At 72.1% G+C, this 90,424-nt stretch carries 83 protein-coding genes and 1 tRNA gene; 48 read left to right on the forward strand and 36 right to left on the reverse strand.

Translation table 11 applies throughout. The features are described 5' to 3' along the window. Positions 1-267 precede the first annotated feature (267 nt). The gene (locus AB0O21_RS28350) at positions 268-744 is read right to left on the reverse strand and encodes a MarR family transcriptional regulator (RefSeq protein WP_365175570.1); all 477 of its coding nucleotides are present in this window, start codon (positions 742-744) and stop codon (positions 268-270) included. A 121-nt stretch (positions 745-865) separates the two neighbouring features. On the opposite strand from AB0O21_RS28350, the gene AB0O21_RS28355 reads away from it, so the two are divergent. From AB0O21_RS28355 to AB0O21_RS28385, 7 genes are all read left to right on the forward strand, one after another. After that, positions 866-2,293, forward strand: a complete 1,428-nt coding sequence (locus AB0O21_RS28355) for an MFS transporter (protein WP_365175572.1) — start codon at positions 866-868, stop codon at positions 2,291-2,293. 108 nt (positions 2,294-2,401) lie between these two features. Continuing rightward, positions 2,402-3,187 (forward strand): 2-keto-4-pentenoate hydratase, encoded by a 786-nt coding sequence (locus AB0O21_RS28360; protein WP_365175574.1) that lies wholly within the window; start codon positions 2,402-2,404, stop codon positions 3,185-3,187. A 15-nt stretch (positions 3,188-3,202) separates the two neighbouring features. Beyond that, positions 3,203-4,102: an acetaldehyde dehydrogenase (acetylating) gene (locus tag AB0O21_RS28365; RefSeq protein ID WP_365175576.1), complete on the forward strand. Its 900-nt coding sequence runs from the start codon at positions 3,203-3,205 to the stop codon at positions 4,100-4,102. Beyond that, a complete protein-coding gene (gene dmpG, locus AB0O21_RS28370) occupies positions 4,099-5,130 on the forward strand; it encodes a 4-hydroxy-2-oxovalerate aldolase (RefSeq protein ID WP_365175578.1) in 1,032 nt (343 codons plus the stop codon). Before AB0O21_RS28365 ends, dmpG begins: the two co-directional genes overlap by 4 nt. Before the next feature lie 242 nt (positions 5,131-5,372). Then, on the forward strand, positions 5,373-6,512 hold the full coding sequence (locus tag AB0O21_RS28375; protein WP_365175580.1) for a Rieske 2Fe-2S domain-containing protein: 1,140 nt from the start codon (positions 5,373-5,375) through the stop codon (positions 6,510-6,512). Next, positions 6,512-6,742 carry a hypothetical protein gene (locus AB0O21_RS28380; protein WP_365175582.1) on the forward strand — a complete coding sequence of 77 codons (231 nt, stop codon included), beginning with the start codon at positions 6,512-6,514 and terminating at the stop codon, positions 6,740-6,742. Before AB0O21_RS28375 ends, AB0O21_RS28380 begins: the two co-directional genes overlap by 1 nt. After that, positions 6,735-7,769 carry a ferredoxin--NADP reductase gene (locus AB0O21_RS28385; RefSeq protein ID WP_365175584.1) on the forward strand — a complete coding sequence of 345 codons (1,035 nt, stop codon included), beginning with the start codon at positions 6,735-6,737 and terminating at the stop codon, positions 7,767-7,769. The genes AB0O21_RS28380 and AB0O21_RS28385 overlap by 8 nt, the downstream gene beginning before the upstream one ends. Positions 7,770-7,844: 75 nt before the next feature. Here AB0O21_RS28385 and AB0O21_RS28390 read toward each other — a convergent pair whose 3' ends face one another. Next, entirely contained in the window at positions 7,845-8,714 is an 870-nt protein-coding gene (locus tag AB0O21_RS28390; RefSeq protein ID WP_365175586.1) for an IclR family transcriptional regulator, read from the reverse strand. Between the two features lie 567 nt (positions 8,715-9,281). On the opposite strand from AB0O21_RS28390, the gene hsaA reads away from it, so the two are divergent. The 5 genes from hsaA to AB0O21_RS28415 are packed head-to-tail and all read left to right on the forward strand — an operon-like array spanning position 9,282 to position 14,369. Continuing rightward, positions 9,282-10,451: a 3-hydroxy-9,10-secoandrosta-1,3,5(10)-triene-9,17-dione monooxygenase oxygenase subunit gene (gene hsaA / locus AB0O21_RS28395; protein ID WP_365175588.1), complete on the forward strand. Its 1,170-nt coding sequence runs from the start codon at positions 9,282-9,284 to the stop codon at positions 10,449-10,451. Then, complete coding sequence (hsaD, locus tag AB0O21_RS28400) at positions 10,451-11,299, forward strand: 4,5:9,10-diseco-3-hydroxy-5,9,17-trioxoandrosta-1(10),2-diene-4-oate hydrolase (RefSeq protein WP_365175590.1); 849 nt, start codon at positions 10,451-10,453, stop codon at positions 11,297-11,299. Before hsaA ends, hsaD begins: the two co-directional genes overlap by 1 nt. 9 nt (positions 11,300-11,308) lie before the next feature. Further along, positions 11,309-12,202, forward strand: a complete 894-nt coding sequence (locus AB0O21_RS28405; RefSeq protein ID WP_365175592.1) for a VOC family protein — start codon at positions 11,309-11,311, stop codon at positions 12,200-12,202. Beyond that, on the forward strand, positions 12,190-12,705 hold the full coding sequence (locus AB0O21_RS28410; RefSeq protein WP_365175594.1) for a flavin reductase family protein: 516 nt from the start codon (positions 12,190-12,192) through the stop codon (positions 12,703-12,705). Before AB0O21_RS28405 ends, AB0O21_RS28410 begins: the two co-directional genes overlap by 13 nt. Next, a complete protein-coding gene (locus tag AB0O21_RS28415) occupies positions 12,702-14,369 on the forward strand; it encodes an FAD-dependent oxidoreductase (RefSeq protein ID WP_365175596.1) in 1,668 nt (555 codons plus the stop codon). The genes AB0O21_RS28410 and AB0O21_RS28415 overlap by 4 nt, the downstream gene beginning before the upstream one ends. Before the next feature lie 60 nt (positions 14,370-14,429). Here AB0O21_RS28415 and AB0O21_RS28420 read toward each other — a convergent pair whose 3' ends face one another. Beyond that, a complete protein-coding gene (locus tag AB0O21_RS28420) occupies positions 14,430-15,080 on the reverse strand; it encodes an HAD family acid phosphatase (protein ID WP_365175598.1) in 651 nt (216 codons plus the stop codon). Positions 15,081-15,190: 110 nt separating this feature from the next. Then, positions 15,191-16,090, reverse strand: coding sequence for a hypothetical protein (locus tag AB0O21_RS28425; protein WP_365175600.1), 900 nt, complete (start codon positions 16,088-16,090; stop codon positions 15,191-15,193). A gap of 143 nt (positions 16,091-16,233) precedes the next feature. Between AB0O21_RS28425 and AB0O21_RS28430 the strand changes: the two genes are divergently transcribed. The 9 genes from AB0O21_RS28430 to AB0O21_RS28470 all read left to right on the forward strand — a co-directional run bounded on the left by AB0O21_RS28430 (position 16,234) and on the right by AB0O21_RS28470 (position 26,901). After that, positions 16,234-17,019, forward strand: coding sequence for a serine protease (locus AB0O21_RS28430; protein ID WP_365175602.1), 786 nt, complete (start codon positions 16,234-16,236; stop codon positions 17,017-17,019). A 199-nt stretch (positions 17,020-17,218) separates the two neighbouring features. Then, on the forward strand, positions 17,219-17,872 hold the full coding sequence (locus AB0O21_RS28435) for a response regulator transcription factor (protein ID WP_365175604.1): 654 nt from the start codon (positions 17,219-17,221) through the stop codon (positions 17,870-17,872). A 334-nt stretch (positions 17,873-18,206) separates the two neighbouring features. Beyond that, the gene (locus AB0O21_RS28440; protein WP_365175606.1) at positions 18,207-19,367 is read left to right on the forward strand and encodes a histidine kinase; all 1,161 of its coding nucleotides are present in this window, start codon (positions 18,207-18,209) and stop codon (positions 19,365-19,367) included. A 66-nt stretch (positions 19,368-19,433) separates the two neighbouring features. Beyond that, a complete protein-coding gene (locus AB0O21_RS28445; protein WP_365175608.1) occupies positions 19,434-19,763 on the forward strand; it encodes a chorismate mutase in 330 nt (109 codons plus the stop codon). A gap of 59 nt (positions 19,764-19,822) precedes the next feature. Beyond that, positions 19,823-22,351 carry an aminopeptidase N gene (pepN, locus tag AB0O21_RS28450; protein ID WP_365175610.1) on the forward strand — a complete coding sequence of 843 codons (2,529 nt, stop codon included), beginning with the start codon at positions 19,823-19,825 and terminating at the stop codon, positions 22,349-22,351. 247 nt (positions 22,352-22,598) lie between these two features. Beyond that, positions 22,599-23,990 carry an aminotransferase class V-fold PLP-dependent enzyme gene (locus tag AB0O21_RS28455; RefSeq protein WP_365175612.1) on the forward strand — a complete coding sequence of 464 codons (1,392 nt, stop codon included), beginning with the start codon at positions 22,599-22,601 and terminating at the stop codon, positions 23,988-23,990. Continuing rightward, complete coding sequence (locus tag AB0O21_RS28460; RefSeq protein WP_365175614.1) at positions 23,987-25,396, forward strand: SidA/IucD/PvdA family monooxygenase; 1,410 nt, start codon at positions 23,987-23,989, stop codon at positions 25,394-25,396. Before AB0O21_RS28455 ends, AB0O21_RS28460 begins: the two co-directional genes overlap by 4 nt. 48 nt (positions 25,397-25,444) lie before the next feature. After that, complete coding sequence (locus AB0O21_RS28465; protein WP_365175616.1) at positions 25,445-26,758, forward strand: hypothetical protein; 1,314 nt, start codon at positions 25,445-25,447, stop codon at positions 26,756-26,758. Beyond that, the gene (locus tag AB0O21_RS28470; protein ID WP_365175618.1) at positions 26,755-26,901 is read left to right on the forward strand and encodes a hypothetical protein; all 147 of its coding nucleotides are present in this window, start codon (positions 26,755-26,757) and stop codon (positions 26,899-26,901) included. The genes AB0O21_RS28465 and AB0O21_RS28470 overlap by 4 nt, the downstream gene beginning before the upstream one ends. Before the next feature lie 64 nt (positions 26,902-26,965). Here AB0O21_RS28470 and AB0O21_RS28475 read toward each other — a convergent pair whose 3' ends face one another. Beyond that, positions 26,966-28,774 carry a 5'-nucleotidase C-terminal domain-containing protein gene (locus tag AB0O21_RS28475; RefSeq protein ID WP_365175620.1) on the reverse strand — a complete coding sequence of 603 codons (1,809 nt, stop codon included), beginning with the start codon at positions 28,772-28,774 and terminating at the stop codon, positions 26,966-26,968. A 128-nt stretch (positions 28,775-28,902) separates the two neighbouring features. On the opposite strand from AB0O21_RS28475, the gene AB0O21_RS28480 reads away from it, so the two are divergent. Beyond that, positions 28,903-29,604, forward strand: a complete 702-nt coding sequence (locus tag AB0O21_RS28480; RefSeq protein WP_365175622.1) for an SIMPL domain-containing protein — start codon at positions 28,903-28,905, stop codon at positions 29,602-29,604. A gap of 147 nt (positions 29,605-29,751) precedes the next feature. Continuing rightward, positions 29,752-31,179 carry a pyruvate kinase gene (gene pyk / locus AB0O21_RS28485; RefSeq protein WP_365175624.1) on the forward strand — a complete coding sequence of 476 codons (1,428 nt, stop codon included), beginning with the start codon at positions 29,752-29,754 and terminating at the stop codon, positions 31,177-31,179. 28 nt (positions 31,180-31,207) lie between these two features. Here the strand turns inward: pyk and AB0O21_RS28490 are convergent, their stop codons facing one another. Further along, entirely contained in the window at positions 31,208-31,780 is a 573-nt protein-coding gene (locus tag AB0O21_RS28490) for an alpha/beta fold hydrolase (RefSeq protein ID WP_365175626.1), read from the reverse strand. 81 nt (positions 31,781-31,861) lie between these two features. Here AB0O21_RS28490 and AB0O21_RS28495 point away from each other — a divergent pair, with 81 nt between their 5' ends. Continuing rightward, a complete protein-coding gene (locus AB0O21_RS28495) occupies positions 31,862-32,467 on the forward strand; it encodes a TetR/AcrR family transcriptional regulator (RefSeq protein ID WP_365175628.1) in 606 nt (201 codons plus the stop codon). Between the two features lie 6 nt (positions 32,468-32,473). Here the strand turns inward: AB0O21_RS28495 and AB0O21_RS28500 are convergent, their stop codons facing one another. From AB0O21_RS28500 to AB0O21_RS28510, 3 genes are all read right to left on the reverse strand, one after another. Beyond that, a complete protein-coding gene (locus AB0O21_RS28500) occupies positions 32,474-32,725 on the reverse strand; it encodes an EF-hand domain-containing protein (protein ID WP_365175630.1) in 252 nt (83 codons plus the stop codon). Positions 32,726-32,760: 35 nt separating this feature from the next. After that, complete coding sequence (locus AB0O21_RS28505) at positions 32,761-33,549, reverse strand: helix-turn-helix domain-containing protein (RefSeq protein WP_365175632.1); 789 nt, start codon at positions 33,547-33,549, stop codon at positions 32,761-32,763. A gap of 85 nt (positions 33,550-33,634) precedes the next feature. After that, positions 33,635-33,717 (reverse strand) — tRNA-Leu (locus AB0O21_RS28510). 92 nt (positions 33,718-33,809) lie between these two features. On the opposite strand from AB0O21_RS28510, the gene AB0O21_RS28515 reads away from it, so the two are divergent. Beyond that, on the forward strand, positions 33,810-34,463 hold the full coding sequence (locus AB0O21_RS28515; RefSeq protein ID WP_365175634.1) for a response regulator: 654 nt from the start codon (positions 33,810-33,812) through the stop codon (positions 34,461-34,463). A gap of 83 nt (positions 34,464-34,546) precedes the next feature. Here the strand turns inward: AB0O21_RS28515 and AB0O21_RS28520 are convergent, their stop codons facing one another. The 9 genes from AB0O21_RS28520 to AB0O21_RS28560 all read right to left on the reverse strand — a co-directional run bounded on the left by AB0O21_RS28520 (position 34,547) and on the right by AB0O21_RS28560 (position 44,448). Beyond that, positions 34,547-35,263, reverse strand: a complete 717-nt coding sequence (locus tag AB0O21_RS28520; RefSeq protein WP_365175636.1) for an ABC transporter ATP-binding protein — start codon at positions 35,261-35,263, stop codon at positions 34,547-34,549. Continuing rightward, positions 35,260-36,144 (reverse strand): ABC transporter ATP-binding protein, encoded by an 885-nt coding sequence (locus AB0O21_RS28525; RefSeq protein ID WP_365175638.1) that lies wholly within the window; start codon positions 36,142-36,144, stop codon positions 35,260-35,262. Before AB0O21_RS28525 ends, AB0O21_RS28520 begins: the two co-directional genes overlap by 4 nt. 3 nt (positions 36,145-36,147) lie before the next feature. Then, positions 36,148-37,968, reverse strand: coding sequence for a branched-chain amino acid ABC transporter permease (locus tag AB0O21_RS28530; RefSeq protein WP_365175640.1), 1,821 nt, complete (start codon positions 37,966-37,968; stop codon positions 36,148-36,150). 5 nt (positions 37,969-37,973) lie between these two features. Next, positions 37,974-38,894, reverse strand: a complete 921-nt coding sequence (locus AB0O21_RS28535; protein WP_365175642.1) for a branched-chain amino acid ABC transporter permease — start codon at positions 38,892-38,894, stop codon at positions 37,974-37,976. A 117-nt stretch (positions 38,895-39,011) separates the two neighbouring features. Beyond that, positions 39,012-40,238, reverse strand: coding sequence for a branched-chain amino acid ABC transporter substrate-binding protein (locus tag AB0O21_RS28540; RefSeq protein WP_365175644.1), 1,227 nt, complete (start codon positions 40,236-40,238; stop codon positions 39,012-39,014). A gap of 300 nt (positions 40,239-40,538) precedes the next feature. Beyond that, positions 40,539-41,183, reverse strand: a complete 645-nt coding sequence (locus AB0O21_RS28545) for a Tat pathway signal sequence domain protein (RefSeq protein WP_365175646.1) — start codon at positions 41,181-41,183, stop codon at positions 40,539-40,541. Continuing rightward, positions 41,183-41,587, reverse strand: coding sequence for a hypothetical protein (locus tag AB0O21_RS28550; protein ID WP_365175648.1), 405 nt, complete (start codon positions 41,585-41,587; stop codon positions 41,183-41,185). Before AB0O21_RS28550 ends, AB0O21_RS28545 begins: the two co-directional genes overlap by 1 nt. A 56-nt stretch (positions 41,588-41,643) precedes the next feature. Beyond that, positions 41,644-42,102: a hotdog fold thioesterase gene (locus tag AB0O21_RS28555; protein ID WP_365175650.1), complete on the reverse strand. Its 459-nt coding sequence runs from the start codon at positions 42,100-42,102 to the stop codon at positions 41,644-41,646. 75 nt (positions 42,103-42,177) lie between these two features. Further along, positions 42,178-44,448: an FdhF/YdeP family oxidoreductase gene (locus AB0O21_RS28560; RefSeq protein ID WP_365175652.1), complete on the reverse strand. Its 2,271-nt coding sequence runs from the start codon at positions 44,446-44,448 to the stop codon at positions 42,178-42,180. Positions 44,449-44,590: 142 nt separating this feature from the next. On the opposite strand from AB0O21_RS28560, the gene polA reads away from it, so the two are divergent. Further along, positions 44,591-47,314, forward strand: coding sequence for a DNA polymerase I (gene polA, locus AB0O21_RS28565; RefSeq protein WP_365175654.1), 2,724 nt, complete (start codon positions 44,591-44,593; stop codon positions 47,312-47,314). Positions 47,315-47,347: 33 nt separating this feature from the next. On the opposite strand, the gene AB0O21_RS28570 is transcribed toward polA, so the two are convergent. Continuing rightward, positions 47,348-48,208 carry a DUF4184 family protein gene (locus AB0O21_RS28570; RefSeq protein WP_365175656.1) on the reverse strand — a complete coding sequence of 287 codons (861 nt, stop codon included), beginning with the start codon at positions 48,206-48,208 and terminating at the stop codon, positions 47,348-47,350. 146 nt (positions 48,209-48,354) lie between these two features. On the opposite strand from AB0O21_RS28570, the gene AB0O21_RS28575 reads away from it, so the two are divergent. Beyond that, positions 48,355-49,626 (forward strand): lytic transglycosylase domain-containing protein, encoded by a 1,272-nt coding sequence (locus tag AB0O21_RS28575; RefSeq protein ID WP_365175658.1) that lies wholly within the window; start codon positions 48,355-48,357, stop codon positions 49,624-49,626. 19 nt (positions 49,627-49,645) lie between these two features. Here AB0O21_RS28575 and AB0O21_RS28580 read toward each other — a convergent pair whose 3' ends face one another. Next, a complete protein-coding gene (locus AB0O21_RS28580) occupies positions 49,646-50,185 on the reverse strand; it encodes a hypothetical protein (protein WP_365175660.1) in 540 nt (179 codons plus the stop codon). Between the two features lie 132 nt (positions 50,186-50,317). Between AB0O21_RS28580 and AB0O21_RS28585 the strand changes: the two genes are divergently transcribed. Together AB0O21_RS28585 and AB0O21_RS28590 are read left to right on the forward strand one after the other, a co-directional pair. Further along, positions 50,318-50,458, forward strand: a complete 141-nt coding sequence (locus tag AB0O21_RS28585; RefSeq protein WP_329386914.1) for an SPW_0924 family protein — start codon at positions 50,318-50,320, stop codon at positions 50,456-50,458. Between the two features lie 15 nt (positions 50,459-50,473). Continuing rightward, positions 50,474-51,451 carry a DUF3068 domain-containing protein gene (locus AB0O21_RS28590; RefSeq protein ID WP_365175662.1) on the forward strand — a complete coding sequence of 326 codons (978 nt, stop codon included), beginning with the start codon at positions 50,474-50,476 and terminating at the stop codon, positions 51,449-51,451. Here the strand turns inward: AB0O21_RS28590 and AB0O21_RS28595 are convergent. Next, positions 51,441-54,194: an ATP-dependent helicase C-terminal domain-containing protein gene (locus tag AB0O21_RS28595; RefSeq protein ID WP_365175664.1), complete on the reverse strand. Its 2,754-nt coding sequence runs from the start codon at positions 54,192-54,194 to the stop codon at positions 51,441-51,443. The two genes, AB0O21_RS28590 and AB0O21_RS28595, sit on opposite strands and share 11 nt — an antisense overlap. Before the next feature lie 4 nt (positions 54,195-54,198). After that, positions 54,199-55,047 (reverse strand): class I SAM-dependent methyltransferase, encoded by an 849-nt coding sequence (locus tag AB0O21_RS28600; RefSeq protein ID WP_365175666.1) that lies wholly within the window; start codon positions 55,045-55,047, stop codon positions 54,199-54,201. Between the two features lie 375 nt (positions 55,048-55,422). Here AB0O21_RS28600 and rpsA point away from each other — a divergent pair, with 375 nt between their 5' ends. The 4 genes from rpsA to AB0O21_RS28620 all read left to right on the forward strand — a co-directional run bounded on the left by rpsA (position 55,423) and on the right by AB0O21_RS28620 (position 59,235). Then, a complete protein-coding gene (gene rpsA, locus AB0O21_RS28605; protein WP_365175668.1) occupies positions 55,423-56,931 on the forward strand; it encodes a 30S ribosomal protein S1 in 1,509 nt (502 codons plus the stop codon). A gap of 185 nt (positions 56,932-57,116) precedes the next feature. Then, positions 57,117-58,055, forward strand: coding sequence for a PAC2 family protein (locus AB0O21_RS28610; protein WP_365175670.1), 939 nt, complete (start codon positions 57,117-57,119; stop codon positions 58,053-58,055). A gap of 47 nt (positions 58,056-58,102) precedes the next feature. Beyond that, entirely contained in the window at positions 58,103-58,786 is a 684-nt protein-coding gene (gene coaE / locus AB0O21_RS28615) for a dephospho-CoA kinase (protein WP_365175672.1), read from the forward strand. Positions 58,787-58,851: 65 nt separating this feature from the next. Continuing rightward, a complete protein-coding gene (locus tag AB0O21_RS28620; protein ID WP_365175674.1) occupies positions 58,852-59,235 on the forward strand; it encodes a tetratricopeptide repeat protein in 384 nt (127 codons plus the stop codon). A 21-nt stretch (positions 59,236-59,256) separates the two neighbouring features. Here the strand turns inward: AB0O21_RS28620 and AB0O21_RS28625 are convergent, their stop codons facing one another. Both AB0O21_RS28625 and AB0O21_RS28630 read right to left on the reverse strand, forming a co-directional pair. Further along, on the reverse strand, positions 59,257-59,523 hold the full coding sequence (locus AB0O21_RS28625; RefSeq protein ID WP_365175676.1) for a DUF6343 family protein: 267 nt from the start codon (positions 59,521-59,523) through the stop codon (positions 59,257-59,259). A gap of 64 nt (positions 59,524-59,587) precedes the next feature. Continuing rightward, positions 59,588-60,196, reverse strand: coding sequence for a hypothetical protein (locus tag AB0O21_RS28630; RefSeq protein WP_365175678.1), 609 nt, complete (start codon positions 60,194-60,196; stop codon positions 59,588-59,590). A gap of 137 nt (positions 60,197-60,333) precedes the next feature. Between AB0O21_RS28630 and AB0O21_RS28635 the strand changes: the two genes are divergently transcribed. The 3 genes from AB0O21_RS28635 (at position 60,334) to AB0O21_RS28645 (ending at position 65,799) form a co-directional block, all read left to right on the forward strand. Then, positions 60,334-61,656 (forward strand): helix-turn-helix transcriptional regulator, encoded by a 1,323-nt coding sequence (locus AB0O21_RS28635; RefSeq protein ID WP_365175680.1) that lies wholly within the window; start codon positions 60,334-60,336, stop codon positions 61,654-61,656. 94 nt (positions 61,657-61,750) lie between these two features. Continuing rightward, complete coding sequence (locus AB0O21_RS28640) at positions 61,751-64,597, forward strand: DEAD/DEAH box helicase (RefSeq protein ID WP_365175682.1); 2,847 nt, start codon at positions 61,751-61,753, stop codon at positions 64,595-64,597. Beyond that, positions 64,594-65,799 (forward strand): SWIM zinc finger family protein, encoded by a 1,206-nt coding sequence (locus AB0O21_RS28645; RefSeq protein WP_365175684.1) that lies wholly within the window; start codon positions 64,594-64,596, stop codon positions 65,797-65,799. The genes AB0O21_RS28640 and AB0O21_RS28645 overlap by 4 nt, the downstream gene beginning before the upstream one ends. On the opposite strand, the gene AB0O21_RS28650 is transcribed toward AB0O21_RS28645, so the two are convergent. After that, positions 65,780-66,328, reverse strand: coding sequence for a hypothetical protein (locus tag AB0O21_RS28650; protein ID WP_365175686.1), 549 nt, complete (start codon positions 66,326-66,328; stop codon positions 65,780-65,782). The genes AB0O21_RS28645 and AB0O21_RS28650 overlap by 20 nt on opposite strands. A gap of 163 nt (positions 66,329-66,491) precedes the next feature. Here AB0O21_RS28650 and AB0O21_RS28655 point away from each other — a divergent pair, with 163 nt between their 5' ends. Beyond that, positions 66,492-67,130: a chaplin gene (locus tag AB0O21_RS28655; protein WP_365175688.1), complete on the forward strand. Its 639-nt coding sequence runs from the start codon at positions 66,492-66,494 to the stop codon at positions 67,128-67,130. On the opposite strand, the gene AB0O21_RS28660 is transcribed toward AB0O21_RS28655, so the two are convergent. Further along, the gene (locus tag AB0O21_RS28660) at positions 67,123-67,779 is read right to left on the reverse strand and encodes a DUF2293 domain-containing protein (protein ID WP_365175690.1); all 657 of its coding nucleotides are present in this window, start codon (positions 67,777-67,779) and stop codon (positions 67,123-67,125) included. The two genes, AB0O21_RS28655 and AB0O21_RS28660, sit on opposite strands and share 8 nt — an antisense overlap. A 138-nt stretch (positions 67,780-67,917) precedes the next feature. Here AB0O21_RS28660 and AB0O21_RS28665 point away from each other — a divergent pair, with 138 nt between their 5' ends. After that, complete coding sequence (locus AB0O21_RS28665) at positions 67,918-68,274, forward strand: cupin domain-containing protein (RefSeq protein WP_365175692.1); 357 nt, start codon at positions 67,918-67,920, stop codon at positions 68,272-68,274. Positions 68,275-68,284: 10 nt separating this feature from the next. Continuing rightward, positions 68,285-68,923 carry a uridine kinase gene (locus AB0O21_RS28670; protein WP_365175693.1) on the forward strand — a complete coding sequence of 213 codons (639 nt, stop codon included), beginning with the start codon at positions 68,285-68,287 and terminating at the stop codon, positions 68,921-68,923. 106 nt (positions 68,924-69,029) lie between these two features. Here the strand turns inward: AB0O21_RS28670 and AB0O21_RS28675 are convergent, their stop codons facing one another. Together AB0O21_RS28675 and AB0O21_RS28680 are read right to left on the reverse strand one after the other, a co-directional pair. Continuing rightward, the gene (locus AB0O21_RS28675) at positions 69,030-69,950 is read right to left on the reverse strand and encodes a PfkB family carbohydrate kinase (protein ID WP_365175695.1); all 921 of its coding nucleotides are present in this window, start codon (positions 69,948-69,950) and stop codon (positions 69,030-69,032) included. Next, entirely contained in the window at positions 69,947-70,891 is a 945-nt protein-coding gene (locus AB0O21_RS28680) for a pseudouridine-5'-phosphate glycosidase (RefSeq protein ID WP_365175697.1), read from the reverse strand. Before AB0O21_RS28680 ends, AB0O21_RS28675 begins: the two co-directional genes overlap by 4 nt. Before the next feature lie 83 nt (positions 70,892-70,974). Between AB0O21_RS28680 and AB0O21_RS28685 the strand changes: the two genes are divergently transcribed. Together AB0O21_RS28685 and AB0O21_RS28690 are read left to right on the forward strand one after the other, a co-directional pair. Continuing rightward, positions 70,975-71,742 (forward strand): class I SAM-dependent methyltransferase, encoded by a 768-nt coding sequence (locus AB0O21_RS28685; protein WP_365175699.1) that lies wholly within the window; start codon positions 70,975-70,977, stop codon positions 71,740-71,742. A 102-nt stretch (positions 71,743-71,844) separates the two neighbouring features. Beyond that, positions 71,845-72,213 (forward strand): cupin domain-containing protein, encoded by a 369-nt coding sequence (locus tag AB0O21_RS28690; protein WP_365175701.1) that lies wholly within the window; start codon positions 71,845-71,847, stop codon positions 72,211-72,213. Here AB0O21_RS28690 and AB0O21_RS28695 read toward each other — a convergent pair. The 3 genes from AB0O21_RS28695 to AB0O21_RS28705 all read right to left on the reverse strand — a co-directional run bounded on the left by AB0O21_RS28695 (position 72,207) and on the right by AB0O21_RS28705 (position 75,301). Further along, positions 72,207-73,442: an MFS transporter gene (locus tag AB0O21_RS28695; protein ID WP_365175726.1), complete on the reverse strand. Its 1,236-nt coding sequence runs from the start codon at positions 73,440-73,442 to the stop codon at positions 72,207-72,209. The two genes, AB0O21_RS28690 and AB0O21_RS28695, sit on opposite strands and share 7 nt — an antisense overlap. A 328-nt stretch (positions 73,443-73,770) precedes the next feature. Further along, positions 73,771-74,334, reverse strand: coding sequence for a methylated-DNA--[protein]-cysteine S-methyltransferase (locus tag AB0O21_RS28700; protein ID WP_365175703.1), 564 nt, complete (start codon positions 74,332-74,334; stop codon positions 73,771-73,773). 37 nt (positions 74,335-74,371) lie between these two features. Further along, entirely contained in the window at positions 74,372-75,301 is a 930-nt protein-coding gene (locus AB0O21_RS28705) for a glycerophosphodiester phosphodiesterase family protein (protein ID WP_365175705.1), read from the reverse strand. A 282-nt stretch (positions 75,302-75,583) separates the two neighbouring features. Here AB0O21_RS28705 and uvrB point away from each other — a divergent pair, with 282 nt between their 5' ends. The 4 genes from uvrB to AB0O21_RS28725 all read left to right on the forward strand — a co-directional run bounded on the left by uvrB (position 75,584) and on the right by AB0O21_RS28725 (position 81,576). Further along, positions 75,584-77,737, forward strand: coding sequence for an excinuclease ABC subunit UvrB (gene uvrB / locus AB0O21_RS28710; RefSeq protein ID WP_365175707.1), 2,154 nt, complete (start codon positions 75,584-75,586; stop codon positions 77,735-77,737). A gap of 89 nt (positions 77,738-77,826) precedes the next feature. After that, the gene (locus AB0O21_RS28715; RefSeq protein WP_365175709.1) at positions 77,827-78,405 is read left to right on the forward strand and encodes a TerD family protein; all 579 of its coding nucleotides are present in this window, start codon (positions 77,827-77,829) and stop codon (positions 78,403-78,405) included. A gap of 29 nt (positions 78,406-78,434) precedes the next feature. After that, a complete protein-coding gene (locus tag AB0O21_RS28720) occupies positions 78,435-80,351 on the forward strand; it encodes a TerD family protein (protein WP_365175711.1) in 1,917 nt (638 codons plus the stop codon). Between the two features lie 241 nt (positions 80,352-80,592). After that, positions 80,593-81,576, forward strand: a complete 984-nt coding sequence (locus AB0O21_RS28725) for a TerC family protein (protein ID WP_365175728.1) — start codon at positions 80,593-80,595, stop codon at positions 81,574-81,576. A 20-nt stretch (positions 81,577-81,596) separates the two neighbouring features. Here AB0O21_RS28725 and AB0O21_RS28730 read toward each other — a convergent pair whose 3' ends face one another. The 3 genes from AB0O21_RS28730 to AB0O21_RS28740 all read right to left on the reverse strand — a co-directional run bounded on the left by AB0O21_RS28730 (position 81,597) and on the right by AB0O21_RS28740 (position 84,427). Then, on the reverse strand, positions 81,597-82,907 hold the full coding sequence (locus AB0O21_RS28730) for an MFS transporter (protein ID WP_365175730.1): 1,311 nt from the start codon (positions 82,905-82,907) through the stop codon (positions 81,597-81,599). 164 nt (positions 82,908-83,071) lie between these two features. Beyond that, entirely contained in the window at positions 83,072-83,728 is a 657-nt protein-coding gene (locus AB0O21_RS28735; RefSeq protein ID WP_365175713.1) for an MBL fold metallo-hydrolase, read from the reverse strand. A 9-nt stretch (positions 83,729-83,737) separates the two neighbouring features. Beyond that, positions 83,738-84,427: a maleylpyruvate isomerase family mycothiol-dependent enzyme gene (locus tag AB0O21_RS28740; RefSeq protein WP_365175715.1), complete on the reverse strand. Its 690-nt coding sequence runs from the start codon at positions 84,425-84,427 to the stop codon at positions 83,738-83,740. 187 nt (positions 84,428-84,614) lie between these two features. On the opposite strand from AB0O21_RS28740, the gene uvrA reads away from it, so the two are divergent. Beyond that, entirely contained in the window at positions 84,615-87,557 is a 2,943-nt protein-coding gene (gene uvrA, locus AB0O21_RS28745) for an excinuclease ABC subunit UvrA (protein WP_365175717.1), read from the forward strand. 55 nt (positions 87,558-87,612) lie between these two features. Here the strand turns inward: uvrA and AB0O21_RS28750 are convergent, their stop codons facing one another. Further along, entirely contained in the window at positions 87,613-88,263 is a 651-nt protein-coding gene (locus AB0O21_RS28750) for an NAD(P)H-binding protein (RefSeq protein ID WP_365175719.1), read from the reverse strand. A gap of 80 nt (positions 88,264-88,343) precedes the next feature. Here AB0O21_RS28750 and AB0O21_RS28755 point away from each other — a divergent pair, with 80 nt between their 5' ends. Then, positions 88,344-88,949 carry a helix-turn-helix domain-containing protein gene (locus AB0O21_RS28755; RefSeq protein WP_365175721.1) on the forward strand — a complete coding sequence of 202 codons (606 nt, stop codon included), beginning with the start codon at positions 88,344-88,346 and terminating at the stop codon, positions 88,947-88,949. Here AB0O21_RS28755 and AB0O21_RS28760 read toward each other — a convergent pair. Beyond that, positions 88,939-89,823: a carbohydrate kinase gene (locus AB0O21_RS28760; protein WP_365175723.1), complete on the reverse strand. Its 885-nt coding sequence runs from the start codon at positions 89,821-89,823 to the stop codon at positions 88,939-88,941. The two genes, AB0O21_RS28755 and AB0O21_RS28760, sit on opposite strands and share 11 nt — an antisense overlap. A gap of 80 nt (positions 89,824-89,903) precedes the next feature. Here AB0O21_RS28760 and AB0O21_RS28765 point away from each other — a divergent pair, with 80 nt between their 5' ends. Then, complete coding sequence (locus AB0O21_RS28765) at positions 89,904-90,335, forward strand: Rieske (2Fe-2S) protein (RefSeq protein WP_365175725.1); 432 nt, start codon at positions 89,904-89,906, stop codon at positions 90,333-90,335. The last annotated feature ends 89 nt before the right edge of the window (positions 90,336-90,424 follow it).

Below are 90,424 nucleotides of genomic sequence, written 5' to 3' on the forward strand. Positions count from 1 at the left end.
GGCCTGTCAAGGGTGGCCGAAGGCCATCGCGAAGCGACGCGAACGAAGTGAGCGCCCTTTACAGGCCGGCCCGACACGGAAGGACTATGGGACTGCCGGGAAACCCCCCGCGCCCTCTCTGATTCCGCCCAGCCCGGACCCCGCCAACCGCGAAGCCCCCGCCCCAGCCCGGGGCGGGTGGGCAAACACCGCCCCGCCACCACCCCCCGAGGGGGTAAAAGTCCCGCTCGCGCGTGAACCCGTACCGCCCCGCCCCGCACCCCCCCGCTACCCCTGGCCGGAGGCCGTCAGGCGGGCCGCCGCGCGGCGTTGGCGGGTGTTGGAGCCGTGGAGGAAGCGGATCACCGTTTCCAGTTCCTCGGTGGTGAACTCGCCGCACAGTTCCGCGACTTCCCGCGCCCAGTCCTCGTACACCGGCTCCAGCTCGCGGATCTTCTCCGGACGTACCTCGATCACCACCCGCCGCTTGTCCGTCGGGTGTTCGGCCCTGCGTACGTAGCCCTTGCGCTCCAGGCGGTCCACCAGGCCCGTGACGGAGGCCGGGGCCAGGCCCGAGTGCTGGGCCAGTTCCTTCGCGGTGAGCGGGCCGTGGCGCAGGAGGAGGTCGATGGTCTTGGTCTCCGTCGCGCCCAGGCCGCGCCGCTCGGCCACCGCCGAGTGGAACATCACCGTCACCGCGCTGGTCTCCCGGCCGGTCCGGTTGAGCTCCTCCAGTACCGCCGCGCGCCGTGCGTCTTCGCTCATGCGGCCACCGTACCAAGAATTTAGTTCGTCCGAACGAAAGAGTTGCGATCACGGCTGCCCGCGTGCAAGCCTTTCGTTCGTCCGAACGAAATAATTGAGGCCCTGGAGGCTGAGAGCCGTCATGACCCCGTATCCCCGCCGCTGGGCCGCCGCCGTCGTCATGATGGTCGCCGCCCTCATGGACCTGCTCGACGTCACCATCGTCAACGTCGCCATCCCCTCCATAGGCCGCGACCTGCACGCGTCGCAGAGCGCTCTGCAGTGGCTCGTCTCCGCCTATCTCCTCGGCTTCGCCGCCGCCCTGATCGTCTCCGGCCACCTCGGCGACCGGTACGGGCGCAAGGCGCTCTTCCTCGCCGGGACCGCCGGCTTCGGTCTCGCCAGCCTCGGCTGCGGCATCGCACAGAGCCCCGGCCAGCTGATCGCCGCCCGCGCCGTCCAGGGCGTCATGGCCGCCCTGCTCATGCCCCAGGTGCTCGGCTCGTTCCGCACCCTCTTCCAGGGCAAGGAGCGCGGCGCCGTCTTCGGGATGTACGGGGCCGTCGCCGGTTTCGCCTCCGCCGTCGGGCTGCTCCTCGGCGGGCTGCTCACGGACGCCGACCTGTTCGGGTGGGGCTGGCGGTCCGTGTTCCTCGTCAACGTGCCCGTCGCCGTGGTCACCCTCCTGGCCGGCGCGGTCCTGGTTCCCGCCACCCGGGAGCGCGGCGCCGGGCGGCCCGACCTGCTCGGCAGCCTCGTCCTGGCCGCCGGGCTCGTGGCGATCGTGCTGCCGCTCGTGCAGGGCGAGGCCAACGGCTGGCCGGTGTGGGGCTGGCTCTGCCTGGGGGGCGGGGTGCTCGCCGTCGCGGGCCTCGGCGTCTTCGAGGCCCGGCGGGGCGGCACGACCGTACCGCTGCTGCCCGCACGGGCGTTCCGGCTGCCCGCCTTCTCCGTCGGTCTCGCCGTCCAACTCCTCTTCGCCGTCGGCATGCAGGGCTTCTTCCTGGTCTTCGCGGTCTGGTTGCAGGGCGGCGAGGGCTACACCCCGATGCAGGCCGGCCTGGTCACCGTCGCCTTCTCGGTCGGCGGCTTCCTCACCGCCCCGGTCGCCGACGCCCTCGCCGTGCGGTTCGGCCGGCTCGTCCTGGCCGCCGGCGCGCTGCTGATGGCGGGCGGCTTCGCCGGGGTCTGGTACGCCGTCGCCCAGTCCACCGCCGCGCACACCGGTGCCTGGCCGCTCGTGCCCGGCCTGCTCGTCGCGGGCGCCGGCCTCGGCTTCCTGGTCGTGCCGCTGGTCAACGTGGTGCTGTCCGCGGTCCCCGCCGACATCGCGGGCGGCGCCTCCGGGATCTTCTCCACCGCCCAGCAGTTCGGCGGAGCCCTCGGCGCGGCCGTCATCGGCTCCGTCTTCTTCGGCGCCCTCGCCGACGGCGGCCCCACCCGCGCCCTCGCCACCGCCATGCCCTGGGTGAGCGCCGGGTTCCTGCTCAGCGCGGTCCTGTGCCTGGCGCTGCCCCGCACCGCGGTGTCCCCCGACCCGCTGCCGGAGGCCGAGCCCGCGGCCGCGTAACGCACGGGTTCGCCCGGCTTCCCGCTCAGCGGGAACACGGCCTCCCGGCCGCGGCCGTCGCAGGCCTACCGTCTGCGGCACCACACACCACCGCGGCCGGGAGGCCCCATGCTGAACGACCAGCTCCGGCGCGAAGCCGCCGGGGTACTGCGCGCGGCGGAGCGGCGGCGGGTCCCCGTACGGCCGCTGACCGAGCTGTACGAAGGCATCGACGCGCAGGACGCGTACGAGATCCAGCTCCTGAACATCCGCCACCGCGCCGAGACCGAGGGCGCCCGCGTCACCGGGCACAAGGTCGGGCTCTCGTCCCCCGTCATGCAGGCCATGATGGGCGTCGACGAGCCCGACTACGGCCACCTCCTCGACGCCATGGAGCTGCGCGAGGACACCCCCGTGCCGGCCGCCGCGTACTGCGCGCCGCGCGTGGAGGTCGAGGTCGGCTTCGTCCTCGGCGCCGACCTGCCCGGCGAGGGCTGCACCGAGGCCGACGTACTGGCCGCCACCGAACGCGTCGTACCCGCCCTGGAGCTGATCGACAGCCGGATCGCCGACTGGCGGATCTCCATCGCGGACACCATCGCCGACAACGCCTCCTCCGCCGGATACGTGATCGGTGAGGGACGCGACCCGCGCGAACTCGACCTGAAGGCCGTCGAGGCCCGCCTGACCAGCGGCGGCGAGACCCTTGCCACCGGCCGTTCCGACGCCGTGCTAGGCGACCCCGCCACCGCCGTCGCCTGGCTGGCCCGCACCGTCGCCCGCTTCGGAGTCCCGCTGCGCAAGGGCCACCTCGTCCTGCCCGGGTCCTGCACCCGCGCCGTGGACGTGGCCGCCGGCCGCACCTACACCGCCGACTTCACCGGGCTCGGCTCGGTGTCCCTCTCCTTCTCCTGAGCGCCTGAGGTGACCGTGACCAAGACGAAAGCGACCGCCGCGATCGTCGGCTCCGGCAACATCGGAACCGACCTGCTGTACAAGCTCCAGCGCTCCGCGCACATCGAGCCCCGCTGGATGATCGGCGTCGACCCGGACAGCGAGGGCCTGGCCCGCGCCCGCCGCGCCGGCCTGGAGGCCTCCCACGAGGGCGTCGACTGGCTCCTGGGCCAAGACGAGCTCCCCGACCTGGTCTTCGAGGCCACCTCCGCGTACGTGCACCGCGCCAACGCCCCGCGCTACGCCGAGCTCGGGATCCGGGCGATCGACCTGACCCCCGCCGCCGTCGGCCCGGCCGTGGTGCCGCCCGCGAACCTGACCGCCCACCTCGACCGGCCCAACGTCAACATGATCACCTGCGGCGGGCAGGCCACCATCCCCATGGTGTATGCGGTCTCGCGCGTGGTGCCCGTCGCCTACGCGGAGATCGTCGCCTCGGTCGCCTCCGTGTCGGCCGGCCCCGGCACCCGCGCCAACATCGACGAGTTCACCCGCACCACCTCGCGCGGCATCGAGGAGATCGGCGGCGCCGCCCGCGGCAAGGCCATCATCATCCTCAACCCCGCCGAACCTCCCGTGATCATGCGGGACACCGTCTTCTGCGCGATCCCGCCCGACGCCGACCACGCGGCCATCGCCGCCTCCGTCAAGCAGATCGCCGCGGACGTGGCCACCTACGTCCCCGGCTACCGGCTGCGCACCGAGCCGCAGTTCGACGAGCCCTCCGCGCTCAGCGGCGGGATGGCCCGGGTCGCGATCTTCCTGGAGGTGGAGGGCGCGGGCGACTACCTGCCGCCCTACGCCGGAAACCTCGACATCATGACCGCCGCCGCCACCAAGGTCGGCGAGGAGTTCGCGAAGGGGATCGCCGCGTGAACAGTCCGAACACGTACTCCGAGACGCTCGACATCCGGGTCACCGACTCCTCCCTGCGCGACGGTTCGCACGCCAAGCGCCACCAGTTCACGGGCGAGGACGTGGCGTCGATCGTCACCGCCCTCGACGGCGCGGGCGTCCCCGTCATCGAGGTCACCCACGGCGACGGACTGGGCGGGTCGTCGTTCAACTACGGCTTCTCCAAGACCCCCGAGCAGGAACTCATCAAGATCGCCGCCGAGACGGCGCGGAACGCGAAGATCGCCTTCCTGATGCTGCCGGGGCTCGGCGTGAAGGACGACATCCGCGCCGCCCACGCGGGCGGCGGGCAGATCTGCCGGATCGCCACCCACTGCACCGAGGCCGACATCTCCGTCCAGCACTTCGGCCTGGCCCGCGACATGGGCCTGGAAACCGTCGGCTTCCTGATGATGGCCCACTCCACCACCCCCGAGAACCTCGCCCGCCAGGCCCGGATCATGGCCGACGCCGGCTGCCAGTGCGTGTACGTCGTCGACTCCGCCGGCGCCATGGTCATGGACGAGGTCACCGACCGCGTCGCCGCCCTCGTCGCCGAACTCGGCACCGACGCGCAGGTCGGCTTCCACGGCCACGAGAACCTCGGCCTCGGCGTCGGCAACTCGGTCGCCGCCGTGCGCGCCGGGGCGCTCCAGATCGACGGCTCCACCCGCCGCCTCGGCGCCGGCGCGGGCAACACGCCCGTCGAGGCCTTCGCCGCCGTCTGCCAGAAGATGGGCATCCGCACCGGCATCGACGTACTGAAGATCATCGACGCGGCCGAGGACGTGGTCCGGCCCGTCATGGACGACGAATGCCAACTCGACCGGATGGCCCTGCTCATGGGGCACGCCGGCGTCTACTCCAGCTTCCTCAAGCACGCCTACCGGCAGGCCGAGCGCTACGGCGTCTCCGGCGCCGAGATCCTGCTGCGCGCGGGAGAGCGCCGCCTGGTGGGCGGCCAGGAGGACCAGCTCATCGACATCGCGGTCGAACTCGCCGAGCGCTAGTGCTGTGACCGGCAAGGTTCACCGGGTCACGGCGCCCGGCACGGCACCTCGCTGCGTTGTCGGACCGCGCAAGTACGTCCAGTACGAGCCGCGGCCCTCCGCCTTGCGATGCACCGCACCGGACACCGCGACCCGGCAATCCTTTCCGGCCACAGCACTAGGGCGCGAATCCAGCCCCGCCGGCGCTCCAGCCGACCTCGAACCACACCACACCGCTTACCCCGACGAAGTGGAGAGCCCCCATGACCTCAACCGAAGACGCGCCCCGCGTGATCGAGGCGGCCGCCGTGCCGACCCGGTTCGCCCGCGGGTGGCACTGCCTCGGGCTCGCCACCTCCTTCAAGGACGGCGCCCCCCACGAGGTCAAGGCGTTCGGCACCAAACTCGTCGTCTTCCAGGCCGAAGGCACCGGCGAACTGCACGTCCTGAACGCCCACTGCCCCCACATGGGCGGCAACCTCGCCCACGGCACCGTCAAGGGCGACACCCTCGCCTGCCCCTTCCACGACTGGCGCTGGTCCGGCAACGGCCGCTGCGCCGCCATCCCCTACGCCCGCCGCGTCCCGGCCCGCGCCCGCACCCGCGCCTGGACCACCCTGGAGCGCAACGCCCAGCTCTACGTCTGGCACGACCCGGAGGGCAACCCGCCGCCCGCGGACGTCACCATCCCGGAGATCGAGGGCGTCGGCAGTCCGGAATGGAGCGACTGGAGCTGGAACTTCCTGCGGGTGGAGAACTCCAACTGCCGGGAGATCGTCGACAACGTCGTCGACATGGCGCACTTCTACTACGTGCACTACGCCTTCCCGCACTACTTCAAGAACGTCTTCGACGGGCACGTGGCCACCCAGTACATGGAATCCACCCCGCGCGGCGACGTCGACCTCGGAACCCTCTCCACCGGCGGCGGCCTGCGCTCCGACGCCTCGTACTACGGCCCCTCGTACATGATCGACAAGCTGTGGAGCGACGTCGGGGGAGGGGTCGAGCTGGAGTCCGTCCTGATCAACTGCCACTACCCGATCGACGAGAACAGCTTCATGCTCATGTACGGGGCGATCGTCAAGAAGCTCCCCGGCATGACCGACGAACAGGCCGCCGACGCCGCCCGCCTCACCTCCGAGGGCCTCGCGGTCGGCTTCGAGCAGGACGTCGAGATCTGGAAGAACAAGACCCGCATCGACAACCCCCTCCTGACCGAGGAGGACGGGCCCGTCTACCAGCTGCGCCGCTGGTACGAGCAGTTCTACGTGGACGCCGCCGACGTCAAGGACGAGATGGTGCGGCGCTTCGAGTTCGAGATCGACACCACCCGCGCGACCGCCGCCTGGAAGGCCGAAGTCGCCGAGAACCTGGCCCGCCGCGCGGCCGAGGCCGGCTGATGCGCCCCGTCGCCTGCGCGGAGTGCGGGACCCAGGTGCTCTGCGAGAAGTTCAGCGCCGCCCACACCCAGGTCCAGTGGACCGACGAGGCCGCCGCCACCTGCCCCCGCATCGCCGCCCGGGTCTCGGCGGGGGAGCTCAGCGCCCGCGTCCGCTCCTGTGCGGCGCTGCGCGCGAGCATCGACGCGGCGGTCCGGGAGGGCCGGCTGGAGGTGCCCGCCGATGTCTGAGTACGAGGCCGCGCCGGCCGACGGCTCCGGGGCGGTGCGGGTGCGGGTGCGGGAGCGGGTGCAGGAGACGCCGGACGCGGTCTCCCTCGTACTGGACTGCGACCTGCCCTACGCACCCGGCCAGTTCCTCACCCTGCGGGTGCCCGGCGGCGCGGCCCGCTGCTACTCCCTGGCCAGCTCCCCGCACACCGGCGAGCCCATGCGGATCACCGCCAAGCGGGTGCCCGGCGGGCTCGGCTCCGGCTGGATCTGCCAGGAGGTGGCCGCCGGGGACGAGCTGGAGGTCCTGCCGCCCGCCGGCACCTTCACCCCGGGCCCCGGCGGCCTGGACCGGGACCTCCTCCTCGTCGCGGGCGGCAGCGGGATCACCCCGGTGCTCTCCCTCGCCAAATCGGCGCTCGCCGCCGGCCGGGCCCGGATCGCCCTGGTGTACGCCAACCGGGACCCCGAGTCGGTGATCTTCCGCGACGAGCTGTGGGGGCTGGCCGAGGCGCACCCCGGGAGGCTGACCGTCATCCACTGGCTGGAGAGCCTCCAGGGACTGCCGACCGCCGTCCGGCTCGGCCCGCTCGTGGCCCCGTACGCCGCCCGCGAGGCCTACCTGTGCGGGCCCGGCCCGCTGATGGACGCCGCCGAGAGCGCGCTGCGCGCGACCGGGACGCCGGGCGGCCGGGTCCACCGCGAGCGGTACTTCTCGCTCGGCGGCGACGTCTTCGGGCCGCGCCGGGCGGCCGCCGTCGCGCAGGGCCCGCACGCCACCGCAGAGGTCGAGCTCGACGGCGCCTCGCACACCGTGCCCTGGCCCGACGGGACCCCGCTGCTCGACGCCCTGCTCGCCGCGGGCGTGCCGGCCCCGTACTCCTGCCGGGAGGGGGCGTGCAGCGCCTGCTGCTGCCGGGTGGTGGAAGGAAAGGTCACGATGGTCCGCAACGAGGTCCTGGACGAGGAGGACCTGGCCGAGGGCTACGTCCTGGCCTGCCAGGCCCTGCCGGCCGGCGACCGGGTCAGGATCACCTACCAGGGCTGAAAGCGAACGGGCCCGGCCCCCTGGCGAGGGGTCGGGTCCGAGGCCTTCGTCCATGCGATGGGATATGACTACCCGCTACATCCACTCGCTGAACCGCAGCCAGCCCATCATGTTGTCCATCGCCTGCGCCGAAACGGCCGGTTCGAGGTCGCGCGGCGGCGCCGCGGCCGCCCGCCCCGCCCGCCCGGGCCCGTACAGCTCCCGCCACACCGCCCGCGCGCACGCGCTCACCGCGGGCGCCAGCCGGGCCAGCTCCCGTTCCCCGCGCCCGGTGGAGACCGAGACGGCGGCGACCGCGCGCCCCGCGCCCCGCAGCGGCACCGCCACGCAGGAGATGCCGCGGAAGCTCTCCTCGCGGTCGTACGCCACCCCGCGCTCGCGGGTCGCCGCCAGCTCGGCGCGCAGCGCGAGCGGCCTGATCAGCGTCCTGGGCGTGCGCGGCCGCAGCCCCTGCGCCAGGACGTGCTCCACCTCCGCCGGATCGCTGAAGGCGAGCACCGCCTTGCCGGCGGCCGTGCAGTACGCGGGCATGCGGCCGCCGACCCGGGAGGGCACGGTGGTGGTGTCCGAGCCGCCGATCCGCTCCAGGCAGACCACCTCGGCCCCGTCCAGCACCGACAGGTGCACCAGCTGCCCGGTCTGCTCGTGCAGCTGGTGCAGCAGCGGGAGGGCGGCCCGGCGCAGCCGGTTGTGGTGGGAGGCGAGCGCGCCGAGCTCGAGCATGCGCATGCCCATCCGGTAGTCCCGGCCCTCCCGGTCCAGCCAGCGCAGCCGCACCAGCTGGTCGAGGATCCGGTGGGCGGAGGAGCGCGGGAGCCCGGAGCGGCGGACGACCTCGGTGAGCGAGAGCCGCGGCTGCGGACCCTCGAAGGCGCCCAGCACCCTCGCGGCCTTCTCCAGCAGCGACAGCGGTGCGAGCTCGGAGTCCATGACCTGGTCAAGCACGAGAAACCCCCTGCGTGAGGCGTTGGGGCGACCCTGCCACGGGCCCCCGGGCGGAGGGAAGCACCCGGAGAGATGTATTTCAATCAGTAATACTTCGGGTAGCCAGGTGGAGGCCGGAAGGAGGCCGGAAAGCACACCGGGCCGACCCGGGACGGCCGCGACGGCTCGGGAAATCCCGGAGCAGGCCCGGGCAAGGCCCGGGGCGGCCTTGGGCGGGCCCGGGTGGGTCCTGGGGCGGCCTCGGATTGGCCCGGACGGGTTCCGGCGGGTCCTGGGGCGGCCTCGGGCTGGCCCGGGCGGGTTCGGGCGGGCCTGGGGCGGCCTCGGGTTGGCCCGGGCGGGTCCCGGGGCGGCCGCAGGGCGGCTTCGGGATGGCCCGGCGGCGCCTGCGGGATGGTCCGAGACGCGGCTTCGGGATGGACCGGTGGCGGCTCCGGGAAGGCCCCGGACGCGGCTTCCCACTCACCGGGAACGGCCCGTTCCACGCCCCCGACCCCCGGGCGTACGTTCACCGCACCTCGAAGCCGTCGACGCTGTCGACCCCGTCGACCCTGAGAAAGGGACACCATGAGCGACGAAGACGTCCTCGACGCAGTCCGCGCCCTCGCCCCGGCCCTGCGCGAACGCAGCCCCGAGGCGGAGGCCCAGCGCAAGGTCCCCGAGGCGAGCATCAAGGAGCTCGCCGCCACCGGCTTCTTCCGCCTCCTCCAGCCGAAGGCGTACGGCGGCCGCGCCGCGAACCCGGCCGTCTTCTACGAGGCCGTCAAGGAGATCGCCAAGGCCTGCGGCTCCACCGGCTGGGTCGCCTCCGTCGTCGGAGTCCACCCCTGGCACGTCGCCCTCTACGACCCCCGCGCCCAGGAAGAGGTCTGGGGCACCGACCCCGACACCCGCATCTGCTCCTCCTACGCCCCCACCGGCAAGGTCACCCCCGTCGACGGAGGCTTCACCGTCAGCGGCCGCTGGCACTTCTCCTCCGGCTGCGACCACGCCGACTGGGCCCTGCTCGGCGGACTCGTCACCGACGCCGACGGCCGGCCCGTGGACATGCGCACCTTCCTCGTCCCGCGCTCCCAGTACCGCATCGACGACGTGTGGGACACCGTCGGCCTGCGCGGCTCCGGCTCCAACGACATCACCCTGGACCAGGTGTTCGTCCCCGAACACCGCGCGCTGAGCTTCGGCCCCGTCACCGCCCTGAAGGTCCCCGGCCACGAGGTCAACCCCGAGCCGCTCTACCGGCTCCCGTACGCCTCCGTCTTCACCACCACCATCTCCACCCCGATCGTCGGCATCGCCGAGGGCGCCTACGAGGCGTACGTCGCCGCGACCCGCGAGCGGTTCCGCATCTCCTACGGCCAGCAGGTCGCCGAGGACCCCTTCGCACAGGTCCGCATCGCCCGCGCCGCGAGCGACATCGACGCCTCCTGGCTCCAGCTCCGGCGCAACATCGACGAGCTGTACGCCCTCGCCGAACGCGGTGAGGAACTGCCCATGCCGCTGCGCACCCGGGCCCGCCGCGACCAGGTCCTGGCCACCGAGCGCTGCGTCGCCGCCGTCGACCTCCTCATGGAGAACGCGGGCGGCAGCGCCATGCGCAGCGGACCGAACCCCGTCCAGCGGGCCTGGCGCGACGTCCACACCGGGCGCGGCCACGCCGCCAACGACCCCGAGCGGGCCCTCGTCCTCTTCGGCCAGGGCGCCCTCGGCCTCGACATCCAGGACACCATGCTCTGATGATCACTTACGAGAGCACCTCGCGCACCGCCAAGGCCGGCGGCCTGAACCTCCACTACCACGAGGCAGGTCCGGTCGAAGGTCCGGTCGTGATCCTCCTGCACGGCGGCGGCCCCGGCGCCTCCGCCTGGTCCAACTTCGGCCGCAACCTGCCCCACTTCGCCGAGCGGTTCCGCACCCTGCTCGTCGACCAGCCCTGCTACGGCAAGTCCGACAAGCCCGAGCTCGACAAGGACTTCTTCAGCTTCGCCGCCGACGCGATGGCCGCCCTCATGGACGAACTGGGCATCGAAAAAGCCCACTTCATCGGCAATTCGCTCGGCGGCGGCACCGCCACCCGGATGGCGCTCGACCACCCCGACAAGGTGGACAAGCTGCTGCTCATGGGCCCCGGCGGGATCTCGCTCAACCTCTTCTCGGCCGATCCGACCGAAGGCATCAAGCGGCTCTTCGAGTTCGCCGGCAGCGCCGAGCCCACCCGTGAGCAGATGCGCGCCTTCCTGACCACCCTCGTGTACGACCCGGCGATCGTCACCGACGAACTCGTCGAGGAGCGCTACGCGCAGGCCACCGACCCCGAGTCGGCCCTCGGCAACGCCCGGATGGGCGCCTCCTTCGCCAAGTGGCCCCAGGACACCATGCTCTGGCGCGAGGCGCACCGCATCACGCGGCCCGTGCTCCTCACCTGGGGCCGCGAGGACCGGGTCAATCCCGTCGACGGGGCCTTCGTCGCCCTCAAGGCCATCCCCGACGCCCGCCTCCACGTCTTCCCGCGCTGCGGCCACTGGGCGCAGACCGAGGCCGCCGCCGAATTCAACCGACTCGCCACCGACTTCTTCCTCCACTAGGAGCCCCGCATGGACATCCGCGCACTCGGATACCTCCGCATCGAGACCGCCGACCTCGCCGCCTGGCGCAGCTACGTCCTCGACGTCCTCGGCATGACCGAGGCCCAGGGCTCGACGGACGCGCAGCTGAACGTCCGCATCGACGACCGCATCCACCGCTTCCAGTTCGTCGCCGGCGCCCAGGACCGCCTGCTCGCCGCCGGCTTCGAGGTCGCGAACGCCAAGGCCCTCGCCGAGGCCGCCGCCGAACTGGAGGCCGCCGGATACGCCGTCAAGCCCGGCGACGCCGCCACCCTCGCCGACCGGCGCGTCCAGGGCCTGGTCCACTGCGAGGACCCCAGCGGAAACCCCCTGGAGATCTACTGGGGCCAGGCACAGGACCACACCCCGCTCGCCGCCCCGTACGGCAACCGCTTCGTCACCGGCGAGCTGGGCCTGGGCCACGTCGTCCTCCCGGCCCCCGACACGGAGGCCACCCTCGACTTCTACGAGAACCTCCTCGGCTTCCAGCTGCGCGACTCGATGAAGCTGCCCCCGGTCGCGGTCCCCGCCGGCGCCCCCGGCAAGGACTTCCACTGGATGCACTTCCTCAGCCCGAACCGGCGCCACCACAGCCTGGGCCTCTACCCGGGCGCGCTGCCCCCCGGCATCGTCCACTTCATGGTCGAACTGGAGCGGCTCGACGACGTCGGCTACTGCCTGGACCGGATGAACAAGGCGGGCATCCCCATCGCCTCCACCCTCGGCCGCCACTCCAACGACCACATGGTCTCCTTCTACGCGCAGGCCCCCGGCGGCTTCCAGGTCGAGTACGGCTGGGACGGGCTGATCGTCGACCCCGCCACCTGGACGGCGAAGGAGATCACCGCGGACAGCTTCTGGGGCCACCAGTGGAACGGCTGACCCCAGCCCTGGCCGACGCAGCCCCGGTCGACCCGGCCTCCTTCCGCGAGGTCCTCGGCACCTTCGCCTCCGGGATCACCGTCGTCGCGGCCGTCGGGGACGACGGCCGCCCGGCCGGCCTGGCCTGCCAGTCCTTCGCCTCCCTGTCCCTGGACCCGCCGCTGGTCCTGCTGTGCGTGGGCAAGTCCTCCTCCAGCTGGCCCGCCGTCCGGGCGGCCGGCCGGTTCGGGGTCAGCATCCTCGCCGAGGAGCAGCGCGAGGTGTGCCGGGCCCTAGGGCGGCGCGGCGGCGAGAAGTTCGACGGGGTCGACTGGGAGCTGTCCGAGCACGGCGCCGTCCGGATCTCCGGGGCGCTCGCCACCGTCGACTGCGCCCTCGAAGAGGTCCACGAGGCCGGCGACCACTACCTGGTCACCGCCAGGGTCCTCGAACTGGCCGCCCGCGACGGCGGATCGCCCCTGCTGTACTTCCGCAGCGACTACGCCACCGGAGCCTTCGAATGACCGACCAGAGCGAGCACGAGTACGAGTACGACGTGGTCGTGGTGGGCTCCGGCGCCGCCGGCCTCGCCGCCGCCGTCACCGCCCGGCTGCGCGGCCTGACCGCCCTAGTCGTCGAGAAGACCGACAAGTACGGCGGCTCCACCGCCCTGTCCGGCGGTGCGATCTGGGTCCCCGGCAACCTCCACCTCGACCGGGCCGGCCTCGCCGACACCTACGACAAGGCCCGCGCCTACCTCGACGCCACCGTCGGCGACCGCGTCCCCGCCGCCCGCAAGGACGCCTACCTCGCCCACGGGCCGCGCATGGTCAGGGAGTTCCACGACCGCACCGACATCCGCTTCATGTACACCCCCGGCTACTCGGACTACTTCCCCGAGGCCCAGGGCGGCATGGCGCAGGGCCGCTCCATCGAGCCGTGCATCGTGGACTTCAAGCGGCTGGGGGTGCTGCGCCACGACATGCGCCGGGCCGGCCTGCCGACGTACGGGCTGACCATGACCTCGTACGACTTCCGGTTCCTCAACATGGTCAGCCGCACCTGGGCGGGAAAGAAGGTGTCCCTGAAGGTCGGGGCGCGCGCGGTGAAGGCCCTGGTCACCGGCCGCACCCTGCTCTCCCTCGGCGAGGCGCTCGTCGCCCGGATGCGGCTCTCCCTGCACCGGCTCGGCGGTGACCTGTGGCTGTCGGCGCCGCTGACCGGCCTGGTCACCGACCCGGCCGGCCGGGTGACGGGCGTACGGGTCACCCGGGCCGGGCGCGAGGTGACCGTACGGGCCCGGGGCGGGGTGGTGCTGGCCTCCGGCGGCTTCTCGCACGACCAGCAGCTGCGCGAGAAGTACCTTCCGCAGCCCACCTCCACGGCATGGACGCACGCCTCCGAGGGGCAGACCGGCGACGCCCTGCGGCTCGGTGAGGAGCTGGGCGCGGCCACCGACCTGCTCGACAAGGTGTGGGGCGCGCCCTCGGTGTGCCCGCCCGGTGAGAAGCCGTTCTTCCTGGTCGCCGACCGGGGCATCCCGGGGATGGTCATCGTCAACGAGGCGGGGGAGCGGTACGCCAACGAGGCCGCGCCGTACCACGCGTTCGTGGACCGGATGTACGCCGCGGACCGGCCCGAGGCCAGGACCGTGCCGTCCTGGCTGATCCTCGACGCCCGCTCCAAGGCCCGGTACATCTTCGCGGGCCTGTTCCCCGGGCAGCCCTTCCCCAAGCGGTGGCTGGAGAGCGGCTTCCTGAAGCGGGCCGACAGCCTGGAGGAACTGGCCCGGCAGATCGCGGCGCCCGCCCTGCCGGCGGCGATCCGCCGCTTCAACGGCTTCGCCGAGGAAGGCGTCGACGAGGACTTCGGGCGGGGGAGCAGCGTCTACGACCGCTACTACGGCGACCCGACCCTGCCCAATCCGAACCTGGCGCCGATCGACAAGGGCCCCTTCTACGCGGTGCCCGTGCACCCCGGGGACATCGGCACCAAGGGCGGCCTGGTCACCGACGGGGACGGCCGGGTGCTGCGGGAGGACGGAGGCGTGATCGAGGGCCTGTACGCCTCCGGGAACTGCTCGGCGGCGGTGATGGGGGAGACCTACCCCGGCCCGGGCGCGACGATCGGCCCGGCCATGGCCTTCAGCTGGGCGGCGGTCAACGCCATCGCCGCGCAGGGCCGCTGACGGAAGGGAAGGGTGTGCCCGGCCTGGTGGGCCGGGCACACCCCCGTCACGGGGAGGTGCCTAGGACAGCTTGCCGTCGTAGTCCGGCAGCTTGACGGTGAGTTCGGCGTGCCCGCCGACCAGGTCGCTCGCGTTGTTGCCGATGTTCGCGATGATCGTGTAGCCGCGCGCCTCGATCTCCGCGCGCTTGCCGGTCTTGTAGGCGCTGACCTCGTCGAACAGGTCGGGCAGGTCGCGGACGTAGAGACCCGAGACGGGGTAGCCGACGGACCGCAGGTTGCGCTCGGTGAGGGAGTAGATGATCCCCGGGCGGGCGGTGACGAAGAAGATCGCCACCCCGCGCTCGTTCGCGTACCGGGTCAGCTCGCGGACCTTGGCGATCGCGGGGGTCGGGAAGGTCCAGAACCAGTGGAAGTCCGTCTCCAGCGAGCTGTTGTCGATGTCGAGGACGATCGCGGGCTTCTCACCGGCGGGCGCGTTGGCGATGCGCTGCTCGATCGCGGGGCGGACCGCGTCGATGACCCCTGCCACGTCGCGCTGCCAGGTGGCGTAGTCGATCCCGAGGATCGCCGCGTTCCCGCCGGGTGCCGAGGCGGTGTAGGACGCCTTGGCGGTGGGGGCGGCCTCGGCGGCGGTGGCCGGAACCAGGGTCAGGACGGCGGTCGCCGCGGCCAACGCGGCAGTGGTGGCGGCGGTACGGGTGCTGCGCATGTGGGGACGCTCCTCGATCACGCATTGGCATGTACGCGACCAGAATTGGCCAGATCCCCACCCATGTCTACTGGTCGGTAGGAAACTTTTCGTGGCCGTCGGGTGAAGTGCTACGTCTCGCACTCCAGCACCGTGCGGCACAGCCCGCACCGCGCCCTCAGCCGCCCGCGCACCGGGACCCGCACCCGCTGCCCGCACACCGGGCAGGGGAAGCTCACCCGCGGCGGGCCCCCGTCCTCCGACTCGAAGCGGTACGCGGCACCCGCCCCCCGCGCCGGAACCGCCCCGGCGCGCCGGTCCCTGGCGTAGCGCAGCCGGGCCACGGGCCCCGCGGCGGCCAGCGGAGCCCGGCGGAGGTCCCGCTCGGCCACCGCGCGGCCGCGCACGTACGCCTCGTACGCCTGCGGGCTGGTGAACCAGGACGACGGGTCCTCGCCGAACAGGGCCGCCCGCTTGGCCAGGACGAACCCGAACTCCTCCGGCGTGAGGTAGCCGAACCGCTGGCGGGTCAGCGCGTCCTCGCGATAGGCGTCCAGCAGCAGCCAGCCGGCCCCGAGATAGGCGGCGGCGGTGTCGGTGAGGATCTCGTTCTCCGCGGTGTCGTGGAAACCCAGGCCCAGCCGGTGCAGCAGCACGTGCGCCACCTCGTGGGAGAGCGCGGCCGCCAAGTCCCGGCGGTGCGTGCGGAAACGGTCGTTGACCTCGACGAAGTACTCCGGCCCCGCCGCCAGCTCCACCGCGGCGGCCTCCTCCATCGGCCGGAAGCTCACCACCATGCGCGCGTCCGGCAGCCGCAGGGCGCGCACCACCGCGGAAGCCACCCGCTGCGCCCCCAGGTACAGGTCGTCGGAGGCGTCGAAGGCCGCGTCGGCGGGGGCGAGGCTCGTGGCGTAGGCGCGGATCCCGTCCGCCGACAGCCGCCGGAACAGCGCGGTGATCGAGGCGCGCACCGTCGGCAGGTGCGGAAATCCGTGCGCGACGGGGCTGCCGGGCCTCCCGTTGTGCGTCATCGGACGCCCCCCGCCGCAAGCTCTCCCGCACCTGCCCGCTGTTGGCCGAAATCGCCTTCTTGATGCCCGACTCCCGCCGGGTGTGTCATGACCCCGTCATCCCTTCGATGGCGCGCACCGCCCAACCCCCCACGAAAGGCAGTGTGTTGACTGTGACCACCCTCGCGCGACTCCTCAAGCGCACCCTCGGCGCCGGCGCGGTAGCCCTCGCGGCCATCAGCCTCCAGCCCGGCACCGCCACCGCCTCGCCGACCCCCGTCGTCGGCGGCACCCGAGCCGCCCAAGGCGAATTCCCCTTCATGGTCCGCCTCTCCATGGGCTGCGGCGGCGCCCTCTACACCCAGCAGATCGTCCTCACCGCCGCCCACTGCGTGGACGGCTCCGGCAACAACACCACCATCACCGCCACCGCCGGCGTCGTCGACCTGCGCAGCTCCAGCGCCATCAAGGTCAAGTCCACCAAGGTCCTCCAGGCCCCCGGCTACAACGGCCAGGGCAAGGACTGGGCCCTCATCAAGCTCGCCAAACCCATCAACCTCCCCACCCTCAAGATCGCCGACACCAAGACCTACGACAACGGCACCTTCACCGTCGCCGGCTGGGGCGCCACCCGCGAAGGCGGCTCCCAGCAGCGCTACCTCATGAAGGCCACCGTCCCCTTCGTCTCCGACGCCGCCTGCCAGGCCGCGTACGGCAGCTCCCTCGTCCCGAGCCAGGAGATCTGCGCCGGCTACCTCGACCAGGGCGGCGTCGACACCTGCCAGGGCGACTCCGGCGGCCCCATGTTCCGACGCGACAACGCGGGCGCCTGGATCCAGGTCGGCATAGTCAGCTGGGGCGAAGGCTGCGCCCGCCCCGACTACCCCGGCGTCTACACCGAGGTCTCCACCTTCGCGGCGGACATCAAGGCCGCCGCAGCCACCCTCTAGCAGCCACCCCTCGTCCTTCCGGCCGAACCCGAACCGGCCGGAAGGACGAAGCCCCGCACCCCCCGCGCCCGTAGGGTCTGCAACAGCACCACGAGGCCGGACCGCCGCTGCCCCCGCCCTGTGCGGTTGCGGGCCGCCGCACACGACGGTCCCATGGGAAGGATCCATCGGCAGCGGGCGACAGTGGGGCAGGCAGCGCATGGCGATCAGCGTGGTCATCGCGGACGACCAGGAAATGGTCAGAACCGGCTTCCGGATGATCCTCGAGAGCCAGCCGGACATCGAGGTCCTCGCCGACGTCGTCGACGGGCAGGCCGCCCTGGAAGCCGTCGAGACCCACCAGCCCGACGTCCTCCTCCTCGACATCCGCATGCCGAAACTCGACGGCCTCGAAGTCACCCGGCGCCTCTCCGACCGCGACCGGCCACGCATCGTCATCGTCACCACCTTCGACCTCGACGAGTACGTCCACGCCGCACTCCACGGCGGAGCGTCCGGCTTCCTCCTGAAAGACGCGAGCCCGGCCATGCTGGTTGAAGCGGTCCGCGCGGCAGCCGTAGGCGACTCCCTCGTCTCGCCCGCCATCACCGTCCGCCTCCTGCGCGAAATGGCCCCCCGCACCCCCGCGGGCCAAGCCCGCCGCCCCGCCGAACCCCTCACCGAACGGGAACGCGAAGTCGTACGCTGCCTCGCGCGCGGCCTGACCAACGCCGAGATCGCGGGGGAGCTGTACGTCTCCCTCTCCACGGTCAAAACCCACCTGGCCAACGTCCAGGCCAAACTCGACGCCCGCAACCGCGTGGAAATCGCCGCCTGGGCCTGGGAAAGCGGCCTGGCCGCCAGTGCGGCGTGACGCCGCACCCCCACCACACCGCGGGCAGCCGGGGGCTCCGCCCCCGGACCCCCGCGCCTCAAACGCCGACGAGGCTGGAATTGCCCTGCGGGCAATCCAGCCGCGCCGGGCAGCAGGCATCAGCCGAAATCCAGCCCCTCCGGCGTTTGAGGCGCGGGGTCCGGGGCGGAGCCCCGATCTTTGAGCCGCGCACGGCAGGCGGCACCAGCCACATCCAGCCCCGCCGGCGTTTGAGGCGCGGGGTCTGGGGCGGAGCCCCAGGGGCCCGCGGCGCAGCCGCCCCGTACCAGCCCGCACCCACCCGGGTCCGGGACGCAGTCCCGCGGGGCACCCCATGAGCCCCCTCAGCGGCTGGGCCCGCCGGCACCCCCACACCGCCGACCTGATCCGCCTCGCCCTCTCCCTCGTCCTCCTCGCCCTCGTCACCTTCGAGGGCGTCGTCCTCGCCCGCCAGCCCAGCCTCCCGCACGCCACCGTCTGGGTGTCCGGCATCCTCGTCTGCCTCAGCGCCGCGCCCTGGCCGCGCATCCCCCTCCTCACCCGCGCCTGGTTCGCCGCCGCCGTCACCTGGACCGCCACCCTCGCCCTGATATTCGGCAACCACCCCCTCATCGTCTGGGGCGGCGGCGAGGCCCTCGCCCTCCTCGTCCTCCTCTCCCAGGTCCTGCTCCGCGCCCCGGCCCGCACCGCCGCCGTCCTCGGCCCCCTCCTCGGCCTCGGCTGCATGGCCGTACCCGTCCGCGACACCGACCCCGGCCGCTTCACGCTCCTCTTCTCCGTCCTCACCGTCGTCATCAGCACCTACTCGCTGCTCCTGCGCCTCCAGTCCGTCCAACGCGTACGCGACCTGCACGCCGTCCGCACCGCCGAACGCCTCGAGCTCGCCCGCGAGCTCCACGACCTCGTCGCCCACCACGTCACCGGCATCGTCGTCGAAGCCCGCGCCGCCCGCTTCACCAAGGTCTCCGCCGAACACGCCGCCGAGATCTTCGGCCGCATCGAAACCGCCGGCGACGAAGCCCTCGGCTCCATGCGCCGCCTCGTCAAGATCCTCCGCGAGAACGACGGCCCCACCGGCCCCACGGCCACGGCCACCGCCCCCGTCGCCGGCCTCGCCGACATCCGCGAACTCGCCGAACGGTTCTCCGCCACCGGCCCGCCCGTGGTCCTCTACATCGAAGAAGGCCTGGAACACCGCCTCCCCGGCCACGTTGCCGCCACCGCCCACCGCATCGTCCTCGAAGCCCTCACCAACATCGGCAAGCACGCCGCCACCGCCACCGCCGTCCGCGTCGGCCTGCGCACCGTCCCCACCGGCCTCGAACTCCGCATCGCCGACGACGGCGGCCGCCCCGCCAAACTCTCCGAGAACGCCCGCGGCGGAGGCTACGGACTCGCCGGCATGGCCGAACGCGCCGAAGCCCTCGGCGGCACCCTCACGGCCGGCCCCACCCCCGAAGGCGGCTGGCTCGTCACCGCGCTCCTGCCCCTGTGACCCCGGCCGTCTCACCAACCGGCTGCCCCGGGACTTGATCGTCTCCGACACGTATTCTCGGGGACCATGAACAACAGCGACATCGACAACGGGACCGACGCGGGCGTCGCCGCGGAACTCGCCCGCCTCCGGGACAGCATCGACAACATCGACGCGGCCGTGGTCCACATGCTCGCCGAGCGCTTCAAGTGCACCCAGCAGGTCGGCCACCTCAAGGCCCGCCACCAGCTGCCCCCGGCCGACCCGGGCCGCGAAGCCGCTCAGATCACCCGACTGCGCCAGCTCGCCGAGAACGCCAAACTCGACCCGGCCTTCGCCGAGAAACTCCTCAACTTCATCATCGCCGAGGTCATCCGCCACCACGAGACGATCGCCGCGGGCGAAGACGACAAGTAGCGGACGCCGTCCGAGCGGGTGACTGGGGTCCGACTGCCCGCTGCGGCAGCATGGGCCCCATGTCCGCACTGACGCGCAACGAAGCGCGAACCCGAGCCCAGCTCCTCGACGTCCACCACTACGCCGTCACCCTCGACCTCACCACCGGCGACGAAACCTTCGACTCCAGCGTCGACATCCGCTTCACCGCACGCAGCGCGGGCGACACCTTCGTAGAACTCAAGCCCGAACACCTGAAATCGGCCCTCCTGGACGGCGAGCCCCTCCCCGTCACCACCCTCCAGGACAACCGCCTCCCCCTCGCCGGCCTCACCGAAGGCCCCCACGAGCTGCGCATCGACACCCGCATGCGCTACTCCCGCACCGGCGAAGGCCTCCACCGCTTCACCGACCCCGCCGACGGCGAGACGTACGTCTACAGCCAGATGTTCATGGACGACGTCCAGCGCGTCTTCGCGGCCTTCGACCAGCCCGACCTCAAGGCCGTCTTCGAGTTCACCGTCACCGCCCCCGAGCACTGGACGGTCCTCGCCAACGGCATCACCACCCGCACCGGCGAACGCGCCGCCGACGCGGACCGGCCCGCCGCCGGCACCTGGCACTCCGCCCCCACCCCCCTCATCTCCACCTACCTCGCCGCCGTCGCCGCAGGCCCCTGGCACAGCATCCACACCCGGCACGCCGGCCTGCCCTTCGGCATCCACTGCCGCCAGTCCCTCGCCCCCCACATGGACACCGACGCCGAAGAGATCCTGTCCATCACCAAGGCCTGCTTCGACCGCTACCAGGAGAAGTTCACCGAGCCCTACCCCTTCGACTCCTACGACCAGGCCTTCGTACCCGAGTTCAACGCCGGCGCCATGGAGAACCCCGGACTCGTCACCTTCCGCGACGAGTTCATCTACCGCTCCGCCGTCACCGACACCGAACGCCAGACCCGCGCCATGGTCATCGCCCACGAAATGGCCCACATGTGGTTCGGCGACCTCGTCACCCTCGCCTGGTTCGACGACATCTGGCTCAACGAATCCTTCGCCGAATACATGGGCTACCAGACCCTCACCGAAGCCACCCGCTTCACCGACACCTGGACCGACTTCGGCGTCACCCGCAAGGCCTGGGGCTACGACGCCGACCAGCGCCCCTCCACCCACCCCGTAGCCCCCGACCCCGACGACGTCCCCGACACCGCCTCCGCCCTCCTCAACTTCGACGGCATCTCCTACGCCAAGGGCGCCTCCGCCCTCCGCCAACTCGTCGCCTGGCTCGGCGAAAAGGACTTCCTCGCCGGCATCAACACCCACTTCGCCCGCCACAAGTTCGCCAACGCCTCCCTCGCCGACTTCGTCAACTCCCTCGCCGCCCACACCGAACGCGACGTCCACGCCTGGGCCGACATCTGGCTGCGCACCACCGGCATCGACACCCTCACCCCGGAGATCGAGGAGAACCCCGAGACCCCCGCCGGCTGGACCCTCACCATCGACCGCACCGGCACCCGCCCCCACCACATCGCCGTCGGCGTCTACGACCGCGACTCCGCCGACGGCCGCGCCCTGGAACGCACCGAACTCCTCCACCTCGACATCCCCTCCGACGAGGTCCTCTCCGTCAGCGGCCCGCGCCCCGCACTCCTCCTCCTCAACGACACCGACCTCACCTACGCCAAGGTCCGCCTCGACGAAACCTCCGTCGAAACCGTCCTGCGGGGCCTCTCCGGCATCCCCGACCCGCTCACCCGCGCCGTCGTCTGGAACTCCCTGCGCGACATGGTCCGCGACGGCGAACTCGACCCGCACGACTACCTCACCACCGCCGAGGCACACCTCCCCGAGGAACACGACCTCGCCATCGTCCAAGGCGTCATCACCTTCGCCCGCACCCAGATCGCCGTCCGCTACCTCGCCCCCGAACAGCGCACCGCCGCCCTCGCCACCCTCACGACCATCGCCCGCGACCTGCTGCGCCGCACCGAAGACGGCTCGGAACCCGGCCTGCGACTGACCGCCGTACGCACCCTCGTCGACAGCGCCACCCAGCCCGACACCATCGCCGCCTGGCTCGCCGACGACTCCGTCCCCGGCGGCCCCGAACTCGACCCCGAACTGCGCTGGCGCATCCTCGCCCGGCTCTCCGTACTCGGCGCCGTCGACGAAACCGCCATCGACGCCGCACTGGCCGCCGACCCCAGCGCCACCGGCCAGGAAGGCGCGGCCCGCTGCCGCGCCGCGCTGCCCACCCCCGAAGCCAAGGCCGCCGCCTGGAACCGCCTCTTCCACGACGACACCCTGTCCAACTACCTCTTCAGCGCCACCGCCCAAGGCTTCTGGCAGCCCGAACAGACCGACCTCGTACGGGAATACGTACCCCGCTACTACCCCGAGGCCGTAGCCCTCGGCGCCCGCCGCGGCCCCGCCATCGCCGAAGCCGCCGGCCGCTGGGCCTTCCCCGTCTACGCCATCGACGACTCCAACCTCCAGGCCGGCCACACCTGCCTGGAAAGCCCGGACATCCTCCCCCTGCTCCGCCGCAAACTGATCGACCAGCTCGACGACCTCGCCCGAGCCCTCCGGGTCCGCACGAACTAGCCCCCCGGGAAACGGAGAAAGGGCGGGGCGGGGACCAGCTCCGCGCAGCGGCCCCCGCACCCGCCCACCCATCACCCACCCCCGGAGGGAACTGGCCAAACAAAACCCGGAAAAACCCCGGCGGTTACCCCATTCGGGTCTGATCGTTGTACCCGTCGGGCACCGGCTGCCACCGCAGCACCGCCCCGCCAGGTGCCCCCACGACAGGGCCGGCCCCCGCCGCCCCCATTCCCGTGAGGACACCGCCATGACCGCGCCGCCCGGACCCGGAAGACCACCGCTCGCCGGCGGAGCCACCGGCGCGCAATCCCTCCGCCCCCTCCTCGACACCGTCCTCACCGCCCTGACCACCGGCGCGAAGGAACGCGGCGGCCCCCTCCCACCCGGCGGCCCCGACACCGTCACCGCCCGCGTCACCGCCGCACTCGGCGACGTACTGCCCGACCACGGCACCGGCCCGCACGAAGCCCTCACCACCCTCGTCCGCACCCTCGCCGCAGGCGCCGCCGACCCCGCCGAACCCCTCTGCGCCGCCCACCTGCACTGCCCGCCCCTCGCCGTCGCGACCGCCGCGGACCTCGCCGCCACCGCCCTGAACCCCTCCCTCGACTCCTGGGACCAGGCCCCCGCCGCCTCCGCGATCGAAGCACTCCTCACCCGCACGCTCGCCGCCGAGTTCTACGACACCCCCCACGCCGACGCCCTCGTCACCACCGGCGGCACCGAAGCCAACCAGCTCGCCCTCCTCCTCGCCCGCGAACGCCACGGCCCCCACCTCACCGTCCTGCACGGCGCCAACGCCCACCACTCCATCCCCCGCGCCGCCTGGCTCCTCGGCCTCCCACCCGCCACCTCCCTGCCCACCCCCACCGGCACCCTCGACCCCGCCACCCTCGCCGAAGCCCTCGCCACCACCCCCGGCCCCACCCTCGTCACCGCCACCGCCGGCACCACCGACGCAGGACTCATCGACCCCCTCCCACACATCGCCGACCTCTGCGACCGCCACGGCGCCGACCTCCACATCGACGCCGCCTACGGGGGACCACTCGCCCTCAGCCCCACCCACCGCCACAAACTCGCCGGACTCGGCCGCGCCCACTCCCTCACCGTCGACCTCCACAAACTCGGCTGGCAGCCCGTCGCCGCAGGACTCCTCGTCGTCCCCGACACCGCCCTGCTCACCCCCCTCGCCCACCAGGCCGACTACCTCAACGCCACCGACGACACCGAAGCCGGCCTGCCCGACCTCCTCGGCCGCTCCCTGCGCACCACCCGCCGCCCCGACGCCCTCAAAATCGCCGCCACCCTGCGCGCACTGGGCCGCGACGGCCTCGTCGACCTCATCGACCACACCTGCGCACTCGCCCACCAGCTCGCCCGGCTCCTCGACGCCCACCCCCGCTTCGAACTCCACGCACCCCCCACCATCAGCACCGTCCTCTTCCGGCCCACCCACGCCACCGACGAGGACATCGCCACCCTGCGCCGCACCCTCCTCCACCAAGGCCGCGCCGTCCTCGGCCGCACCCGCGCCGACGGCCGGCTCTGGCTCAAAGCCACCCTGCTCAACCCCCACACCACGGCGAGGGACCTGGACACCCTCATCACCCTCCTGGAAGGCAGCACCCGCCGATGACCGCCCAGCTCGATGCACCCCACGACCTCGTCGGAATCGGCATCGGACCCTTCAACCTCTCCCTCGCCGCCCTCGCCCACGGCCTCCCGAACCAAGGAGCCGGCGAACTCGCCACCGCCTTCTACGACCAGCGCCGCGACTTCCGCTGGCACCCCGGACTCCTCATCGACGGAGCCACCCTCCAAGTCCCCTTCCTCGCCGACCTCGTCACCCTCGCCGACCCCACCAGCCCCTGGAGCTTCCTCAGCTACCTCAAGCACAAGGAACGGCTCTTCCCCTTCTACTTCGCCGAGCAGTTCCACATCCAGCGCGCCGAATACGACGCCTACTGCCGCTGGGTCGCCGGCCGCCTCCCCGGACTCCACTTCGGCCACCAAGTCGACGCCGTCCGCTGGAACCCCGAACGCGACCTCTTCGAAGTCGACTTCACCCAGATCGACACCGACGGCGAAGCCGAAGCCCTCGGCCGCACCTACACCCGCAACCTCGCCCTCGGCATCGGCACCGCCCCCTACGTCCCCGAACCCCTGCGCCCCCTCGCCGAAGCCCCCACCGTCCCCGTCATCCACAGCGCCGACTACCTCGACAACCGACAGCGCATCCTCGGCGCCGACCACGTCACCGTCATCGGATCAGGCCAGTCCGGCGCCGAAGTCTTCCTCGACCTCCTGCGCGCCCGCCCCACCGGCCGCGAACGCCTCACCTGGCTCGCCCGCACCCCCTCCTTCGCCCCCATGGAGTACTCCAAGCTCGGCCTCGAACACTTCACCCCCGACTACACCCGCTACTTCCACGCCCTCCCCGAACCCGTACGCGACCGCCTCGTCCCCGCCCAATGGCAACTCCACAAAGGCATCGACGCCGACACCATCGCCGCCATCCACGAAGAGCTCTACCGCCGCACCCTCCACGGCGGCTGGCCCGACGCCGTCCTCACCCCCGGCGTCAGCGTCCGCACCGCCGGCCGCGTCGCCACCACCAAGGTGGAACTCCACCTCGAACACATCGACCAGGGCACCCGCTCCCGCCTCACCACCGACGCCGTCGTCCTCGCCACCGGCTACCAGGAACGCCCCCTGACCCGGCTCCTCGCAGGCCTCGACCCCTACCTGCGCAAGGACTCCTCAGGACGCCCCCGCATCGACGACCGCCACCGGATGATCCTCGACCCCAGCGTCACCGGCAGCATCTTCGTCCAGAACGGCGAACGCCACACCCACGGCGTCGGAGCCCCCGACCTCGGCCTCGCCGCCTGGCGCAGCGCCGCCATCCTCAACACCCTCACCGGCAAAGACCCCTACCCCCAGCCCACCCGCACCGCCTTCACCACCTTCGGCCTCGAACAGCGCGAACACACCCGGCCACGCCCCACCATCGACCTGCTCCCCCTCGTCGAACACCCCTGACCCGACCCCCCGGCGGCCCACCCGCACCCCGGCGCTAGGGTCGCCGCCATGCAGCGAAGCACCGTCGACGGAGTCACCCTCCTGTCGAGCAGCACCCCCGGCACCCTCACCGCCATGCTCGCCTTCGGGTGCGGCATCCGGGACGAAACCGCCCCCACCATGGGCGTCACCCGTCTCATCGAAGCCCTCGTCATGAACGAGACCGGCCCACGCCTCCACCAGTACGGATCCACCGTCCACGCGGAGGAAACCCGCTTCCACGCCGCCGGCACCCCCGAAGCCGTCGCCGACTTCCTGCACACCGTCTGCCGCACCCTGTCCGACCTACCGCTGCACCGCACCGAACACACCGCCCGCCTGCTCGGCATCGACGGCGCCCTGATACCCGAACACCAGGCCGTCGCACCCCTCGGAGCCCGCTTCGGCCCCCACTCCTACGGCCTCGCCCTCCACCACAACGGCGACATGTACACCCGCCTCACCCCCGACACGGTCCACGCACACGCCGCCACCCACTTCACCCGCGGCAACGCCGTCCTCGCCCTCGACGGCCCCATACCCCAAGGACTCACCCTCCCCCTCCCCGAAGGCCCCCCACCCCAGCGCACCACCCCCCGCACCCGAGCCGGCCGCTCCTGGCAGCACCGGCCCGTCGACACCGTCTCCCTGCTCCTCACCTCGGGCGCCTCCTCGGCCCCCGCCATCACCGCCCTCATGACCCTGCGCCGCCGCGTCGAACGCACCGCCCGCGACCGCCTCGGCATCAGCAACAGCGTCACCGGCCACTACTTCATCCGCGACCGCCTCACCCAGGACCGCGTCCTCCTCCTCGACACCGTCGAAGGACACGCCGAAGAAGCCGCGGAAACCCTCTGGTCCGAAACCCGCCGCCTCACCCGCGAAGGCCCCGACCAGACCGAACTCGACGCATTCACCGCCCAGGTCCGCGCCGAACACGACTACATCGCAGGCCACTGGAACAGCCTCGAACGCGCCGTCGCCGCAGAACTCTTCGGCACCCCCTACCTCGACGACCGCACCCTCCTCGAACGCCTCCAAGCCGTCACCCCACAAGACGTACGCCACTACCTGGAACAGGCCCTCACCGACGCCGTCCTCGTCGTCCCCCACCAGACCCACCCCCGCCTGGAAGGCCCCCGCGGCACCGGCCTGCGCAACTCCGACTGCTGGCGCACCGAAGGCCCCGCCACCCCCGGCACCGTCTTCCCGATGCCCCGCCTACGCCGCGCGACACCCGCCGCAACGCACGCGGACACTACGTCCTCACCCCCTGGGGCATCGTCTGCCGCGACGGCAACGACGACGAGCACGACATCGTCTTCAACGAGATCGCACTCATGATCCGCGACGGCGACACCCGCACCGTGCTCACCGGCTGCGGCTGCGACCTGGACCTCCACCCACAGCAGGTCAAGCACGGCGCACGCCTCATCGCAGCCCTCGACGCCGCCGTCCCCGCCCACCTCGTCCACACCGTCCTCTGAACACGCCGACGGGGCCGGAAGCCCACCACCGCGGACCCCGGCCCCGCACACACACGACCGGCCCCTAGAAGACCGGCGTACCGGCCCGCGTCAGCCGCCAGTCCACCGACGCGAACTGCGTCGGATCCACCGTCCCCTTCGCCTTCACCCACGTGATGATCGTGTTCCGGATCTCGTCCGAGTTCGCCCACAACTGCCGCGCACCCGGCACATGCGGGAAGTTCCCGCCACCCGAGGCCCGGTAGTTGTTCACCGCCAGCACGAACCGCGCCGCCGGATCCAACGCCTTCCCCTGGAACGACAACCCCGAGATCCGCGAACCCGCCGGCTGCGCAATGTCGATCTCGTACGACAGCCCGTACACCGCGTCGTAGTTGTAGTCCGGCGTCCCCTCCGCGTTCGTCAGCTTCGCCGGATCCACCGCCTCACCCGGAGCCGTCCGCACGAAGTACTTCGCCGAATACTCCAGGTAGTCCTTCAACTGGGCGCCGGTCAGCAGCCGCGCCTCCAGCGTGTTCTCGAACGGGTACAGGCCCGCCGCGTCCCGGATCGTCACCTGCCCGGCCGGTATCGCCGCCGTCCGCGAGAAACACGACGCCTGCGACAGCACCGGCAGCGCCGCCCACTCCGTACCGGCCAGCGCCCCCTTCACCGTCTCCGCCTGCACGTGGTTGATCAGATCGATGATCGCCACGTCCTTCACCGGCCCCTCAGCCGAGGACATCGCCTGCGTCGACGTACCGATCACCTGGTTCACATACGCCACGACCTTGCGGTGCTCGTCCTCCAGCAACCCCGTGATCTTCGGGTCCTCGGCGACCGTGTTCGAGTTCAACACTTTCGCCGCGACCTTCTCCACCGACCAGCGGCCCCGCGACCACGACAGCTCGAAGTCGAACAGCGTCAGCCGCTGCCCCCACTTCAGCGGCTCCGACAGCACCACGTCCTTGCCGGAAGCCTTGTTCTTCACCCGGTACTCGGGAATCTCCGTGTGCGCGTGCCCCACCAGGATCGCGTCGATCCCCGGCACCTGCTCCGCCACCAGAGCCGCCGCGTTCTCGATGTACGGCAACTGGTCCCCGTACGAAGACGTCCCGCTCGACCCCGAATGCGCCGACACGATCACCACGTCCGCACCCATCGAACGCAACCGCGGCACGTACTTCGCCGCCTGCTCCTCCAGCCCCGGGAACGTCATCTTCCCCTGCACGTTCGCCTTGTCCCACAGCGCGATCCCCGGGTTCGTCAGCCCCAGCACCGCCACCTTCACATCACGCCCGTGCGGAGTCCGCAGACAGTGCATGCTGTACGGCGCGAACGCCGGCCGCAGCGTCTTCGCATCCAGCGCGTTCGCCCCCAGCAGCGGGAAATCACACTGCTCCTCGAACTTCCGCAGCACCGGAATCCCATAATTGAACTCGTGGTTCCCCAGCGCCGCCGCGTCATACCCGATCGCATTCATCGCCTGCGCCATCGGATGCACCGGACCCCGCCGCGCGGTGATCGGATCCACCTTGGCGTAGTAGTACGACAACTGCGTGCCCTGGATCGTGTCACCCGCGTCGATCAGCAGCGTGTTGCGCCGCCCCTTCTCCGCACGCACCTGCTCCACCAGCGTGGAGATCTTCGCCAGACCCACGTCGTTGTGCGCCTTGTCGTCGAACTCCTTGTCCGTGAAGTAGTCCCAGTTGAAGACATTCCCGTGCAAGTCGGTCGTACCCATCACCGTGAACGAGTACGTCCGCACACCGGCCGAACCGGCCGAACTGCCCGCCGACTGCGCGGCGGCCGGGGTGCTCGTGGCCCCCGTCAACGCCACAGCCGCACCCGTCGCAGCCGTGGTCCCCAGAAAAGTCCTGCGGTCGAACGCCATGCCATCTCCCCTTTTGAGGCGTGAACAACGCGCGTAGATTCTGACCCACGAGTAACAAGCCGCAACACCCCCACCAGGTTTCGATCCGATGACCACACCCCCACCGGCCGCAGTGCGACAGTGAAACCATGACCCAGGACGCACCGCACCAGCCCTACGGAACCCCCGAAGTCCCCCGCGTAGCAGTCCGCGGCGAAGCCCGCCTCGAAGTCGACCCCGAAATCGCCCGCATCGGCATCACCGTCAGCGCCCGCGGCACCGACCGACGCACAGCCCTCGAAGACCTCACCCGACGCAACAACACCGTCCTCGACCTCATCAAGAGCTACGGCGAACCCGTCGAAAAACTCGAAACCGGCTCCTTCTCCATCACCCCCGAACTCACCCGCCACGGCCGCGCCGAACGCATCCGCGCCTACCACGGCCGCGTCCACATCACCGCCGAACTCAGCGACTTCACCACCCTCGGCGAACTCACCACCCGCCTCGCCGACCTCGAACTCACCCAGGTCGACGGCCCCTGGTGGGCCCTGCGCCCCACCTCACCCGCCCACGGCCAAGCCCGCCGCCAAGCCGTACTCGAAGCCGTCCAGCGCGCCCGCGAATACGCCGAAGCCCTCGGCGCCCAGCTCGCCGCCCTCGTCGAACTCGCCGACCTCGGCGCCGAGAACGCCACCCCCTTCCCCGCCGCCCCCGGCGCCGGAATGCGCACCATGGCCTTCAGCGCCACCGAAGACGCCGGCCCCCCGCCCCTCGACCTCGAACCCCAGCGCCAGACCGTCTACGCCCAGGTGAACGCCCGCTTCACCATGACCCCTCCACAGCTCTGAACAGACCCTGAATTCGGCGCTCCGGGGGTGCTCATCAGAGCACCCCCATGCACATTCAACAGTTGTCAACAACCTTTTGCTTAAAGGTTGTTGAGTGGACACCCGGAAGCGATTACCTACTCCTAAGTAGGGGAATACGCTCGCCCCATGCGCCGAGCGAAAATCGTATGTACCCTGGGCCCCGCCACCGACTCATACGACCAGATCAAAGCCCTGGTCGAAGCCGGCATGGACATCGCCCGCTTCAACCTCAGCCACGGCACCTACGCCGAACACGAGGAGCGCTACCAGCGCGTACGCAAGGCCTCGGACGAGACCGGCCGCAGCGTCGGCATCCTCGCCGACCTTCAAGGCCCGAAGATCCGCCTCGGCCGCTTCCGCGAAGGACCCGTACTCCTTGAACGCGGTGACGAGTTCACCATCACCGTCGAAGACCACGAAGGCGACCGCCACACCTGCGGCACCACCTACAAAGGCCTCGCCGCCGACGTCACCACCGGCGAACGCATCCTCGTCGACGACGGCCGCGTCACCCTCGAAGTCACCGCAGTCGACGGCCCCCGCGTCCACACCACCGTCGTCGAAGGCGGCATGGTCTCCGACAACAAGGGCCTCAACCTCCCCGGCGTAGCCGTCTCCGTCCCCGCACTCTCCGACAAGGACATCGAAGACCTCCGCTGGGCCCTGCGCATCGGCGCCGACGTCATCGCCCTCTCCTTCGTCCGCAGCGGCCGCGACATCGAAGACGTCCACCGCATCATGGACGAGGAAGACCGCCGCCTCCCCGTCATCGCCAAGATCGAAAAGCCCCAGGCCGTCGAGAACATCGATGACATCGTCGCCGCCTTCGACGGAATCATGGTCGCCCGCGGCGACCTCGGCGTCGAAATGCCCCTGGAACAGGTCCCGATCGTCCAGAAGCGCGCCGTCAAGCTCGCCAAGCGCAACGCCAAACCCGTCATCGTCGCGACCCAAATGCTCGACTCGATGATCGACAACTCCCGGCCCACCCGCGCCGAAGCCTCCGACGTCGCCAACGCCATCATCGACGGCACCGACGCCGTCATGCTCTCCGGCGAAACCAGCGTCGGCAAATACCCCATCGAGACCGTCCGCACCATGTCCCGCATCGTCGAAGCCGCCGAAGAGGACATCCTCGCCAAGGGCCTCCCGCCCCTCACCGAGCGCAACAAGCCCCGCACCCAAGGCGGAGCCGTCGCCCGAGCCGCCGCCGAAATGGGCGACTTCCTCGACGCCAAGTTCCTCGTCGCCTTCACCCAGAGCGGCGACACCGTCCGCCGGCTCTCCCGCTACCGCTCACCCATCCCCCTCCTCGCCTTCACCCCCGACCCGGCCACCCGCTCCCAGCTCAACCTCACCTGGGGCGTGGAAACCTTCCTCGGCCCCCACGTCGACTCCACCGACGCGATGGTCGCCCAGGTCGAAGAAGAACTCCTCCGCATCGGCCGCTGCATCCCCGGCGACACCGTCGTCATCACCGCCGGCTCACCCCCCGGCGTCTCCGGCTCCACCAACCTGGTCCGCATCCACCACATCGGCGACCCCGTCCGCTAGGCGCGCGGCCGCGCCAAGCATGCGGCCGCTACAGCACCTCACGTATGAGACGCACCGCGTCGGGCAACTCCGGCAGATTCACTCCCGTACTCGGGAAATGCCCGCCCGACGCGGTCACCCTCGCCGTCGCCCCCAGCTCCGTCACGAACCGCATGACGTGCTCCGAGGTCCTCTCCCCGGTCACCGGGTCATCAGCCGCATGCAACACCCGGAACCCCCGCGCCGCACCACGGATCTTCGCCCAGTCGAACTCCGGCGAGAAGAACGGCGCCAACGCGTCATAGCCCACCTCGGCATTCATCGACGCGACGAACACCACCCCCGCAAAAGCCCCCTCGGCCTCCGTGTCGTGCTCCTGCAGCAGCCGCAGCACATTCACCCCGCCCAGGCTGTGACCCACCAGCACGGTCTCCGAGGCCGGAGCCCCCTCCGTCTCCGCCCGCAACCCCTTCAGCCACGCCTCGGCGTCCGGCGCGAACGGCTCCGGGAAGTCCGGCACCCGCACCTCGTGCCCCTCGCCGGCCAGCTCCCGCACCACGGACCCGTACCAGTGCTCCCCACTGCTCATCCCGAACCCGTGCGCGATCACGATCCTGCTCATGACTCTCCCCCTGAGACCGATCCATCCATCAATCGAAACGCTACGCAGCGTTTCGATTAAAGGTAGGGCTATCGTGATCCCGTGTCAACCACTCCCCAGAACCCGACGCCCCGAACGGGCGGACGCCTCCGCAACGAAGACGCCCACCACTCCGTCCTCGAAGCCACAGCGGCCCTACTCGTCGAAAACGGCTACGGCGCCCTCACCATCGAAGGCGTCGCCAAACGCGCCAACGTCGCCAAGAGCACCGTCTACCGCTGGTGGAAGTCCAAGCCGGCCCTCGTCATGGACGCCTACGCCCACGAAACCGCCACCCGCGTCCCCGAACCCGACACGGGCACCCTCGCCGACGACCTCACCACCTTCGTCACCGACCTCTACCGCATCGGCCGCGACCCCGTCCGCACCAAGGCCCTCACCGGCCTCATGGCCGAAGCCCAGCTCGACCCCGCCTTCGCCGAACCCTTCCGCGCGTGGGTCGCCACCCGCCGCGAAGTCGTGGCCACCCTCCTCCGCCGCGCCATCACCCGCGAAGAACTCCCCGGCACGACCGACCTCGACCACGCCACGGACCTCGTCTTCGGCCCCTTCTGGTACCGCCTCCTCGTCGCCCACGCCCCCCTCGACCCGGCGGACGCCGAAGCCCACGTCGCGACCGTCCTGGAGGGCTTGACGCGCCGCCCCTAGGGGGGCCTACCAGCCGAACCGGCGGTCGACCACGGCTTCGAACTCCTCGAACGACAGCACCGCGTCCCCGTTCGCATCCGCCGCATCGAAGAACGCCGACGACACGTCCTCATTCCCGAGCGCCCAGAACGGCAGATCCCCCTGCGCGGCCAGCGTCGGCCCCTTCGACCGCAACGCCGAGATCACCTCCGCGCGGGTCAGCTGCCCGTCGTGGTTCAGATCCAGCGCGTCGAACAACTTCCGGGCCTTCTCGCTCATCGCACATCCCCTTCTCGGTCGCCTCTGACCTCAACCTAGTACTTGGGGCCGATGTGGGCGTCCATCAGTGCGACGGACTCCTTGCGTGCGATGGACACGTTGAACGGGTCGCTGCCCCGGGCCAGGATCGTCCACTGGACGCCGACCTTGGTGAGGGTGTCCATGCAGAGCTTCCGGATGTCGTCGGACTTGTTCGTGAAGAAGTAGCGGGGGTACTCGTAGCGCTTCCGCTCGCCGGCGACGACCCGGGTGGTCCAGTTGGTGATCCGACACCCGTCGGAGTGGATGAGTCCGCGGAGGAACGCCCAGGGGTGGGCGTCGACGATCTCCTGCTGCCAGGCTTCCAAGGCGATGCGCCGCTCGTGCTTCCTGCCGGGCCCATGCTGAGGGAAGAGGCACGTGACGTGCTTCGAGTAGACCTTCACGTTGTGGCAACCGGTCTTGCGGACGCGGCAAACCTGGTTGGAGGGGAACACTTGGCGCATGGCCTCCGCGGCTGCATCCATGAGCCCGGGCCAGTGGTCGTCGCAGGTGACCATGAGGTTGGGTACCCGGTGGCCTGAGTAGTGGCTTATGTGGCCGTCCCCCAGGTAGAGGCCGAGTAGGTAGGCGTATGCCTGTGTATCGAGCGGGCTGCCGTCGCAGCGGTGGCAATCCGGACGGTGAGGGCCGGGACACTCGCCACGCTTGGCCCTGTCCATGTGCTTCCAGTAGCCGACGGTCCCCAGGGGCACGTTGAGTCGGCGAGCCACTACCGCATTGCTTGTGCCCCCGCGCAGCAGTGAGAGGGCCGTTTGGCGTACTTCCAGGCTGTGGAACTCCATGTAGCCACTGTGAGTGACGTGCGCTGGCGGTACGTAGCAAAAAAGCGAACGTTCACGCGAAGGTGAACGTCCGCTTTTCGGACGGTGCCGGGTGCGGGACTCGAACCCGCAAGCCCTCACGGGCAGATGTGTTTGAGACATCCGTGTATGCCATTCCACCAACCCGGCAGGGTTGCTCGTCGGAGTGTACCGGGTGACCATGCGGCTTCGCTGCTAGGTAGGCTCATCCAAGCAGCAGAGCCCCGCAAAGAGGAGCCCCCGTGACCGCCGAGCACGAGTCGACGCCCACGCCCGACGCCGACCACTCGCACGTTCCGCCGCTGACGACCCGCGTCGTCATCGCCGAGGACGAGGCGCTCATCCGTCTCGACCTCAAAGAGATGCTCGAAGAGGAGGGGTACTCCGTCGTCGGCGAGGCCGGCGACGGGCAGACGGCCGTGGAGCTCGCGCGTGAGCACCGGCCCGACCTCGTCATCCTCGACGTGAAGATGCCCGTGCTGGACGGGATCTCCGCCGCCGAGAAGATCGCGGAGGAGTCCATCGCCCCCGTGCTCATGCTCACCGCGTTCTCGCAGCGCGACCTCGTCGAGCGGGCGCGGGACGCCGGCGCGATGGCGTACCTCGTGAAGCCGTTCAGCAAGAGCGACGTCGTGCCCGCCATCGAGATGGCCGTGTCCCGCTTCGCGGAGCTGCGGGCGCTGGAGAAGGAGGTCGCCGACCTCTCCCAGCGGCTGGAGACCCGCAAGCTCGTCGACCGGGCCAAGAGCATCCTGCAGACCCAGTACGGCCTGACCGAGCCCGCCGCGTTCCGGTGGATCCAGAAGTCGTCCATGGACCGCCGGATGTCCATGCAGCAGGTCGCCGAGGTGGTCATCGAGGACGCCGAGGCGAAGAAGAAGGAAAGCGGGAAGTAGGAAGCAAGAAGCGCCCGTACGACGTGAGGCCCGTCTCCCCCCGAGGGGAGACGGGCCTCACGCGTACTGAAGGGAGGGGAGGGTCAGTCCTCGCCGAGGTAGGCCTTGCGGACGTCCTCGTTGACGAGGAGCTCGCGGCCCGGGCCGGACAGGACGACCTTGCCGATCTCCATGACGTGGCCCTGGTCGGCCAGGGACAGCGCGGCCTGGGCGTTCTGCTCGACCAGGAGGATGGTCGTGCCGGAGGCCTTCAGCTCGGCGATGGTCGCCATGATCTTCTGCATCATGAGCGGCGACAGGCCCATGGAGGGCTCGTCGAGCATCAGCAGCTTCGGCTGGGACATGAGCGCGCGGCCCATGGCCAGCATCTGCTGCTCGCCGCCGGAGAGGGTGCCGGCGGCCTGCTTGCGGCGCTCTCCCAGGATCGGGAAGAGGTCGTAGGCGCGCTGGACGTCCTTGGCGATGCCTTCCTTGTCCTTGCGGAGGAAGGCGCCGAGGAGCAGGTTGTCCTCGATCGTCATCCGCGGGAAGATGTGCCGCCCCTCGGGGGAGTGGGCGAGTCCGAGCGAGACGATGTTGTGGGCGGGGATCTTCTTCAGGGACTTGCCCTGGAACTTGATCTGGCCGCCCTTGGGCTTGATGAGGCCGGAGAGGGTCCGCAGCGTGGTGGTCTTGCCGGCGCCGTTGGTGCCGATGAGGGTGACGATCTCGCCCTCGTTGACGCTGAAGGAGATTCCCTTGACGGCTTCGATCTTGCCGTAGGCGACGCGGAGGTCCTCGACCTCCAGGAGTGCGGTCACTGGGTCTCTCCGTCCGTGCTGGTGGTGCTCTGCGCCTCGCCGTGGGCTTCGGCAGCTTCGACCTCGGCGGCTTCCTCGGCCCCGGGGGCTCCGTCGAAGGGCTCGCCGAGGTAGGCGGCGATGACGCGTTCGTCTCCCTGGACCTCGGCGGCGGTGCCTTCGATGAGCTTCTCGCCCTGGACGAGGCAGGCGACGCGGTCGCAGAGGTTGAAGATGAAGCGCATGTCGTGCTCGATGACGAGGACGGCGATGCCCTGGTCCCGGATGGCGAAGATGAGTTCTTCGGCGGCCCGGGTCTCCTGCGGGTTCATGCCGGCGGTGGGCTCGTCCAGGAGGATGAGTCCGGGGTCGCTGGCGAGGGCGCGGGCGATCTCCAGCTTGCGCTGTTCGCCGTAGGGGAGGTTGCGGGCGAGGTGTTCGGCCTTGTGTGCGAGGCCGATGAACTCGAGCAGCTCCATGGCCTTCTCGCGGCTGGCGGCTTCTTCCTTGTGGAAGCCGGGCAGGCGCAGGAGGGCGGACCAGAGGCCTTCGCGGGTGCGGGTGTGGCGGCCCACGAGGACGTTTTCCAGGACCGTCATGTTGTTGAAGAGACGGATGTTCTGGAAGGTGCGGGCGATGCCGGCCGCGGTGACCTTGTAGGACTTGGGGGGCAGGACCGTGCCCTTGTACCGGACTTCACCCTCGGTGGGGATGTAGAGGCCGGTGAGGCAGTTGAAGAAGGTGGTCTTGCCGGCGCCGTTGGGGCCGATGAGGCCGACGATCTCGCCGCTCTTGACGGTGAGGTCGACGTTCTTGACAGCGGTGAGGCCGCCGAACCGCATCGTGACGCCGCGTGCGTCCAGGACGGTCTCCGCCGCGACGGCGGTGGTGGTGGTCGTCATGGGTCAGGCCCCTGCCTTGCTGAGGACTGTGGGCGCTTCGAGGTCCTTGTGGAGCTCAAGCTGGTTGCGCCGGTTGGGGATGAGGCCCTCGGGACGCAGGCGCATCAGGATGACGAGTGCGATGCCGAAGGCGAGGAGCTGGTACTCGCCGAGCGACTGGAGCTTGTTGGGGAGCAGGAAGAGCAGTGCTCCACCGACGAGCGGTCCGGAGATGGTGCCCATGCCGCCGAGGACGACGGCGGCGAGCAGGAAGGCGGAGTTCGGCGGGACGGCGTTGGCGAACACGTACTGGTCGGGGGTGACCGTGTAGTTGACGTGTGCCTGGACGGCTCCGGCGAGTCCGGCGAGGGTGGCGCCGAGGGCGAAGGCGATGAGCTTGACGCGGAAGCCGTTGATGCCCATGGCTTCGGCGGCGGTTTCGTCCTCGCGGATGGCGACCCAGGCGCGGCCGATGCGGGATTCGGCGCTGCGGCGGAAGACCAGGACCACGATGAGCGTGATCAGCAGCATCAGCAGGAAGTAGTTGGCGAACCGGCCGATGGTGAATCCGGCGATGGTGTGCGGTGCGCCGAAGTCGAATCCGAAGAGGACGACGTTCGGTACGTTCGCGATGCCGTTGGGGCCGTTGGTGATGTCGGGGCCGGAGACGCCGTCGAGGTTGTTCATCGAGATCCTGAAGATCTCTCCGAAGCCGAGGGTGACGATGGCGAGGTAGTCGCCGCGCAGTCGCAGGGTGGGGGCGCCGATGAGGACGCCGAAGACCATGGATGCGGCGGCGCCGACGAGGAGTGCGGCCCAGAAGGGCAGGTGCACGCCGAACGGCGAGTTGGGGGAGCCGGAGACCAGGGCGGCGGTGTAGGCGCCGACGCCGAGGAAGGCGACGTATCCGAGGTCGAGGAGGCCGGTGAGGCCGACGACGATGTTCAGACCGAGGGCGACGGTGGCGAAGATCAGGATGTTGACGCCGAGGTTCGCGTACTGGTCGTCGGTCTGGGTGAGGGGGAAGGCTGCGGCCGCGGCGAACGCGCCGACGAGGGCGACGTTGCGGTGCTTGGTGGTGAGTGCGGTGACGCGGGCCATCAGGCCGGCCTTGTTGAGGGCGGCGGCGCCGAAGGCTGCCGTGATCAGGAAGCCGATGAAGAGTTCCTGGTACGGGGTGGTGATGCCGTAGGTGAAGACGGCGAGGCCGAGGCCGAGGACGACGGCGATCAGCAGGATCTCGGCCCAGGCGGGCAGGGCGCGGGCGGGGCGGACGGGGCCGGAGGCGAAGGCCGCCTTGACGGTGGTCCACTTCTGGCCGGCGTCGTGCTTGAAGCGGTCCCAGGCGCCGTCGTCGGGGTCGCCGGCTTCGAGCGCGGGGCGTTCGAAGGGGAGGGCGAGGGCGCCGATGAGGGCGGCGAGGGTGACGAGCATGGCGACGCCGCCGCCGGGCTCGAGGTTGATCGGGCCGCCGAGGGTGGTGGAGATGGAGATGCCGGTGTACCAGGCGGTGGCGAAGGCGGCGAGGGCGGAGAGCTTGATCGCTGCGTCGGCGCCTGCGGGGATGAGCCAGCTCAGGCCCTTGACGCCGTAGGAGGCGAGGGCGAAGAGGGTGGTGAGGGCGCCGCCGATGAGGACGAGCCACTGGAGGCCGCCGGGGTAGCCGGTGACGGTGAGGTTGCCGGGGTACTTGGGGGTCCAGGTCCAGGCCAGGAAGCAGGAGGCGACGGTGAGGGTGCCGCCCGCGGTGGCGAGGATGCGCGCGGTCTTCTCGGGGATGCCGATGAAGCCCTTGGCCACGGTGTCGGTCTGTGCGGTTTCGGTGTCCGCGGTGATGGTCGTCATGGTTCTCACGCCCTGTCCGCCACGCGCTGCCCCAGCAGGCCCTGGGGCCGGAAGAGGAGCACGAGGATGAGGAGGACGAACGCCCAGGTGTTGCCCCAGGACTGTCCGCCGAGCTGCTGCATGCCGGGGATCTCGGCGACGTAGGCGGTGGTGAGGGTCTCGGCGAGGCCGAGCACGAGGCCGCCGATCATGGCGCCGTAGATGTTCCCGATGCCGCCGAGGACGGCGGCGGTGAAGGCCTTGAGGCCGAGCAGGAAGCCCATCTTGAAGTTGACTTCGCCGTACTTGAGGCCGTAGGCGACGGCGCCGATGGCGGCGAAGATCGCTCCGAGGGCGAACGCCATCATGATGATGCGGTCGGTGTTGATGCCCATCAGCTTGGCGGTGTCGGGGTCCTGGGCGGTTGCCTGCATGCCGCGGCCGCTGCGGGTCTTCTTGACGAAGAAGCCGAGGAAGGCCATGGAGAGGGGGGCCGCGATCAGGAGGAAGACGTCACCGGTCTGGATGGTGATGCTGCCGAGGTGGAAGGGGCCGCCGGAGATCTCGGGGAAGACCACGGAGGAGGGGTACCAGGCCCAGACCGCCTGCTGGAGGACGATCGAGAGGCCGATGGCGGTGATGAGCGGGGCGAGGCGTGGCGCGTTGCGGAGGGGGCGGTATGCGAAGCGTTCCGCTGCCACGGCGACGAGGGTGGCGACGATGATCGCGCCTATGAGCATGAGGGGCAGGGCGACCCACATGGTGGTGCCGCCGGGGAGAGCCGTCCAGACCCAGAGGGCTCCGAACCCTCCGATCATGAAGATCTCGCCGTGGGCGAAGTTGATGAGCTGGACGATGCCATAGACCATCGTGTAGCCGATGGCGACGAGCCCGTACATGGATCCCAGTAGCAGGCCGTTGACCAGCTGTTGCGGCAGTTCGTGCACCGCAGGTCCTCCGAGTCTTTCGACGGATGTGACACCGCGCGGGGCGCTTGAGGTGCGCGCCCCGCGCGGCAAGTGAGGGGTGGGTGGCTAGCGGTTCAGCGTGCTAGCCGTTGGTGGTCAGCCGCCGAGGGTGCCGGACTCGACAGCCTTGAAGTCGTCGCCCTCGACCTTGTAGACGGTGAGCTGCTTGTTGGTCGCGTCACCGTACTCGTCGAAGGCGACCTTGCCGGTCACGCCGTCGAAGGAGACGTTCTGGACGGCTTCGAGGACCTTGGCGCGGGCGTCGGTGGGGAGCTTGCCGTTGTTGGCTTCGACGACCTTCTTGACGGCCTCGATGACGGCCCAGGTGGAGTCGTACGAGTAGCCGCCGTAGGCGGAGTAGTCGTCCTTGTAGCCGGCCTTCTTGTAGTTGTCGATGAACTCCTTGGCCGAGGGCAGGCTCTCGACCGGGGCGCCGACGGAGGTGGCGAAGTCACCGGCGGCGGTGGCGCCGGCGAGCTCGACGTACTTCTTGTCCTTGATGCCGTCGCCGCCGACGAGCGGGATGTTGGTGCCGGAGGCCTTGATCTGCTTGCTGAGCGGGCCGGCCGCGGGGTACTCGCCGCCGTAGTAGACGACGTCGGCGCCGGAGGACCGGACCTGGGTCACGATCGCGGAGAAGTCCTTGGACTCCGGGTCGATGTGGCCCTCGCCCGCGACCTCGCCGCCGAGCTTGGTGAACTCGCCCTTGAAGGTTCCGGCGAGGCCGGCGCCGTAGGTCTTCTTGTCATCGATGATGAAGACCTTCTTCTTGCCCGCCTTGTTGAAGAGGTACTGCGCCGCGTACGGGCCCTGGATGGCGTCCGTGGTGGCGGTGCGGAAGTAGCTCTTGTAGGTGCGGGTCTTCTGGCCCTCGGCCCACTTGGGGCCCTGGGTCAGGGACGGGCTGGTGTTGGCCGGGGAGATCTGGACGAGCTTCGCGTCGTCGAAGACCTTCTGCATGGCTTCGGAGACGGAGGAGTTCAGCGGGCCGACGACGCCGAGGACGCTCTTGTTGGCCGTGAGCTTGGTGGCGTTCTGCTGGCCGGAGGAGGCCTGGGCCTGGTCGTCGAGGGCTTCGATCTTGAAGGTGACGCCCTTGACGTAGTTCTTCTCGTTGGCCTGCTTGATGGCGAGGTCGGCGGAGTTCTTGATGCCGAGGCCGAGCGCGGAGAGGTCGCCCGTCAGGGGGGCGTCGACGCCGATGACGACCGTGGTGCCGCCGTCGGCGGCGCCGCCCTTGTCGTCGCGGGATCCGCAGGCGGTGAGAGTGAGGGCGCCCGCGGCGAGGGCGGCGGTCACGGCGATGAGCTGACGATGACGCACGATCAGTCCTTTCCTGGCGCCGCGTCCCCCGTGGGACGCGTCGAGTCGAACGCGGGGAACCGAACTGAAAGAAATCCGGCGGTCGCGGTAACTGGCCGTGACTCTAGGCGGCGGATCGAGGGTTATGGAGGGCTGAGGCCAATGATGTGACTCTCTTGTTATGCCACGGCGTAATGCATAGCGGATGTCTGCGGGGGGAAGGGGTTAATTCGGGCCGTTTCGCGGTGTCCGTATCCTGAGACAGGTGAGGACCAAACCCCGGCTTGGCTGCTGTCTTGCCATGACTCTGGGGGTTTTTGGTCATGACGGGCCGGCGGTGGCGGTGTCTCGATCTTCGGGACAGGCCCTGGTCAGAGCCGCGGAAAGATCCCTGGCATATCGGTCGCCGGGGATGTAACTGTGATCCTCTTTCTGGAATCCATTACTGAGGGTTACCTCCAGGAAAGGCAGTCCAGAATTCCGTGGTGCATGCACGCAGTCTTCGGCCCTGAACAGGACCGCCAGGTCCCGCGCTTCTCCGGGGCCGACCGTGACCGGCAGTGGTGGCTGGATCGTCACGCTCAGCGCCTGCGAGGGCTGTCCGATCCGCTCCACCGTGACGGGTGGCCCGGACCTGTTCAGCACACGGACGGTGAGGGCGAACGTGCTGCCGTCGGGAGCCGGCTCCAGCGGTTCGAGGTAGGTCAGGGACACCGTCTGCGAGGGGGCGGGCGGGGGCGGGGCGGCGGCCGGTTCCGGCCGGGTGGTGTACCAGCGGGCAGCGCCCGCGGCCAGCACCGCCGCGGCCGCCGCAGTGAGCACGGCCCGCCGGTGGCGGGCGTACCAGGCGCCGAGCCGGCGCCGTCCCCGGGCCGCGGCCGTACGGGGCTCCGGGTGCGGGCCCTCGCCGCCCTCGCGCCCCTCGGTGCCCTCCCCGGGTTCGACCGGGCCGATGCCGCCGCCCATCACCAGGGACCGCCGGTCGGAGTGCCCGAGCGGTAGCGCTCGGCGCAGCGCCGGGCGGCCTCGCGGGCGGTGAGCTCGCGGGCGGCGGCCGGGCCGTTGGCGCGCTGCTCGGCCCTGGCGTCGTCGAGGACGGCGCGCAGGATCTCGTTCTGGCCGCCGGACAGGCCCATGGCCTGGTAGTCGAGGCCGACGGAGTCCCGGCCTTCGGGGGCGTCGAGGATCACCCCGGCCCAGCGGGTGATCAGGGTGGTGCACAGGTCCTGGGGCGAGGTGGTGTGCGGGGCGGGGGTGTCGGAAGCGGGGGAGGCGGAGGTGTCCGGTCCGCATCCGAGCAGCGTGGCGGCCAGGAGCGCCGTCGCCGCGCAGGCGGTGGCGGTGTGCCGCGGCGCCGGTCCGGATCCCATGCGGGAACGCTAGACCGGCGCCGGTGAGTGCACAACTGCTGGTATCGGCCCTCTTGTTAAGACTCCGTGGCGCGCAGCAGGCAGGTGAGCCGGGCGGTGCAGACGCGGCGGTCCTGCTCGTCGCTGATGACGATCTCGTAGGTGGTGGTGGAGCGGCCGCGGTGTACGGGGGTGGCGACGCCGGTGACGGTGCCCTCGCGTACTCCGCGGTGGTGGGTGCAGTTCAGGTCGACGCCGACGGCGATCTTGTCGATGCCGCCGTGCATCATGGCGCCGACCGAGCCCAGGGTCTCGGCGAGGACGGCGGAGGCGCCGCCGTGCAGGAGTCCGTAGGGCTGGGTGTTGCCCTTGACCGGCATGGTGGCGACGACGCGCTCGGCGGAGGCTTCCAGGATGCGGATCTCCATCCGCTCGCCGAGGGCGCCCGCCGAGAACAGCGCGGGCAGGTCGATGCCCTTGGCCGCGTACTCGTCGAGTACTTCCTGCGGGAACTTCACAGCGTGGTCCTGACCCATGGGCCGGCTCCGTTCGTCAACGATCGTTAACCTGATTGTCCTGGAGTCGTTCTATCAGGCCCGGGTCGGGCCAGGTCAGGCCGGTTCGAAGCGGACGACGACGGACTTGCTCGCGGGGGTGTTGCTGGTGTCCGCGGTGGAGTCGAGGGGGACCAGTACGTTCGTCTCGGGGTAGTAGGCGGCGGCGCAGCCGCGGGCGGTGGGGTAGTGCACGACGCGGAAGCCGGGCGCGCGCCGTTCCACGCCGTCCTTCCACTCGCTGACCAGGTCGGTGTACGAGCCGTCGGCCAGGCCCAGCTCGGCGGCGTCCTCGGGGTTGACCATGACGACGCGGCGGCCGCCGGTGATGCCGCGGTAGCGGTCGTCGAGGCCGTAGATGGTGGTGTTGTACTGGTCGTGGCTGCGCAGGGTCTGCAGGAGCAGCCGGCCCTCGGGGACCTCGGGGTACTCGACGGGGGCGGCGGTGAAGTTGGCCTTGCCGGTCTTGGTGGGGAAGCGGCGCTCGTCGCGCGGGGCGTGGGGGAGCTGGAAGCCGCCGGGGCGGGCGACCTTGGTGTTGAAGTCCTCGAAGCCGGGGACGACGCGGGAGATCCGGTCGCGGATGGCCGCGTAGTCGCGCTCGAACTCCTCCCAGGGCGTCTTCGAGGCGGTGCCGAGGACGGCGCGGGCCATGCGGGCGACGATGGCGGGCTCGGAGAGCAGGTGGGGGCTCGCGGGGGCGAGGTTGCCGCGGGAGGAGTGGACCATGCCCATGGAGTCCTCGACGGTCACGAACTGCTTGCCGGAGGCCTGGACGTCCTTGTCGGTGCGGCCGAGGGTGGGCAGGATCAGGGCGCGCCGGCCGGTGACGGCGTGGGAGCGGTTGAGTTTGGTGGAGACGTGCACGGTCAGGGAGGCGCGGCGGATCGCGGCTTCGGTGACCTCGGTGTCGGGGGTGGCGCCGACGAAGTTGCCGCCCATGGCGAAGAGGACCTTGGCCTCGCCGTCGCGCAGGGCCTGGATGGAGCGGACCACGTCGAAGCCGTGCTCGCGCGGCGAGGTGATGCCGAATTCCTTGTCGAGGGCGTCGAGGAAGCCGGGGGCGGGCCGCTCGAAGATGCCCATGGTGCGGTCGCCCTGGACGTTGGAGTGGCCGCGGACGGGGCAGACGCCGGCGCCGGGGCGGCCGATGTTGCCGCGCAGCAGGAGCAGGTTGACCACTTCGCGGATGGTGGCGACGGCGTGCTTGTGCTGGGTGAGGCCCATGGCCCAGCAGACGATGGTGCGCTTGGAGGCCAGGATCATGGCCAGGGCGCGTTCGATGTCGGGGCGGGTGAGGCCGGTGGCGGTGAGGGTGTCGGCCCATTCGGCTTCCTTGGCGGCGGCCGCGAATTCCTCGTAGCCGTGGGTGTGTTCGCGGATGAACAGCTCGTCGGTGGCGCCGCCGGCCTCGATGACGAGTTTGTTCAGGAGGCGGAAGAGGGCCTGGTCGCCGCCGATGCGGATCTGCAGGAACAGGTCGTTGAGGGGGGTGCCCTTGAGCATGCCGAGCGGGGTCTGGGGGTTCTTGAACCGCTCCATGCCGGCTTCGGGCAGCGGGTTCACCGAGATGATCTTCGCGCCGGCGGACTTGGCCTTCTCCAGTGCGGAGAGCATGCGGGGGTGGTTGGTGCCCGGGTTCTGGCCGGCGACGATGATCAGGTCGGCCTGGTGGAGGTCTTCGAGGGAGACGCTGCCCTTGCCGATGCCGATGGTCTCGTTCAGTGCGGAGCCCGAGGACTCGTGGCACATGTTGGAGCAGTCGGGCAGGTTGTTGGTGCCGAACTCGCGGGCGAAGAGCTGGAAGAGGAACGCGGCCTCGTTGCTGGTGCGGCCGGAGGTGTAGAAGAGGGCTTCGTCGGGGGAGCCGAGGGCGGTCAGCTCCTCCGCGATGATCGCGAAGGCCCGCTCCCAGCTCACGGCCTCGTACCGGTCCCCGCCCTCCTCCAGGTACATCGGCTGCGTGATCCGGCCTTGCTGGCCGAGCCAGTACCCGGAGCGGGCGGCCAGGTCGGCGAGGGGGTGGGCGGCGAAGAACTCCGGGGTGACCCGGCGCAGCGTGGCCTCCTCGGCGACGGCCTTGGCGCCGTTCTCGCAGAACTCGGCGGTGTGCCGCTTGTCGCCCTCGGGCCAGGCGCAGCCGGGGCAGTCGAAGCCGTCCTTCTGGTTGACCTTGAGCAGGGTGCGGGCGGTGCGGGCCAGGCCCATCTGCTGCTGCGCGATCTTCAGGGTGTGCCCGATCGCGGGGAGGCCGGCGGCCGCGTGTTTCGGGGGCGCGACCTGCGGCGCGTCCTGAACCGGATCACCTGCGGGCGGCTTGGTGGCCATGTCGCTCCCCTTTGAGCTGTCTTCTCGTACTCATCTCGTACACATCCGATCCTGTCACGCTCCGCAGACATCGCCGACGGCGGATTTGCCGGGTCGCGGCGGCCGTCCGGATTTGTCGGTGGGGGCGCCTAGGATCGGGGGCGTGGCAGATTCAGCATCGAAGAAGACCGACCAGACGACCGCAGCGGACCGCCCCCGCCTGATGCTCATGGACGGGCACTCCCTGGCGTACCGGGCGTTCTTCGCGCTGCCCGCGGAGAACTTCACGACCGCGACGGGCCAGCCGACCAACGCCATCTACGGCTTCGCGTCGATGCTGGCGAACACGCTGCGCGACGAGGCGCCCACGCACTTCGCGGTGGCGTTCGACGTGTCGCGCAAGACGTGGCGCTCGACGGAGTTCCCGGAGTACAAGGCGAACCGCTCCAAGACCCCGGACGAGTTCAAGGGGCAGGTCGAGCTGATCGGCGAGCTGCTCGACGCGATGAAGGTGCCGCGGTTCGCGGTCGACGGCTTCGAGGCCGACGACGTGATCGCGACGCTGGCGACGCAGGCGGAGGCCCTCGGCTTCGACGTGCTGATCGTCACCGGTGACCGGGACTCCTTCCAGCTCGTCTCCGAGCACACCACCGTGCTGTACCCGACCAAGGGCGTCTCCGAGCTGACCCGGTTCACGCCGGAGAAGGTCGAGGAGAAGTACGGGCTCACCCCGCAGCAGTACCCGGACTTCGCGGCGCTGCGCGGCGACCCGTCCGACAACCTGCCGGGCATCCCGGGTGTCGGCGAGAAGACCGCCGCCAAGTGGATCACCCAGTTCGGGTCGTTCGCTGAGCTCGTGGAGCGCGCCGAGGAGGTCAAGGGCAAGGCCGGGCAGAACTTCCGGGACCACCTGGAGGCCGTCAAGCTGAACCGGGTCCTGACCGAGATGGTCAAGGACGTCGAGCTGCCCAAGACCCCCGCCGATCTGGCCCGCGCCCCCTACGACCGGTCCGCGGTGACGGGTGTGCTGGACGTGCTGGAGATCCGCAACGCCTCGCTGCGCGAGCGGCTGCTCGCGGTGGACCCGGGCGCGGCGGAGGAAGAGGCCCCGGCCCCGGCGGCCGCGGGCGTGGAGCTCGACGCCTCCGTGCTGGGCGCGGGCGAGCTGGCTCCGTGGCTGGCGGCGCACGCGGGCGGGCCGCTCGGCGTGGCGACCGTCGACAGCTGGGCGCTGGGCCAGGGCAACGTCAGCGAGATCGCGCTGGCCGCGGCCGGGGGCGCCGCCGCCTGGTTCGAGCCGTCCGGGCTGGACGAGGCGGACGACAAGGCCTTCGCGGCCTGGGCCGCCGATGCGGCGAAGCCGAAGGTCGTGCACAACGCCAAGGGCCTGATGCGGGTCTTCCCCGAGCACGGCTGGACCCTCGACGGCGTCAGCATGGACACCGCGCTCGCCGCCTACCTGGTCAAGCCGGGCCGCCGGTCCTTCGCCCTGGACGTGCTGTCCAACGAGTACCTGCACCGTGAGCTGGCCCCGGCCGCCGCCGACGGCCAGCTGGCCTTCGGCGCCGACGACACCGCCGAGGCGGAGGCGCTGATGGCGCAGGCCCGCGCGGTCCTGGACCTGGGCGACGCCTTCACCGACAAGCTCGACGAGGTCGGCGCGGCCGAGCTGCTCCACGACATGGAACTGCCGACCTCCGAGCTCCTCGCCCGGATGGAGCGGGCCGGCATCGCCGCCGACCGCGACCACCTGGAGGCCATGGAGCAGCAGTTCGCGGGCGCCGTGCAGCAGGCCGTGAAGGAGGCGCACGCGGCGGTCGGCCACGAGTTCAACCTCGGCTCGCCCAAGCAGCTCCAGGAGGTCTTCTTCGGCGAGCTGGACCTGCCGAAGACGAAGAAGACCAAGACCGGCTACACCACGGACGCGGACGCGCTGGCCTGGCTGGCCACGCAGACCGACCACGAACTGCCGGTGATCATGCTGCGGCACCGGGAGCAGGCCAAGCTGCGCGTCACGGTCGAGGGCCTGGTCAAGACGATCGCCGCCGATGGCCGGGTGCACACGAGCTTCAGCCAGACCGTCGCCGCCACCGGCCGGCTGTCCTCCACCGACCCGAACCTGCAGAACGTGCCGGTGCGGACCGACGAGGGCCGCGCGATCCGCCGCGGGTTCGTCGTCGGTGAGGGCTTCGAGTCCCTGATGACCGCCGACTACAGCCAGATCGAGCTGCGCGTGATGGCCCACCTCTCCGAGGACGAGGGCCTGATCGAGGCCTTCGCCTCCGGCGAGGACCTGCACACCACCGTCGCCTCCCAGGTGTTCGCCGTGGAGCGCTCGCAGGTCGACGCCGAGATGCGCCGCAAGATCAAGGCGATGTCGTACGGCCTCGCGTACGGGCTGTCCGCCTTCGGTCTCGCCCAGCAGCTGAACATCGAGCCCGCCGAGGCGAGCGGCCTGATGAAGACGTACTTCGAGCGGTTCGGCGGTGTGCGGGACTACCTGCGCCGCGTCGTCGACGAGGCCCGCGCCACCGGGTACACGGCCACGATCTTCGGCCGCCGCCGGTACCTGCCCGACCTCAACAGCGACAACCGCCAGCGCCGCGAGGCCGCCGAGCGGATGGCGCTCAACGCCCCGATCCAGGGCACCGCCGCCGACATCGTCAAGGTCGCGATGCTGCGCGTGGACAAGGCGATCGCCGAGGCGGGGCTGAAGTCGCGGATGCTGCTCCAGGTCCACGACGAAATCGTGCTGGAGGTCGCCCCGGGCGAGCGCGAGCGGGTCGAGGAGCTGGTGCGCCGCGAGATGGGCGCCGCAGTCGAGCTGCGCGCCCCGCTGGACGTGTCCGTGGGCGTCGGCTCCGACTGGGAGTCCGCCGCGCACTGACCCTCGTAGGGCCCGCCGAGCGCCCGTTCCCGCCTACGCGGTGGGGACGGGCGCTCGCGTTTCCTCGTCCTCGTCCTCGGCTTGACGGTCCCGGGTCGGGCGGTGGCGCAGGCGTACGAGGGCCCCGTAGAGCAGCAGGCCCACGGCGAGGCCGCCGCCCGCTCCGAAGCAGACCGTCGGGATGATGTCGAGCGGAGTGCGGATCCGGTCGAAGAAGGTGAAGAAGCGCAGCACGCGCATCGTGACCCCGGCCGTCACGCAGACGAGGACCAGCGCGAGCGCACCCCACAGCTCGGCCCGGCTGAGCACCGGCACGGACGCGGGAGCCGGGGAGGCCGGCAGCCGCCGCAGCGCGGTCACCGTGAACCAGAGCAGCGCGCCGGCCGCGAGCACCGAACTGCCGTACTGCAGATACGAGTAGAGGGGCAGCCCGAAGGCGAGCGGTCGGCCCAGGTCCAGCGAGTTGCTCCCCCAGCGGTCGAGGTGGGTGAAGCTGTCCCACACCACGTGGGTGACGGAACCGATCACCGCGGAAACGTAGAACCAGAGCGCCAGCGGGGGAAGTTGCCGCCCGCGCCACTCCTCGCCCCGGACGAAGGCGTGCACCCGGCCCCGCCAGGTGCGCGGCACGAGCGCGAGCAGTGGCTCGCGCAGCAGGAGCCAGCACGCCGCGAGGACGGCGGTCAGCACGGCGTCGACGGTCACGATGCCGAGGAGGGAATGCGCGAACGTGCCGTACGCCATGAGGCCCGAGACGACCGCGTCCGCGAAGTAGAAGCTGTCCGGCGCGAACGATCCGAGGATCAGCGCCGAGGCGACGAGGGGCCCCCGCGCACGCCCGGTCCGGCGGACGGCCGGTAGCACGGCGGCCGCGTGGCTGAGTGTGAACGGCATGCTGCTCCTCTTCGCTCTGCGTGCCCGCCCAGTATGCGTGACCTGCTGGAGTCGTGGGGAAGTGGTGAAATCCGCTCCGTGGTGCGTGCCCCCTGCAGGGAGCTGACGTAGGGTCACGCGGACGTCGAGGGGGAGGGGCCCGGCCCATGTCGGCTCGAACAGCTCGGACAGCCAGGACGGCCAGGACGGTTCGGACCTTCGCGGGCAGGCTGCGCAGGGGCGGGGCGGCAGCCCTCGTCACCGCGCTGGTGGTCGGAGCCGTGACCGCCTCCCAGGGCCCGGCCGGCGGAGGCGGGCAGGGCCGGGCGGCGGCCGGGGACGCGGCGGCGCCCGGGCCGGTGGCGGGAGCGGGCGGCGACTCCTCCTACTTCACCGAACTCCCGCCGCTCGTCAGCCCCGAGCCGCCCGCCGTAGTGCTGCCGGAGGAGACCGCTCCGCCGGAGCAGCCCCGGCCGGAGGCCGAACCGGCGGCAGCCGGGGCCGTACCGGCGGAAGCGGTGCGCGGGATACCGGCGAGCGTGCTCGCGGCGTACCGGCGGGCGGAGCGGGCGGTGGGGGAGAGCGACCCCGGATGCGGGCTGCGCTGGCAACTCCTCGCGGCGATCGGAAAGGTGGAGTCCGGGCAGGCGCGCGGCGGCCAGGTGGACGCGGCCGGGACCACGCTCCGCCCGATCCTCGGGCCCGTGCTCGACGGCAACGGCTTCGCGAACATCCCCGACACGGACGGGGGTGTCTACGACGGGGACGCCCGCTACGACCGGGCGGTCGGGCCGATGCAGTTCATCCCCTCCACATGGGCGGTGTGGGGCCAGGACGCGGACGGCGACGGGCGCCGCAACCCGAACAACGTGCACGACGCGGCCCTCGCGGCCGGCCGCTACCTGTGCGCGGGCCCGCGGGACCTGCGGGTGGACGCGGACCTGGACCGGGCCGTGCTCTCGTACAACCACTCCAGTGCGTACCTGCGGACGGTGCGGTCCTGGTTCACGTACTACCTGGCGGGCACGCACGAGGTCCCGGACACAGGGACCCCGACCGAACCCACGCCAAGCCCCACACCGCCCCCCTCACCGATGCCTGAGCCGACTCCCACGCCGAGCCCGACGCCGACTCCGACTCCTACTCCGAGCCCGACACCCACGCCGAGCCCGACACCCACGCCGACTCCGACACCTACGCCGACTCCGACACCTACACCGAGCCCGACACCTACGCCGAGCCCGACACCCACGCCGACTCCGTCGCCCACCCCGACCCCGAGTGCTACGCCCACCCCCGAGGCGACGCCGAGTCCCACCGCGACTCAGGCCCCCGACCCGACCCGGACTCCGGCTCGGACGCCGGCGCCGACACCGAGTGCGCCGCCCGGCGCCACGGCCGCGCCGAGGCCCGGGCCGTCCCCGTCGCCCACCCCCTAGCGGGAGCGGAACGGCCCGTTCACCAGGCCGCCGCCTCCAGCACCCGTTCCGCGATCCACGTCACCGCGCGGCCGTCCGTGGCCACGCGGACGGTCCCCGGCGGGGCGTCCCGCTCCAGTACCGCCGCCGCCCGCAGGCTCCGCTCGATGTGGACCGTGAGCTGCGAGCCGATCTCCCGCCGGGCCAGCCGCTCCCGCACGGTCTCCTCCCGCGCCGTGAGCAGCACGCACGTCGTCCGGATCGGGACCGGCGGCTGCCCGCCCCCGCCCATGGCCCGGTGGATCAGCGGCAGGTCGAGGATGCTCACGGTGTTGGTGTAGATCAGCCGGCGCTGCCCCAGGGCGGTGTAGTTCGCCCAGACCGAGGCCAGGTTGCGCTCGGTGATGACGGCGCGGTCCGGGTCGCCCTCGGGCGCCGGGTGGATCTGGTCCAGGAGGTCGCCCTCCATGTAGCAGTGCGCCGTCCCGCGCCGGCGCAGCAGTTCCGAGGCCTCCCAGCCGACCGTGGACTTCCCGACGCCCGAGCCGCCGCCGATGAGGAGCACTTCGTATCCGGTCATGGTCCGTCAGCGTGGCAGAGGCCGTGCCCGCCCACCAGGCGGCGGATGGGCCGGGCCTGACGGTTCTCATATCGCGTCCGCGTTGCTACGGTGCCTCCGCCCTGACGCCCTATCAGATTCCGGAGGCCCGGCATGCGCGCATTCATCGCCGCCGCCAGCGGGCTCGTCCTCGCGGTGCTCCTCGTCCTCGCCATCACGGCGTTCGGGGCGCCCGAAGGCAAGACCTCACCCAAGCCCCTGCTCACCACCGCGCCCGCCGCGCCCGGAAAGTAAGAGGAGGGCCCGGCCGTGCGACGCAGAGCGAGCCTTGTCCTGCTGGCCCTAGCGGTCTTCTTCGCGGCCCTCGCGCCGCTGCTGCGCTGGTACGCGTACCCGCGGCTCGCCAAGATCCCGCCGGAGCAGTACCAGGAGATGGTCCTGGAGGCGAAGGACGCGACCCTCATCGACTACAACGACGGCATGAAGCCCAAGAAGGTCGACAAGGTCACCATCGTCCAGACCCTCAAGGGCAACGTCGAGGCGTCCAAGGAGATCGAGGCCAGCGCCGGCAAGGACGTGGTCGTCTGGGACACGCTGTCCTACATCATCGGGCCGGACGGGAAGATGGTCTCCCAGATCCCCGAGCGCTACATCTTCGACGCGCACACCCAGGACCCGGTGCACGCCACCGGCGAGATGGTCGACGGCGACCCGGTCAAGCGCGAGGGCATCGAGTTCAAGTGGCCGTTCTTCACCGAGCCGCGCGACTACCTCTACTTCGACGCGCAGACCCGCAAGGCGTCCCCGATGCACTACGTCGGCCCCCGCACCTACCGCGGCATGGAGGTCTACCTCTTCGAGCAGACCGTCCCGTGGACCAAGGTCTCCATGCCGAAGAAGATGCCGATCGAGGGCATCGACCCGTCGACGATCGAGGCCGCCACCGGCACCACGCTCTGGTACACGGTCAAGGCCAGGTTCTGGGTGGACCCGGTCACCGGGGCGCCCGTCAACGCCGAGCAGGACATCCAGCAGGAGATGCGCGGCGGCATCGCCGCCGGCGGCCCCGACGGCAAGCTCACCGCCTTCGCCGGCCACGTCACCATGCGAGAGGACTACGCCAAGTACACGGTCGACCTGGTCGGCTCGAACCGTACGAAGGTCCTCGCGCTCCACACCTACGCGCCGATCGGCCTGGCGGCCGGCGGGCTCGTGCTGCTCGGGATCGCGCTGTGGCTGGAGGCCCGCAGCCGGCGGGGCCGAGGCGAGGCGGTGCTCAGCGCCTGAGCCGGGCGTTGGTGTGGCGGGTGGGCTCGGCGGTGGCCGGGTCCTCCGGCCAGGGGTGCTTGGGGTAGCGGCCGCGCAGCTCGGCGCGGACGGCCCGGTAGCCGCCCTGCCAGAAGGAGGCCAGGTCGGCGGTGACCGCGGCGGGGCGGCCGGCCGGCGACAGCAGGTGCACCAGCACCGGCACGCCGGCCACCCTCGGGGTCTCGGCCAGCCCGAACAGCTCCTGGAGCTTCACCGCGAGCACCGGCTGGCCGTGCTCAGCGGAGTAGTCGACCCGGATCCGGGACCCGCTGGGCACCTCCAGCCGCTCCGGAGCCAGCTCGTCGAGCCGGGCGGCCTCACCCGTGGCCCAGGGCAGCAGCCGGTTCAGGGCCTGCCCGGCGTCGATCCGCCCCAGGTCGGCGCGGCGCCGGGCCCGGGACAGCTCGGGCTCCAGCCAGTCGTCCGCCCGGTCCAGCAGGGCCCCGTCGTCCTGTACGTCGGGCCACGCGCCGCCGAGCGTGCGGTGCAGGAAGCCGAGCCGGGCCCGCAGCGCCTGCGCGTCGGGGGACCAGCGCAGCAGCCCGAGCCCTTCGCTGCGCAGGCCTTCGAGCAGGGCGGCCCGGACGAGGTCCGGGTCGGGCTCGCGCAGCGGGCGCACGGCGAGCCGGATCGCCCCCAGCCGTTCGACGGTGCGGGCCACGAGGTCCCCGTCCTCCCAGCGGACCTCCTCGCCCTCGGTCAGGAGGTGGGCGGCCGCGGCCCGGGCGGTGTCCTCGTCGATGGCGGCGGCGAGCCGGATCCTCGCGGAGGCGGAGTGGGGAGGGCGGTCCGCGACGGCGACGGCCAGCCAGGGCGCGCGGCGCAGCGGTGACCCCTCGGGGAGCTCGGCCGCGGTGCCGTTGGCCATGAGGAAGGCCGTCTCGCTCTTGGCCCGGGCCACGCGCTCAGGGAAGGCCAGCGCGGCGACGATCCCGGCGGCGAGGTCGTCAGGCGCGCTGCCGCTGCCGGGGCTCCGCCCCGGACCCCGCTCCTCAAACGCCGGAGGGGCTGGATTTCGGCTGCTGCCGTCTGTGAACTCAGCCCCGGTTGCGGGAAGGGGCGGGGTGGGGGAGAGCCCCGCAGGGCCCGAAGCCGACCCGGGGGCCCGGGCCCCGGGGGACGACGGCTGCGCATGGTCCGGGGCCTCCGGGGCGGAGGGGTTCGCGAGGGTGGCGGCCGGGGCCGCCGGGGCGGAGGCGAGGGGCCCGGAGGGCTGGGCGGGGTCGAGGGCAGCCCGCTCCAGGCGGCGGGCTTCCGCGCGCCAGCGCGGGGCGTACGCGTCGCCGCCCCGGCGGGCCGCGCGCCAGGCGCCGGCCAGGTCGTCCCCGTACTCCCGCGGCGGCTCCTCGCTCAGCAGCGCCACGACCTCCGCCGCCCGGCGCGCGCCGACCGCCGCGGAGCCGTCCAGCAGCGCCCGCGCCAGCCGCGGGTGCAGCCCGAGCCGGGCCATCCGCAGCCCCCGCGGCGTCGGCCGCCCCGCGGGGTCCACCGCGCCGACGGCCACCAGTACCTCCCGCGCGGCCGCCATCGCCCCGGCCGGCGGCGGGTCCAGCAGGGCCAGCCCGGACGCGTCCGGGTCGCCCCAGCACGCGGCCTGCAGGGCGAACGGCGCCAGGTCGGCGATCCGGATCTCCGGCGCAGGGAAGGCCGGCAGCCGGCCGTCCTCGGCCTCCGCCCAGCAGCGGTACACCGCTCCCGGGGCCTCGCGCCCGGCCCGCCCGGCGCGCTGGCGGCCGGCCGCGCGTGAGGCCCGTACGGTCGCCAGCGCGCCCAGCCCCCGGGCATGGTCCACCCGGGGCTCGCGGGCCAGCCCGGAGTCCACGACCACCCGCACCCCGGGCACGGTCAGGCTCGACTCCGCCACGGCGGTGGAGAGGATCACCCGGCGGTGCTCCGAGGCGGTCAGCGCCGCCTCCTGCACCGCGGCCGGCGCCCGGCCGTGGAGCTGGAGGACCTCCGCGTCCACCCCGCCCAGCTGCCCGGCCACCCGGGAGATCTCCCCGACGCCGGGCAGGAAGCACAGGACATCGCCGGAACGTTCCGCCAGCGCCCGCCGCACCACCGAGGCCACGTGCGTGAGCTGTGCCGGATCCACCCGCATCCCGTGCGGCGGCCGCACCGGCCGGGTCGGCGGCGCCCACACGGTCTCCACCGGGTACGAGACCCCGGCCGCCTCCACCACTGGGGCGTCCCCGAGCACCCGGGCCCACCCCGCCGCGTCGGTCGTCGCGGAGGCCGCCACGAGCCGCAGCTCCGGGCGCAGGGTCTCCCGTACGTCCAGGAGGAAGGCGGCGACGGTGTCGGCGTCCAGGTGCCGCTCGTGGCACTCGTCCAGGACGACCGCGTCCACGCCCGCCAGCTCCTGGTCCCGCTGGAGCCGCTGGAGCAGCACCCCGGTGGTGACCACCTCCACGACCGTCCCGCGGCCCACGACCCGCTCCCCGCGCACGGTGAAGCCGACCGACCCGCCGGCCTGCTCGCCCAGCAGCCACGCCATCCGCCGCGCCGCCGCCCGCGCGGCGATCCGCCGGGGCTCGGCCACCACGACCCGGCGGGCCGGCCCGCCCCCGACGAGCCCCGCGAGGACCAGCGGCACCAGGGTGGTCTTGCCGGTGCCGGGCGGGGCGCAGAGCACCGCCGCGCCGTGGCCGTCGAGGGCCGAGACGAGCGCGGGCAGGGCCTCCCGTACGGGCAGCGAGTCGAGGACGGCCTGGCGGATCAAGGAATCAGTCCCTCTCGCAGACGAAGATCGCGGTGCCGGGGATCAGGTTGCCGCGCAGCGGGGACCAGCCGCCCCACTCCTGGCTGTTCCAGGCGGGCCATTCCGGCTCGACCAGGTCGACCAGGCGGAAGCCGCCCGCCACCACGTCGCGGACCCGGTCGCCGAGGGTGCGGTGGTGCTCCACGTACACGGCGCGACCCTGCTCGTCCTGCTCCACGTAAGGGGTCCGGTCGAAGTAGGAGGCGGAGACGGACAGCCCCTCCGGCCCCGGCTCGTCGGGGAAGGCCCAGCGGATCGGGTGGGTGACGGAGAAGACCCAGCGGCCGCCCGGGCGCAGTACGCGGCGGACCTCCCGCATGACGTTGACCGGGTCGGCGACGAAGGGGACGGCCCCGTACGCGGAGCAGGCGAGGTCGAAGGAGCCGTCGCGGAAGGGCAGCCGGCCGGCGTCGGCCTCGACGAGCGGGACGTCATCGCCGATGCGCAGGGCGTGCTGGAGCTGGCGGTGGGAGAGGTCCAGGGCCACCGGTCGGGCGCCCTGGGCGGCCAGCCAGCGCGAGCACTGGGCGGCGCCGGCGCCGATCTCCAGGATGTCCTTGCCCTTGAGGGAGGCGGCGGGGCCGAGCAGGGCCGCGTCCGCCTCGTCCAGGCCTTCCGGCCCCCACACGAAGCGGTCGTCGCCGAGGAAGGCGCCGTGCTCGCTCTGGTACTCGTCGGCGTTGCGGTCCCACCAGCCACGGCTGGCCCGGCTGCTCTCCGCTTCCCCCGCCTCACGGCGCGTGGCCTCGGCGTCGTCCTCGGAGCCCGAATCGGCCTCGTACGCGTCTTCGGGGGCGTAGTCCTCTTGGTTCATGGGGCCCGTCGTCGTAGTGTGCGGATGTCTCTGGACTCCGGCGGATGTCCTTGAAACGTGTCGGGGAGCGTCATTACGCCCTCCCCGCCCACGAATTGTGCCGGATTTACGGCGATCTGCCGGGGGTGTGCGCCTTCGCGCATTGACCCTGTCCGGCAGCCCCCGTATGCTACAAGTTGCGCTGCGAGCCTGTGCTCCTCAGACCTAGCAGGCTGCGCTTGCATCTGTTGATGTCCCCTCGGTTCTCGAGGCCCTTCCCGCTTCTTGCGGATCAGGGGCTTCCTTGGCTGTCCGGCTTCTTCGGCAGATGCCGATAAGGGCTCCCGGCGTAGCAGTACCTACGACTTTCTGTCCGTAACCGGAGCCCTTTCCCACATGACGAGCAGCACCGAGACCACCTCTACCACTCCGCAGGTAGCGGTCAACGACATCGGTAACGAGGAAGCCTTCCTCGCCGCGATCGACGAGACGATCAAGTACTTCAACGACGGCGACATCGTCGACGGCGTCATCGTGAAGGTCGACCGGGACGAGGTCCTGCTCGACATCGGTTACAAGACCGAAGGCGTGATCCCGAGCCGCGAGCTCTCGATCAAGCACGACGTCGACCCGAACGAGGTCGTCAAGGTCGGCGACGAGATCGAGGCCCTGGTTCTCCAGAAGGAGGACAAGGAAGGCCGTCTGATCCTGTCCAAGAAGCGCGCTCAGTACGAGCGTGCCTGGGGCACGATCGAGAAGATCAAGGAAGAAGACGGCATCGTCACCGGTACCGTCATCGAGGTCGTCAAGGGTGGTCTCATCCTCGACATCGGCCTCCGCGGCTTCCTCCCGGCCTCTCTCGTCGAGATGCGCCGCGTCCGCGACCTCCAGCCCTACGTGGGCAAGGAGCTCGAGGCGAAGATCATCGAGCTGGACAAGAACCGCAACAACGTGGTCCTGTCCCGCCGCGCCTGGCTCGAGCAGACCCAGTCCGAGGTCCGCCAGACGTTCCTCACCACCCTGCAGAAGGGTCAGGTCCGCTCCGGCGTCGTTTCCTCGATCGTCAACTTCGGTGCCTTCGTGGACCTGGGTGGCGTCGACGGTCTCGTCCACGTCTCCGAGCTGTCCTGGAAGCACATCGACCACCCGTCCGAGGTTGTCGAGGTCGGCCAGGAAGTCACCGTCGAGGTCCTCGACGTGGACATGGACCGCGAGCGTGTCTCCCTGTCGCTGAAGGCGACGCAGGAAGACCCGTGGCAGCAGTTCGCCCGGACCCACCAGATCGGCCAGGTCGTCCCGGGTAAGGTCACCAAGCTGGTTCCGTTCGGTGCGTTCGTCCGCGTGGACGAGGGCATCGAGGGTCTGGTCCACATCTCCGAGCTGGCCGAGCGCCACGTGGAGATCCCGGAGCAGGTCGTCCAGGTCAACGACGAGATCTTCGTCAAGGTCATCGACATCGACCTCGAGCGTCGCCGGATCTCGCTGTCCCTGAAGCAGGCCAACGAGTCCTTCGGTGCCGACCCGGCGTCGGTCGAGTTCGACCCGACCCTGTACGGCATGGCCGCGTCCTACGACGACCAGGGCAACTACATCTACCCCGAGGGCTTCGACCCCGAGACCAACGACTGGCTCGAGGGCTACGAGAAGCAGCGCGAGGCCTGGGAGACCCAGTACGCCGAGGCGCAGCAGCGCTTCGAGCAGCACCAGGCCCAGGTCATCAAGAGCCGCGAGGCCGACGAGGCCGCCGCTGCCGAGGGCGCTGCCGCCCCGGCCGCCGGTGCCGGCGCTGGTGCGGGCATCTCGGGTGGTTCGTACTCCTCGGAGTCGGACGAGACCTCCGGCGCCCTGGCGTCGGACGAGGCCCTGGCCGCGCTCCGCGAGAAGCTGGCCGGCGGCCAGAGCTGATCGCAGCGCGCATCACGCCTCCGGGCGTGAGCCGGGCTGGTTGAATTGAACGGTGAGGCCCGTCCCCTTCGGGGGGCGGGCCTCACCGCGTTCCGGACCCGCTCCCATTGCGTGGCCAACTGGGGAATGGCGGGGCCCCCTTGGACGTTCTTTGCAGAGAACGCTGCGAGGGAGGAGTGGTGACGGTGCTTGATCCACAGGGTTTGTACGAATGGGACGCCAAGGGCCTGGCGGTGGCCGACCTGGCGCTCACCCAGGACTCGGCCGGGCTGGTCATGCTGTACCACTTCGAGGGGTACATCGACGCGGGTGAGGCGGGGGAGCAGATCGTCGAGCGGCTCCTGGACACCCTGCCCCACCAGGTCGTGGCCCGCTTCGACGCGGACCGGCTGGTGGACTACCGCGCCCGCCGCCCGCTCCTGACCTTCCAGCGGGACCACTGGACGGAGTTCGAGGAGCCCCGGCTGGAGGTCCGGCTCGTCCAGGACGCCACCGGAGCCCCCTTCCTGCTGCTCTCCGGCCCCGAGCCGGACGTGGAGTGGGAGCGCTTCGCCGTCGCCGTCCGGCAGATCGTCGAGCGCCTCGGCGTCCGGCTCTCGGTCAACTTCCACGGCATCCCCATGGGCGTCCCGCACACCCGGCCCGTCGGCATCACCCCGCACGGCAACCGGACCGACCTCATGCCGGGCCACGTCAGCCCCTTCGACGAGGCGCAGGTGCCGGGCAGCGCGGAGGCGCTGGTCGAGTTCCGGCTGGCCCAGGCCGGGCACGACGTACTGGGCGTCGCCGCGCACGTCCCGCACTACGTCGCCCGGTCCTCCTACCCGGACGCCGCGCTGACGGTGCTGGAGGCGATCACGGCGGCGACCGGGCTGGTCCTGCCGGCGGTGGCGCACGCACTGCGCACCGAGGCGCACCGCACGCAGACCGAGATCGACCGGCAGATCCGCGAGGGCGACGAGGAGCTCGTCAACCTGGTCCAGGGGCTGGAGCACCAGTACGACGCGGCCGCCGGGGCCGAGACCAGGGGAAACATGATCGCCGAGCCGGCGGAGATCCCGTCGGCGGACGAGATCGGCCGCGAGTTCGAGCGGTTCCTCGCGGAGCGCGAGGGCGAGAACTGACACCGGGGGGCTGTAGGGGCGCGCGGGGCGGGGTCTAGGCTGCGGGCATGCTGAAAGTGGGCCTGACGGGCGGAATCGGTGCCGGGAAGAGCGAGGTGTCCCGGCTGCTGGCGGGGTACGGGGCGGTCGTCGTGGACGCCGACCGGATCGCGCGCGAGGTCGTGGAGCCCGGCACGCCCGGGCTCGCCGCGGTCGTGGAGGCCTTCGGGGAGTCGGTGCTGACCTCCGAGGGGACGCTCGACCGGCCGAAGCTGGGTTCGATCGTCTTCGCCGATCCCGCGAAGCTCCAGACCCTCAACGCGATCGTGCACCCGCTGGTCGGGGCCCGGTCGGCCGAGCTGGAGGCCGCCGCGGGAGCCGACGCGATCGTGGTGCACGACGTACCGCTGCTCACGGAGAACGGCCTGGCTCCGCTCTACGACCTGGTGGTCGTGGTGGACGCGGCGCCGCAGACGCAGCTGGCCCGGCTCACCGCGCTGCGCGGGATGCCCGAGGCGGAGGCGAAGGCCCGGATGGCCGCGCAGGCCGCGCGGGAGCAGCGGCTGGCGGTGGCGACCCTCGTCATCGACAACGACGGGCCGCTGGAGGCGCTCGAACCGCAGGTGCGCAAGGTGTGGGAGGAACTCACGGCGCGGGCGGCGGCCGCGGGCTCCACGACCTCCGCGACCTCCGCGACCTCCGCGACCTCCGCGACCTCCGCGACGGAGGCCGGAGCGGACGGCGCTGCCTGACGTGTGCATGGAATAGCGGGACGGGCGGGAGCGTTGAACGCGCCCGTAGAGGGAAGGATCCCACCGTGTCCGACACCACGCGCCCCACGCCGCCGGGCAGCCCGGAGAGCCACGTCATCGCCTTCCGGGCCGCCGAGCAGCTGCTCGCCGCCCGCGATCCGCGCGGTGCGGTCAAGCTGCTCGACTCGGTCATAGCCGCCCACCCGGAGAGCGTGTCGGCCCGGCTGCTGCGAGCCCGGGCCTTCTTCGCCGCAGCCCAACTGCGAGCGGCGGAGCGGGAGTTCGAGCTGATACTGGAGCGGGAGCCGGACAACGCCTTCGCCCACTTCGCGCTGGCCCGCACCCATCAGCGCTCCGGGCGGCCCGAGAAGGCGCGCAAGCACTTCCGGCTGGCGGCGGCGCTCGACCCGCAGCCGGAGTACCTGGAAGCGGCGCGCTTCCAGGACTGAGGTCCGGGGCCGGCGCGGTCCTCAGGGGCCGCGCGGCGGCTCGTACGGAGGGATGTCCCGGCCGGGCTGGTAGTGCGGCCCCTGGCGGATGTGCCGGACGACGACGACCAGGTCCACCGCCGCCAGCACGCACACCACCGCGCAGGCCGCCGCCCACCCGGGACGGCCGACCAGCGAGAAGGCGGCCGCCCCGGCGGCCGACCAGATCAGCCCCCACGTGCTCAACCAGAACCGCAGCCGCAGCGGACTACGGGCGGTCACCGGCTCGTTCCCGGAACGCATGGTCATCGCCTCTCGGTTCCATGGTCCCACCGGGCGTGCCGGGGCGTGCCGACGCGTGCCGGGTGCCGCCTCAGGGGTTGAGCTTGTTCACGGCCGTCGTGGTCGTCCGGCGGAAATCGGCGACCGGGGCGTCGGACAGGTTGCCCATCTGACCCCACTGCACGACGGTCACCGTCGAGCCGTCGCGTCCGATCCCGAAGAGGTGCACGCCGGGCTCGGACTCCGGGAGCGAGGTGTGGACCCCGTAGACGTGCGCCCCCTCCTCGACGGGCAGCGTCCCGTAGTCCTCCCAGGAGGCGGTGCCGCCCGGCCGGGTCCGCAGCCAGTCGGCGGCGCAGGCCGCGACCTGCCGCTCCAGGGTGCGGGCGAGCTTGGCGGCGGCCGCGGGCGTGGCGGACCGTACGGAGATCTGCACGGCGCCGGTGTCGAACTCGGTACCGAAGCGGCGGTGCCAGCTGCCGCTCGCCGGGAGCCCGGCCTCCAGGCAGATCGGCGGGAACTCGGGCAGCCCCTTCACGACCTCGTCGGCGTACCAGGGCGAGGTGGGGTGCGGCGGCAGGTCGGTGCCGTCGATGAACCCGGGTGCGGCGGGAGCGGCCGTGGCGGCCGAGGTGGCCAGGACGGGCGTGAGCAGGAGGGCGGCGGCCGCGGCGAGGGCGGCGGCGGTGCGTCGGAACATGGATTCTTCTCCCCGTGGGTGCTGCTTCGTGTCTGTGACGAGCCTCTTCCCCGGGCGGGCGGCGGGGCCACCGATTGCGGCGAAGTCGGGACGGTGGAACGCCCGTAGCTGCTGCCACCTGGGGGAACACCCCTTGCATGGAACGGAGTCACGGGACGGGCGAGGCGGAGAACTTCGCGAGGCTGATGCGGGGGCTGAAGGAGCGCGCCGGGCTGAGCTACGGGGTGCTGGCGCGCCGGCTGCACACGAGTACGTCGACGCTGCACCGCTACTGCAACGGCGAAGCGCTGCCGGTGGAGTTCGCGGTGGTGGACCGCTTCGCGCGGGCCTGCGGGGCGTCGGCGGCGGAGGCGGTGGAACTGCACAGGGCGTGGCTGCTGGCGGACGCGCGGCGGCGGGCGGGGACGGAGCCGGTTGCCGCTGCGGAGCCGGTCGCTGTTGCGGAGCCGGAGCCGGAGCCGGAGCCGGAGCCGGAGCCGGAGCCGGAGCCGGAGCCGGAGCCGGTGGTGGTGGGAGTGGCGTCGGCGGTGGCCGTGGCGGCGGAGCCGGCGGTGCGCGGGCCCTGGTACCGGCGGCGGGGCCTCGTGTTCGGGGCGACGGGCGTGGCTGCCGCGCTGGCGGTCACCGTCGTGGCGGTGTCGGCGAGCGGGCGGGGGGCGGCTCCGGTGGCCCCGGCGCCACCCCCGCTCTCCGCGTCCGCGTCGGGGGCGGCGTCGCCGCCCGCGTCGGCAGCGGCGCCCGCGCCGTCCCCTTCGGCTCCGGCGGCATCGGGGACCGGGGCGGGTTCCGCGCCACCGTCGGGATCCGGGCCGGTGTCGAGCCCTCCCGCGCCCGGTCCCGTCGCCGCGGTGCCGGTCAAGGCGGCCGTACGCCCGCACGTGTGGGCGGCCGGATGCGATCACGCGTACCTCGTCGAGCGGGGGCCCGGGGCGGTGCCCGCGCCGCCCGTGGAGGCGGACGCGCCCGCCTGGGCGGCGGCGCAGCGGGCCGTGCACGCCGGGACGCAGATCGTGGAGGTCACCGTGCACGGGGTGGGCCCGGGCGCCGTGGTGCTGGAGGACCTGCAGGTGCGGGTGGCCGCGCGGCGGACCCCGCCGGCCTGGAACGTCTACCAGATGTCGCAGGGCTGCGGCGGGGGGCTGACCCCGGCCGCCTTCGCCGTCAACCTGGACGCGCCCCGCCCGCTGGCGCGGCCCGTCGCGGGGAACGACGGCGGGGGGCCGGTCCCGGCCCCGGAGTTCCCGATGAAGGTCTCGGCGGCCGAGCCGGTCGTCCTGCGGGTGGAGGCCACGACGACGGGGTGTGACTGCGAATGGTCCCTCGACCTGCGGTGGACCGGCCCGGCCGGCTCCGGCACCCTCCGCATCGACGACGGGGGCGGCAAGCCGCTGCGCACGAGTGCTGCGGGGGGCCGGCCGGTGTACGGCTATGCGGCGGAGCAGGGCCGCTGGGGGCGCTGATCCGCAGGTCAGGGGCGTTGTCAGTGCCCGCGCCTAGACTCTTCGGCAGAAGAGATCGCCATCGGTCGGCCGGTTCTGAGGGGAGGGGGACGCAGTGGCACCGCAAGCACAGCCGCAGGCGCCAGGGCGGGCGCTGCTGCGCCATGCCGCCGTCTTCCTGCCCGCCGCCGTCCCCCGCGAGGGCCGGTTCGCCTTCTGGGCGCCCGATGGGGACCCGCTTCCCGCCGAGGGCGAGGGCACGCCGATGCCGCTCACCGTCGTACGCCCGCACGGTGACGGGGTCCGCAGCCGGACGGTGCCCGCGGTGACCTTCTCCGTGGCCGCCGCCCTGCCACTGCTCGTGCACGCGCCCCGGAGCCCCGCCGCGCATCCCGCGACCCGCGCCTGGGGCACCGCCGCCACGCAGGCCCTGACCCTGGCCGCGCGCGGCCGGCTGCTGCCCGGTCTGACCCCCGAGGGCATCGACGCCTGGCGTGCCGGGCCGCTCGACGCCGCCGATGTCGACCACCTCCGCGCGGTCGCCGCCGCGCTGCCGCGCGAGGGGTACGCGACGCCGCTGCCCGGGCGCCGCCCGCTCCAGCTGCCCGAGCCGGAGGCGCTGGTCCGCGCGTTCCTCGACGCCGTCGCCGACAGCCTGCCCCGCACGCCGGCGGCCGCCGCGGCCGCGGGCGGGCCGTTCGCCGCCCGGGAGCCGCAGCGGGTGGCCGGGATGCAGGAGTGGGCCGCGCAGGTCGCGGCCGGGTCCGATACGGGCGTGGGGATCTCGCTCCGGCTCGACCTGTCCTCCTTCACCCTCTTCGACGAGGCCGGCGATGCCGACACGCGCCGCGCCGGAGCCGCCGTCGTCCAGGTGCACAGCCTCGCCGATCCGACGCTGGTCACCGATGCCGCGCAGCTGTGGGCGGGCACGGCGGCCGCCGGGTTCGGGCCGCGCGCGCGGATCGACGCCGTGCTCGCGCTGCGCCGGGCCGCCCGCGTGTGGCCGCCGCTGCTGCGCCTCCTGGACCAGCCCGTACCCGATGCCCTCGCCCTGTCCGATCCCGAGCTCGAAGACCTCCTCGGGGTGGTCGGGAGCCGGCTGGCGGGCGCCGGGGTCCTGGTCCACTGGCCGCGCGAATTGGCCCGTACGCTGTCCGCGACCGCCGTCGTGCGGTCCACCGCGCCCGGATCGGCGACCGACGGCACCGCCTTCTTCGACGCCGACCACCTCTTCTCCTTCTCCTGGGAGCTGGCGCTGGGCGGCGACCGGCTGACCCCGGGGGAGATGGACGCCCTCGCCCAGGCGCACCGGCCGGTCGTGCGGTTGCGGGACCAGTGGGTGCGGGTCGATCCGGAGCTGGTGCGCAGGGCGCGCAAGCGGTCGCTGGGCCTGCTGGATCCGGTGGGCGCGCTGGCGACCGTACTGACGGGGACGGCCGAGGTCGACGGAGAGCCGGTGGAGGCCGTCCCGGTGGGGGCGCTGGCGGCCCTGCGGGAGCGGCTGACGGGGGAGTTGGCCCCGCTGCCCCAGCCCGCCGCGCTCAAGGCCACCCTGCGCGACTACCAGGCGCGCGGCCTGGCCTGGCTGGACCTGATGACCTCCCTCGGCCTCGGCGGCTGCCTCGCCGACGACATGGGCCTGGGCAAGACCGTCACGCTGATCGCGCTGCACCTGCACCGGGACCGCCCCGAGCCGACGCTCGTGGTGTGCCCGGCCTCGCTGCTGGGCAACTGGCAGCGGGAGATCGAGAAGTTCGCGCCCGGCACTCCCGTGCGCCGCTTCCACGGCGGCGGCCGCAGCCTCGACGACCTGACCGCGCCGGCCGGCGGGTTCGTGCTCACCACGTACGGGACGATGCGCGCCAGCGCCCCGCTGCTGGCCGAGCAGAGCTGGGGCATGGTCGTCGCCGATGAGGCCCAGCACGTCAAGAACCCGCATTCGGCGACGGCGAAGGCGCTGCGCACGGTTCCGGCGCCGGCCCGGGTGGCCCTGACCGGCACCCCGGTGGAGAACAACCTCTCCGAGCTGTGGGCGCTGCTCGACTGGACGACGCCGGGCCTGCTGGGGCCGCTCACCACCTTCCGGGCGCGCCACGCCCGCCCCGTGGAGCACCAGCAGGAGGAGGACGGCGGCAACGAGGCTGCCGTGGCCCGGCTCGCGGCGCTCGTCCGGCCCTTCCTCCTGCGCCGGAAGAAGTCCGATCCGGGGATCGCCCCCGAGCTGCCGCCGAAGACGGAGACCGACCATCCGGTCTCGCTCACCCGTGAGCAGGCCTCGCTCTACCAGGCCGCGGTGGACGAGGCGATGGCCGTGATCGAGGCGAGCGAGGGCATGGAACGACGCGGCATGATCATGAAGTTGCTGGCCTCGCTCAAGCAGATCTGCAACCACCCCGCGCAGTACCTGAAGGAGGAGCAGCCCCGCATCCCGCACCGTTCGGGCAAGCTCGCCCTGCTCGACGAGCTGCTGGACACGATCCTCGCCGAGGGCGGGTCGGTGCTCGTCTTCACCCAGTACGTGACGATGGCCCGGCTCATCGAGCGGCACCTGGCGGCGCGGGGGATCGCGCACCAACTGCTGCACGGCGGTACCCCGGTGCCGCTCCGCGAGGAGCTCGTGGACCGGTTCCAGGCGGGCGAGGTCCCGGTCTTCCTGCTCTCCCTCAAGGCGGCGGGCACCGGCCTGAACCTGACCCGGGCCGGGCACGTCATCCACTTCGACCGCTGGTGGAACCCGGCCGTCGAGGAGCAGGCCACCGACCGGGCCTACCGCATCGGCCAGACCCAGCCCGTGCAGGTCCACCGGATCATCGCCGAGGGCACCGTCGAGGACCGGATCGCCGAAATGCTGGAGGCGAAGCGGGCGTTGGCCGATGCCGTCCTCGGCTCCGGCGAGGCGGCGCTGACCGAGCTGACCGACCGCGAGCTGGCCGATCTCGTCTCCCTGCGCAGGCCCGCATGATCACCGCGCGCGACGACCGCCGCCGCACCTTCGAGACCGTGCCCGCCGGGGTGGAAGCCGTCAGCTGGTGGGGCCGGGCCTGGGTGTCGGCCCTCGAAGTGGCCTCCTCCGACGCGGCCCGCCTGGCCCGGGGGCGTGCGTACGCGGCCGAAGGGCACGTCGACGCGGTCACCGTCACCCCCGGCAGGATCGTGGCGTACGTCCGGGGGAGCAGGGCCCGCCCGTACCGCACCGAGCTGTCCCTGCCCGCCTTCGAGGACGCGGAGTGGCGGGAGCTCCTGGAGGCGGTCGCGGCCGATCCGGCGGCGCTCGCCGCGCTGCTGGAGCGGGAGGTTCCGCAGTCGCTCGCGGAGTCCGTCCTGCCCGGCGCGGGCGAGCTCGTCCCGCACTGCTCCTGCCCGGATTTCGGGCGTCCGCCGTGCAAGCACGCGGCGGCCCTCTGCTACCGGGCGGCCCGGCTGCTCGACGCGGATCCGTTCGTCCTGCTGCTCCTGCGCGGCCGGGGCGAGCGGGAGCTCCTCGATGAGCTCGGCCGCCGCAGCGCCGCCCACGCCGCACGCGAACAGCCCGACTCCGCACCGGACTTCCCCGGTGTCCCGGCCCGCGCGGCGCTCGCGCGCACCGGCCTGCCGCTGCTGCCCGCGCCGCTCGCCGCGCCCGCCGCGGCGGGGCTGCCGCCCGCCTACCCGGCCGACCCGGCCGCCCCGGATCCGCTCGCCCTGGACCAGCTCGCCTCCGACGCGGCCGCCCGGGCCCTGGCCCTGCTCACCACCGGGGAAGACCCGATCGCCGGACTCACCCTGTGGCAGGACGCCGTCCGCCTCGCCTCCGCGCACCCCACGGCCGGCCTCACGGGCGCCGCCCGCACCCTCTACCGGGACCTGGCCCGCGCCACCGGCCGGACCACCACCGACCTCGCCCGGGCTGCTGCGGCCTGGCGGCAGGGCGGCCGCCCCGCCCTCGCCGCCCTCGAAGAGCCCTGGGACCCCCCGGCCGGCCCCTTCGACCGCGCCCGCCCGGCGCTCCTCGCCGCCGCGCAGGGCTCCTTCCGCCCCGACCGCAACCGCCTCACCTGCGGCAACCGCCAGCTCCGCCTGGGCCGCGACGCCCTCTGGTACCCCTACGAGTCCCGCCTCATGGACGAGGACTGGTGGCCCACGGGCCACGCCTCGCCGGATCCGGTCACCGCCCTGCCGCGCTGAGCCCGGCGGCCCAGCGGGTCAGGGTGGTGAAGTCGCGGTCGCGCAGGCCGCGGCGGGGGTGGATGCGCAGGAGGAGGGCCGGGGCCGGATGGTTGGCCGTGACCCATGCGCGGTCGCGAGGCGTGATCATGTCGTCGACCCAGGCGAAGGGGCGGCCCGCCGCCCAGTCGACGAGGGCGCGGGTCTTCCAGGAGAGGCCGTCCGGGTCGTCGGCGAAGAGTTCCGGCCACTCGACCACGGGCAGGTCGCCGGGCAGTCCGATGTGCGGGGAGATGAGGGTGTTGGCCTGGTGGGTCCAGGCGGTGGCCCAGGTGAGTTCGAAGGGCAGGGCCAGCAACCGGGCCCCGTGGGCGGGGTGGAGGCGGACGCGCGCACCGCGACGGGCCCTGCGGGAATCCGGGTCGCGGTAGGCCAGCCAGACATCCGGCCGCATCCGGTGGCTCGTATAGCCGCGCAGACCGGCACTGAGCGACCGGAACGGGTTGAGGGGGCCGTCCACATCGAGGAGGAGCACGGGTCGTTCGGTCATGAAATAGGCACTACCCAGTACACGATGGAGTGAAATGCCTACCAGCCCTATAACCCGAACGGGTTCAGCGCGTTGTCTCCGGTGCGGGTGCAGCGCCCGCGAACTCCCCCGGAAGGCAGGGAAACTGATGCGGCACAGTCGTCGGAATGGCTTGATCGCGGCGGTGGTTGCGGGAGGTGGGCTGGCGGTCGCGGGTGTGAGCGGCTTCGCCCATGCCGACGCGGAAGCGGGCGGCCGGGCCGAACGCTCGCCGGGGCTGCTGTCCGGGAATCTGGTACAGCTCCCCGTGAACATCCCGGTGAACGTGTGCGGGAACACCGTGAGCGTGGTCGGCGTACTCAACTCGGCCGCCGGGAACCGCTGTACGAACGAGACGCCCGGAGGCGGCGGCGGGCATCCGGAGCCGAGGCCCTCGCATCCGTCGAAACCGGGGGCCGGGGCCGGTGGGGGCGCCTCGGCCGAAGCGCGCGGAAAGGATTCGCCCGGACTGCTGTCCGGCAACGGCCTCCAGCTCCCGGTCGACCTTCCGCTGAACGTCAGCGGCAACTCGGTGAACCTCGTCGGCGTCGGCAACGCCTCCCACGGCAACACCTCCGTCAACGGCGAGACGCCCGGCGAAGCCCAGCCGACCCCGCCGCCCGCGACCCAGCGGCCGGTGACCCCGCCCGCGCCGCCGCGGCAGCCCCGGCATACCGGCGTGCTCGCCCACACCGGCTCCGACGGCGTCGGCTACCTGCTGCCCGGCGGCGGCGCCCTGCTCCTGGGCGGAGTGCTCCTCTACCGCCGCTTCCGCCTCAACTAGGGGCCGTGCGCCACCCGTCCAGGATGGCGTCGATCCGCGCGGCGAGCCGGGCCCGGGCCGCGAAGCGCGGTACGCCCGCCATCAGCAGGGCGTCGTACTCCGTGTCGATGTGCCGTACGGCCGCCCGTACCGCCATGGAGACGGCCGGTTCATCCAGGGCCCGGCCGGCCGCCGTACGGCCCACCCGGCCGCTGCCGCGCAACGAGGCGTGCGCGGCGATCGCCACGGCCCGGTCGGCCGGGCAGCCGGGGAACAGCCGCACGATCTCGGCGGCGAACGCCGCCGTGAACCGGGAGTCCTCGGCAGTGCGCCGCACCCGGTCGCGCTCCCGGCGCCGGGCCCGCGCCTCGGCGTCCGCGAGACACGCGCGCTCCGCACCGGCCAGCGCGGCGTCCTCGACGAACAACCCCTGCCGCTCGTAGCGGCGGCGCCGCTTGTTGAAGCGGACGACGACGGCCGACAGCGAACTGGCCTCGCGGGACCGGCGGGTGAGCGCGGCGTCCCCGCGCGGCAGGTACACCAGATGCCCCAGGTCCGCGCAGTCCAGGCAGCGCGGCACGCCGGCCTCGCGCACGAGGTGCCGCAGGGGGCCTTGCCGGCACTCCGCGCAGTGGATCTGCTTCGCGGACTCGAACACCACCAGGCTCATACAGGTGTGATACCGCCTCAGGGCCCTCATATCACCTGACAAGGAGCGGAGGTTGATGTTTCACCAAGCCTTCCTCGATCGCGCGCCGCGCTTCTACCGTGAAGCGGTGGCCCGCAGCCGGTCCACGGAGGAGGGCACATGGCAGTACTGCAGATGAGGACCGCACCAAGACCGGCTGCGACCCCGAGGCCACCGGGCCGGGAGGTCGTCATTCCGCCGGGCGGCTGCACCGGCTGGCACTACCACCGGGTCCGGCTGGACGCCGTGGTCCTGGCGGGGACCCTGACCCGGGTGCTGTACGACGGCACGGTCGAGGTGCACCCGGCGGGGACGGCGTTCGTCGAACCGGCCGGCATCCACCACATCCACCTGGGCCACAACCTCGGCACCGAGCCGGTCGTCCTCCACCTGACCCCGGCGCAACCCGAGGGAACCCCGTTCTCCATACCCATGCCGGGAGCCACCCCGGCGTCCTGCGGACCACACGCTCACTGACAATGGACCGGTGAAGCTGGAAGCGATCACCTGGCAGCGGATGGCCGAACGGCTCGCCGGCCACCTCGACGAGGCCCCTGACCGGGGCAGTTGGCAGCGGGTCGGCATCGACGGGGCGCCCGCCGCCGATACCGGGGTGCTCGCGGGGCACCTCGCCGAGGCGCTGCGCCTGCGCGGCCGGTCCGCGCTGGTCGTGGCGGCCGAGGGGTTCCTGCGGCCGGCCTCCCTGCGCTTCGAGTTCGGGCGCGAGGACGTGGACGCGTACCTCGGGGGCTGGTACGACACCGCCGCGCTCTGGCGGGAGGTGTTCGGCCCGACGGACCCCGGGGGGAGCGGACGGGTGCTGCCGGACCTGTGGGACCCGGTGACCGACCGGGCGACCCGCAGCCCCTACGCCGAACTCCCGCCCGGCGGGGTTCTGATCGTGCACGGGCCGCTGCTGCTGGGGCACTGGTTCCCCTTCGACCTGAGCGTCCACGTCCGGCTCTCCGCGGGCGCGCTGGCGCGCCGGACCGAGGCCTCGGCCCGCTGGACCCTGCCGGCCTTCGCCCGGTACGAGGCCGAGACGGACCCGGCGTCGACCGCGGATGCCGTTGTCCGCGCCGACGACCCCCGACACCCCGCCTGGACCGGCATCCGGGCCGAGTAGCCGCTGCGCGGAGCCGTTCCCCCACCCCGCCCCTTCCCGAAACCGGAGGCCCTGCCCCCGGCCCCGCTCCTCAAGCGCCGGAGGGGCTGGATCTTGCCCGGGAGGGCTACGGGCGGCCGCCCAGGTGGGTTACCGCCAGGGCGGCGGCTCGGCAGGCGGCTCTCGTGGATTCCGTCGGGTCGGACCCGGAGAGGCGGGCCGCCAGGAAGGCTCCCGTGAACGCGTCGCCGGCCCCCGTGGAGTCCACCGCCTCGGCCGGTTCCGCCGCGACCTCGGCGGTGATCCGGCCCCGCTCGGCGACCAGCGCTCCCGCCGCGCCCCGCGTCACCACCACCAGCGGTGCCAGCCGGCTCAGCCGCACCGCCGCCCGGGACACCTCCGGCAGCCCGGCCAGCAGCCGGGCCTCGTCCTCGTTGCGCAGCAGTACGTCGACCCCCGCCACCGCGTCGAGGAACCGCCGCGGCCCCAGCGCGGCCAGGAACCCGGCCGACGCCGGGTCCACGCTCACCGGCACCCCCCGCCCCCGGGCCGCCCGCAGCGCGACCAGGGCCAGCTCCCGGCTGCTGTCGGCGAAGAACAGGTAGCCGGACAGGTGGAGGTGGGCGACCCCGTCCAGCAGCGACGGGGCCCAGTCCGCAGGACACAGCCGCAGCGCGGCCCCGCTGTCGGTCAGGAAGGTCCGCTCCGCGTCCTTGCCGACCAGCGCGACGACCGTCCCGGTCGGCTCGTCCGGGTCCACCACCAGCCGCGCCCGCACCCCCGCCGCGAGCAGCGCCTCCTCGTGCCAGCGCGCCGAATCCGTGCCCACCCGCGCGAGCAGGCGCACCTCCGAAGCCCCCGTACGGGCCGCCCAGCAGGCCGCGTTGGCTCCGGCGCCGCCCGGCAGGGTCCGGATGCGGGCAGCCGTGTCGGTGGCCGGAGCGAGCGGCTCCGGATGCACCGCGACCACGTCCGTCACCACGTCCCCCACGACGAGCAACGCCCCCGGCCGACCGGCCCCCGCCCCGCCGCCCCCCGCCGCGCTCACGCCCGCGCCGCCCAGGCGCCCGCGATCTTCGCCCCGAGCCGGACGTTGCCCCGTACCGCCGCCAGGTTCGCCTCCAGCGAGGCCCCGTCCGTCGCCCGGACCAGGAACCCCAGCAGGAACGGAGTCACCGCCTGCCCCGTGATCCCCCGCTCCCGGCACTCCGCGAGCGCCTCCGCCAGCACCCGGTCGTGCAGGTCCGGATCCAGCTGGTCCGCCTCCGCCACCGGATTGGCCACCAGCAGCGCCGACTCCGGCCCGCCCAGCGCGTCCTGGGCGGCCATCACCGCCGCGACCTCCTCCGGCCGGTCCACGGTCCAGTCCACCGGCTCGCCGGAATCGGCCAGGTAGAAGCCGGGGAACCGGCGCGTCCCGTAGCCGAGCACCCCCACCCCCAGGGTCTCCAGCCGCTGCAGCGTGGCCGGCACGTCCAGGATCGACTTCACCCCGGCGCACACCACCGTGATCCGCGTCCGCGCCAGCAGCGACAGGTCCGCCGACTCGTCCTGCGCCTGCTCCCACGCGCGGTGTACGCCGCCCAGCCCGCCCGTGGCGAAGACGCGCAGGCCCGCCCGGGCGGCCAGGAAGGCCGTCGCGGACACCGTCGTCGCCCCGGTCGCACCCGCCGCCAGGGCGGGGGCCAGGTCCCGGTGACCGAGCTTGCGGACCCCTTCCCCCGCGGCGATCCGCTCCAGCTGCGCCTTGTCCAGGCCCGCGTACGCGACCCCGTCCAGGACCGCGACCGTCGCCGGAACAGCGCCCTCCGATCTGACCAGCGCCTCCAGTTCGAGGCCCACCGCCAGATTCCGGGGGCGGGGCAGGCCGTGCGCGAGGATCGTCGACTCCAGGGCCACCACGGGCCCGCCCCGCGCGAGTGCCTCCCGTACCTCTTCCGACAGGACCGGGCCGACCGGCGGGGACGAAGCTGCTGTGTGCTGTGACATGTCCCCATCCATGGCACGCGATCGGCGCCCCCAAACACCCTCCCGCCACTCCCGTCCCGAGCTGTCCGAGTAGCGTCCCCCCCATGGACACCCGCGGCTTCTACGACGAACTCGCCGACCGCTACGACCTCATGTACGCGGACTGGGACGCGTCGGTCACCCGCCAGGGCCGGGCCCTCGGCCGCCTGCTGACCGACGCGCTCGGCCCCGGCCCGCACACGGTCCTCGACAACGCCTGCGGCATCGGCACCCAGGCCCTGGGGCTCGCCGCCCTGGGCCACCGGGTCACCGGGACCGACCTGAGCCCCGTCTCGGCGGCCCGGGCCGGGCGGGAGGCCGCCCGCCGCGGGCTCGATCTGCCCGTCGCGGCCGCCGACATGCGCGCCCTGCCCTTCGCGGACGCCTCCTTCGACGCAGTGGTCTGCGCCGACAACGCCCTGCCGCACCTGCTCACCGCGACGGACGTGCGCGCCGCCCTGGCCGAAACCCTGCGGGTGCTGCGCCCCGGAGGCCTGCTGCTGCTCTCCACCCGCCCGTACGACGAACTGCGCCGGTCCCGCCCGCAGAGCGAGGCCCCGCACGTCCGCACGGGCCCCGACGGGCGGACCATCACCTTCCAGCTGTGGCACTGGCACCCCGACGGGGAACGCTACGACCTGGAGCTCTTCCAGCTGCTGCCGGGCGGCGACACCTGGACCACGCGGACGTCCAACGCGACGTACTGGGCGCTGCCGCAGGAGCGGACCGCGGAGCTCGCCCGGGAGGCGGGCTTGCGCGACACGGTGTGGCACGGGCCGCGGGAGACCGGCTTCCACCAGCCGGTCCTGGCCGCCCGCCGCCCGGCGCCCTGACCGACCCGGCGCCGCACTCGACAGGGTGACCCGTCGGCCGGGCCGTTCCTGGACGCTCCGCTCACCGCGCCGCGCGGGCGGGCCGCACTACGCTCTCCCGCCATGAGCACCAGTGATCACTCCGCAGCCCCCGCCTCCTTCGCCGTGTCCGTACCGGACGCCGAGCTGGAGGTCGAGGACCTCGACCCCGACCAGATCGTCTCCGGGGAGCCCGTCGTGACGGGCCGGGTGCTGTGGGAGTCGGCGGACGGCAAACAGCTGCGCGGGATCTGGCAGATCACCCCCGGCGTGGTCACCGACGTCGAGGCCAACGAGCTGTTCGTGGTGGTCAGCGGCCGCGCCACCATCGAGGTCGAGGGCGGCGAGACCCTGGAGGTGGGCCCCGGGTCCGCCTGCGTCCTGCGGGAGGGCGACAAGACCACATGGACCGTGCACGAAACGCTCCGCAAGGCCTACCACATCAGCTACTGACCGCCCTTGGCGGCAGCATCGACCGGATGGCGGCGCGCGGTGAACAGCGCCAGCGCCGCCATCGGCAGCAGCAGCGCGGCGCCGATGGCGTTCAGCCAGCCGTAGCCCGCCTGGGACATGACCAGGCCGGCGGCCGCGCCGCCCACGCCCGCCGCGGCGTTCATCGTGAGGTCGCTCAGGCCCTGTACGGCGGCGCGCGCGGGCTGCGGCACCGAGTCGGTCAGCAGCGCCGATCCGGACACCATGCCGGCGGACCAGCCGAGGCCGAGCAGGAAGAGGCCGAGCGCGCTCTGCGCGTGGCTGGGCCCGGCCGTGCCGGCGAGCAGGGCGGCGACCGAGAGCAGCCCGGCGGCCAGACCGATCACGGCGAGCCGGCCGAGCCGGTCAGCGAGCCAGCCCATCACGGGCGAGAAGGCGAACATGCCGGCGATGTGGCCGCTGATGACCAGCCCGACGAGCTCCAGGCCGGCGCCGTGGTGGCCCAGGTCCATCGGGGTCATCACCATGATCGAGACCATGACGGTGTGTGACACCGCGACGGTGACGAGGGCGAGCCGGGCCCGGGGGGAGGCCTTCACGGCGGCGAACCCGGCGCGCAGCGAGCGGCCCTCGCGGGACTGCTCCTCGGGCGAGGCCAGCGAGCGGGCCGTCAGCAACGGGTCGGGCCGCAGGAGTACGGCGATCAGCGTGCCGGTGAGGACGAACACGACGGCGGCCCACACGAAGGGGCCGGCCGTCTCGGGTATGGAGGTGCCGGCGAAGCTGTGGCTGGCGGGGGCGGAGAGGTTGGGGCCGAGCACCGCGCCGAGGGTGGAGGCCCAAACGACGACGGAGATCGCCCGGGCCCGGCGGTCGGGGGCCGCGAGGTCGGCGGCGGCGAAGCGGGCCTGGAGGTTGGCGGAGGAGGCGGCGCCGAAGGCGGCCATGCCGAGCAGGAGCAGCGGGAAGTTCTTGATCGTGGCGGCGAGGACGACGAGCGCCGCGCCGACCGCGCCGATCGCGTAGGCGGTCACCAGACCGGGGCGGCGCCCGCGCGCGGTCATCAGGGCGGCCAGCGGCAGCGAGACCAGGCCGGCGCCGATCACCGAGGCGGTCGAGGCGAAGCCGGACAGCGCCTCGGTGCCGCTGATCTGCGTCGCGAGCACGGGGGCCAGGGCGATGCTGATGGGCACGCCGAGGCCGCCGAGGACCTGGCTGGCGATGAGCACCCAGGAGGTGCGCCGCTGCAACCGGGCCAGCTCCGCCCCGGTCCGGAGGAGCGGCGCGGTCGGCCGGCCGGTGCCGGGTGCGGCGGTCACGCGGTACACCCCCGTCGCGGCAGCGGGGAGCGGGGCGAGGGCTGGCCGGGTGCGGCGGCAGAAGTAGTCACCGCGGCAGTTTCCCACCCCTTACCTCGGGACGGAACCGAGAATCCGGGGCCCGGCAGGGCTCGCGTCCAAGAGCCGGGCCGCGGCTCCGCAGGGCCCGCGTGGCACGCGTTGGCGGCCGGGCCGTTCTCGTGGGGCGGGTCCGGGCCGGCCCGGCAGGGGCCCGGCCCGGCCGCGACCGGTGGAGCCGTCAGAACAGGGGCTCCGGCAGGACCCCCTCCAGGGCGAGGAGCCGCCGCTTCGTCTCCACGCCGCCGCCGAAGCCGCCGATGCCCCCGTCGTTCTCCACGACCCGGTGGCACGGCACGACCACCGGCAGCGGATTCGACCCCATGGCGTTGCCCACGGCCTGCGCGGCCCCCGGCTGGCCCGCGCGGGCGGCCAGTTCCCCGTAGCCGACGACCGCCCCGTACGGGACGGAGCGGTCCAGCTCCTGGAGCACCTGCCGGTTGAAGCCGGAGCTCAGGCGCCAGTCCAGCGGCAGTTCGAAGCGCTTCAGCGAACCGGCGAAGTACGCGGCGAGCTGGCGTACCGGCTCGGCGAGCAGCACCTCCTCGCCCGGCGCGGGCCGCCACGCGTCCGCGCCGAGCCGGGAGACGAGCGAGCCGATCATCGCCTCGACCCGGCCGGGCCCGGCGTGGAACTCGACCCGGACCAGGCCCTCCGGGGTCGCGGCCAGGAGGAGCGGCCCGATGTCGGAGGCGACGACGGTCCATTCGAGGTGCGGCCCGCGCGGCCGCTCGGTGCTGTCCACGCCTCCACCGTACGGGCCGCCACCGACAGCGCCGTGCTCAGAAGTCGCCGACCGCCTCCCGGATGACGTCGGGGGCGTTGGTGATGATCCCGTCCACCCCCATGGCCTTCACCTTCCGGGCGGTCGCCGCGTCGTCCACGATCCAGGTGTCCACCTCCATGGCCTTGCCGTGGGCGCCCCGCAGGCCGTGCACCGCCGCGACCCAGTCGGCCGAGATCGTGGTGTGCCACGGGTTGATCCGGTCGGTGAACTCGGCGTAGCGCGGCAGGTCGGCCACCGTGGGGGTGCCCAGGAAGGCCGTCACCAGGTCCGGGCGCAGCCCGTGCACCACGCGTACGGAGTCGGCGCTGAAGCTCTGCACCACCAGCCGCTGCGCCACGTGCCGCTCGTCGAGCCAGCCGGCCTCGCCGAGCACCTTCAGGGTCTGCTCCTCGATCCCCGGGTAGAGCTCCGGCTTCTTGATCTCCAGCAGCAGCCGCTGCCGGTTGCGCTGCACCCGGTCGAGGTACTCCCGCAGGGTCGGCACGAAGGCGCCCGCGTACTCCTCGCCGAACCAGCTGCCCGCGTCCAGCCGGGCGATCTCGGCCGCCGTGAAGTCCCCGACCTTCCAGGGCCCCCGGTCAGGGAAGACCTGTTCGACGTCGGTGGTCCGGGCGAGGGTGTCGTCGTGGACCACCACCAGCTCGCCGTCCTTCGTGCGCTGCACGTCGTTCTCGACCCAGTCGAAGCCCAGCCGCATCGCGAGGTCGATCGCGTCGAGGGTGTTCTCCGGGGCGTATGCCGAAGCCCCCCGGTGGGCGTACACGACGGGTCCCCCCACCGCCGCCCGGCCGGCGGCGGAGCCGGGGCCGGGTCCGGCACCGGTGGCTGTGTCCGGGCGGGCGGCGGCCGAGGCCGTACCGCCCAGCAGGGTGAGGGTGAAGCCCAGGAATGCGGCGGCGGTCGCGGCGGCGGGTCGGACGTACATGTCGTTCTCCTCGGGTCGTGAGCCCTGTTCCTGCGTCAAACGGGTGCGGAGCGGCAGACGTTGTGGCGATGCACTTCACGTCGGTTCACGTCGGTTCACGTCGGTTCACGGCACTTCACGGCGGGCCGTCACCGCGATCATGGGGTTGAAGATCACCGAGCCGCCACCGAACTACGACAAACGGACCAGAACGGGTGAGCCCGCCCGGGCCGCCGGCCGACCGCGCGCGGCGCGTCCCCGTGCGGGCGCGTGAGTGTCGGTGGCGGGCCGTACGGTTGACTCATGCGGCCCGTATCGAAGATCGAACGCACGGTGGCGCCTTTCGAGGTCGTCAGCCCCTACCAGCCCAGCGGCGACCAGCCGGCGGCCATCGCCGAGCTGGAGAAGCGCATCCGTGCAGGTGAGAAGGATGTCGTCCTGCTGGGCGCGACCGGCACCGGAAAGTCGGCGACCACCGCCTGGATGATCGAGAAGCTCCAGCGCCCCACCCTGGTGATGGCGCCGAACAAGACGCTCGCCGCCCAGCTGGCGAACGAGTTCCGCGAGCTCCTGCCGAACAACGCGGTCGAGTACTTCGTCTCGTACTACGACTACTACCAGCCCGAGGCGTACGTACCGCAGTCCGACACCTACATCGAGAAGGACTCCTCGATCAACGAGGAGGTGGAGCGGCTGCGCCACTCCGCGACCAACTCGCTGCTCACCCGGCGCGACGTGATCGTCGTCGCCTCCGTGTCCTGCATCTACGGTCTCGGTACCCCACAGGAGTACGTCGACCGGATGGTCTCCCTCAAGGTCGGCGAGGAGATCGACCGGGACCAGCTGCTGCGCCGCTTCGTCGACATCCAGTACACGCGCAACGACGTCGCCTTCACCCGCGGCACCTTCCGGGTGCGGGGCGACACCATCGAGATCTTCCCGGTCTACGAGGAACTGGCCGTCCGCATCGAGATGTTCGGCGACGAGATCGAGGCCCTCTCCACCCTCCACCCGCTCACCGGCGAGGTCATCAGCGAGGACCGCGAGCTCTACGTCTTCCCCGCCAGCCACTACGTCGCCGGACCCGAGCGCATGGAGAAGGCGATCGCGGGCATCGAGGCCGAGCTGGCCGAGCGCCTCGCCGAGCTGGAGAAGCAGGGCAAGATGCTGGAGGCCCAGCGGCTGCGCATGCGCACCACTTACGACCTGGAGATGATGCGCCAGATCGGGTCCTGCTCGGGCATCGAGAACTACTCGCTGCACATGGACGACCGCGAGCGCGGCTCCGCGCCCAACACCCTCATCGACTACTTCCCCGAGGACTTCCTCCTCGTCATCGACGAGTCGCACGTCACCGTGCCGCAGATCGGCGCCATGTACGAGGGCGACGCCTCGCGCAAGCGGACCCTGGTCGACCACGGCTTCCGGCTGCCGTCCGCGCTGGACAACCGGCCGCTGAAGTGGGAGGAGTTCCTGGAGCGGATCGGCCAGACGGTCTACCTGTCGGCCACCCCCGGCAAGTACGAGCTCTCGCGCGGCGACGGCTTCGTCGAGCAGATCATCCGCCCCACCGGCCTCATCGACCCCGAGGTCGTCGTCAAGCCCACCGAGGGCCAGATCGACGACCTGGTGCACGAGATCCGGCAGCGGGTGGAGAAGGACGAGCGGGTCCTGGTCACCACCCTCACCAAGAAGATGGCCGAGGACCTCACCGACTACTTCCTCGAGCTCGGCATCCAGGTCCGCTACCTGCACAGCGACGTGGACACGCTGCGCCGCATCGAGCTGCTGCGCGAGCTGCGGTCCGGCGAGTTCGACGTCCTCGTCGGCATCAACCTGCTGCGCGAGGGCCTCGACCTGCCCGAGGTCTCCCTCGTGGCGATCCTGGACGCCGACAAGCAGGGCTTCCTGCGCTCCGGCACCTCGCTCATCCAGACCATCGGCCGTGCCGCGCGCAACGTCTCCGGCCAGGTCCACATGTACGCGGACAGCATCACCCCGGCGATGGCGCAGGCCATCGACGAGACCAACCGGCGCCGGGAGAAGCAGGTCGCCTACAACACCGCCAACGGGATCGACCCGCAGCCGCTGCGCAAGAAGATCAACGACATCGTCGCCACGATCGCCCGCGAGGAGCTCGACACCGAGGAGCTTCTCGGTACCGGCTACCGGCAGACGAAGGACGGCAAGGCGCTCAAGGCGCCCGTGCCGGCGTTGGGCGGCAAGCCCGGACAGGCGAAGGCCGGCAAGGGCGCGAAGGGGGCCAAGGGGGGCAAGGCCGCCGAGGTGCTCACCGACCGGCCCGCCGCCGAACTGGCCGCGCTCATCGAGCAGATGACCGAGCGTATGCGCGGTGCGGCGGCCGAGTTGCAGTTCGAGGTCGCGGCCCGGATCCGGGACGAGGTGGGCGAGTTGAAGAAGGAGCTGCGGCAGATGAAGGAAGCGGGCCTCGCCTGACCCGGAGCCTGTCAGTAGGGTTGGGTCACAGCCGCAGGTACATGCTGCGCGCCCGTTCAACGGGGCGGGCTATGGGAGAGGGGACACGCGTGACGGTCAACATGACCAAGGGCCAGGCCATCAGTCTGCAGAAGGCGGACGGGGGGACGCTGACCGCGGTCCGGATGGGCCTCGGCTGGCAGGCGGCGAAGCGCCGCGGGCTGTTCGGCTCGCGGACCCGGGAGATCGACCTGGATGCCTCGGCGGTGCTCTTCGCCGACAAGCAGCCGGTGGACGTCGTCTTCTTCCGGCACCTGCAGAGCGACGACGGTTCGGTCAAGCACACCGGTGACAACCTCGTCGGCGGCGCCGGCCAGGGTGGCGACGACGAGTCGATCCTCGTCGACCTCCAGCGGGTTCCGGTCCACATCGACCAGATCGTCTTCACGGTGAACTCCTTCACCGGCCAGACCTTCCAGGAGGTCGAGAACGCGTTCTGCCGCATCGTCGACGAGACCAACGGCCAGGAGCTGGCTCGCTACACCCTCGCCGGCGGCGGTCAGTACACCGCGCAGATCATGGCGAAGGTGTCGCGCGTGGGCGGCGGCTGGCAGATGACGGCCCTGGGCACCCCGGCCAACGGCCGGACGTTCCAGGACCTCATGCCGGCGATCCTGCCGCACCTGTAAGCGAAGAAGGAACGGGGGGAGACGGGACGATGACGGCCGAACTGGTCCGCGGGCAGAACCATGCCCTGTCCGAACACCAGGTACGGATCACGGTCTCGGCCGGCACTCCGGTGCTCGCGCTGGCCTCGCTCGCGGACGAGCGGGGCACCGTGATCGGTCCGGACGGGATCGCGCACCCCGGTGCGCGCGCCCTCGCGGGGGTGGAGGCGCCCGACGGGTCCGCCGCCCGGCACCGGTTCGCCGTCGACCTCGACGCGGTGGCCGCCGAGGTCCACCGGGTCGGCGTCCTGATCTCCCTCCCGCCGGGCGGCCCGGCCCGCTTCGGCTCCGTCGCCGCCTCGCACGTCTCCGTCGCGGGCATGGACGGCACCGAGCTGGCCGAGTACACCCTGACCGGCCTCGACGCCGAGACCGCCGTGGTGGCCCTGGAGCTCTACCGGCGCCAGGGCGCCTGGAAGGTCCGCGCCGTCGGCCAGGGGTACGCCGACGGCCTCGCGGCCCTGTTCGCCGACCAGGGGCTCGCCGCCCCCGCCGCGGCCGAGCTGGCCGCGCGCGTCCACGCGAGCGTCGCCGCCCCGGTGGCCTCCGACCCGGTCCCCGTCGCACCCGACCCCGTCCCGGTGTCCGGGGTTCCGTACCCGGGCACCCCGGGCCCGGCCCCGACGCCCGCGCCGACGCCCACCCCGGCGCCCCAGGCGGAGAGCACCCCCGGCGACACCACCGTCAACTACGCCCACCCGCGCCGCCGCACCAGCACCGAGCCGCCCGAGCCCGCCCCGCGCCCGGCCCCGCCGCAGCAGCCGGGCGAGTTCCCGCGCCCCGTCGCGGGCGACGCGAGCGGCTGGTCCATGGAGGAGCGCCTCTACAACCAGGTCTGGGGCATGTTCGAGGACCTGGCCCGTGCCGTCGCCGCCTACCGCGGCGCCGTGGAGTTCGCCGACTCCCGCATGGACCGCGAGCTCGACGAGGTGCTGTCCGACCCCCGGCACCGGATCGGCGGCTCCGGCAACGCCGCCCGCGACACCGCCCGGGCCCGGCGCGACGAGCTCGTCGCCCAGGCCCAGGCCGTCCTCGACCGGGACCTCGCGCAGCTGGTCGCCGAGTCCGAGGTGGTCGAGCCCGCCCTGCCGGCCTCGTACGCACGGTGGGACAACCCCGTGTGGCACGGACACCACACGCCCGAGGAGAATCCCCTCGCGCTGCGCCTGGGGGACCTGCACCTGCCCGAGCGGCCCGACCTGCGCATCCCCATGCTGGTCCGCGTGCCGCTGGAGCGCGGGCTGTGGATCGACAACGGCCGCACCGGCTCCGAGGCCGCGATGGCCATGGACACCGACCGGCTGCGCCGGGCCGCCATGGACATGGCCGTCGCCTACGCGGCACGGCTGCTCGCTTCCCACCCGGCCGACCGGTTCTCCGTCCACGTCATCGACGCGGCCGGGGCCGGAGCCGCCTCCCTGGCGCCGCTCGTGCGCGCCGGGGTGCTGGCCGGGCCGCCCGCCGCCGGGGCCGCGGGGGTCACCGCGACGCTGGAGAAGCTGACCCGGCGCGTGGACCTCGTACAGATGGCGCTGCGGGCAGGCGCCCCCGAGGACCTGCCGCCGGACGTGGACACGGCGGAGCAGCTGCTGATCGTGCACGACTTCCCGCACGGCTTCGACGACCGGGCCGTCACCCGTTTGCGCTATCTGGCCGACGAGGGTTCCGCGGTCGGCGTGCACCTGCTGATGGTCGCAGACCGTGACGAGGCCTCGGCCTACGGGCCGCTGCTCGACCCGCTGTGGCGCTCGCTGATGAGGCTGTCGCCCGTGCCGGACGACCACCTCGCCGACCCGTGGGTGCACCACCAGTGGACCTTCGAGCCGAACCTGCCGCCGCAGGGCAGCCTGGTCATCGAAGAGGTGCTGGAGCGGGTGGCGGCAGCCCGCCGCAGAACCCGCCCGTGACCATCCCTTGGGATTCCCTTTACCTTTTCTGCCCCTGACGGGTATGGTGTGGAGCGCGGAGGGGAGTATTCCTGCTTTCCTGCTACGGCGTACCCGTCAATACGGACCTGCTCCTGCGGTTACAGAGCGCAGTCGGTCCCGGGGCGCCGGCCCGCGGCCTCCAGGTCGACCGGGTGGAAGAGACCTCCGGCAGCGATGACGCTGACGAAGTGCTGAGCCATCTGCCGGAGGCATGACAACCGTGGACGTTTCCTGGACCCTGTGGGCCGTGACCATTCTTGGTCTCTGCCTGCTCATCGGCGCCGATTTCTTCATCGGCCGCAAACCGCACGACGTATCGATCAAGGAAGCGGGCATCTGGACGGTCGTCTGGATCGTCCTCGCCGGACTCTTCGGCCTCGGCCTGTGGTTCTTCGGCAACCCCCAGGCTTCCCAGGAGTTCTTCGCCGGCTTCATCACCGAGAAGTCCCTCAGCGTCGACAACCTCTTCGTCTTCGTCCTGATCATGGCGAAGTTCGCGGTGCCCTCCCACCTCCAGCAGCGCGTGCTGCTCGTCGGCGTGCTGATCGCCCTGGTGCTGCGCGCGATCTTCATCGCCGCGGGCGCCGCGATCATCGCCAGCTTCTCGTGGGTCTTCTACATCTTCGGCGCGTTCCTGATCTACACCGCGTGGAAGCTCATCCAGGAAGCCCGCAAGGACGAGGACGAGGACGAGTTCGAGGAGAACCGTCTCCTCAAGTCCGTCGAGAAGAAGTTCGGCGTCGCCGACCAGTACCACGGCACCAAGCTCTTCATCGTGAACAACGGCAAGCGCGTGCTGACCCCGCTGATGGTCGTCATGCTCGCCATCGGCACCACCGACGTCCTGTTCGCCCTGGACTCGATCCCCGCGATCTTCGGCCTCACCCAGGACCCGTACATCGTCTTCACCGCCAACGCCTTCGCGCTGATGGGTCTGCGCCAGCTGTACTTCCTCATCGGCGGCCTGCTGGAGAAGCTGGTCCACCTCAGCTACGGCCTGTCGATCATCCTCGGCTTCATCGGCATCAAGCTCGTGCTGCACGCCCTGCACGAGTCCGGGGTGCACGTCCCGGAGATCTCGATCCCGGTCTCCCTGGGCGTCATCTGCGGTGTCCTGGTCATCACCACGATCACCAGCCTGATCGCCTCCAAGAAGCAGGCGGCGGCCGAAGCCGCAGCCCGCCCGGAGAGCGTCGACGCCTGATCCCTGAGGGGTCAGGGGTGCTACGCGGGGGCGGCCGCTTCGGCCGCCCCCGTTTCCGTGCCCGCGGCCGCCCGCCTGCGCACGACCACCGGATTGGTTTCCGGCAGCAGCGCGAAGCAGCCCAGGCTGACCACGGCGATCCCGCTCAGGTACACGGCGACGCCCCACGGCGGCCCGGATCCCGCCGCCAGCGCCGTCGCCGCGATCGGGGTCAGCGCCCCGCCCAGCACACCGCCCAGGTTGTAGCCCACGGCGGCGCCCGTGCAGCGGATCCGGGGGTGGTACAGCTCCGGCAGGTACGCGCCGACCACCGCGAACATCGTCACCATGCCCAGCAGCGCCCCGGTGAAGCCCAGCGTCATCAGCAGCGGATCGGCCGTGCGCAACAGCGCGACCAGGGGGAACATCCACAGCGCGCAGGCCGCGCAGCCGGCCAGGCACAGCGGCCGCCGCCCGTAGCGGTCGCCGACCACCGCCATCAGCGGGGTCATCAGGCCCATGAGCGCGACCGCCGCCATGATGCAGGCCAGCGTCACCGTGCGGCCCACGCCGAGGTGCGCGGTCGCGTACGCCAGGGACCAGGTGGTGACCGCGTAGAAGACGGCGTACGCCGCGGCGAGCGCCCCGCCGGTCAGCAGGAGCAGCCGCCAGTGGCCCCGTACGACCTCCGCGAGCGGGGCATCGGCCCGGCGGCCGGTCTCGGCGAGCGCCCGGAACTGCGGGGTCTCCTCCACCGAGCGGCGCAGCCACAGCCCGGCCAGCGCCAGCAGGCCGGCCGCCCAGAAGGGCACCCGCCAGCCCCACGAGGTGAACTGCGCCTCGCTGAGCGACGCCGACAGCGCCAGGATCATGCCGTTGGCCAGCAGGAACCCCACCGGCGGGCCGATCTGCGGGAAGCTCGACCACAGCCCGCGGCGCCCCTCGGGGGCGTGCTCGGCGGTCAGCAGCACCGCGCCGCCCCACTCGCCGCCGAGTCCGAGTCCCTGGAGGAACCGCAGCAGGAGCAGCAGTACGGGCGCCGTCATGCCGATGGAGGCGTACGTCGGCACGCAGCCCACCGCCACCGTCGCGAGGCCGGTGAGCAGCAGGGAGGCGAGCAGCACCGGGCGCCGGCCGTAGCGGTCGCCGATGTGGCCGAAGACCACGGAGCCGAGCGGACGGGCGAGGAAGCCGACGCCGAAGGTGCCGAAGGCGGCGAGCGTGCCGGCGAGGGGGGAGAAGGAGGGGAAGAAGAGCGGGCCGAGCACGAGGGCTGCGGCCGTGCCGTACACGAAGAAGTCGTAGAACTCGATCGCGGTCCCGGCAAGGGAGGCCGAGGCGAGCCGCAGCATGCCGGGTCCGCCGGCCGCGGGGGCGGCCGGGTCGGGGGAGGGGTCTTGTTGCATGGTGCAGCAAATACCCCTTCCCCGTCGCCCAGGACGTGCGTTCGGCCATCAACGACCGGAAGGAGTGCACCGCGTACCGAAGTTGACGCGATGCGGGGGTGTCGGCCCGGCTACCAGCCGCGCTCGCGCCATTCGGCGAGGTGCGGCCGCTCGGCACCGAGCATGGTGTCGTTGCCGTGTCCCGGGTAGACCCAGGTCTCGTCCGACAGCTGGTCGAAGAGCTTGTGCTCGACGTCGTCGATCAGGCTGGCGAAGGCCTTCGGGTCGCCCCAGGTGTTGCCGACCCCGCCGGGGAAGAGGCAGTCGCCGGTGAACACGTGCGCGTGCCCGTGCGGGTCGTCGTAGATCAGGGCGATCGAGCCGGGGGTGTGGCCGACCAGGTGGCGCGCGGTCAGCTCGACCCGTCCGACCCGGATCGTGTCCCCGTCCGCCACGGCCACGTCGGTGGCGACGGGAATGCCCTCGGCGTCGAGGGCACCCGCGTAGGTCCGCGCGCCGGTCGCCGCGACGACCTCGGCGAGCGCGCCCCAGTGGTCGCCGTGGCGGTGGGTGGTGACGACGGAGGTGATGCCGTCGTCCCCGATCAGGCTCAGCAGCGTGCCCGGCTCGGCGGCCGCGTCGATGAGCAGCTGCTCGTCGGTGGCCCGGCAGCGCAGCAGGTAGGCGTTGTTGTTCATCGAGCCCACCGCGACCTTGGAAATCATCAGGTCCGCGAGCTCGTGCACGTCGGCCGGACCGCCGACCTTGACTTCTCCGGTGTACGTCATGCCCTGATCCTAGAGCGGGGGGAGCTCGGGGAGGGGGCCTCCCGTGGTGCTCAGGGACGCGCCCTTGTCGCCGCGGCCCGCGAGCCAGGCCAGGAGCCCGGCGGCGGTGCCGGACACGGTCACGGCCGGCTCCCCGGCGCCGCCGGTGCGCCAGGTGCGGCCGTCGGTGGCGACCAGGGCCACCGGGGGGACCTCCGGACGGCCGGACCAGCGGTCGGCGAGGAAGACGATCTCGCGCTCGGTGAACTCGTCCGGGAGGTCGTGGAGCTCGTAGCCGATGTTCAGGTCGACGTGGTGCAGCTCGACCTCGACCCAGCGGCGGAAGGGAACGTTCGAGGCCAGGTCCGTGATGCCATTGCGCAGCTCGACCGTGCGGGACCAGTCCTGGTCGGGCTCGGTGGTGGCGAGGAAGCGGGCCCCGGAATCACGGAGGTCCGCGAGTTGTTCCTCCAGAGGCCGGCCGGCGTCGCGCTCGATGTCGGCGTCGCGCGCGGCCGCGCTCGCGTACATGGGGCGCCCCTCGAAGACGTTGACGAGGGCGTCGGCGTTGCGCGCGAGGTGGGCCAGGATGTGTCCGCGGGTCCAGCCGGGGAGGTGTGACTCCCCGGCGAGGGCGGCGTTGTCCAGCTTCGCGACCGCGGTCAGCAGTCGGTCGGTGGATTCACGTACAGATCGCAGGTCGTGCACATGATCAGTCATGACGCCGAGCCTAGTGGTTTCGGGCCTCGGGCCACACGATCGGGTGAAGGGGCCGACGGAGTGCCGTAAATCGAATGTGCGTGCTATACGCTCGAAGTCCAAGACAGCATCTCCACCGCAGAGGCGCCCCCCATACCCTGGGACGGGGACCTGTGCCCCCGCTCTCTCAAGAAAGGTGCGGACCGGCGTGACCGACCGTCTCATCGTTCGTGGCGCTCGCGAGCACAACCTCAAGAACGTCTCGCTCGACCTGCCCCGCGACTCTCTCATCGTCTTCACCGGACTCTCGGGGTCGGGCAAGTCCTCCCTGGCCTTCGACACGATCTTCGCCGAGGGCCAGCGCCGCTACGTCGAGTCGCTCTCGTCGTACGCCCGCCAGTTCCTCGGGCAGATGGACAAGCCCGACGTCGACTTCATCGAGGGCCTCTCCCCGGCCGTCTCGATCGACCAGAAGTCGACCTCGCGCAACCCGCGCTCGACCGTGGGCACCATCACCGAGGTCTACGACTACCTCCGCCTGCTCTTCGCCCGCATCGGCAAGCCGCACTGCCCCGAGTGCCGGCGCCCGATCTCCCGCCAGTCGCCGCAGGCCATCGTCGACAAGGTGCTCGCGCTCCCCGAGGGCAGCCGCTTCCAGGTGCTCTCGCCGCTGGTGCGCGAGCGCAAGGGCGAGTTCGTCGACCTCTTCTCCGACCTGCAGACCAAGGGCTACAGCCGGGCGCGGGTGGACGGGGAGACCATCCAGCTCTCCGAGCCGCCCACGCTGAAGAAGCAGGAGAAGCACACGATCGAGGTGGTCATCGACCGCCTCACGGTCAAGGACAGCGCCAAGCGCCGGCTCACCGACTCGGTGGAGACGGCCCTCGGCCTCTCCGGCGGCATGGTCATCCTGGACTTCGTCGACCTCGCCGAGGACGACCCCGAGCGTGAGCGGATGTACTCCGAGCACCTCTACTGCCCGTACGACGACCTGTCCTTCGAGGAGCTGGAGCCGCGCTCCTTCTCCTTCAACTCTCCCTTCGGCGCCTGCCCCGAGTGCACCGGCATCGGCACGCGCATGGAGGTGGACCCGGAGCTGATCGTTCCGGACGAGGACAAGTCCCTGGACGAGGGCGCGGTCTCGCCGTGGTCCCTCGGCCACACCAAGGACTACTTCCAGCGGCTGGTCGGCGCGCTCGCCGAGGAGCTCGGCTTCCGCACGGACATCGCGTGGGCCGGGCTGCCGGCCCGGGCCAAGAAGGCCCTGCTCTACGGCCACAAGACGCAGATCGAGGTCCGCTACCGCAACCGGTACGGGCGCGAGCGCGCCTACACGACGGCCTTCGAGGGCGCCGTGCCGTTCGTCAAGCGGCGGCACGCGGAGTCCGAGAGCGACGCCAGCCGCGAGCGCTTCGAGGGCTACATGCGCGAGGTGCCCTGCCCGACCTGTGAGGGCACCCGCCTCAAGCCGATCGTGCTCGCCGTGACCGTGATGGAGAAGTCCATCGCCGAGGTCGCCGCGATGTCGATCAGCGAGTGCGCGGACTTCCTGGGGCGGCTGCGCCTCGACGCCCGCGACAAGAAGATCGCCGAGCGGGTCCTGAAGGAGGTCAACGAGCGGCTGCGCTTCCTCGTGGACGTGGGCCTCGACTACCTCTCCCTCAACCGCGCCGCGGGCACCCTCTCGGGCGGCGAGGCCCAGCGCATCCGGCTGGCCACCCAGATCGGCTCCGGCCTGGTCGGTGTGCTCTACGTACTCGACGAGCCCTCCATCGGCCTGCACCAGCGCGACAACCACCGGCTGATCGAGACGCTGGTGCGGCTGCGGGACATGGGCAACACCCTCATCGTCGTCGAGCACGACGAGGACACCATCAAGGTGGCCGACTGGGTCGTGGACATCGGCCCGGGCGCCGGCGAGCACGGCGGCAAGGTGGTGCACAGCGGTTCGCTGAAGGAGCTGCTGAAGAACGGCGAGTCGATGACCGGGCAGTACCTGTCCGGCAAGCGGTCCATCGCCATTCCCGACGTCCGCCGGCCGGTGAACGGGGAGCGCAAGCTGACCGTCCACGGCGCCAAGGAGAACAACCTGCGGGACATCAGCGTCTCCTTCCCGCTGGGCGTGCTCACGGCCGTGACCGGCGTGTCCGGCTCGGGCAAGTCGACGCTGGTCAACGACATCCTCTACACGCACCTCGCACGCGAGCTGAACGGCGCCCGCTCGGTGCCGGGCCGCCACACGCGGGTGGACGGGGACGACCTCGTCGACAAGGTCGTGCACGTGGACCAGTCGCCGATCGGCCGCACCCCGCGGTCCAACCCGGCCACGTACACCGGCGTCTTCGACCACGTGCGCAAGCTCTTCGCGGAGACGATGGAGGCGAAGGTGCGCGGCTACCTGCCGGGCCGCTTCTCCTTCAACGTGAAGGGCGGCCGGTGCGAGAACTGCTCCGGCGACGGCACGATCAAGATCGAGATGAACTTCCTGCCGGACGTCTACGTCCCGTGCGAGGTCTGCCACGGCGACCGGTACAACCGGGAGACGCTGGAGGTCCACTACAAGGGCAAGTCCATCGCGGAAGTCCTGAACATGCCGATCGAGGAGGCGCTGGACTTCTTCGAGGCGGTGCCGACGATCGCACGGCACCTGCGGACGCTGACCGAGGTCGGGCTGGGCTACGTCCGGCTCGGGCAGTCCGCGCCGACGCTGTCGGGTGGTGAGGCGCAGCGCGTGAAGCTGGCCTCCGAGCTGCAGAAGCGCTCGACGGGCCGGACGGTGTACGTGCTGGACGAGCCGACGACGGGTCTGCACTTCGAGGACATCTCGAAGCTGATCAAGGTGCTGTCGGGGCTGGTGGACAAGGGCAACTCGGTGATCGTCATCGAGCACAACCTGGACGTCATCAAGACCGCGGACTGGGTCATCGACATGGGTCCCGAGGGCGGCTACGGGGGCGGCCTCGTCGTTGCCGAGGGCACGCCGGAGCAGGTCGCGTCGGTGGGCGCGAGCCACACCGGCAAGTTCCTGCGGGACATCCTGGGCGCGGACCGCGTCTCGGACGGGGCCGCACCGGCGGTGGTCGCGCCGAGGAAGGCCAAGAAGGCTGGCGCCCCGGCGAAGAAGGCCGTGTCGCGGGCCCGCAAGGCGTAGCGGTTCGACTGCGGCGCCGCTGCCGGGGGCTCTGCCCCCGGAGCGGCGCCGCAGGTCAGGACGCCACACCCACCGCGTGCCCGGCGGTGGTCGGGTCGGTCAGGGTCGTGAGGAGGGCGTCCGCGACGTCCGCGCGGGGGATGACCCGGCCGCCCCGGACGTTGGCGTCGATCGCGCGCCGGTAGGTCCCGGTGCGGGGCTTGTTCTGGAGCATCGGCGGGCGGATGACCGTCCACTGCGTACCGCTCGCCCCCATCGCCGCCTCCATGTCCGCGAGGTCCGCGTACAGGTCCCGCAGCAGCCTGCGCAGCAGCGGGTAGACCACGGCCCGGGTGAACACCCCCTCGCCGTCCGGCAGCACGCCGACCGGCGCCGCACTCACGGCGGCCAGCCGCCGCACCCCCGCGCGGTCCATGGCCGAGGTGATCGCGTCCAGGGCCGGTCCCGCGATGGGGGTCTCCTTGGCCTGCTTGTTGCTCGCCGCGCCCAACGCGGAGACCACCGCGTCCTGACCGCTCACCACGGGCAGCAGCGCTTCCTCGTCGGTCACGTCGGCCACCGTGGCCACGTGGAGCCGCTCGTGGGCGGGAACCGGCAGGCGGGCCGGGTCGCGGACCACCGCCGTCACCTCGTGCCCCGCGTCGAGCGCCTGTCGTACGACCTCGCGGCCTACGCCGCCCGTGGCACCGAACACCGTGATCTTCATGGTTGCCCCCATGGCTGAAGAAGGTGGAACAGGTGGTGGGTGAGTACTCACTCACCCCTTGTTTCGGCTATGGTGAGTGAATGCTCACCTCAAAGTCAAGCCGTCCCACTCCGCAGCGGCTGCTCGACGCCGCCGAGAAGCTGATGCGCACCAGCGGCCTGGCCAGCGCCACCACCAAGGCCATCGCCCGTGAGGCCGGCTGCTCGGAGGCCGCGCTCTACAAGCACTTCGCGAACAAGGAAGAGCTCTTCGTGCGCGTGCTGATGGAGCGCACCCCCAACGCCGGCCCGCTCATGGCGGCCCTGCACGCGGACCCGGGGGAGCAGGGGGTCGAGGAGGGCCTCACCGAGATCGCCCGGAGCGCCTCGCTCTTCTACGCCGACGCCATGCCCATGGCCGCCTCGCTCTTCGCCGATCCCGCGCTGCTCACCCGCCACCGCGAGGGCGTCCAGAAGATCGGCGCCGGGCCGCACGTGGTCCTCGACGCGCTGGCCGGGAGGCTGCGGCGGGAGCTCGACGCCGGGCGGCTGCGGCCCGACGCCGATCCGGCGGCCGCCGCCGCCCTGCTGCTCGGGGCCTGCTTCCAGCGGGCCTTCTTCCTGCACTTCTCCGGCGCCGAAGTGGTCCGGCCCGTCGAGGAGTTCGCGCCCGCCGTGGCCCGGACGGTCTGGGCCGCTATCCGCTGAGCTCGGCCGCGTACGGGGGCTCCGCCCCGGCCCGGGTGCAGGTCAGGGCTGCCGCGTGCGCGGCGTACGCGAGGACGTCCGGCCAGTCCGCCGGCCCGCCCGGCGGCGCCGCCGAGAGCCGGTGCAGCAGGGCGGCGTTGACGGTGTCGCCCGCCCCGATGGTGTCCGCCACCGCGATCCGGCGGCCCGACGCCGAATGCTCCGCGCCCTCGCGGGTCCAGACCGTCAGGCCCGCCGCGCCCCGGGTCAGCACCACCGCCGAGGGTCCCGCCGCCAGCCAGTCGCCGACCCCGCCGCCGAGCCAGGCCGCGTCCTCCTCCGACAGCTTGAGGACGCCCGTGTGCGGCAGCAGCCGGGTCAGGAACCGGGCCCGGTACGCCGCCGGGTCCGGGATCAGCGCCGGCCGGATGTTGGGGTCCAGCAGGGTCAGCAGCCCGCGCCGCGACTCCCGGCGCAGCAGGGCCTCGTACGCGCTCGCGCCCGGTTCCAGCACCAGGGAGCAGGTGCCGAGCGCGAGGGCCCTGGCCCCCTCGGGGAGGGCAGGCGGCAGGGCGAACAGCCGGTCGGCGGTGCCCTCGACGTAGAAGCCGTACGAGGCGGAGCCGTCCGGGGCGAGGGAGGGCACGGCGAGGGTGGTCGGCTCGGGCCCGCGCTGGACGAGGGAGAGGTCCACCCCGGCCGCCCGCAGCCCGGACAGCAGGCTCTCGCCGAAGCCGTCCGTGGAGACCCGGGAGCAGAAGGCCACGTCGGCGCCGAGGCGGCCGAGGGCGAGCGCGGTGTTGTACGGGCCCCCGCCCGGCCGGGGCAGCAGCGCGCCCGCCGGATGCTCGGTGGGCACCAGGTCGATGAGGGCTTCTCCGCCGACGACGATCACGCGGGGGAAGCTACCCCATCGGACGGCGGTATCGTCGGGTGGGCCGCTGCCAGGCCCGTCCCACACCTCAGGAGAACCGCATGTCCGCGTCGCAGTCCGCAGCCCGCCGTACCGTCCTCAAGGGTGCCGCCGCGCTCGCCGGGGCCGTCGGCACCGGAGCGACGCTCGCGGCCTGCTCCACCGAGACCAACAGCGGCAACGGCACCCCCGCGGTGCCGGCCGCGCCGGTGGAGCTGGGGGCCGCGGCCGAGGTCCCGGTGGGCGGGGCGAAGCTGTACCGGGAGAAGAAGCTGATCGTCAGCTGCCCGGCGGAGGGCCAGTACAAGGCCTTCAGCGCCCAGTGCACGCACGCCGGCTGCGTCCTGGACAAGATCGAGAAGGGCGAGGGCAACTGCCCCTGCCACGGCAGCCGCTTCGATGTGAACACCGGCAAGGTGCTGAAGGGCCCGGCCACCGACCCGCTGCCGGCCGTCCCGGTCAAGACGGAGAACGGCAAGCTGATCGCGGGCTAGGGGGTGTCCGGCGGATCAGGGTCGGACAGGCCGCGTCGTCTGGTGCCGTGCATTGCAAGGCGGAGGAGGGAGTCGATGCGGAGCATCGA

Source organism: Streptomyces sp. NPDC091371, assembly GCF_040684275.1.
Lineage (GTDB): Bacteria > Actinomycetota > Actinomycetes > Streptomycetales > Streptomycetaceae > Streptomyces.

Excerpts from the sequence above, each read along its gene's own strand:
- rpsA (WP_365175668.1), top strand. The coding sequence starts at position 55,423 with ATGACGAGCAGCACCGAGACCACCTCTACCACTCCGCAGGTAGCGGTC.
- AB0O21_RS28625 (WP_365175676.1), bottom strand. The coding sequence starts at position 59,523 with ATGACCATGCGTTCCGGGAACGAGCCGGTGACCGCCCGTAGTCCGCTG.
- AB0O21_RS28460 (WP_365175614.1), top strand. The coding sequence starts at position 23,987 with ATGACCGCCCAGCTCGATGCACCCCACGACCTCGTCGGAATCGGCATC.
- AB0O21_RS28705 (WP_365175705.1), bottom strand. The coding sequence starts at position 75,301 with ATGTACGTCCGACCCGCCGCCGCGACCGCCGCCGCATTCCTGGGCTTC.
- AB0O21_RS28360 (WP_365175574.1), top strand. The coding sequence starts at position 2,402 with ATGCTGAACGACCAGCTCCGGCGCGAAGCCGCCGGGGTACTGCGCGCG.
- AB0O21_RS28665 (WP_365175692.1), top strand. The coding sequence starts at position 67,918 with ATGGCAGTACTGCAGATGAGGACCGCACCAAGACCGGCTGCGACCCCG.
- AB0O21_RS28660 (WP_365175690.1), bottom strand. The coding sequence starts at position 67,779 with ATGAGCCTGGTGGTGTTCGAGTCCGCGAAGCAGATCCACTGCGCGGAG.
- AB0O21_RS28405 (WP_365175592.1), top strand. The coding sequence starts at position 11,309 with ATGGACATCCGCGCACTCGGATACCTCCGCATCGAGACCGCCGACCTC.
- AB0O21_RS28440 (WP_365175606.1), top strand. The coding sequence starts at position 18,207 with ATGAGCCCCCTCAGCGGCTGGGCCCGCCGGCACCCCCACACCGCCGAC.
- AB0O21_RS28730 (WP_365175730.1), bottom strand. The coding sequence starts at position 82,907 with ATGCTGCGGCTCGCCTCGGCCTCCCTTGCCGGGACCGCGATCGAGTTC.
- AB0O21_RS28455 (WP_365175612.1), top strand. The coding sequence starts at position 22,599 with ATGACCGCGCCGCCCGGACCCGGAAGACCACCGCTCGCCGGCGGAGCC.
- coaE (WP_365175672.1), top strand. The coding sequence starts at position 58,103 with ATGCTGAAAGTGGGCCTGACGGGCGGAATCGGTGCCGGGAAGAGCGAG.
- hsaD (WP_365175590.1), top strand. The coding sequence starts at position 10,451 with ATGATCACTTACGAGAGCACCTCGCGCACCGCCAAGGCCGGCGGCCTG.
- AB0O21_RS28545 (WP_365175646.1), bottom strand. The coding sequence starts at position 41,183 with ATGGGCGGCGGCATCGGCCCGGTCGAACCCGGGGAGGGCACCGAGGGG.
- AB0O21_RS28720 (WP_365175711.1), top strand. The coding sequence starts at position 78,435 with ATGACGGCCGAACTGGTCCGCGGGCAGAACCATGCCCTGTCCGAACAC.
- pyk (WP_365175624.1), top strand. The coding sequence starts at position 29,752 with ATGCGCCGAGCGAAAATCGTATGTACCCTGGGCCCCGCCACCGACTCA.
- AB0O21_RS28350 (WP_365175570.1), bottom strand. The coding sequence starts at position 744 with ATGAGCGAAGACGCACGGCGCGCGGCGGTACTGGAGGAGCTCAACCGG.
- AB0O21_RS28475 (WP_365175620.1), bottom strand. The coding sequence starts at position 28,774 with ATGGCGTTCGACCGCAGGACTTTTCTGGGGACCACGGCTGCGACGGGT.
- AB0O21_RS28735 (WP_365175713.1), bottom strand. The coding sequence starts at position 83,728 with ATGACGTACACCGGAGAAGTCAAGGTCGGCGGTCCGGCCGACGTGCAC.
- AB0O21_RS28385 (WP_365175584.1), top strand. The coding sequence starts at position 6,735 with ATGTCTGAGTACGAGGCCGCGCCGGCCGACGGCTCCGGGGCGGTGCGG.
- AB0O21_RS28690 (WP_365175701.1), top strand. The coding sequence starts at position 71,845 with ATGAGCACCAGTGATCACTCCGCAGCCCCCGCCTCCTTCGCCGTGTCC.
- AB0O21_RS28560 (WP_365175652.1), bottom strand. The coding sequence starts at position 44,448 with ATGGCCACCAAGCCGCCCGCAGGTGATCCGGTTCAGGACGCGCCGCAG.
- AB0O21_RS28530 (WP_365175640.1), bottom strand. The coding sequence starts at position 37,968 with ATGACGACCATCACCGCGGACACCGAAACCGCACAGACCGACACCGTG.
- AB0O21_RS28525 (WP_365175638.1), bottom strand. The coding sequence starts at position 36,144 with ATGACGACCACCACCACCGCCGTCGCGGCGGAGACCGTCCTGGACGCA.
- AB0O21_RS28420 (WP_365175598.1), bottom strand. The coding sequence starts at position 15,080 with ATGCGCAGCACCCGTACCGCCGCCACCACTGCCGCGTTGGCCGCGGCG.
- AB0O21_RS28755 (WP_365175721.1), top strand. The coding sequence starts at position 88,344 with ATGCTCACCTCAAAGTCAAGCCGTCCCACTCCGCAGCGGCTGCTCGAC.
- AB0O21_RS28465 (WP_365175616.1), top strand. The coding sequence starts at position 25,445 with ATGCAGCGAAGCACCGTCGACGGAGTCACCCTCCTGTCGAGCAGCACC.
- hsaA (WP_365175588.1), top strand. The coding sequence starts at position 9,282 with ATGAGCGACGAAGACGTCCTCGACGCAGTCCGCGCCCTCGCCCCGGCC.
- AB0O21_RS28470 (WP_365175618.1), top strand. The coding sequence starts at position 26,755 with ATGATCCGCGACGGCGACACCCGCACCGTGCTCACCGGCTGCGGCTGC.
- uvrB (WP_365175707.1), top strand. The coding sequence starts at position 75,584 with ATGCGGCCCGTATCGAAGATCGAACGCACGGTGGCGCCTTTCGAGGTC.
- AB0O21_RS28630 (WP_365175678.1), bottom strand. The coding sequence starts at position 60,196 with ATGTTCCGACGCACCGCCGCCGCCCTCGCCGCGGCCGCCGCCCTCCTG.
- AB0O21_RS28550 (WP_365175648.1), bottom strand. The coding sequence starts at position 41,587 with ATGGGATCCGGACCGGCGCCGCGGCACACCGCCACCGCCTGCGCGGCG.
- AB0O21_RS28375 (WP_365175580.1), top strand. The coding sequence starts at position 5,373 with ATGACCTCAACCGAAGACGCGCCCCGCGTGATCGAGGCGGCCGCCGTG.
- AB0O21_RS28765 (WP_365175725.1), top strand. The coding sequence starts at position 89,904 with ATGTCCGCGTCGCAGTCCGCAGCCCGCCGTACCGTCCTCAAGGGTGCC.
- AB0O21_RS28500 (WP_365175630.1), bottom strand. The coding sequence starts at position 32,725 with ATGAGCGAGAAGGCCCGGAAGTTGTTCGACGCGCTGGATCTGAACCAC.
- AB0O21_RS28635 (WP_365175680.1), top strand. The coding sequence starts at position 60,334 with ATGGAACGGAGTCACGGGACGGGCGAGGCGGAGAACTTCGCGAGGCTG.
- AB0O21_RS28685 (WP_365175699.1), top strand. The coding sequence starts at position 70,975 with ATGGACACCCGCGGCTTCTACGACGAACTCGCCGACCGCTACGACCTC.
- AB0O21_RS28580 (WP_365175660.1), bottom strand. The coding sequence starts at position 50,185 with ATGACCGGATACGAAGTGCTCCTCATCGGCGGCGGCTCGGGCGTCGGG.
- AB0O21_RS28585 (WP_329386914.1), top strand. The coding sequence starts at position 50,318 with ATGCGCGCATTCATCGCCGCCGCCAGCGGGCTCGTCCTCGCGGTGCTC.
- AB0O21_RS28570 (WP_365175656.1), bottom strand. The coding sequence starts at position 48,208 with ATGCCGTTCACACTCAGCCACGCGGCCGCCGTGCTACCGGCCGTCCGC.
- AB0O21_RS28680 (WP_365175697.1), bottom strand. The coding sequence starts at position 70,891 with ATGTCACAGCACACAGCAGCTTCGTCCCCGCCGGTCGGCCCGGTCCTG.
- AB0O21_RS28740 (WP_365175715.1), bottom strand. The coding sequence starts at position 84,427 with ATGACTGATCATGTGCACGACCTGCGATCTGTACGTGAATCCACCGAC.
- AB0O21_RS28505 (WP_365175632.1), bottom strand. The coding sequence starts at position 33,549 with ATGGAGTTCCACAGCCTGGAAGTACGCCAAACGGCCCTCTCACTGCTG.
- AB0O21_RS28645 (WP_365175684.1), top strand. The coding sequence starts at position 64,594 with ATGATCACCGCGCGCGACGACCGCCGCCGCACCTTCGAGACCGTGCCC.
- pepN (WP_365175610.1), top strand. The coding sequence starts at position 19,823 with ATGTCCGCACTGACGCGCAACGAAGCGCGAACCCGAGCCCAGCTCCTC.
- AB0O21_RS28650 (WP_365175686.1), bottom strand. The coding sequence starts at position 66,328 with ATGACCGAACGACCCGTGCTCCTCCTCGATGTGGACGGCCCCCTCAAC.
- AB0O21_RS28380 (WP_365175582.1), top strand. The coding sequence starts at position 6,512 with ATGCGCCCCGTCGCCTGCGCGGAGTGCGGGACCCAGGTGCTCTGCGAG.
- AB0O21_RS28600 (WP_365175666.1), bottom strand. The coding sequence starts at position 55,047 with ATGAACCAAGAGGACTACGCCCCCGAAGACGCGTACGAGGCCGATTCG.
- AB0O21_RS28425 (WP_365175600.1), bottom strand. The coding sequence starts at position 16,090 with ATGACGCACAACGGGAGGCCCGGCAGCCCCGTCGCGCACGGATTTCCG.
- AB0O21_RS28435 (WP_365175604.1), top strand. The coding sequence starts at position 17,219 with ATGGCGATCAGCGTGGTCATCGCGGACGACCAGGAAATGGTCAGAACC.
- AB0O21_RS28575 (WP_365175658.1), top strand. The coding sequence starts at position 48,355 with ATGTCGGCTCGAACAGCTCGGACAGCCAGGACGGCCAGGACGGTTCGG.
- AB0O21_RS28750 (WP_365175719.1), bottom strand. The coding sequence starts at position 88,263 with ATGAAGATCACGGTGTTCGGTGCCACGGGCGGCGTAGGCCGCGAGGTC.
- AB0O21_RS28445 (WP_365175608.1), top strand. The coding sequence starts at position 19,434 with ATGAACAACAGCGACATCGACAACGGGACCGACGCGGGCGTCGCCGCG.
- AB0O21_RS28555 (WP_365175650.1), bottom strand. The coding sequence starts at position 42,102 with ATGGGTCAGGACCACGCTGTGAAGTTCCCGCAGGAAGTACTCGACGAG.
- AB0O21_RS28355 (WP_365175572.1), top strand. The coding sequence starts at position 866 with ATGACCCCGTATCCCCGCCGCTGGGCCGCCGCCGTCGTCATGATGGTC.
- AB0O21_RS28415 (WP_365175596.1), top strand. The coding sequence starts at position 12,702 with ATGACCGACCAGAGCGAGCACGAGTACGAGTACGACGTGGTCGTGGTG.
- AB0O21_RS28480 (WP_365175622.1), top strand. The coding sequence starts at position 28,903 with ATGACCCAGGACGCACCGCACCAGCCCTACGGAACCCCCGAAGTCCCC.
- AB0O21_RS28490 (WP_365175626.1), bottom strand. The coding sequence starts at position 31,780 with ATGAGCAGGATCGTGATCGCGCACGGGTTCGGGATGAGCAGTGGGGAG.